103 protein-coding genes, 4 tRNA genes and 3 pseudogenes (1 of these 110 only partly in view) are annotated in these 113037 nt (G+C 71.5%); 60 read left to right on the top strand and 50 right to left on the bottom strand.

The window, feature by feature from the left end; translation table 11 throughout:
• Window positions 1–3: 3 nt before the first annotated feature.
• Window positions 4–1032 (bottom strand): LacI family DNA-binding transcriptional regulator, encoded by a 1029-nt coding sequence (locus tag AC3EU2_RS17425; protein WP_488177535.1) that lies wholly within the window; start codon window positions 1030–1032, stop codon window positions 4–6.
• A 163-nt stretch (window positions 1033–1195) separates the two neighbouring features.
• On the opposite strand from AC3EU2_RS17425, the gene AC3EU2_RS17420 reads away from it, so the two are divergent.
• Window positions 1196–3244 (top strand): amylo-alpha-1,6-glucosidase, encoded by a 2049-nt coding sequence (locus AC3EU2_RS17420; protein ID WP_488177534.1) that lies wholly within the window; start codon window positions 1196–1198, stop codon window positions 3242–3244.
• A gap of 111 nt (window positions 3245–3355) precedes the next feature.
• Here the strand turns inward: AC3EU2_RS17420 and AC3EU2_RS17415 are convergent, their stop codons facing one another.
• A complete protein-coding gene (locus tag AC3EU2_RS17415; RefSeq protein WP_488177533.1) occupies window positions 3356–4441 on the bottom strand; it encodes a hypothetical protein in 1086 nt (361 codons plus the stop codon).
• 168 nt (window positions 4442–4609) lie between these two features.
• On the opposite strand from AC3EU2_RS17415, the gene AC3EU2_RS17410 reads away from it, so the two are divergent.
• From AC3EU2_RS17410 to AC3EU2_RS17400, 3 genes are all read left to right on the top strand, one after another.
• Window positions 4610–6541: a beta strand repeat-containing protein gene (locus tag AC3EU2_RS17410; RefSeq protein ID WP_488177532.1), complete on the top strand. Its 1932-nt coding sequence runs from the start codon at window positions 4610–4612 to the stop codon at window positions 6539–6541.
• A gap of 150 nt (window positions 6542–6691) precedes the next feature.
• Window positions 6692–7378, top strand: a complete 687-nt coding sequence (locus tag AC3EU2_RS17405; protein ID WP_488177531.1) for a metallophosphoesterase family protein — start codon at window positions 6692–6694, stop codon at window positions 7376–7378.
• Window positions 7368–8216, top strand: coding sequence for a ParB N-terminal domain-containing protein (locus AC3EU2_RS17400; RefSeq protein ID WP_488177530.1), 849 nt, complete (start codon window positions 7368–7370; stop codon window positions 8214–8216). The genes AC3EU2_RS17405 and AC3EU2_RS17400 overlap by 11 nt, the downstream gene beginning before the upstream one ends.
• 7 nt (window positions 8217–8223) lie before the next feature.
• Here the strand turns inward: AC3EU2_RS17400 and AC3EU2_RS17395 are convergent, their stop codons facing one another.
• The 9 genes from AC3EU2_RS17395 to AC3EU2_RS17355 all read right to left on the bottom strand — a co-directional run bounded on the left by AC3EU2_RS17395 (window position 8224) and on the right by AC3EU2_RS17355 (window position 18494).
• Complete coding sequence (locus AC3EU2_RS17395; RefSeq protein WP_488177529.1) at window positions 8224–9441, bottom strand: ABC transporter ATP-binding protein; 1218 nt, start codon at window positions 9439–9441, stop codon at window positions 8224–8226.
• 32 nt (window positions 9442–9473) lie between these two features.
• Entirely contained in the window at window positions 9474–10307 is an 834-nt protein-coding gene (locus AC3EU2_RS17390) for a carbohydrate ABC transporter permease (RefSeq protein WP_488177528.1), read from the bottom strand.
• A gap of 1 nt (window position 10308) precedes the next feature.
• Complete coding sequence (locus AC3EU2_RS17385) at window positions 10309–11292, bottom strand: carbohydrate ABC transporter permease (RefSeq protein WP_488177527.1); 984 nt, start codon at window positions 11290–11292, stop codon at window positions 10309–10311.
• The gene (locus AC3EU2_RS17380) at window positions 11289–12581 is read right to left on the bottom strand and encodes an ABC transporter substrate-binding protein (protein ID WP_488177526.1); all 1293 of its coding nucleotides are present in this window, start codon (window positions 12579–12581) and stop codon (window positions 11289–11291) included. Before AC3EU2_RS17380 ends, AC3EU2_RS17385 begins: the two co-directional genes overlap by 4 nt.
• A gap of 61 nt (window positions 12582–12642) precedes the next feature.
• Window positions 12643–13875 carry a uroporphyrinogen-III C-methyltransferase gene (gene cobA / locus AC3EU2_RS17375; protein ID WP_488177525.1) on the bottom strand — a complete coding sequence of 411 codons (1233 nt, stop codon included), beginning with the start codon at window positions 13873–13875 and terminating at the stop codon, window positions 12643–12645.
• Window positions 13872–15131 (bottom strand): sulfate adenylyltransferase subunit 1, encoded by a 1260-nt coding sequence (locus AC3EU2_RS17370; protein WP_488177524.1) that lies wholly within the window; start codon window positions 15129–15131, stop codon window positions 13872–13874. Before AC3EU2_RS17370 ends, cobA begins: the two co-directional genes overlap by 4 nt.
• Window positions 15131–16051 carry a sulfate adenylyltransferase subunit CysD gene (gene cysD, locus AC3EU2_RS17365; protein ID WP_488179509.1) on the bottom strand — a complete coding sequence of 307 codons (921 nt, stop codon included), beginning with the start codon at window positions 16049–16051 and terminating at the stop codon, window positions 15131–15133. Before cysD ends, AC3EU2_RS17370 begins: the two co-directional genes overlap by 1 nt.
• Before the next feature lie 26 nt (window positions 16052–16077).
• Window positions 16078–16794, bottom strand: a complete 717-nt coding sequence (locus AC3EU2_RS17360) for a phosphoadenylyl-sulfate reductase (RefSeq protein WP_488177523.1) — start codon at window positions 16792–16794, stop codon at window positions 16078–16080.
• Window positions 16791–18494 (bottom strand): nitrite/sulfite reductase, encoded by a 1704-nt coding sequence (locus AC3EU2_RS17355; protein ID WP_488177522.1) that lies wholly within the window; start codon window positions 18492–18494, stop codon window positions 16791–16793. Before AC3EU2_RS17355 ends, AC3EU2_RS17360 begins: the two co-directional genes overlap by 4 nt.
• A gap of 137 nt (window positions 18495–18631) precedes the next feature.
• Here AC3EU2_RS17355 and AC3EU2_RS17350 point away from each other — a divergent pair, with 137 nt between their 5' ends.
• The 6 genes from AC3EU2_RS17350 (at window position 18632) to AC3EU2_RS17325 (ending at window position 24101) form a co-directional block, all read left to right on the top strand.
• The gene (locus AC3EU2_RS17350) at window positions 18632–19057 is read left to right on the top strand and encodes a hypothetical protein (RefSeq protein WP_488177521.1); all 426 of its coding nucleotides are present in this window, start codon (window positions 18632–18634) and stop codon (window positions 19055–19057) included.
• Window positions 19058–19171: 114 nt separating this feature from the next.
• Window positions 19172–21043 (top strand): 1-deoxy-D-xylulose-5-phosphate synthase, encoded by a 1872-nt coding sequence (gene dxs / locus AC3EU2_RS17345; RefSeq protein ID WP_488177520.1) that lies wholly within the window; start codon window positions 19172–19174, stop codon window positions 21041–21043.
• Window positions 21044–21261: 218 nt separating this feature from the next.
• Window positions 21262–21726, top strand: coding sequence for a methyltransferase family protein (locus AC3EU2_RS17340; protein WP_488177519.1), 465 nt, complete (start codon window positions 21262–21264; stop codon window positions 21724–21726).
• Between the two features lie 98 nt (window positions 21727–21824).
• Window positions 21825–23183, top strand: coding sequence for a PP2C family protein-serine/threonine phosphatase (locus AC3EU2_RS17335; RefSeq protein ID WP_488177518.1), 1359 nt, complete (start codon window positions 21825–21827; stop codon window positions 23181–23183).
• Window positions 23180–23668, top strand: coding sequence for a GNAT family N-acetyltransferase (locus AC3EU2_RS17330; protein WP_488177517.1), 489 nt, complete (start codon window positions 23180–23182; stop codon window positions 23666–23668). The genes AC3EU2_RS17335 and AC3EU2_RS17330 overlap by 4 nt, the downstream gene beginning before the upstream one ends.
• 88 nt (window positions 23669–23756) lie before the next feature.
• Window positions 23757–24101 carry a hypothetical protein gene (locus AC3EU2_RS17325; protein ID WP_488177516.1) on the top strand — a complete coding sequence of 115 codons (345 nt, stop codon included), beginning with the start codon at window positions 23757–23759 and terminating at the stop codon, window positions 24099–24101.
• Here the strand turns inward: AC3EU2_RS17325 and AC3EU2_RS17320 are convergent.
• Complete coding sequence (locus AC3EU2_RS17320) at window positions 24085–25236, bottom strand: hypothetical protein (protein ID WP_488177515.1); 1152 nt, start codon at window positions 25234–25236, stop codon at window positions 24085–24087. The two genes, AC3EU2_RS17325 and AC3EU2_RS17320, sit on opposite strands and share 17 nt — an antisense overlap.
• Complete coding sequence (locus AC3EU2_RS17315; protein WP_488177514.1) at window positions 25229–25711, bottom strand: SigE family RNA polymerase sigma factor; 483 nt, start codon at window positions 25709–25711, stop codon at window positions 25229–25231. The genes AC3EU2_RS17320 and AC3EU2_RS17315 overlap by 8 nt, the downstream gene beginning before the upstream one ends.
• Before the next feature lie 309 nt (window positions 25712–26020).
• Here AC3EU2_RS17315 and AC3EU2_RS17310 point away from each other — a divergent pair, with 309 nt between their 5' ends.
• A complete protein-coding gene (locus AC3EU2_RS17310; RefSeq protein WP_488177513.1) occupies window positions 26021–26947 on the top strand; it encodes an alpha/beta fold hydrolase in 927 nt (308 codons plus the stop codon).
• Here the strand turns inward: AC3EU2_RS17310 and AC3EU2_RS17305 are convergent.
• Complete coding sequence (locus AC3EU2_RS17305) at window positions 26929–28797, bottom strand: helix-turn-helix domain-containing protein (RefSeq protein WP_488177512.1); 1869 nt, start codon at window positions 28795–28797, stop codon at window positions 26929–26931. The genes AC3EU2_RS17310 and AC3EU2_RS17305 overlap by 19 nt on opposite strands.
• Window positions 28798–28962: 165 nt before the next feature.
• Between AC3EU2_RS17305 and AC3EU2_RS17300 the strand changes: the two genes are divergently transcribed.
• The 6 genes from AC3EU2_RS17300 (at window position 28963) to AC3EU2_RS17275 (ending at window position 34518) form a co-directional block, all read left to right on the top strand.
• Window positions 28963–29787: an ABC transporter ATP-binding protein gene (locus tag AC3EU2_RS17300; RefSeq protein ID WP_488177511.1), complete on the top strand. Its 825-nt coding sequence runs from the start codon at window positions 28963–28965 to the stop codon at window positions 29785–29787.
• Entirely contained in the window at window positions 29780–30487 is a 708-nt protein-coding gene (locus tag AC3EU2_RS17295) for an ABC transporter ATP-binding protein (RefSeq protein ID WP_488177510.1), read from the top strand. The genes AC3EU2_RS17300 and AC3EU2_RS17295 overlap by 8 nt, the downstream gene beginning before the upstream one ends.
• A 94-nt stretch (window positions 30488–30581) precedes the next feature.
• Window positions 30582–31835 (top strand): ABC transporter substrate-binding protein, encoded by a 1254-nt coding sequence (locus tag AC3EU2_RS17290; RefSeq protein ID WP_488177509.1) that lies wholly within the window; start codon window positions 30582–30584, stop codon window positions 31833–31835.
• A 43-nt stretch (window positions 31836–31878) separates the two neighbouring features.
• Window positions 31879–32748 (top strand): branched-chain amino acid ABC transporter permease, encoded by an 870-nt coding sequence (locus AC3EU2_RS17285; protein ID WP_035933644.1) that lies wholly within the window; start codon window positions 31879–31881, stop codon window positions 32746–32748.
• Complete coding sequence (locus tag AC3EU2_RS17280; RefSeq protein WP_488177508.1) at window positions 32745–33776, top strand: branched-chain amino acid ABC transporter permease; 1032 nt, start codon at window positions 32745–32747, stop codon at window positions 33774–33776. Before AC3EU2_RS17285 ends, AC3EU2_RS17280 begins: the two co-directional genes overlap by 4 nt.
• Window positions 33769–34518: a 3-hydroxybutyrate dehydrogenase gene (locus tag AC3EU2_RS17275; protein ID WP_488177507.1), complete on the top strand. Its 750-nt coding sequence runs from the start codon at window positions 33769–33771 to the stop codon at window positions 34516–34518. The genes AC3EU2_RS17280 and AC3EU2_RS17275 overlap by 8 nt, the downstream gene beginning before the upstream one ends.
• Window positions 34519–34700: 182 nt before the next feature.
• Here the strand turns inward: AC3EU2_RS17275 and AC3EU2_RS17270 are convergent, their stop codons facing one another.
• The 6 genes from AC3EU2_RS17270 to AC3EU2_RS17245 form a co-directional block, all read right to left on the bottom strand.
• The gene (locus tag AC3EU2_RS17270) at window positions 34701–35840 is read right to left on the bottom strand and encodes a class I SAM-dependent methyltransferase (protein ID WP_488177506.1); all 1140 of its coding nucleotides are present in this window, start codon (window positions 35838–35840) and stop codon (window positions 34701–34703) included.
• A gap of 2 nt (window positions 35841–35842) precedes the next feature.
• Entirely contained in the window at window positions 35843–37378 is a 1536-nt protein-coding gene (locus tag AC3EU2_RS17265; RefSeq protein ID WP_488177505.1) for a helix-turn-helix domain-containing protein, read from the bottom strand.
• A gap of 110 nt (window positions 37379–37488) precedes the next feature.
• Window positions 37489–39642, bottom strand: coding sequence for a 3-hydroxyacyl-CoA dehydrogenase NAD-binding domain-containing protein (locus AC3EU2_RS17260; protein ID WP_488177504.1), 2154 nt, complete (start codon window positions 39640–39642; stop codon window positions 37489–37491).
• A 1-nt stretch (window position 39643) separates the two neighbouring features.
• Window positions 39644–40855 (bottom strand): thiolase family protein, encoded by a 1212-nt coding sequence (locus tag AC3EU2_RS17255; RefSeq protein WP_488177503.1) that lies wholly within the window; start codon window positions 40853–40855, stop codon window positions 39644–39646.
• Window positions 40856–41169: 314 nt separating this feature from the next.
• On the bottom strand, window positions 41170–42462 hold the full coding sequence (locus tag AC3EU2_RS17250) for an HRDC domain-containing protein (protein ID WP_488177502.1): 1293 nt from the start codon (window positions 42460–42462) through the stop codon (window positions 41170–41172).
• Window position 42463: 1 nt separating this feature from the next.
• Window positions 42464–43048, bottom strand: a complete 585-nt coding sequence (locus tag AC3EU2_RS17245; RefSeq protein WP_488177501.1) for a DUF3000 domain-containing protein — start codon at window positions 43046–43048, stop codon at window positions 42464–42466.
• Between the two features lie 71 nt (window positions 43049–43119).
• Here AC3EU2_RS17245 and AC3EU2_RS17240 point away from each other — a divergent pair, with 71 nt between their 5' ends.
• Together AC3EU2_RS17240 and hemE are read left to right on the top strand one after the other, a co-directional pair.
• A complete protein-coding gene (locus tag AC3EU2_RS17240; protein WP_488177500.1) occupies window positions 43120–43953 on the top strand; it encodes an EamA family transporter in 834 nt (277 codons plus the stop codon).
• An 83-nt stretch (window positions 43954–44036) separates the two neighbouring features.
• On the top strand, window positions 44037–45065 hold the full coding sequence (hemE, locus tag AC3EU2_RS17235; protein WP_488177499.1) for a uroporphyrinogen decarboxylase: 1029 nt from the start codon (window positions 44037–44039) through the stop codon (window positions 45063–45065).
• Here the strand turns inward: hemE and AC3EU2_RS17230 are convergent.
• On the bottom strand, window positions 45054–46022 hold the full coding sequence (locus AC3EU2_RS17230) for a DUF4349 domain-containing protein (RefSeq protein WP_488177498.1): 969 nt from the start codon (window positions 46020–46022) through the stop codon (window positions 45054–45056). The genes hemE and AC3EU2_RS17230 overlap by 12 nt on opposite strands.
• Window positions 46023–46149: 127 nt before the next feature.
• Here AC3EU2_RS17230 and hemG point away from each other — a divergent pair, with 127 nt between their 5' ends.
• The 3 genes from hemG to AC3EU2_RS17215 all read left to right on the top strand — a co-directional run bounded on the left by hemG (window position 46150) and on the right by AC3EU2_RS17215 (window position 49462).
• A complete protein-coding gene (hemG, locus tag AC3EU2_RS17225; RefSeq protein WP_488177497.1) occupies window positions 46150–47601 on the top strand; it encodes a protoporphyrinogen oxidase in 1452 nt (483 codons plus the stop codon).
• A gap of 4 nt (window positions 47602–47605) precedes the next feature.
• On the top strand, window positions 47606–48334 hold the full coding sequence (gene hemQ, locus AC3EU2_RS17220) for a hydrogen peroxide-dependent heme synthase (RefSeq protein WP_488177496.1): 729 nt from the start codon (window positions 47606–47608) through the stop codon (window positions 48332–48334).
• A 216-nt stretch (window positions 48335–48550) separates the two neighbouring features.
• A complete protein-coding gene (locus AC3EU2_RS17215; RefSeq protein ID WP_488177495.1) occupies window positions 48551–49462 on the top strand; it encodes a type IV toxin-antitoxin system AbiEi family antitoxin domain-containing protein in 912 nt (303 codons plus the stop codon).
• A gap of 132 nt (window positions 49463–49594) precedes the next feature.
• Here the strand turns inward: AC3EU2_RS17215 and msrB are convergent, their stop codons facing one another.
• The gene (gene msrB / locus AC3EU2_RS17210) at window positions 49595–50026 is read right to left on the bottom strand and encodes a peptide-methionine (R)-S-oxide reductase MsrB (RefSeq protein ID WP_488177494.1); all 432 of its coding nucleotides are present in this window, start codon (window positions 50024–50026) and stop codon (window positions 49595–49597) included.
• A 69-nt stretch (window positions 50027–50095) separates the two neighbouring features.
• Window positions 50096–52507 carry an ExeM/NucH family extracellular endonuclease gene (locus AC3EU2_RS17205; protein WP_488177493.1) on the bottom strand — a complete coding sequence of 804 codons (2412 nt, stop codon included), beginning with the start codon at window positions 52505–52507 and terminating at the stop codon, window positions 50096–50098.
• Window positions 52508–52702: 195 nt separating this feature from the next.
• Between AC3EU2_RS17205 and AC3EU2_RS17200 the strand changes: the two genes are divergently transcribed.
• From AC3EU2_RS17200 to AC3EU2_RS17185, 4 genes are all read left to right on the top strand, one after another.
• The gene (locus AC3EU2_RS17200; RefSeq protein ID WP_488177492.1) at window positions 52703–54844 is read left to right on the top strand and encodes an ATP-dependent DNA ligase; all 2142 of its coding nucleotides are present in this window, start codon (window positions 52703–52705) and stop codon (window positions 54842–54844) included.
• Complete coding sequence (locus AC3EU2_RS17195; RefSeq protein WP_488177491.1) at window positions 54837–56069, top strand: alpha/beta hydrolase family protein; 1233 nt, start codon at window positions 54837–54839, stop codon at window positions 56067–56069. Before AC3EU2_RS17200 ends, AC3EU2_RS17195 begins: the two co-directional genes overlap by 8 nt.
• Window positions 56070–56229: 160 nt before the next feature.
• Window positions 56230–57675 carry a dicarboxylate/amino acid:cation symporter gene (locus AC3EU2_RS17190; RefSeq protein WP_488177490.1) on the top strand — a complete coding sequence of 482 codons (1446 nt, stop codon included), beginning with the start codon at window positions 56230–56232 and terminating at the stop codon, window positions 57673–57675.
• Window positions 57672–58667, top strand: a complete 996-nt coding sequence (locus tag AC3EU2_RS17185) for an LLM class flavin-dependent oxidoreductase (RefSeq protein WP_488177489.1) — start codon at window positions 57672–57674, stop codon at window positions 58665–58667. Before AC3EU2_RS17190 ends, AC3EU2_RS17185 begins: the two co-directional genes overlap by 4 nt.
• A 222-nt stretch (window positions 58668–58889) precedes the next feature.
• Here AC3EU2_RS17185 and AC3EU2_RS17180 read toward each other — a convergent pair.
• Window positions 58890–59465 (bottom strand): annotated as a pseudogene (locus AC3EU2_RS17180) (dihydrofolate reductase family protein); the annotation flags it as partial.
• Between the two features lie 51 nt (window positions 59466–59516).
• On the opposite strand from AC3EU2_RS17180, the gene AC3EU2_RS17175 reads away from it, so the two are divergent.
• Window positions 59517–60386 carry a polyphosphate kinase 2 family protein gene (locus AC3EU2_RS17175; protein ID WP_488177488.1) on the top strand — a complete coding sequence of 290 codons (870 nt, stop codon included), beginning with the start codon at window positions 59517–59519 and terminating at the stop codon, window positions 60384–60386.
• A gap of 3 nt (window positions 60387–60389) precedes the next feature.
• Here AC3EU2_RS17175 and AC3EU2_RS17170 read toward each other — a convergent pair whose 3' ends face one another.
• Window positions 60390–62033, bottom strand: a complete 1644-nt coding sequence (locus AC3EU2_RS17170) for an acyl-CoA dehydrogenase family protein (RefSeq protein ID WP_488177487.1) — start codon at window positions 62031–62033, stop codon at window positions 60390–60392.
• Window positions 62034–62147: 114 nt separating this feature from the next.
• On the opposite strand from AC3EU2_RS17170, the gene AC3EU2_RS17165 reads away from it, so the two are divergent.
• From AC3EU2_RS17165 to AC3EU2_RS17150, 4 genes are all read left to right on the top strand, one after another.
• Window positions 62148–63266 carry a YihY/virulence factor BrkB family protein gene (locus AC3EU2_RS17165; RefSeq protein WP_488177486.1) on the top strand — a complete coding sequence of 373 codons (1119 nt, stop codon included), beginning with the start codon at window positions 62148–62150 and terminating at the stop codon, window positions 63264–63266.
• Window positions 63267–63346: 80 nt separating this feature from the next.
• Window positions 63347–63419, top strand: a tRNA-Gly gene (locus AC3EU2_RS17160).
• 26 nt (window positions 63420–63445) lie between these two features.
• Window positions 63446–63516: transfer RNA gene (locus AC3EU2_RS17155), tRNA-Cys, on the top strand.
• Window positions 63517–63534: 18 nt separating this feature from the next.
• Window positions 63535–63609: transfer RNA gene (locus AC3EU2_RS17150), tRNA-Val, on the top strand.
• A gap of 458 nt (window positions 63610–64067) precedes the next feature.
• Here AC3EU2_RS17150 and AC3EU2_RS17145 read toward each other — a convergent pair.
• The gene (locus AC3EU2_RS17145) at window positions 64068–65243 is read right to left on the bottom strand and encodes an IS30 family transposase (protein ID WP_488176163.1); all 1176 of its coding nucleotides are present in this window, start codon (window positions 65241–65243) and stop codon (window positions 64068–64070) included.
• Between the two features lie 176 nt (window positions 65244–65419).
• On the opposite strand from AC3EU2_RS17145, the gene AC3EU2_RS17140 reads away from it, so the two are divergent.
• Both AC3EU2_RS17140 and AC3EU2_RS17135 read left to right on the top strand, forming a co-directional pair.
• Complete coding sequence (locus AC3EU2_RS17140; RefSeq protein WP_488177485.1) at window positions 65420–67879, top strand: heavy metal translocating P-type ATPase; 2460 nt, start codon at window positions 65420–65422, stop codon at window positions 67877–67879.
• 517 nt (window positions 67880–68396) lie between these two features.
• The gene (locus AC3EU2_RS17135; RefSeq protein WP_488177484.1) at window positions 68397–68867 is read left to right on the top strand and encodes a methyltransferase family protein; all 471 of its coding nucleotides are present in this window, start codon (window positions 68397–68399) and stop codon (window positions 68865–68867) included.
• A 13-nt stretch (window positions 68868–68880) separates the two neighbouring features.
• On the opposite strand, the gene AC3EU2_RS17130 is transcribed toward AC3EU2_RS17135, so the two are convergent.
• Window positions 68881–69324, bottom strand: a complete 444-nt coding sequence (locus tag AC3EU2_RS17130) for a hypothetical protein (RefSeq protein ID WP_488177483.1) — start codon at window positions 69322–69324, stop codon at window positions 68881–68883.
• Between the two features lie 303 nt (window positions 69325–69627).
• Between AC3EU2_RS17130 and AC3EU2_RS17125 the strand changes: the two genes are divergently transcribed.
• A complete protein-coding gene (locus tag AC3EU2_RS17125; protein ID WP_488177482.1) occupies window positions 69628–70089 on the top strand; it encodes a peptidoglycan-binding domain-containing protein in 462 nt (153 codons plus the stop codon).
• Between the two features lie 40 nt (window positions 70090–70129).
• Here the strand turns inward: AC3EU2_RS17125 and AC3EU2_RS17120 are convergent, their stop codons facing one another.
• Window positions 70130–70519: a nitroreductase family deazaflavin-dependent oxidoreductase gene (locus AC3EU2_RS17120; protein ID WP_488177481.1), complete on the bottom strand. Its 390-nt coding sequence runs from the start codon at window positions 70517–70519 to the stop codon at window positions 70130–70132.
• A gap of 10 nt (window positions 70520–70529) precedes the next feature.
• Window positions 70530–70664: a hypothetical protein gene (locus tag AC3EU2_RS17115; RefSeq protein WP_488177480.1), complete on the bottom strand. Its 135-nt coding sequence runs from the start codon at window positions 70662–70664 to the stop codon at window positions 70530–70532.
• Window positions 70665–70998: 334 nt separating this feature from the next.
• On the opposite strand from AC3EU2_RS17115, the gene AC3EU2_RS17110 reads away from it, so the two are divergent.
• Window positions 70999–71433 carry an ANTAR domain-containing protein gene (locus AC3EU2_RS17110; protein WP_488177479.1) on the top strand — a complete coding sequence of 145 codons (435 nt, stop codon included), beginning with the start codon at window positions 70999–71001 and terminating at the stop codon, window positions 71431–71433.
• A gap of 172 nt (window positions 71434–71605) precedes the next feature.
• On the opposite strand, the gene AC3EU2_RS17105 is transcribed toward AC3EU2_RS17110, so the two are convergent.
• A complete protein-coding gene (locus AC3EU2_RS17105; RefSeq protein WP_488177478.1) occupies window positions 71606–71749 on the bottom strand; it encodes a hypothetical protein in 144 nt (47 codons plus the stop codon).
• A gap of 137 nt (window positions 71750–71886) precedes the next feature.
• The gene (locus AC3EU2_RS17100) at window positions 71887–73524 is read right to left on the bottom strand and encodes a M28 family metallopeptidase (protein WP_488177477.1); all 1638 of its coding nucleotides are present in this window, start codon (window positions 73522–73524) and stop codon (window positions 71887–71889) included.
• Between the two features lie 128 nt (window positions 73525–73652).
• On the opposite strand from AC3EU2_RS17100, the gene AC3EU2_RS17095 reads away from it, so the two are divergent.
• Together AC3EU2_RS17095 and ppk2 are read left to right on the top strand one after the other, a co-directional pair.
• On the top strand, window positions 73653–74114 hold the full coding sequence (locus AC3EU2_RS17095) for an SRPBCC family protein (RefSeq protein WP_488177476.1): 462 nt from the start codon (window positions 73653–73655) through the stop codon (window positions 74112–74114).
• 20 nt (window positions 74115–74134) lie between these two features.
• Window positions 74135–74947, top strand: coding sequence for a polyphosphate kinase 2 (gene ppk2, locus AC3EU2_RS17090; RefSeq protein WP_488177475.1), 813 nt, complete (start codon window positions 74135–74137; stop codon window positions 74945–74947).
• 21 nt (window positions 74948–74968) lie between these two features.
• Here the strand turns inward: ppk2 and AC3EU2_RS17085 are convergent, their stop codons facing one another.
• The 5 genes from AC3EU2_RS17085 to AC3EU2_RS17065 all read right to left on the bottom strand — a co-directional run bounded on the left by AC3EU2_RS17085 (window position 74969) and on the right by AC3EU2_RS17065 (window position 78679).
• Entirely contained in the window at window positions 74969–75484 is a 516-nt protein-coding gene (locus AC3EU2_RS17085) for a DsrE/DsrF/DrsH-like family protein (RefSeq protein ID WP_488177474.1), read from the bottom strand.
• A gap of 43 nt (window positions 75485–75527) precedes the next feature.
• Window positions 75528–75842, bottom strand: coding sequence for a TusE/DsrC/DsvC family sulfur relay protein (locus tag AC3EU2_RS17080; protein ID WP_488177473.1), 315 nt, complete (start codon window positions 75840–75842; stop codon window positions 75528–75530).
• 5 nt (window positions 75843–75847) lie between these two features.
• Complete coding sequence (gene sqr, locus AC3EU2_RS17075) at window positions 75848–77125, bottom strand: type III sulfide quinone reductase, selenoprotein subtype (protein WP_488177472.1); 1278 nt, start codon at window positions 77123–77125, stop codon at window positions 75848–75850.
• A gap of 140 nt (window positions 77126–77265) precedes the next feature.
• On the bottom strand, window positions 77266–78165 hold the full coding sequence (locus AC3EU2_RS17070) for an SDR family oxidoreductase (RefSeq protein ID WP_488177471.1): 900 nt from the start codon (window positions 78163–78165) through the stop codon (window positions 77266–77268).
• Window positions 78166–78193: 28 nt separating this feature from the next.
• The gene (locus AC3EU2_RS17065; protein WP_488177470.1) at window positions 78194–78679 is read right to left on the bottom strand and encodes a hypothetical protein; all 486 of its coding nucleotides are present in this window, start codon (window positions 78677–78679) and stop codon (window positions 78194–78196) included.
• Between the two features lie 134 nt (window positions 78680–78813).
• Between AC3EU2_RS17065 and AC3EU2_RS17060 the strand changes: the two genes are divergently transcribed.
• From AC3EU2_RS17060 to AC3EU2_RS17050, 3 genes are read left to right on the top strand one after another with little or no spacing between them, the layout of a single operon-like run.
• Window positions 78814–80520: a formate--tetrahydrofolate ligase gene (locus tag AC3EU2_RS17060; protein ID WP_488177469.1), complete on the top strand. Its 1707-nt coding sequence runs from the start codon at window positions 78814–78816 to the stop codon at window positions 80518–80520.
• Window positions 80521–80549: 29 nt separating this feature from the next.
• Window positions 80550–82280 (top strand): SulP family inorganic anion transporter, encoded by a 1731-nt coding sequence (locus tag AC3EU2_RS17055; RefSeq protein ID WP_488177468.1) that lies wholly within the window; start codon window positions 80550–80552, stop codon window positions 82278–82280.
• Window positions 82277–82912 (top strand): hypothetical protein, encoded by a 636-nt coding sequence (locus tag AC3EU2_RS17050; RefSeq protein WP_488177467.1) that lies wholly within the window; start codon window positions 82277–82279, stop codon window positions 82910–82912. The genes AC3EU2_RS17055 and AC3EU2_RS17050 overlap by 4 nt, the downstream gene beginning before the upstream one ends.
• Before the next feature lie 20 nt (window positions 82913–82932).
• Here AC3EU2_RS17050 and AC3EU2_RS17045 read toward each other — a convergent pair whose 3' ends face one another.
• From AC3EU2_RS17045 to AC3EU2_RS17035, 3 genes are read right to left on the bottom strand one after another with little or no spacing between them, the layout of a single operon-like run.
• Entirely contained in the window at window positions 82933–83331 is a 399-nt protein-coding gene (locus tag AC3EU2_RS17045; RefSeq protein ID WP_488177466.1) for a hypothetical protein, read from the bottom strand.
• A 5-nt stretch (window positions 83332–83336) separates the two neighbouring features.
• The gene (locus AC3EU2_RS17040; RefSeq protein WP_488177465.1) at window positions 83337–83657 is read right to left on the bottom strand and encodes a hypothetical protein; all 321 of its coding nucleotides are present in this window, start codon (window positions 83655–83657) and stop codon (window positions 83337–83339) included.
• Complete coding sequence (locus tag AC3EU2_RS17035; RefSeq protein ID WP_488177464.1) at window positions 83654–84694, bottom strand: zinc-dependent alcohol dehydrogenase family protein; 1041 nt, start codon at window positions 84692–84694, stop codon at window positions 83654–83656. Before AC3EU2_RS17035 ends, AC3EU2_RS17040 begins: the two co-directional genes overlap by 4 nt.
• 161 nt (window positions 84695–84855) lie before the next feature.
• Between AC3EU2_RS17035 and AC3EU2_RS17030 the strand changes: the two are divergent.
• From AC3EU2_RS17030 to AC3EU2_RS17005, 6 genes and pseudogenes are all read left to right on the top strand, one after another.
• Window positions 84856–85041, top strand: a pseudogene (locus AC3EU2_RS17030) (hypothetical protein); the annotation flags it as partial.
• A 40-nt stretch (window positions 85042–85081) separates the two neighbouring features.
• The gene (locus AC3EU2_RS17025; RefSeq protein ID WP_488177463.1) at window positions 85082–86791 is read left to right on the top strand and encodes a GAF domain-containing sensor histidine kinase; all 1710 of its coding nucleotides are present in this window, start codon (window positions 85082–85084) and stop codon (window positions 86789–86791) included.
• A 32-nt stretch (window positions 86792–86823) separates the two neighbouring features.
• Window positions 86824–87774 (top strand): universal stress protein, encoded by a 951-nt coding sequence (locus AC3EU2_RS17020; protein ID WP_488177462.1) that lies wholly within the window; start codon window positions 86824–86826, stop codon window positions 87772–87774.
• A gap of 46 nt (window positions 87775–87820) precedes the next feature.
• Window positions 87821–88465, top strand: a complete 645-nt coding sequence (locus AC3EU2_RS17015; RefSeq protein ID WP_488177461.1) for a response regulator — start codon at window positions 87821–87823, stop codon at window positions 88463–88465.
• Between the two features lie 78 nt (window positions 88466–88543).
• Complete coding sequence (locus tag AC3EU2_RS17010) at window positions 88544–89437, top strand: universal stress protein (protein ID WP_488177460.1); 894 nt, start codon at window positions 88544–88546, stop codon at window positions 89435–89437.
• On the top strand, window positions 89434–89865 hold the full coding sequence (locus AC3EU2_RS17005) for a pyridoxamine 5'-phosphate oxidase family protein (protein ID WP_488177459.1): 432 nt from the start codon (window positions 89434–89436) through the stop codon (window positions 89863–89865). The genes AC3EU2_RS17010 and AC3EU2_RS17005 overlap by 4 nt, the downstream gene beginning before the upstream one ends.
• Window positions 89866–89898: 33 nt before the next feature.
• Here AC3EU2_RS17005 and AC3EU2_RS17000 read toward each other — a convergent pair whose 3' ends face one another.
• From AC3EU2_RS17000 to AC3EU2_RS16970, 7 genes are all read right to left on the bottom strand, one after another.
• A complete protein-coding gene (locus AC3EU2_RS17000; protein WP_488177458.1) occupies window positions 89899–90486 on the bottom strand; it encodes a CBS domain-containing protein in 588 nt (195 codons plus the stop codon).
• A complete protein-coding gene (locus AC3EU2_RS16995; RefSeq protein ID WP_488177457.1) occupies window positions 90468–91775 on the bottom strand; it encodes an acetyl-CoA hydrolase/transferase family protein in 1308 nt (435 codons plus the stop codon). Before AC3EU2_RS16995 ends, AC3EU2_RS17000 begins: the two co-directional genes overlap by 19 nt.
• Window positions 91772–92221 carry a pyridoxamine 5'-phosphate oxidase family protein gene (locus AC3EU2_RS16990; RefSeq protein WP_488177456.1) on the bottom strand — a complete coding sequence of 150 codons (450 nt, stop codon included), beginning with the start codon at window positions 92219–92221 and terminating at the stop codon, window positions 91772–91774. The genes AC3EU2_RS16995 and AC3EU2_RS16990 overlap by 4 nt, the downstream gene beginning before the upstream one ends.
• A gap of 112 nt (window positions 92222–92333) precedes the next feature.
• Window positions 92334–93932 carry a M28 family peptidase gene (locus AC3EU2_RS16985; protein ID WP_488177455.1) on the bottom strand — a complete coding sequence of 533 codons (1599 nt, stop codon included), beginning with the start codon at window positions 93930–93932 and terminating at the stop codon, window positions 92334–92336.
• A gap of 117 nt (window positions 93933–94049) precedes the next feature.
• Complete coding sequence (locus AC3EU2_RS16980; protein WP_488177454.1) at window positions 94050–94541, bottom strand: DUF6328 family protein; 492 nt, start codon at window positions 94539–94541, stop codon at window positions 94050–94052.
• Between the two features lie 39 nt (window positions 94542–94580).
• Window positions 94581–95720, bottom strand: coding sequence for a thiolase family protein (locus tag AC3EU2_RS16975; protein ID WP_488177453.1), 1140 nt, complete (start codon window positions 95718–95720; stop codon window positions 94581–94583).
• Window positions 95717–96751: a class I adenylate-forming enzyme family protein gene (locus AC3EU2_RS16970; RefSeq protein ID WP_488177452.1), complete on the bottom strand. Its 1035-nt coding sequence runs from the start codon at window positions 96749–96751 to the stop codon at window positions 95717–95719. The genes AC3EU2_RS16975 and AC3EU2_RS16970 overlap by 4 nt, the downstream gene beginning before the upstream one ends.
• 47 nt (window positions 96752–96798) lie before the next feature.
• Here AC3EU2_RS16970 and AC3EU2_RS16965 point away from each other — a divergent pair, with 47 nt between their 5' ends.
• From AC3EU2_RS16965 to AC3EU2_RS16910, 12 genes are all read left to right on the top strand, one after another.
• Window positions 96799–97830 carry a chorismate-binding protein gene (locus tag AC3EU2_RS16965; RefSeq protein WP_488177451.1) on the top strand — a complete coding sequence of 344 codons (1032 nt, stop codon included), beginning with the start codon at window positions 96799–96801 and terminating at the stop codon, window positions 97828–97830.
• Window positions 97831–97882: 52 nt separating this feature from the next.
• Entirely contained in the window at window positions 97883–98728 is an 846-nt protein-coding gene (locus AC3EU2_RS16960) for an aminotransferase class IV (RefSeq protein WP_488177450.1), read from the top strand.
• Window positions 98725–99165 (top strand): TIGR02611 family protein, encoded by a 441-nt coding sequence (locus AC3EU2_RS16955; protein WP_488177449.1) that lies wholly within the window; start codon window positions 98725–98727, stop codon window positions 99163–99165. Before AC3EU2_RS16960 ends, AC3EU2_RS16955 begins: the two co-directional genes overlap by 4 nt.
• 91 nt (window positions 99166–99256) lie before the next feature.
• Window positions 99257–99333 (top strand) — tRNA-Val (locus tag AC3EU2_RS16950).
• A gap of 253 nt (window positions 99334–99586) precedes the next feature.
• Window positions 99587–100270 (top strand): hypothetical protein, encoded by a 684-nt coding sequence (locus AC3EU2_RS16945; RefSeq protein ID WP_488177448.1) that lies wholly within the window; start codon window positions 99587–99589, stop codon window positions 100268–100270.
• 43 nt (window positions 100271–100313) lie between these two features.
• Window positions 100314–102371: a sensor histidine kinase gene (locus AC3EU2_RS16940; RefSeq protein WP_488177447.1), complete on the top strand. Its 2058-nt coding sequence runs from the start codon at window positions 100314–100316 to the stop codon at window positions 102369–102371.
• Window positions 102368–103015: a response regulator gene (locus AC3EU2_RS16935; protein ID WP_488177446.1), complete on the top strand. Its 648-nt coding sequence runs from the start codon at window positions 102368–102370 to the stop codon at window positions 103013–103015. The genes AC3EU2_RS16940 and AC3EU2_RS16935 overlap by 4 nt, the downstream gene beginning before the upstream one ends.
• 140 nt (window positions 103016–103155) lie before the next feature.
• Window positions 103156–103914 (top strand): S1C family serine protease, encoded by a 759-nt coding sequence (locus AC3EU2_RS16930; RefSeq protein ID WP_488177445.1) that lies wholly within the window; start codon window positions 103156–103158, stop codon window positions 103912–103914.
• Between the two features lie 26 nt (window positions 103915–103940).
• Entirely contained in the window at window positions 103941–104939 is a 999-nt protein-coding gene (locus AC3EU2_RS16925; RefSeq protein ID WP_488177444.1) for an AAA family ATPase, read from the top strand.
• Between the two features lie 5 nt (window positions 104940–104944).
• The gene (locus tag AC3EU2_RS16920) at window positions 104945–105823 is read left to right on the top strand and encodes a DUF58 domain-containing protein (protein ID WP_488177443.1); all 879 of its coding nucleotides are present in this window, start codon (window positions 104945–104947) and stop codon (window positions 105821–105823) included.
• Window positions 105823–106788: a VWA domain-containing protein gene (locus AC3EU2_RS16915; RefSeq protein ID WP_488177442.1), complete on the top strand. Its 966-nt coding sequence runs from the start codon at window positions 105823–105825 to the stop codon at window positions 106786–106788. The genes AC3EU2_RS16920 and AC3EU2_RS16915 overlap by 1 nt, the downstream gene beginning before the upstream one ends.
• Window positions 106788–107822, top strand: coding sequence for a VWA domain-containing protein (locus AC3EU2_RS16910; RefSeq protein WP_488177441.1), 1035 nt, complete (start codon window positions 106788–106790; stop codon window positions 107820–107822). The genes AC3EU2_RS16915 and AC3EU2_RS16910 overlap by 1 nt, the downstream gene beginning before the upstream one ends.
• A gap of 110 nt (window positions 107823–107932) precedes the next feature.
• On the opposite strand, the gene AC3EU2_RS16905 is transcribed toward AC3EU2_RS16910, so the two are convergent.
• Window positions 107933–108115, bottom strand: a complete 183-nt coding sequence (locus tag AC3EU2_RS16905; protein WP_488177439.1) for a hypothetical protein — start codon at window positions 108113–108115, stop codon at window positions 107933–107935.
• Window positions 108116–108372: 257 nt separating this feature from the next.
• Window positions 108373–108630, bottom strand: a complete 258-nt coding sequence (locus AC3EU2_RS16900; protein ID WP_488177438.1) for a hypothetical protein — start codon at window positions 108628–108630, stop codon at window positions 108373–108375.
• A 270-nt stretch (window positions 108631–108900) separates the two neighbouring features.
• On the opposite strand from AC3EU2_RS16900, the gene AC3EU2_RS16895 reads away from it, so the two are divergent.
• On the top strand, window positions 108901–110535 hold the full coding sequence (locus AC3EU2_RS16895) for a cell wall-binding repeat-containing protein (RefSeq protein WP_488177437.1): 1635 nt from the start codon (window positions 108901–108903) through the stop codon (window positions 110533–110535).
• A gap of 60 nt (window positions 110536–110595) precedes the next feature.
• On the opposite strand, the gene AC3EU2_RS16890 is transcribed toward AC3EU2_RS16895, so the two are convergent.
• Together AC3EU2_RS16890 and AC3EU2_RS16885 are read right to left on the bottom strand one after the other, a co-directional pair.
• The gene (locus tag AC3EU2_RS16890; protein WP_488179524.1) at window positions 110596–110727 is read right to left on the bottom strand and encodes a hypothetical protein; all 132 of its coding nucleotides are present in this window, start codon (window positions 110725–110727) and stop codon (window positions 110596–110598) included.
• 77 nt (window positions 110728–110804) lie between these two features.
• Window positions 110805–111125: pseudogene (locus AC3EU2_RS16885) on the bottom strand (hypothetical protein); the annotation flags it as partial.
• A 505-nt stretch (window positions 111126–111630) separates the two neighbouring features.
• On the opposite strand from AC3EU2_RS16885, the gene AC3EU2_RS16880 reads away from it, so the two are divergent.
• Window positions 111631–113037, top strand: the 5' portion of a protein-coding gene (locus AC3EU2_RS16880) for a M28 family peptidase (RefSeq protein WP_488177436.1). 975 nt of this gene lie beyond the right edge of the window; 1407 of the gene's 2382 nt are visible here — the first part of the coding sequence; it begins with the start codon at window positions 111631–111633; the stop codon falls past the right edge of the window.

Raw genomic sequence — 113037 nt, 5'->3', positions numbered from 1 at the left:
AGATCAGGGTTGTGAGCTGGAGCCCCGGACGAGGGTCGGGGTGAGCATGGAGCCGGTGGCGTGCCCACGACCGGTCGTCAGCTGGTCGTGGACCTGGGTGAGCAGCTCGTCGGCGATGGCCCGGTAGGGCTGGGCGATGCTGGTGACGCCGTGGGCGCGGGCGGACTGGGAGCCGTCGAAGCCGACGATCCCCACGTCTCGGCCCGGTGTCATCCCGCGGGTGAGGAGGACCTCGTGGACGGCCAGGGCGAGCATGTCCGAGGCGCAGACGACCGCGCCGCCGCGCCCGACCCGCTCGACCAGGGGGCCGGCCGCGGCGATCGCGTCGGGGAACCGCTGCTCGGTCGTGGCCTGCAGGGAGGGGTCCGCGCGGTCGTGGCGGGACGTGGCGTCGACCCATCCCTGGTGGCGCTCGTCGCCGACGAGGGAGCCCGCGGGCCAGCCGAGGAACCCGATGGGGCCGTAGCCGCGTGACACGAGGTGCTCCACCGCGGCGTCGGTCCCCGCGCGGCCGTCGACGTCGGCCCAGGCGGTGAACGAGGGGTCGTCCCAGACCCGGCCGAACGACGCGAACGGGATCCCGTGGTCGGCCAGCCACGCTGGGCGGGGGTCGTCGTGGTGGGTGTCCATGATGACGAAGGCGTCGACGAGGCGGCTTCGCCACATCTCGCGGTACTGCTCGAGGACCGGGCCGCCCCGGTCCGACCCGAACGTCACGATGTGGCACTCGTGGCTCGGGGCGCAGATGGTGAGCGAGACGAGGAACGGAGCCAAGGCGTCGCTGAGCGTCTCCGCCCCCTGCCCGGTGAGCTCCATGCCCACCGCGCCGGCCCGTTGCTGCCGCAGTGAGCTCGCGGCGGTGGAGGGGGAGTAGCCCAGCCGGTCGATCTCGGCGTGGACCCGCTGCAGCGTCTGGGGGCGGACCCGCTCGGGGTGCATGAGGGCGTTCGAGACGGTCTGCCGCGACACGCCGGCGGCCGAGGCGACGTCGTTGACGGTCGCGCGCGCGCGGGCGGACGGCGGCGTCGCCATGGCGGACCTCCTCGACGGTGAGAAGCGGTGCGATCATCGGCCTGCCGAGCATCCGCTCGAATTTGAACCTTCAAATCGCTAAGGTGCTCACTGTGACCCCGACCACGTTTGGCTGTCAAGTGATGCAGCGCGCCGATCTCGGCGCCGAGGATCGAGGGTCCGTATGACCCGCTATGTGCAGCCCTGGCTCCACGAGTTCGAGATCGCGGTGCGGGGGAACGTCACCAGCATGACGGACCGGCACGGCGACGCGGGCAGTCCCGGCACCGGCCTGTTCGTCGACGACCGCCGGGTTCTCTCGGTGTGGGAGGTCCGCGTCGAGGGGGAGCGACCGGCGTGGCTCGCCGCGGCGAGCTCCGGCCCGACGACGAGGGTCTCGACCCTCCTCCGCTCACTCGGGGACGCGGGCGCGGACCCGACGGTGGAGCTCCTCCGCGAACGCGTGCTGGTGGACCAGGGGATGCACGAGACGTTGACGATCGCCTCGCACGCCGCGGCACCCGTCGAGGTGCGGCTCTCGATCCGGCTCGGTGGTGACGGCGCCGACGTGGCCACGGTCAAGGGAGGCGCCTCCGGCGAGGTCCTCCCGACCCTGGCCATGGGGGACTGTGTGACGTGGGAGGACGAGCGGCACACGACGACGTTCACGGCGGACGAGGGGGCCGCCGGCCGCGACGACGACGGTGGCACGACCTGGGTCTGGTCGACCACGGTCGGGCCGGGCAGCACCGCGGCCTTGCGGACCAGCGTGACGAGCCGGCGGCGCGGCAACCCGGTCTTCGCGACCGACGCCGGCTGGCACGCGATCGACTGGGATGGTGTGGCGATCGAGTCCGCGGACCCCCGACCCGGACGGCTCATGGCCCAGTCGCTCGTCGACCTGCGCGGGCTCCTGCTCACCGACCCAGAGTCGCCCGGGGACGTCTTCGCCGCAGCAGGGACGCCCTGGTACCTCACGCTGTTCGGCCGCGACTCCCTGTGGACGGCCCGCTTCATGCTCCCGTTCGGCACCGACCTCGCCCGAGGGACCCTGCGGGCACTGGCGCGTCGCCAGGGGACGGTGAATGACAGCGCCACCGCGTCCGCGCCGGGCAAGATCCTGCACGAGGTGCGGCGCAGCACCTACGTCGACCCGGTGACGGGCATGACGTTGCCGCCGGTCTACTACGGCTCGGTCGACGCCACGCCGCTCTGGGTCCGGCTGCTGCACGACGCCTGGCGGTGGGGCCTGGACGAGCAGGTCGTCCGCGAGCTTGAGCCGAACCTCCGTGCCGCCCTGTCGTGGATGCGCGCAGAGGCCGAGCGCGGGGACGGGCTGCTGCGCTACGTCGACGAGACCGGTTCCGGTCTGGAGAACCAGGGGTGGAAGGACTCTGGGGACTCGATGCGCCGCAGCGACGGCACGATCGCCGACGCTCCCATCGCCCTCGTGGAGACCCAGGCGTATGCCGTCGCGGCGGCTCGCGGTGCGGCACACCTCTTCGAGTCCGTCCTCGGTGAGTCCGGCGACCCGTGGCGCACGTGGGCCGACGAGCTGACGGACACGCTGCGCGAACGGTTCTGGGTCGACTCTCCGTCGGTCCGCCACCTCTCGATGGCGATCGGCGGCGACGGCCGGCCCGTCGACGGGGTCGGGAGCAACATGGGACACGTCCTCGGGACGGGCGTGCTCAGCGCTCCCGAGGCCCGACGCACGGCGCACGTCCTCACCGCTCCGGACATGCTCGGCGCGGCGGGGGTGCGCACCCTGTCCCGGGACAACCCGGCATACAACCCCGTCGGCTACCACACCGGATCGGTCTGGACGCACGACAACGCCATCGCGGCTCTCGGGCTGGCCCAGGAGGGCTTCACGGACGAGGCCGCACGGGTGCTCGGCGCCCTCGTGGAGGTCGGCTCGTGGACGGGCAACCGGTGGCCCGAGCTGTTCGGGGGAGAGCTGCTCATGGGGCGCCCGGTGCCCTACCCCGCGTCGTGTCGGCCGCAGGCGTGGGCCGCGGCCTCTGCGGGCGCACTCGTCGAGGTGGGGCTCGGCCTCAGCGCCGACGCCCCGAACCGCACCCTCGCGATCGCCCCGATCAGCCCGGCGCCGTTCGGCGCGACGACGGTGCGGGGGATCCGGGTCGGCGACGTCGAGGTGTCGGTCTCGGTGAACGCAGACGGAGAGGTCGTGGACGTGCAGGCACCTGGGCTCGAGGTCGTCGTCGGCTGACATCCGGCCACCGGTGAAGGACTATCTTTCGGGCGGTTTTCGCGGTGCCGGTCCGACACGCCGACCTCTGAGCGACCCTGTCGTACAAGGCAATTCAGACAAAACCGCAGTTCAGGGGGGTGGTACTGACGAGTAGTCACTCGCTCGCACGTCCTTTCTCGCCCGTTGCGCTCCCGTCAGATGTGCGCTCGACTTGCGATGATCGAACTCCAACGGGTTCAGGAATGGGGGGTGTGTCGTGGGCGCTGTGTCGTCTCGCATCGGCCTGGTCAGGCTGGTGATGGGCGCTGCGTTCATGATCCTCGGGTTCTTCCTCGCCTCGACGACGGAGGCACGGGCCGACGACGTCGGCCTTCTCGGCGCCACCGGCGCGAGTGGTGCGGTCCACCAGGTCGTCGCCACGACAACCGCGGTCGTCGACCCTCCGCCGGCTTCGCAACCGACCTCGACGTCCGTCACGAAGGTCCTCGGCAGCACCACCGCAGTGGTTGACAGCGTCGTCGCTGAGTCCAACGCGGTCGTCGAGAAGCCTGTCAGGACAGTCGAATCCGTGGTGACCAACCCTGTCAAGGCGGTGACCGCCGTGGTGGCGGAGCCCGTCGCGGTCGTCGCGACGAGCACCAGCGCCGTGATCTCCACGGCCACGTCCGTCGTGAAGCCAGCGACGGACGCCGTGGTTCGCGCCGTCGAGCCCATCGTTGCTCCGGTGACCGCCGCCGTCGTCACTCCGATCCTCCCCGTGCTCGACCCCGTGACTTCGGTGCTCGATCCCGTTGCACCGGTGCTCGATCCCGCAGTGGGCGTCGTCGAGCCCGTGGCCGCCGTCGTTCCGTCGACTCCCGTGACCGACGTTCCGGGAGCGGCCGGAGCAGACATCGGCGCCGAGCTTCTTCCGACGGACACCACCTCGGGGACCTCCGTCGTCGTGGCCGTGCCGGCTGCCCCCGTGGGCGTCGACCGCATCGGCGCGGCGGCAGCCTCGGCGACGGCTTCACCCGCAGCCCTGCACTCCACGCGTGTCGAGCGGGCCGCGTCCGTCGTCCAGCCGACCGGTGCACACCGTCCGTCTGACACACCGACGCCCGCCCCGTCGCAGCCCGGTCCCGCCGTCGTCCCCGGATCGGGTTCCACGGGGTCCGCGGGCTCCGCAGCAGCCCCGGATGCAGCAACCGCCCCCAGCACGCTCACCTTGCCCACCAGCTCCTCTGCCGCACTGACGTCGCACACGTCGCTGCCCTGTCCGGGGCCCGCCCTGGACCCGGGCTCCCGCCCTGATTGATGCCGCTCCGGCGCCTGCTCCCAGGCGCTGTCCGAGCAGTTCCCGCGTTCGCGGGCTCACCCACATCAATCACGGAAGGAACCACCATGCGCGCATCAATGAGGCGAGGGCTCAAGATCGCCCTCGTCGTCGGCGGAGGCCTCGTCTTCTCCGCCCAGGCACAGGCTGACGACACCACCGGTGTCGGCAGCATCCTCGGCGGGAACCAGTCCGTCGTCTCGGTAACGGTCCCGGTGACGGTCAGCGGCAACGCCGTCTCGGTCATCGGCGACTCCAGCAGCACGAAGGCGACGACGTCCTCCGCGGCTCCCAGCTCGGGCGCTTCGGGTGGCACGTCGTCGACCTCGGGTGAGGATTCGGTGGCTGGTGGCAACCAGATCTCGGCCCCGGTCACGGTTCCGGTGACGGTCGGCGGGAACGCGGTCTCGGTCATCGGCGACTCCAGCAGCACGAAGGCGACGACGTCCTCCGCGGCTCCCAGCTCGGGCGCTTCGGGTGGCACGTCGTCGACCTCGGGTGAGGATTCGGTGGCTGGTGGCAACCAGGTCTCGGCCCCGGTCACGGTTCCGGTGACGGTCGGCGGGAACGCGGTCTCGGTCATCGGCGACTCCAGCAGCACGAAGGCGACGACGTCCTCCGCGGCTCCCAGCTCGGGCGCTTCGGGTGGCACGTCGTCGACCTCGGGTGAGGATTCGGTGGCTGGTGGCAACCAGGTCTCGGCCCCGGTCACGGTTCCGGTGACGGTCGGCGGGAACGCGGTCTCGGTCATCGGCGACTCCAGCACCGAGGGTTCCGACACCACGTCGGGCACCGTCGGCGACAGCGTCGGTGGTGACGTCATCACCTCCGGTGAGGACTCGGTCCTCGGCGGCAACCAGGTCATCGCCCCGGTCAATGCTCCGGTCACCGTCGGCGGCAACGCCGTCTCGGTCATCGGCGACTCCAGCACCGAGGGTTCCGACACCACGTCGGGCACCGTCGGCGACAGCGTCGGTGGTGACGTCATCACCTCCGGTGAGGACTCGGTCCTCGGCGGCAACCAGGTCATCGCCCCGGTCAATGCTCCGGTCACGATCGGCGGCAACGCCGTCTCGGTCATCGGCGACTCCAGCACCGAGGGTTCCGACACCACGTCGGGCACCGTCGGCGACAGCGTCGGTGGTGACGTCATCACCTCCGGTGAGGACTCGGTCCTCGGCGGCAACCAGGTCATCGCCCCGGTCAATGCTCCGGTCACGATCGGCGGCAACGCCGTCTCGGTCATCGGCGACTCCAGCACCGAGGGTTCCGACACCACGTCGGGCACCGTCGGCGACAGCGTCGGTGGTGACGTCATCACCTCCGGTGAGGACTCGGTCCTCGGCGGCAACCAGGTCATCGCCCCGGTCAATGCTCCGGTCACGATCGGCGGCAACGCCGTCACGGTCATCGGCGACTCCAGCACCGAGGGTTCCGACACCACGTCGGGCACCGTCGGCGACAGCGTCGGTGGTGACGTCATCACCTCCGGTGAGGACTCGGTCCTCGGCGGCAACCAGGTCATCGCCCCGGTCAATGCTCCGGTCACGATCGGCGGCAACGCCGTCACGGTCATCGGCGACTCCAGCACCGGAGGCAGCACGACCGACGGCTCGACCCCGCCGGTGCTGCCCGCCAACCCCACCGACCCGGTGAACCCGACCAACCCGGTGAACCCGACCGACCCGGCGAACCCGACCGATCCCACGAACCCCGTCGACCCGACGGACCCCGTGGACCCGGCCGACCCGGCCAACCCCTCGGAGCCGACGACTCCCACCGACATCGGTGGCGTCCGCAACGACGGGACTCCGCAGACCAGTCGCAGCGCCGGCATCGTCCGATCCGCTCCGACCGGCGTGGTGGCCATGGGGGCCCCCACGGGCAACCTGGCGCAGACCGGGGTCGACGCGAGCCTGCTGCTGGGCCTCGCCCTCGCGCTCTTCGCGTTCGGCGGCCTGCTGCTCAGGGGTGCACGTCGCCGAGGTCTCGCCAGCTGAGCTGAATCTCGGACAAAGGATCGCTGCGAGCACGACTCAGCCGGGTCCGGCGCACTCCTGCGCCGGACCCGGCAGAGCCACGCCAGGACGCGGTCTCGAGGTCGTCGCCGGCTGGGTGACGCCTCCGGGTCACACCGGCATACTGGGGCGATGGTGCGTGTCCTCGCCATCGCTGACGAGGTGGACCACTCCCTCGTGGGGGAGCGGCTCACCCGGATGCGACCCGAGCTCGTCGTCAGCGCCGGTGACCTGCCCTGGGACTACATCGAGTCGGTCGCCTCGGCCGTCGACGCCCCGGTGGTCTTCGTCCCGGGCAACCACGACCCCCTCGTCGGCACGACGACGCTCTCGCGCGGAGGGTTGCACCTCGACTCGGGGATGCCCTGTGACACCCCGCGGCCGGTCGGGGCGGTCAACGTCGACGGGCTCGTCGTCGAGGTCGCCGGACTGCGGATCGCCGGCCTCGGTGGCTGCGTTCGCTACCGGCCGGGGCCCAACATGTACTCGCAGCGCGAGTACCACCTCAGGGCGCGCCGGCTCGCGTGGCGGGCGCACGGCGGGTGGGGCCTGCGAGGCCGGGGGCGCCGTGACGTCGACATCCTCCTCACCCATGCCCCACCTCTGGGGCTGGGCGACGAGGAGGACGGTCCGCACGTCGGGATCGAGGCGCTGCACGGGCTCCTCGCCCGGTTGCATCCCACGTGGCTGCTGCACGGCCACATCCACCCGCACGGACACCCCCGACCCGACCGACGGGTGGGCGGCACCACGGTCCGCAACGTCGTGCCGGTGCGGCTGTTCGAGATCGAGCGAGGTGGCACCGACGATGGTTTCTGACACCGGCTTCCCCCGGGCCGACGCCGAGGCCGACTTCCTCAAGGTCCGACGGCAGCAGCGCATGTCCGGGCTCGCCCGCAAGGTGCGTGGCGACGAGGCGCGCGTGCTGTCCCTGGACGAGGTCCTCAAGGCCCTCGGCAACAGGGGGGAGCAGTCGCTCGGGGTGCAGAGCATCCCCGTCGCCCAGATCGTCGGGTCGGTGGACAAGGTGCGCGAGTTCGACCCGAGCTTCCGGCCCACGTCCGGGCGCAACCGGGCGCGGTGGGAGCGGCTGGCCGAGGCGGTCCGCCGCGGGGAGCCGATCCCGCCGATCGACGTCTACCAAGTCGGCGACATGTACTTCGTGCGCGATGGTCACCACCGGGTCTCGGTCGTTCGCGCCCTCGGTGACAGCCTCATCGAGGCCGACGTCACGCGGATCCGGACGACGTTGGCGCCCGACGGCATCCGCGACCGCGGGGACCTGCGCGGCAAGAACCTACGGCGGATCTTCCTCGAGCGGGTCCCGTTGGACCGGCTCGCCCGCGCCGAGGTGCGGTGCCAGGACCCCCTCAGCTACCCGCTGCTCGCCGAGATGGTCGAGGCGTGGGCGGCGCGGCTGATGTTCCGCGAGGGCACCCTGCTCACGGCGTCGCACGCCGCAGCCCGGTGGTACTGCGAGGAGTTCACCATGGTCATGGAGCTCGCCCGCGACGGCGGCTTCGTGGAGGCACACGAGGCGGAGGGGGATGCCTACGTGCGGCTCGCGGGCACCCGCTACCAGCTCTTCGGAGAGCATGTGTGGTCCGAGGAGGTCTTCGAGCAGATCGCCCACGCCAAGGGCAGGGCGAAGGGTTGACGGCCGGTCAGGTCGGGGCGTTCTCCGAGCCCGTCCTGGTGCGGGTGACGCCCTCGAGCAGGTTGTCCCCGGTCTTGGCGTCGAAGATCTGCAGCTGCGAGGTGTCGTACCAGAGTTCGGCGTCCTGTCCCTGCCGGGTGCGGGCCGCCGGGTCGAGCCGCGCGGTGACCGAGGTCCCGTCGCCGCCGTGCATGTCGTTGCCGGCATCGGCCGCGAGGTCGTCGAGGTCGGCGGAGTGGGCCCCCTCGCCGCGCACGGTGAAGTAGGCGTAGATGTCCGAGCCCATCGCCTCGACGATGTCGATGGGCACGCTGAACCGCGCGCCTCCCTTGGCCTCGGGCACGAGCCGGGCGTCCTCGAAGTGCTCGGGCCGGATGCCGACGATGACGTCCTGCGAGCTCGACGCGGCCTTGTCGAGCGCCTGGCGGAGCTCGTCGGGCAACGTGGCGTCGCCCAGAGACGTGGTGATCCTGCCGCCGCCCTCGAGCCGTCCCGGCAGGAAGTTCATCGACGGGCTGCCGATGAACCCGGCCACGAAGAGGTTGGTCGGGTGCTCGTACAGCTCGGTGGGGGAGCCGACCTGCTGCACGACCCCGCCGCGCATGACGACCACCCGGTCCCCGAGCGTCATCGCCTCGGTCTGGTCGTGGGTGACGTAGATCGTCGTCGTGCCGAGGTTCTTCTGGATCCTCGAGACCTGGGTGCGCATCTGCACGCGCAGCTTGGCGTCGAGGTTGGACAGCGGTTCGTCCATGAGGAACGCCTTGGGGGAGCGGACGATCGCGCGTCCCATCGCCACGCGCTGTCGCTGTCCACCGGAGAGGTTCGACGGGCGCCGGTCGAGGTGCTGCGTGAGCTCGAGCATCTCCGCCGCCTCACCGACCTTCTTGGCGATCGTCCCCTTGTCGACGCCGGCGAGCTTGAGCGGGAAGCCCATGTTCTCGCCGACCGTCATGTGCGGGTAGAGGGCGTAGGACTGGAACACCATGGCGATGTCGCGGTCCTTGGGCGCCTTGTCGTTGACGACGTCGCCGTCGATGAGGAGGCGGCCCTGGGTGATGTCCTCCAGCCCCGCCACCATGTTGAGGGTCGTGGACTTCCCGCACCCCGAGGGTCCGACGAGGATGATGAACTCCCCGTCGGCGATCTCGAGGTTGAAGTTGTCGACGGCGAGCGCGCCGTCCGGGTACCTCTTGACGACGTTGTCGAGGACGATCTCAGCCATGGCTGCTCCTTCGGGTGCGTGCGGGTCCCTGCTCAGCCCTTGACGGCGCCGGACGTCAGTCCGGCCACGATCCGTCGCTGGAAGAGCAGGACGAAGATGACGATGGGGATGGTGATGATGACGGCGGCGGCGGCGATCGGCCCGGTCGGCTTCTCGAACGTCGTGGCGCCGGTGAAGTACGCCATGGCGGCGGGGACCGTGCGCGAGGCCGAGGTCGACGTCAGCGAGATCGCGAAGAGGAAGTCGTTCCAGCAGCTGATGAAGACGAGGATGGCGGTCGTGAAGACGCCCGGCATCGCCAGTGGGGTGATGACCTGACGGAAGGCCTGGTAGGGCGTGGCTCCGTCCATCTTGGCCGCCTTCTCGAGCTCCCACGGGATCTCCCGGAAGAACGCGGAGAGGGTGTAGATCGCCAGCGGCAGGGCGAACGTGATGTAGGGGATGATGAGGCCGAGCCAGGTGTCGAACAGCCCCAAGGCGGTCTCGATCTTGAAGAGCGGGGTGACCAGGGCGATCTGCGGGAACATGGCGATGAGCAATGACAGCGCGACGATCGTCCTCTTGCCGGGGAAGTCGAGACGGGCGATGGCGTAGGCCGCCATCGTGCCGAAGACGATCGCCACGAAGGTCGCGATGAGGCAGATGCCGATCGAGTTGATGAGCGCTCGCGTGAAGTCCGGGTTGTCGAAGATCTGCTGGTAACTCGCCCACGACGGCGACACCGGGAGGAACTTCCCGTCGTTGAGGCTCGCGGAGTCCTTGAGCGAGAGCGAGATGATCCAGATGACGGGCACGAACGCGTAGATGAGCACGACGATGTTGACCGCCGTCCAGGTCAGCTTCCGCTGGGTCGTCTCCTGCTGCATGTCAGCGCCTCCCGCCGTCATCGGACCCCGGGGCGGCGGCCCCGAAGACCTTGATGAAGATGAACGCGATGATGGCGATGGACAGGAAGATCAGCACCGCCATCGTCGACCCGATGCCGAGGTTGAGCCCCCTGATGAGGTTGTTGTAGCCCACCATCGACACCGACGCCGTCTCGTTCGCGCCGCCGGTGAGAACGAAGATGTTGTCGAAGACCCGGAACGCGTCGAGGGTGCGGAAGAGGAGCGCGACGAGGATCGACGGCTTGATGAGGGGCACCGTGATGGCCCAGAACCGCTGCCAGGCCGAGCCGCCGTCCATCGCCGCCGCCTTGTGCAGGTCCTCGGGCACGAGCGCCAGTCCCGCCATGAGGAGCAGGGCCATGAACGGCACGGTCTTCCACACCTCGGCGAGGATGATGATCGCGATCGAGGACCACTTGCCGGTGAGTGGGGCGTTGTCGCCGGCCAGCCAACCGAGGTCCTGGGTCCACGCGAAGCGCCACGAGAAGGCCGCCACGACGGTGACGATCGCGTAGGGCACGAGCGCCGATGTGCGCACGAGACCGCGGCCGACGATGGTGCGGTGCATGACGATCGCGAGGAGCATCCCGAAGATGAGCTCGAAGAAGGCGCTGACGACCGTGATGAACATCGTGATCCCGAACGCCTGCCACCAGATGCCGCTCGACAGGACGGTGACGTAGTTCTCGAGTCCGACGAACTCGTTGGCGTCGGGGGTGCGCAGGTCGGCGCGGTTGAGCGACAGCCACAGGGCGTAGAAGATCGGGTATGCCGTCACGGCCAGCATGATGATCACCGCGGGGGCGACGAGCTTGATCCCGAGGTTGCGCTCGGCCCGCTTTCCCTCGCTGAAGCGCTTCTTCGCGATCTCGGTGCCGTCGTCGCCGCCGGTGTTCGAGCCGTCGAGACCGCCCTCGATGACCCTGGCTCCAGCGGCCTCGGCTGCATTCGTGCTGCTGCTCACGGCAGGATCCCCTTTCCTTCGAGGCTCTGCGCGATCAGCTCACGCAGCTCGGACGTGGAGGCCTCCGGGTCGATCGACCCCGGGGGTGACAGGTTCGTCGAGACCAGGGTGGAGATGTTCTGGTACAGCGGCGTCCTCGGACGTGGCACCGCGTTCTTCAGCTCCTCGAGCATCACGTCACCCATGGGGTACTGCTCCCGGAAGTCGGCGTTGCTCGTGTAGATGCTCTCGAGCACCGGTGCGTCGCCGGCGTCGATCGCGGCCTTGACCTGGTGCTCCTCGTTGCGCAGGCACATCGCCGCCTCGTAGGTCTCCTCCGGATGCTTGCTGTACGCGCTGACCGCGTAGTTCATGCCACCGAGGGTCACCTTGGGGGGCTGGCCGGCCTCGACGCTCGGGAACGTCGTGTAGCCCAGGTCGGCGGCGATCTCGGGGTTGGCGGTGCGCATCGCCGACAGGACGTAGGGCCAGTTGAGCGAGAAGGCCGATCGGCCCGCCTGCAGGTCGGCGAAGACCTCGGGCTCCTGCGCGTTGGACAGGGACCCGCTGACGAGACCGGACGTCGCGAGCTTCTTCATCAGCCCGAGTCCCTGGACCGCCTTGTCGTCGAGGGTCACCTTGGTGCTGTCCTCGTTGACGAAGGTGGCGCCGTAGGCGTTGAGCACGTTGTTGATGTTGACGACGTAGCCCTCGTACTGGGCCGCGGTGAACCCGATCTGGTGGGTCTTGCCGGCGTCCTTGAGGGCCTGCGCCTGCTCGAGGAGCTGGTCCCACGTCTCGGGCGGCTCGGGCACGAGGCTCTTGCGGTACCAGAGGATCTGGACGTTGGTCGTCCGGGGGATGGCGTAGAGCTTGTCCTTCCACGTGGCCGTGTCGACCGGTGGCTGGAGCACCCCCTCCACGGCGGCGTCCTTCTTCTCGCCGGTCAGCTCGCGGATCCACCCGGCCTCGGCGAACTCGGCGGTCCAGGTGACGTCCATGCCGAGGAGGTCCATGCCGTCGTCCTTGGCGGCGAGGCGCCGGACGAACTGCTCCCGCTGCCCGTCCGCGTCGCTCGGGAGCAGGTTCCCGACGATGGTGTACTTGCCGCCGGCCTCGGCGTTGCAGGCCTTGATGAGCTCGTCGAACTTCACCGCGGAGGCGCCACCGTAGAGGTTGACGACCGTCCCCTCCGGACTGCTGGAGCAGGCCGCGGTGAGACCGGCCGTGAGGGCGATCGCGCCGGCGCTGGCGACCAGCCGTCTCGTTCGCCGCGTCCGGCGCGAGACCGGGATCTGGTGACTGGACATCCTTGGCTCCTCCCGACCACGTCACTGTGACCTGGGTCTCACCCAATACCCAACTGACGGACTAGCGCAACCACTCGTCCGGATGAGGGTCATCGACCGCGGTGGCCAGGGACACGACGTCACCGACGACGATGACCGCCGGGGACTCGACGCCCCGGGCCCTCGCGCGGTCGGCGATGTCGCCGAGGTCGCCGATCGTCACCCGCTGGGTCGGGAGGAAGCCACGCTCGACGATGGCGACCGGGCAGCCGGTCGGTCGCCCCTGTGCGATGAGCTCCCGGGCGATGTCAGGGAGCATCGAGACGCCCATGAGCAGCACGAGCGTGTGGTCCGATCCCGTGGGGAGGGAGGGGATCTGCTCGTGTCCGGTGACCATCGTGAAGGACTTGGCGAGACCACGGTGCGTGACCGGTATGCCGGCCGCAGCCGGGACGGCGATCGCGCTCGTGACCCCCGGGACCACCTCGACCGCGATGCCGTGCGCCTCGCAGGCCAGGCGCTCCTCGCCGCCGCGGCCGAGGACGTAGGGGTCGCCACCCTTGAGGCGCACGACGCCGTGGCCGCGCTCGGCCTCCTCGACGAGGATCGCGTTGATCCGGTCCTGGGGCACGGGGTGGTGGTGCGGGGTCTTGCCGACGTCGATGACCCGCACCGACTCCGGGAGGCGGGACACGACGCCGCGCGGGGCGAGGCGGTCGACGACGACGACGTCGGCCGAGGCGAGCAGCTCGTGGCCGCGCGCGGTGAGGAGCCCGTCGCTGCCGGGGCCGCCCCCGACGAGGGCGACCCACCCGCTCTCACGGGGGCGACGTCGGCGCAGGTCGATCCCACCGCTCCGCAGGGCGAGGTCGATGCCGTCGCGCACGGTGGTCGCGAGGCGCGGGTCCCCGCCGGCGTGCACGGCGACCGTGACGACGCCGTCGGGGGTGGTGACGTCCGTGCGCGCGAGGACGCTGGCCCTCGTCGCGGAGGCGTCGGTCGCGTCGACGCACCACACGCGCAGCGCGGCGGCGTCCCTGCGCACGGCCTCGTCCACGTGAGGGTCTCCCGCGGCCGTGTGCACCAGCCAGGCGTCGTCGAGGTCGACGGGGCCGGAGTAGTCGCGCCGCACCCACTGCACCCGGTCCGCACGGCCCGACAGGGCGTCCGCGACCTCCTCGCACACCCACGGGGCGACGACGCGGACGAGGGCCCCCTCGTCGAGGAAGGCGTGGAGACGACGTCCGCTCACCGGCCCCCCGCCCACCAGGACGACGAGGCGGTCGGTGAGGTCGAGCGCCAGGGGCAGGCTCATGGGGTGCGGGCCATCCCGGCGGCGACGGTGTTTCCGTCGGCGGGGTCGATGACGAGGAACGCGCCACCGGCACGGCTTCGGGCGTAGTCCTCGATCGGCAACGGCGAGGCCGTGCGCAGGACGACCTTCCCGATGTCGTTGAGCGACAGCCGGTCCGAAGGCTCGGTCCGGAGCGTGTCGAGGTCCAGTCGACCCTCGATGGTCCGGACGATCGCGGGCACGGTGCGGGACCGGTGCTTGACGAGGACCCGGGCGCCGGGACGCAGGTCCGTGTCGCCGAGCCAGCAGAGGACCCCCGAGAGGTCCTGGGTGAGGGTCGGTACGTCGTCGGCGGCGACGAGGGTGTCACCACGGGAGAGGTCCACCTCGTCGGCGAGCCGCAGCGTCACCGACCGCCCCGCGGCCGCCTCGACCAGCTCGGCCTCGCCGAGGTCGATGCCGACCACCGTCGTGCGTTGTCCGGAGGGGAGGGCGACGACCGGGGTCCCGGTCGCGACGACCCCGGAGGTGACCTGGCCGGCATACCCGCGGTAGTCGACGTGACGAGGGTCGCGAGCGGCGCCCTGCGGCCGGATGGCGAGCTGGACCGTGAAGCGGAACGGCTCCTCGTCCGCCTCGGCGCTGGGGGAGAGTGTCTCGAGGAGACCGAGGAGGCTGGGGCCGCCGTACCAGGGCGTGTTCGCGGACGGCTCGACGATGTTGTCGCCGAGCAGTGCCGAGACGGGGACGGCGTGGGCGTCGGCGATGCCGAGCTGCTCGGCCACTGCGCGCACGTCACGGCTCACCTGGGCGAAAACGGCCTCCGCGTCGTCCACGAGGTCGATCTTGTTCACCGCGACGACGACGTGCGGGACCCGCAGCAGTGCGGTCACGGCGAGGTGTCGGCGGGTCTGCTCGGCCACGCCCTTGCGGGCGTCGACGAGGAGGACGACGACGTCGGCGGTGCTCGACCCGGTGACGGTGTTGCGGGTGTACTGCACGTGGCCGGGGCAGTCGGCGAGGATGAACGACCGCTGCGCCGTGGCGAAGTAGCGGTAGGCGACGTCGATGGTGATGCCCTGCTCGCGCTCGGCGCGCAGCCCGTCGGTGAGGAGGGCGAGGTCGGCGGCGGTGAGTCCGCGATCGCGTGAGACGCGCTCGACGGCGGCGAGCTGGTCGGCGAGCACGCTCTTGGTGTCGTGGAGGAGGCGGCCGACGAGGGTGGACTTCCCGTCGTCGACGGAGCCGGCGGTGGCCAGGCGGAGCAGGGTCGGCATCAGAAGTAGCCCTCCTTCTTGCGGTCCTCCATGGCAGCCTCGGACATCCGGTCGTCGGCCCGGGTGGCCCCGCGTTCGGTGAGCGTCGAGGCGGCCACCTCGACGACGACGTCGGCGACGGTGCGGGCCTGGCTGAGGACGGCGCCGGTGCACGACATGTCACCGACCGTGCGGTAGCGCACCGTGCGGGTCCGGACGTCCTCGCCGTCGCGCGGCTGCGAGTGCGGGCCGACGGCGAGCCACATGCCGTCGCGCTCGAAGACGTCGCGCTCGTGGGAGTAGTAGAGGCCGGGCAGGTCGATGGCCTCGCGCTCGATGTAGCGCCAGACGTCGAGCTCGGTCCAGTTCGAGATCGGGAAGACCCGGACGTGCTGGCCGGGGGCGTGCCGGGGGTTGTAGAGGTTCCACAGCTCGGGCCGCTGGGTGCGCGGGTCCCACTGGCCGAACTCGTCGCGCAGGCTGACGACGCGCTCCTTGGCGCGGGCCTTCTCCTCGTCGCGCCGGCCGCCGCCGAAGACCGCGTCGAAGCGGTGGCTCGTGATCGCGTCGAGCAGGGGGAGGGTCTGGAGCGGGTTGCGGGTGCCGTCGGGACGGTCCCTGAGTCGTCCGTCGTCGATCCAGTCCTGGACGCTGGCCACCTCGAGGCGCAGGCCGAGCCGCGCGACGGTCGCGTCGCGGTAGTCGAGGACCTCGGGGAAGTTGTGGCCCGTGTCGACGTGCAGGACGGGGAACGGGATCGGTGCCGGCCAGAACGCCTTGGCGGCGAGGTGCAGCATGACGACGGAGTCCTTGCCGCCGCTGAAGAGCAGCACCGGTCGCTCGAGCTCGCCGACGACCTCGCGGATGATGAGGATCGCCTCGCTCTCGAGGGCGTCCAGCTGGCCCAGGACGTGCTCGTCGTGCGTCACGGTGTCGTCCACCGCCGGCTGGGCGGTGACGGAGGCGCTCACGTGTGGATCCCGCACTCGGTCTTGGACAGCCCGGCCCAGCGGCCGGACCGGGGGTCCTCGCCGGGGGCGACCCGCTTCGTGCAGGGCTCGCACCCGATCGACGGGTAACCGTCGGAGAGAAGGAGGTTCACCGGGACCGCGTGGTTGATCGCGTATGCCGTGACGTCGTCGAGCGACCACGTCACCAGGGGGTTGACCTTGACGAGGCCGTGCTTCTCGTCGAAGGTCACGAGCGGGGTGTGGGTCCGGGTCGGCGCCTCGTCGCGGCGCACCCCGGTGACCCAGGCCTCGTAGCCGGCGAGGGTCCTTGCCAGCGGTTCCATCTTGCGCATCGCGCAGCAGGCCACCGGGTCGCGGTCGTGGAGGCGGGGGCCGAACCTCGCGTCCTGCTCCGCCACGGTCAGCTCGGGCAGGACGTCGACGACGGTGACGTCGAGCTCGTCGGCCACCCGGGCGCGGGTGCCGATGGTGTCGGAGAAGTGGTAGCCGGTCTCGAGGAAGAGGACGTCGACGCCGGGTGCGTGCTGCGAGACGAGGTGGGGGAGGACGCCCTCGGCCATGCTGCAGGCGACGGCCAGGGTGCCGGGGAAGGTCCCTGCGGCCCAGCGCGCGACGCCGACCGCATCGGTGTCGTCGAGGAGGGAGCCCTCGACGGCCAGGGCCCGCAGCTCCTCCTCGCTGCGCCGGGTGCTCCGGGTGGTGACGGTGCTCATGCCAGCTCCTCATCGGTCGCGCGGTGGGCCCACGTGGCGAACGACTCACCGGGAGTGCGCTGCTCGACGAACCTCCGGACGACCCGCTCGACGTAGTCGGCGAGGTCGGCCGACTGCACCTTGAGGCCGCGGACCGTCCGGCCGAGACCGGCCTCGTCGCGCTCGGGGGAGGCGAGTCCTCCGCCCAGGTGGACCTGGAACCCGGGCACGTGCTCGCCGTCGTCCGTGGTCGTGATGAGCCCCTTGAGGCCGATGTCGGCGGTCTGGATCCGGGCGCAGGAGTTGGGGCACCCGTTGACGTGCAACGAGATCGGCGTGTCGAGCTCGATGCCGGCCAGGCGCTTCTCGAGCTCGGTGATGACGACCGTCGCGGTGTCCTTGGTGTCGACGAGCGCGAGCTTGCAGTACTCGATGCCGGTGCACGCCATCGTCGAGCGGCGGAACGGACTCGGCGTGGCCGTGAGCCCGAGACCTTCGAGGCCGGTGACGACCTCCTCGACACCGGCCTCGGGGACGCCGAGGACGACGAGCTTCTGGTGGGCGGTGAGCCGCACCCCGTCGCCGCCGACGTGCTCGACGAGGTCCGCGAGGCTCGTGAGGATCGTTCCGCTGACCCGTCCCACCGTCGGTGCCGCGCCGACGTAGAAGCGACCGTCCTTCTGGGCGTGGACGCCCACGTGGTCGCCGGGACCCTTCGCCGGTGCGGGCGCCGGGCCGTCGGGGAGCGCGCGACCGAGGTACTCGGTCTCGAGGATCTCGCGGAACTTCTCCGGGCCCCACTCGGCGAGCAGGAACTTCAGGCGGGCCTTGGTGCGCATCCGGCGGTAGCCGTAGTCACGGAAGATCGAGACGACGCCGTGCCAGACGTCGGGGGCGTCGGCCTCGGACACGAAGACGCCGAGGCGCTCGGCGAGCCGTGGCGCGGTCGAGAGGGCACCGCCGACCCAGAGGTCGAAGCCGGGGCCGAGCTCGGGGTGGACGACGCCGACGAGCGAGATGTCGTTGATCTCGTGCACGACGTCGAGGCTCGGGTGCCCCGTGATGGCGGTCTTGAACTTGCGCGGGAGGTTGGAGAGCTCCTCGTCGCCGAGCCATCGCGACGTGATCTCGCGGATGACCGGCGTGGGGTCGATGATCTCGTCCGCGGCGACTCCCGCGACGGGGGAGCCGAGGAAGCCGCGGGGCGTGTCGCCGCAGGCCTCGGTCGTCTGGAGACCGACGGCCTCGAGCCGGCGCCAGATCTCGGGGACGTCCTCGATGGCGATCCAGTGGTACTGGATGTTCTGGCGGTCGCTGATGTCGGCGCTCTCGCGGGCGAAGTCGGTGGAGATGGCCCCCAGGACGCGCAGCTGGTCGGGGGAGAGGAGCTGTCCGTCGGTGCGGACGCGGAGCATGAAGTAGCGATCCTCGAGCTCGTGCGGCTCGAGCGAGGCGGTGCGCCCGCCGTCGATCCCGGGCTTGCGCTGCGTGTAGAGGCCCCACCAGCGGAACCGGCCGTGGAGGTCGTCGCCGGAGATGGCGTCGAAGCCGTCGCGGGCATAGATCGTCTCGATCCGCTCGCGGACGTTGAGACCGTTGTCCTGCGCCTTGAACGCCTCGTTGGGGTTGAGCGGCTCGCGACCGTCGACGGCCCACTGGCCGTTGGACCGCCCGGTGCGAGGCGGCCGCAGGGCGCGGCTGCCGGAGGCGACGCTCGTCATGGGTCCTCGATCCTCAATGGGGTGGAAACGTTGATGGGAAGCATAAGACCGAGTTATGGCTGCGTCTCAGGTGGTCCACGATGTGGCCCGGCCCCGGGACCCGCCGGTCGGGGGCGAAGAGGGCTAGAATCGAACGCATGTTCGACAATCCGGCACCCCCGTTGCGGCGGGCCGCCAGCCCCGGCGCACCGGGCGGGGCCCGCAGCGGACCGCCGGGGTGGCCCGCCCGGGTGCCACCGCCGGACGCGCCCGGCTGGCAGATGCCGGCCGTGGGCTGGCTGCTCGACCACTGCCCGTCGGAGTACCGCATGTATGCCGTGTGGCGCCGCCACCCGCTCGCCCTCGCCTGGGTGGCCACGCACCACCTCGACGGCCAACTGGGAGCGATGCGGACGGCATACCGGGGTCTGCGGGTCGACCTCGCGGACCACGTCGAGCCGGAGGGGATCGCCGCGGCGCTGGCCGCCCTCGAGGCCGAGGGCGCCCGGCTGCTCGCGGCCCGTCGGGCGGCCGGGCTGCTGCTGGAGGCCCTGCAGGGGCACGCGTTCGTGCCGAGGTTGTGAGAGTTTCCTGACGCACCGGTGAGGGTTCGCGCCGAGAGCCCTGCCCGAGCGGGCGCGACCCCGGCCAGCACCTAGACTTGGGCGGATGGACCACGGCAGCGAGAGGGAGAGCGTGTGAGCGTGTTGGAGCGCATCCAGGGCCCTGGTGACCTCACGGACCTCACCCGACCCGAGCTGGCGACCCTGGCCCAGGAGATCCGGACGTTCCTCGTCGACGAGGTCTCCCGCACCGGCGGCCACCTCGGACCCAACCTCGGTGTGGTCGAGCTGACCATCGCGATCCACCGGGTGTTCGACAGTCCGACCGACGCCGTCGTCTTCGACACCGGTCACCAGTCCTACGTGCACAAGCTGCTCACCGGGCGCCATGACTTCTCCGGGCTGCGCAAGCAGGGCGGGCTCTCGGGCTACCCGAGCCGGGCCGAGTCCGAGCACGACGTCGTCGAGAGCTCGCACGCCTCGAGCTCGCTCTCGTGGGCGCACGGCATCGCCGCCGGCCGTGTCGTCGCGGGTCGGCGCGACCGGCACACGGTCGCGGTCATCGGGGACGGCGCGCTCACCGGCGGAATGGCCTGGGAGGCGCTCAACAACATAGCCGCCGAGTCGGACCTGCCGCTCGTCATCGTCGTCAACGACAACGAGCGCTCCTACGCGCCGACCCGCGGCGGGCTCGCCGACCACCTCGCGACGCTGCGCACGACCCGCGGCTACGAGCGGTTCCTCGACTGGGGCAAGTCGACGCTGCACCGCACGCCCGTCGTCGGGGGAGCGATGTACGAGACCCTCCACGGGATGAAGAAGGGGATCAAGGACATCGTCGCCCCGCAGGGGCTCTTCGAGGACCTCGGACTCAAGTACGTCGGCCCGGTCGACGGCCACGACATCGCGGCGCTGGAGCAGGCGCTGCGCCGGGCGCGCGCCTTCGGGGGGCCGGTGCTCGTGCACGCGATCACCCAGAAGGGCAAGGGCTACGACCACGCCATCAACGACGAGAGCGACCAGTTCCACGCCGTCGGGGTCATCAACCCCGAGACCGGGCTGCCCCTGGAGATCTCCGGGCGCAGCTGGACCGAGGAGTTCAGCGACGCCCTCGTCGAGCTGGGGGAGGAGCGCGAGGACATCGTCGCCATCACCGCGGCGATGATGATCCCGGTGGGGCTCGACGCGTTCTCGAAGCGCTTCCCGAAGCGGACGTTCGACGTCGGCATCGCCGAGCAGCACGCGACGACGATGGCCGCCGGCCTGGCGTATGCCGGCCTGCACCCGGTCGTCGCGATCTACGCCACCTTCCTCAACCGCGCCTTCGACCAGCTCCTCATGGACTGCGCCCTGCACCGCGCCGGGGTGACGTTCGTCCTCGACCGCTCCGGCATCACGGGGCCCGACGGCGCCTCGCACCACGGCATGTGGGACATGTCGCTCGTCGGGATCGTGCCCGGGCTCCACCTCGCGGCCCCCCGCGACGGGCAGCAGATCCCCGCCGCGCTCCGTGCGGCTGTCGACATCGCCGACGCCCCCTCGGTCATCCGCTTCCCCAAGGGGTCGGTGGCCGACCCGATCGAGGCGGTGCGCAGTGTCGGGGGGGTCGACGTCCTCATGGAGCCGGACGAGGGTGCGGTCGACCTCCTCATCGTCGGGGTCGGCTCGATGGCCGCGACCGCGCTCACCGTTGCCGACAAGCTCGGTGCCGAGGGCCTGCGGGTGCGGGTCGTCGACCCGGTCTGGGCGCTGCCGGTCAACCCGGTGCTCGACGAGCTCGCCGGCGACGCCGGCCGGGTCGCGGTGGTCGAGGACAACTCCCTCGCCGGCGGTGTCGGCTCCCACGTGTCGGCAGCCCTGCGCGACAGGGGGATCGACGTCCCGATCGACCTCTTCGGGCTTCCGCGTGAGTTCCTCGACCACGGCTCCCGGGGTCAGGTTCTCGACCGCGTGGGTCTCACCCCGGAGGCCATCGCCGCCCGGCTGCTCGCCTCCTGCCGCGGCTGACCGGGGTCGAACGGACGCGACACCGTCCGCCCCGAGCGGTGGCGCCGGCCACCGCTCAGCACGACGTCTGCCTCGTTGACCCGCCGAGCGCATCGAGAGGACACTGGAGGACCTACCTTCGGAGCGAGGTGTCGCAGTGGGGTTGCCCGGCAAGGGGTTCCCACTCGGGTGACGGCTGGCGCCGACACGAACCAGCCTCGACCGAAAGGGTGGACACCGTGCCACGCATCCCTCCGCCGGCAGTGGCCGTCGGTGCGGCCCTCGTCCAACGTGCGCTCTCGGACGGAGCGCGTCCGCCCAGCACGAGTCGCCGTGCGGTAGCGGCCACCCTCTCCCTGGTCTCCTTCTCGATGGCCGGTGCGGCATCGAACCGCTTCCGGCGCGCTGGAACCACCGTCGAGCCGTTCCGACCCGAGCAGGCGACCGTGCTCGTCACCGGCGGTGCCAACGCCGCCAGTCGCAATCCCATGTACGTGGGCATGGCCGGACTGCTGCTGGCGCACGCGGTCGGACGGGGCTCGTGGGCAGCACTCCTCCCCGCGGTCGGCTTCGTCGTCTTCATCGACCGCGTCCAGATCCGCGCGGAGGAGACGGCGCTCCTCGAGAAGTTCGGGACGGCATACGAGGCCTACCGGGCCACGACGCCTCGCTGGGTCGACCGGAGGTCCCTCCGCCTGGGCTGACACGCCTGACCCACCGGTCCCGCCGGGCGAGCGGTCTCCCGTGGCGGCGTGCCCCGTGTTCCGGGCGGTCGCACGTTGCCGCCCCTATGCTCCGGCCCATGGCGCATGACGAGTCGACCGGGAGACTGTGGCGGGTGCTTGACGCCGCGGAGGCCGCCTCGCCGGTCGACGCCGTGGAGGCGGTGACCCGGGAGCTGGGCCTGGCGATGGGTGCGACCGAGGTGTCGTTCCTCATCGTCGACCTGTCCGGGCGCGCCCTGGTGCGCCTCTCACACGTCCCACTCCTGCACCCCGACGGCGCCGCGGACGTCGAGCAACCGCCGCCCGGCGAACGCCGCGACGCCGGCGAGCGGGCCGTCATGGTGTCGCTGGACGGGGGGCCTGCCGAGCGGGCGGTGCGCACCCAGACCGTGCAGGTCCTGCCGCCCGAGACCGGGCCCGGGTCGGGGCCGCCCCAATGGACGGTCCTCGCCCCCATGACCGAACGTGGGGAGGTCATCGGCCTGCTCGAGCTCTGCGTGCCGCAGGCGCCGGACCCTGACGCCCTGGCAGAGATCGCCAGACTTGCCCACCTGGTGGCGTTCGTGGCGATCGCCAACCGCAGACACACCGACGTGTACGAGTGGGGCCAGCGCAGCCGTCCCTCGAGCCTGTCCGCCGAGATCCAGCAGCGGCTGCTCCCCGGCCCGAGAACGTGCGAGGCCGGTGCCTTCACCCTCGCGGCCTGGTTGGAGCCCGCCGCGGAGATCGCCGGGGACACCTTCGACTACAGCCTGGCTCGCGACGTGCTGCACCTGTCGATGACGGACGCGATGGGGCACGGCGTCGGCGCTGCCCTGACGGCCACCCTGTGCGTGAGCGGTCTTCGCGGCGCACGACGGCGGGGCGCGTCACTGCTCGAGCAGGCGTCGGCCACCAACGCCGCGCTGGCGGCTCACTCGGCCGACAACTCGCTCGACGACTTCGTCACCGGTCTCATTGGGCGTCTGGACCTGCGCAGCGGCGCGCTGGAGCTCGTCAATGCCGGACACGTGGCTCCGTTCCTGCTGCGCGCGGGAGTGGTCACCACCCTCGCCCTCCCTTCGGACCCCCCGTTCGGACTCTTCGGCGACACGCGCTTCCGCAGCACCACGACGGCACTGGAGCCCGGGGACCGCATCGTCCTCGTCACCGACGGGATGCTCGAACGGAACGCCGCGGGGATCGACCTGTCGGTGGCCATCGCCGAGACCCGGGACCTGCACCCCCGCGAGGCGGTTCGTCGACTCGCGGACAGCGTCCTGGAGGCGACCGGGCACGCCCTCGAGGACGACGCCACCGTCATGCTGGTGAGCTGGCACGGTGGGCATCACCGGAAGCGAAGCTCCTTCGCCGGCGCCGACTCTCAGCGCGCCAGCGCACCGCGCGCCTCAGGCCCCGGCGGACGGACGCATCCGGCGCTATCGTTTCGGCTGTGACGCTCACGCTGCGCCAGATCACCCCGACCAACCTCGAGTCGGTGCTGGCGCTGCGCACCACGCCCGAGCAGGAACGCTTCGTGAGCTCCGTGGCGGACTCGATGGAGGAGGCCGCGGACTGCCCGGAGGGCAACCCGTGGTACCGAGCCGTCTACGCCGACGAACGGCCCGTGGGGTTCGTCATGATGAGCTGGGACGTGGCACCCCAGCCTCCCGACATCAACGGGCCGTGGTTCCTGTGGAAGCTCCTCATCGACCACCGGCACCAACACCATGGCCATGGCCGGGAGGTCGTGCGCCAGGTGGTGGACCTGGTGCGTGCCAACGGGGGCACCGAGCTCCTCACCAGCCACGGGCAGGGTGAGGGCGGGCCCGCCGGCTTCTACGCCCGGCTCGGCTTCACCCCGAGGGGGGACGTGGACCCCGACGGCGAGATCATCCTGCGCCTGGACCTGGGGCTGGACGTCCAGCGCGCCCTCGCCTAGCTGACGCTCGAGGAGAAGGTGTCACTCCTCGACGGGAGGACTTCGGGCACACCGCCGCGATCGAGCGGCCGGGGTTCCGTCCCTGCTCGTGTCCAACGGTCCGCACCAGCTGCGGAGCCAGCAGGCGGGCGGCGACCACGACTCCGCGCTGGACGCCGTCATCGCCTCGCTCCGGGGTCGACGTGAGGTGCTCTTCGCCGCCGGGTACGGCGTCGGCTCACACGTGTCGGCCGCGTTGCGGGACAGTGGCATCGACGTCCCGATCGACCTCTTCGGGCTGCCGCGCGAGTTCCTCGGTCACGGCTCCCGCGGTCAGGTGCTCGACCGCGTCGTGCTGACACCCGAGGCCATCACGGCGACGCTGCTCGCCCACGTCCGCGGCTGCGCCACCCCGGTGCCCTCCGACGGGGCGCGTCTCAGTTGCTTGGCATGAGGAACGGGCGCTCAGCAGGGACGCGCTCGCAGAGCTGTCGGGCGGCCTCGCAGGCGACGAGGCCGTCATCCACGTCGAGCATGGCGACGTCGTCGTACGACCAGGCGATCCACGGGTACTGGTCGTTGGGCACTCGCCACAGCTCACCAGTCCTCGTGTCGAGGACCGTTGCGCCGTGGCGTGCGGGCGAGTCCTCGAGCCCGAGGACGAAGCGCCCGCTCGGGCTGAGCCGGGCATACGCCTCGAGTTCCGTCAGGAGAACGTCGTCCCGCCCGGGCGCCGTGAGCGTGAGGGTCGGCTCACCGCTGAGGCGCACCCCGTCGTGCACGTCCCGGACCCGGTCCTGAAGCTGGGTCGTTCTCTGGGTGCGCACGTCGAAGTCGTAGACGACCGGGCCGAAGTCCCTCGACGGGGCCACCCACACCACGCGGTCCGCGGCCACCTGGAGGAAGCCGTTCCCGGGAGGGCTGTGATCACCACAGATGCCGGAGCAGTCGATCGCTCCCGACTCCTGCTCGGTTCGCGACAGCTCCCGGCCGGAGGCCGTGTCATAGACGACCAGCTTCCCTGGCGAGGCGGTGGAAGGGTGGGCCCCCTCGAACCAGGCGGCTGTATCGCCGTCGGGGTCGCCACCGGGACCGGACGCCGAGTCCCGTCCCACGATGCGTGGAGCTCCACCCCAGGGGTGGAACCAGACGTCCTTCGTGGCCGGGTCACCATAGAGCGCTCCGCTGCGCACGAGGGCCAGCGAACCCTTCTGGGGAAACACCCCGCCAGGTTCCTGGGGGACCGGCCGCTCGGGGACGATGATGTCGACGGGGGTGCGCTCGACGACGTCACCCCGGTGGAGGCCGTGGCGGTCGAACCAGACGGCATCCTCTGGAACCCCTTCGGCCAGGGTCGGCGGGGCCGGCCGCGCAGGACCTGCCGGAAGCGTCCGTGGGTCGTCGGGACCGGTCGCGGACAGTGCCGAGCCTGCGATCACCGCCGCGACGACGGCAGCGACGACAGAACCCACCGCGATGCGGCGACGGCCGCGCCGGACGGCTCGACGCTCGAGTCCCTCCAGGTCTGGCATCGGGCTTCGGGCGGCGAGGCTTTCGACAGCCTCGCGCAACGTCGTGAACTCAGACATGGGGTTCCTCCGTGACGAGCAGCGCGGAGAGGGCGACCCGACCACGCGACAGTCGAGCCTTGACCGTGCCGGTCGGCAGTCCCAACGTGTCGGCCACTTGCTCCACCGTCAGGTCGGCGAGGTGATGCAGCGCGATGACCTCGCGCTGCCCTGCCGGGAGGCGCCGCAGCGCCTGGATGAGTACGACGTGCCCATCGGTGTCCGCCACGGGCGGATCATGGAGGATGCGTGGGGCGAGGCCGATGAGACGTTGGGCTCGGCGCCAGCGACTGCGAGCGAGGTTGACGGCAACCGTGCGGAGCCATGCTTCGGGATTGTCAGCCGCGAGCAGACGGCGTGGATGGTCGAGTCCACGGACGAACGCCTCCTGGACCACGTCCTCAGCCTCCGCGACGTTCCCGGTGACGCCGATGAGCTGCCCCAGCAGGCGGCGGTACGACCCTGCGTACAGCTCCTGGATCTCGAGGTCGCTCATGCGACGGCTCCCTTCCCTTTCACCATGACGACTCACGGGAGGGTGCGTTTGGTTGCATCCTGCCGAAACTGGGTCAGACGCGGGCGTGAACGGGCACACTCGCCGGGGGGCTCGCCCGCGGGCCGGTCCCCGTCCGACGGTCGACCCGGACTCGCCCGACGTGGGCGAGCGATGGCTCTCCCGCACCTCCGGCCACTCGCACACAGAACGGGTTGGGATGTGGTGCCGCAGCCCATGCGCCGGGGCGAGCGCACGGCATACGGTCGTCGCGGGGCGGCACCGGGCGGCCCTGGGTGGAGGTGGCGGCCAGTGAGGGTCGAGCCCGCGTTCACGGTGCAGGTCGAGACGGGGACCCTCGCGGTCCACGACCTCATCCCCGGCGCGGGCCGGTCCGAGGTGCCCGTCGTCCTCGCCCTGCACGGCATCACCGCCAACGGGCTCGCCTGGCAGGCCCTGGCCGACGAGCTCGTGCGGCGCCACGGCGTGGGCACCGTGCGGCTGCTCGCACCGGACCTGCGCGGGCGTGGGGCGAGCCGCGACGTCCCCGGGCCCTACGGGTTGGCGGTCCACGCGCAGGACACCCTCGCCATCGCGTCCGCGTTCGGGGGGCGTCCGATCCTCGTCGGCCACTCGATGGGCGCGTTCGTCGCCGCCCTCGCCGCGGCGGAGGACCCCGACCGCTACCGGTCCCTCGTCCTCGTCGACGGGGGACTGGCCTTCGCGACCGCCGCAGGCCGCGACGCCGACCATGCGCTCTCCGCCGTCCTCGGTCCGGCGATGGCGCGGCTGTCCATGGTCTTCGACTCTCCCGAGGACCACCTCGCGTTCTGGCGTCGCCACCCGGCCGTGGGGCCGCTGCTGGCCGGCCCCACCGGGGGGTGGCTGCAGCGCTACCTCGAGCATGACCTCGTCCAGCACGGTGACGGCTGGCGCTCGAGCTGCGTCCTCGACGCCGTCCGGGCCGACGGGCGCGACGTCCTCTCGGACCCCGGTGCGCACACCGCAGCGCGGCGCGCGGTCGAGGCCGGCGTGGGCACCCAGCTCCTCTTCGCCGAGCGAGGGCTCCTCGACGAACCGCAGGGTCTCTACGACGAGGCCCGGCTGCGAGCGCTCGACCTCCCCGCGGGACTGCGCACCAGCGAGGTCGCGGGCGCGAACCACTACTCGGTCATCCTCCAGCCGACGGCGATCACGGCACTGGCCGACGCCGTCGACGGTCAGCTCGCGACGAGGTGACGCAGGCGGAGCGCGAGCTGCAGCTCGAGGGCGCGCTCGGGTGACTGCCAGGCGTCACCGACGAGGCGGCTGATCCGCTCCAGCCGCTGCGCGACCGTGTTGGTGTGCACGTGCAGCCGCGTCGCCGCGTGCCGCGGGCTCGCCCCCGCGAGGAAGTAGGCCTCGAGCGTGCCGACGAGGTCCGTGCCCCGCGCCGCGTCGTAGTCCACCAGCGCGCCGAGGACGGAGTGGACGTATGCCGCGACCTCGGGCCGGGTGCCCACGATGAGTCCCGCGAAGCCCAGCTCGGCGGCCGAGGCCCCGTCGCCGCGACGCCCGAGGGCGACCAGCGCCTCCGCGGTGCGCAGGGCCTCGGTGTGCGCTCCCGCCAAGTCGTCGAGGATGCGGCCGGCGCTCGCGCCCGCCCCCTCGCTCACCGGACCGGCGGCGCCGACGGTCACCACGCTGGTGCGGGAGAGCCGCTGCGCCAGCTCGGCCGCGGTGGGTCCCGGGTCCGAGCCGGGCACCAGGGCGACGGCGTGTCCGTCCACCTCGCCGACGAGACCCAGTCCACCCAGGGCGGCGTTGACGGCGAGGACGAGCGAGCGTGCCGGGCCGCCGTCGTCGCGGCGCACGACGAGCAGGCAGCTCGGTTCGCGCAGGTCGACGCCGAGCGAACGGGCCGCGGCGGAGAGGACCGCGAGGTCGCCGTGCCCGCTGACGAGACCGGCGACGACGTCGGTGCGCTGCTGCTGGCGGGCCTCGGCGCGGTTGCGCTCACCGAGGAGGACGAGGGCGGTGACGACGGCGGCGCGCTCGACGGTGCGCTCGTCGGACTCGTCCATCGTCGAGACGTCGCCGATGACGAGGTAGCCGATCCGGGTCTCGGTCGCGCTGATCGCCACCGCCCAGACGTCACCGACGCGGGTGAGCCGGGCGCCCTCGGCCCGGCGCACGACGTGCTCGGCGAGGTCGTGCAGGGTGTCGGCGGTCGGTGGGGCGTCACCGGCCACGCTGCGCAGGACACCGTCCTCGTCGAGGAGCAGGGCCCACCCGCCGAGGAGCTGGGTGAGCGACTCCGTGAGGTCGTCGACCCCGCCGCCCTCGAGCACGATCTCCGCGAACCGGTCGTGGGCGGTGGCGGCGCGCTCGATGCCGGCGGCGTACTGGTGGACCCGCTCGGTGGCCTCGGACAGCGCGGCCAGGGTCCGGGCCGAGTCCTCGGCCGCGCGCACCTGGACGATCGTCACCGCTGCCAGCGCGGCCAGCGAGCCGAGCAGGGCGACCTCGTCGTGGGTGAACGGGCGCGGCGTGCGGTTCGAGGCGAAGAGCACGCCGACGAACTCGTCCTTGACGATGAGCGGCGTTCCGCAGATGGCGACGAGGCCCTCGTCGCCCACGGCGCCGTCGATGGAGCTCGTGTGCATGAAGCGGGCGTCGGCGAAGTAGTCGGCGGTCCAGTACGGCTTGCGTGACTGGGCGACGAGCCCACCGAGGCCGGAGCCGAAGTCGAGGCGCACGACCTGGAACTGCGCGGAGACCGACCCCGCGGTCGCCCGCATGTAGGTGTCCTCGTTGCCCGGGTCGTAGAGCGTGAGGTAGGCGACGTCGGTGCCCATGAGCGCGCGGGCGCGGCGGACGATCGCGTCGAGCACGACGGACGGGTCGGTCATCGACGCGAGCTCGCGGGCGGTGTCGACGAGCGCGGCGAGCTGCTGCTCGCGTCGGCGCTGGACGTCGAAGGCACCGGCGATGCGCATCGCGAGGTCCCGGGCGTGCGGGTCGACGTCGATGGCGGCGAGGTCGGCGGGCGACGCGCCGGAGGCGAGCGACTCGAGCAGTCGCGTGCCGGCGTCGACGGTGTCGGGCATGAGGGCGATCCTAGGGCCCCGTGGCACGAGCCGCATGGGCTGCGCATCCATGAGACACGCCGGACGATGGTGCCCGAGGACATGGGTGGGGTCCGACGGTCGCCCTAGGGTGAGGCCACATCGCCTGCAGAGCCCTCTGCACGGTGACGCACGAGGAGGTGCTTGGTGACGACTGGCGCATCGACGTCCGCGACCGCGACGTCCACGACGTCCCCGGGGTCCGTGTCGACACCGTCGACGATCCTGCGGACCGTCGACCTGACGAAGGACTTCCGGGGCTTCACCGCCGTCAACGCGGTGAACCTCGACGTCGCCGAGGGGACCATCCACGCGCTGGTCGGCCCCAACGGCGCCGGGAAGACGACGCTCTTCAACCTGCTCACCGGCTTCCTCACCCCGACGTCGGGCCAGATCCTCCTGCGCGGGGACGACATCTCCGGCCGGCAGCCCGAGCAGATCGCCCACCTCGGGGTGGCCCGGTCCTTCCAGATCACGAGCCTCTTCGAGCAGATGACGCTGCTCGAGCACCTCGAGCTGGCGCTCGCCTCGCCCACCGGCCTCGGCTACAAGTTCTGGACGTCGCGCAAGAGCCTGGGCCGGTTCCGGAAGCGCGGGATGGAGCTGCTCGCCGAGGTCGGCCTCGCCGACCGCAGTGGCGTCACCGCCGGCTCGCTGGCCTACGGCCAGAAGCGCGCCCTCGAGATCTCCCTCGCCCTGGCCAACGACCCCGCGCTGCTGCTGCTCGACGAGCCGACGGCCGGGATGGGCCTCGAGGACGTCGACCGCACGATCGCCCTCGTCAAGAAGGCGTCCGTGGGTCGCACGGTCGTCTTCGTCGACCACAACATGCACGTCGTCGGGTCCCTCGCGGACCAGGTGACGGTGCTCCAGTCCGGCGAGGTGCTCGCCGAGGGGACCTACGACCACGTGAGGAACGACGAACGTGTCATCACGGCATACCTCGGAGAGTCGGGAGGCGAGCATGGCTGAGCGGCTGCTCACGGTCGACACGCTGTCGGCCTTCCACGGCGAGGCGCAGGTGCTGCGCGACGTCTCCATCGACGTCTCCGCCGGCGAGGTCGTCACCCTCGTCGGCCGCAACGGCGCCGGCAAGACCACCCTGCTGCGCTCGATCATGGGTCTGCACAAGAACACCCGTGGGTCGATCACCCTCGACGGCACGACCCTCGACGGCAAGTCCGCCGACAAGCGGGCCCGGTTGGGGATCGGGTGGGTCCCGGACGACCGGGGGATCTACGCGACCCTCACCGTCGAGGAGAACCTCAGCCTCCCCCCGGTGGTCGACAAGGACGCGTCGTGGAGCCTGGACCGGATCTACGAGCAGTTCCCGGTGCTGCGCGAGCGTCGCGACTTCCCGGGCACGAAGCTCTCCGGTGGTGAGCAGCAGATGCTCGCCATGGCGCGCCCCCTGCGGGCCGGGTCACGGCTCCTGCTCCTCGACGAGCCCAGCGAGGGACTCGCACCGGTGATCGTCAGCCAGATCGGCCAGATCATCCGCGACATCCGCACCCAGGGTGTCGCCGTCCTGCTCGTCGAGCAGAACGTGAAGTTCGCCTCCACGGTGGCGGACCGCCACAACCTGCTCGCGCAGGGCGAGGTCGTCGAGAGCCTGGACAACGACGCGTTCCAGTCCCGCACGACCGAGCTCCTCCAGCACCTCGGCATGTAGCCGAGCGCACCACCCGCTCACGCACCACCGACACCACATTCACACACCACACCTCGACCGCCGGTTCCGGCAGACCACACCCCAGGAGGGGAAAATGCGACACACCCGAATGATCAGCCTCGCGGCCATGGTGGCCGGCTCAGGCCTCGTCCTCACCGCATGCGGCAGCGGCGCAGGCGGCGGACCCGCCGCCGCCACCGGCAAGATCAGCGACGACAAGATCGTCCTCGCCGTCCTCAACGACCAGTCCGGTGTCTACAAGGACCTCTCCGGCCCCAACTCGGTCGAGGCCGTGAAGATGGCCGTCGAGGACTGGAAGGCCAAGCACAAGGACGACGCGGTGAGCAAGAACATCGAGGTCGTCACCGCGGACCACCAGAACAAGCCCGACATCGCCAACACCAAGGCGCAGGAGCTCTACGACCGTCAGAAGGCCGACATCATCCTCGACGTCCCGACCTCGTCGGCGGCCCTGGCCGTCGCGACGCAGGCCAAGACGAAGAAGAAGGTCTACATCAACATCGGTGCCGGCACGACGGCGCTGACCGGCGCGCAGTGCAACAAGTACACCTTCCACTGGGCCTACGACACCTACATGCTCGCCAAGGGCACCGGTGGCACGCTCACCAAGGACGGCGGCAAGAAGTGGAACGTCGTCTACCCCGACTACGCCTTCGGTCAGGACATGACGAAGTCGTTCGAGGGCCAGATCACCGCCGCCGGTGGCGCCATCGGCCAGAAGGTCCCGACGCCGTTCCCGAACGACAACTTCGCGACGTACATCACCAAGGCCGCCGCCGACAAGCCCAACGTCATCGGCACCATGCACGCCGGTGGTGACCTCATCAACTTCGTCAAGCAGTACAACCAGGCCGGGATCTCCGACCAGATCAAGCTCGCCGTCGGCCTGATGTTCATCACCGACATCCACAGCCTCGGCGCCGAGCAGTTCAAGGGCGTCACGTTCACCGAGGCCTGGTACTGGAACTTCGACGAGCAGAACCGCGCCTGGGCCGACAAGTTCCAGGCCAAGACGAAGACCCGCCCGTCGTTCGCACACGCCGCGAACTACTCCGCGGCCTACAACTACCTCGAGGCCGTCCAGGAGGCCGGCTCCGACACCGGTGACGACGTCGTCGCCAAGCTCGAGGGCAAGAAGATCAACGACTTCTTCCTGCGCAACGGTGAGGTCCGCGCCGCCGACCACCGCGTCATCCACGACGCGTACCTGGCCGAGGTCAAGCCCGCCGCCGAGGTCAAGGAGGAGTGGGACTACGAGAAGATCGTCGCCACCATCCCCGCGGCCGAGGCCTTCAAGCCGGTGGCCGAGTCCGGCTGCTCGATGTGACGTCCCCACTCCACCGGTTCACCAGAGGTCACTGAGGTAGACGATGAGTGCATTCATCCAGTACACGCTGCAGGGTCTGGCGACGGGCGGGTTCTACGCCCTCGCCGCCCTGGGGCTGGCGGTCATCTTCGGCGTCATGGGGGTGGTCAACTTCAGCCACGGCGCCATGTACATGCTCGGAGCCGTCGGCTCGGCAGTGCTCCTCGACGTCGCTGACGTGCCGTTCTGGGGTGCACTCGTCGTCGTCCCGGTCCTGCTGTTCCTCTTCGGGATCCTCGTCGAGCGGCTGCTCGTGCGGTGGCTCCTGGCGCTCGACCCGCTGTACAACTTCCTGCTCACCTTCGGCCTGACGCTGCTCATCGTCGACCTCGTGAAGCGCCGCTACGGCGTCTCCGGGTTGCCGTACGAGCTCCCCGCCGGGCTGGAGGGGCGGGTCACCATCGGTGGCCTCAGCCTGTCGAGCTACCAGCTGTTCGCGGCCTTCTTCTCGGTGGCGCTCTGCATCGCGGTGTGGCTGCTCCTCACCAAGACCCGCATCGGCATGATCGTGCGGGCCTCGACCGAGGACGCCGAGCGCACCCGTGCGCTCGGGATCAACGTCGGTCGCTGGGTCACCCCCGTCTTCGGCTTCGGCATCGCCCTGGCCGGCGTCGCGGGTGTCCTGGCGGCCCCGTTCCGCGCGATCACCGCGGACATGGGCAGCAACTTCATCATCATCCTGTTCGCAGTCGTCGTCATCGGCGGGCTCGGCTCGATCCTCGGCGCCGTCATGGCCGGGTTCCTCGTCGGGCTCGTCGAGGCGTACGGCCAGGCCTACGCGCCGTCCTACGCGCAGGTCCTCATCTTCGTCCTCATGGCCGCGGTCGTCCTCGTCCGCCCGGCAGGACTCTTCGGCCGCGAGGAGGCCTCATGAGCGCCCAGCTCACCGAGACGACGCACGTGGAGACGGCGGCGTCGTCCGCCCCGGACCGCAGGCTCAACCCGTTCGTGCGGGCCGGCCTGCTGCTCCTTGCCCTGCTCGTCGTGCTCGCCCTGCCCTGGTACATCTACCCGCCGGTGGCGATGGACATCGTGGCCTGGGGCCTGTTCGCGATCTCGATCGACCTGCTCCTCGGCTTCACCGGACTGCTCAGCTTCGGGCACGCCGCGTTCTGGGGCACGTCGGCCTACGTCACCGGCCTCATCGCCATCAGGTCCGGGCTGCCGTTCCCGGTCGCGATCCTCGGCGGCGCCGTCGTCGCGATGCTCGTCGCGGTGCCCACCGGCTACCTCGCTGTGCGCCGGACCGGGATCTACTTCGCGATGGTCACCCTGGCCTTCGCCCAGATGATCTTCTTCATCGCCAACCAGGCGCGGGACCTCACCGGGGGTGAGAACGGCCTCCAGGGCATCCCCAAGTCCTTCTTCGGGATCGAGCTGGTCGAGACCGACCCGTTCTACTTCTACTACGCCGCCCTCCCGCTCATCCTGCTCGGGGCGTTCATCGCCTGGCGGACCGTGTCCTCGCCGTTCGGCCGGGTGCTCCTCGCCATTCGCGACAACCCGGCCCGCGCCCGCGCGCTCGGCTACGACGTCGAGCGCTACAAGATCATGGTGTTCGTCATCTCGGCGGGCATCGCCGGCCTCGCCGGAGGAGTGTTCTCGGTCAGCCACGGGTTCGCCTCGCTGCAGGAGCTCGTCTGGCAGACCTCGGGCAAGGTCGTGCTCATCACCGTCCTCGGCGGCATCGGCACCCTGTGGGGTGGCCCCCTCGGCGCCGCCGTCGTGGTCCTCCTCGAGGACTACCTCGCCTCGTCCGGCTTCAACGGCATCGGCATCATCACCGGCTCGATCTTCGTCCTCATCGTCCTGCTCTTCCGCAAGGGCATCTGGGGCACCGTCGCGGACCTCGTCGCCAAGATCCGCAGCCGGGGCAGGACGCCGGGTCGACGCGATGCTTGAGGGCCGCACCGCCCTCGTCACCGGTGCGGCCAGCGGCATCGGTGCGGCGATCGTCGAGCGCCTCGCCGCAGCCGGTGCCCACGTGCACGCGGTCGACGTCGCCGCGGACGCTCTCGACGGCCTGGTCAAGCAGGTCGGCGTCGAGCACGTCACCCCCTGGGTGATGGACCTCTCCGACCTCGACGCGCATGACGGCCTGCCGAGGGACATCGACGTCCTCGTCAACAACGCCGGCATCCAGCACGTGGCCCCGGTCCACGAGTTCCCCGTCGAGGACTTCGAACGGATCCACCGGATCATGCTGCTCTCCCCGTTCCGGCTCGTGCGGGCCTGCCTGCCCCACATGTATGCCGCGGGCTGGGGTCGCGTCGTCATGGTCTCGTCCGTGCACGGCCTGCGGGCGAGCCCGTTCAAGTCGGCCTACGTCTCGGCGAAGCACGGCCTCGAGGGGCTGAGCAAGGTCGTCGCCCTGGAAGCCGGTGACAAGGGCGTCACGAGCAACTGCGTCAACCCGGCATACGTGCGAACTCCGTTGGTGGAGAAGCAGATCAGCGCGCAGGCGCAGACTCACGGCATCCCGGAGTCGCAGGTTCTCGCGGAGGTCATGCTGACGCCGGTCGCGGTCAAGCGGCTCATCGAGCCGTCCGAGGTCGCCGACCTCGTCGCGTTCCTCTGCGGGCCGTCGTCGGCCTCGATCTCGGGCAGCTCGTTCACGATGGATGGCGGCTGGACCGCTCACTGACCGGATGCCCTACGGCTGTCGCACTCACACGTCGGTTCCATGCAGGTCGTCGCCCGCACATCCCGGTTCGCCGCAGTCCCATCCGCCGTCGCGCGCTGCGCGCACTCCGGCTCCCGCCAGGCCCAGCCAGCGGCGAACCGGGATGTGCGGGCTCCTCCGCCGGGGTGGCTTGGGTCCGTCGGTCAGGTGCGGCGGCGGGAGGAGGTGACGGTGAACTTGGTGGTGCGCTGGACCTGTTTGGTCGAGCCGATGATCTTGTCGAGGATCGGGCGGTAGTTCTGGGGCGTGTTCCAGACGCACCAGAGCTCGCCGCCGGGGGCGAGGACCCGGGCGACGTCGGCGAAGAGCCGCTCGGCGAGCCCGGAGTGCACGGCGGCGCCGACGTGGAACGGCGGGTTGAGGACGACGAGCTGCGCCGAGGCGTCGGGCTCGGTCTCGAGCGCGTCGGCCCGGACCACCTCGATGCGGTCGGCCACGCCGTTTGCCTCGGCGGTTGCGACGGTCGACCTCACGGCCGCGGCCGACTGGTCGGTGGCCATCACCTGCAGCGTCGGCCGCGCGAGGGCGAGCGCGGCGGCGACGAGGCCGCTGCCGGAGGCGAGGTCGATGGCCCGCTCGGCCGCACGCATGTCGGGGATGTGCTCGAGCAGGAGCCGGGTGCCGATGTCGATGCCCGTCCCGGCGAAGACCCCACCGTGGCCGACGACCGTGAGGCCCAGGTCCTCGTGGCGCTGACGGTGCGGCCAGTCGCCGGCGACGTCGCGGCGTGGCGTGGTGGCGTGCAGGACGCGCGACTTCTGCCGGGCCAGGCTGGCGTTCACGTCGGCGAACGACGCCGCCAGGACCTCGTTCATAGTCCGCGTCATGTGCTTGACCCGGCCGCCGGCGACGAGCCGGACCTCGGGGTGCGCGTGGGCCGCGACGAGCTGGGCGATCTCGTCCAGCTCGTCGAGCGAGCGGGGGAGCTGCAGCAGGACCAGTCGGGCGCCCTCGACGAGCGTCGCGTCGAGCGGGTGGTGCTCGAACGGCAGGGCCTCGCCGTCCCGGCCGAGGCCGCGTCGAGCGGCGTTGGCCGTCAGGGCGCGTTCCCCGAGGACACCGTCCTGGTGCACCCGCACCCGGGACGCCCCGAGGGCGACGGCACCCAGGGTCAGTGCTCCGTGGCGGTCACCGATGACGACGACGTCGTCGCGACCGTCGGGCAGTGGCCCGGCCTCGTCGAGGACGAGCCGGTCACTCGCGTCCCAGGCCTGGAGGTTCGGTGCCTCGACGTCCGGCCAGCGGCGCAGGTCGTCCCAGTCGTCCAGCGAGGTGGTGGTCACGGTCAGATGTCGCGGAAGATCTCGATGGTCGCGCCGAGGGCATTGAGGCGCTCGGCGAGGTCCTCGTACCCACGGTTGATGACGTAGACGTTGCGCAGCACCGAGGTGCCGTTGGCCGCGAGCATGGCGAGCAGCACGACGACACCGGGACGCAGCGCCGGCGGGCACATGACCTCGGCCGGGCGCCACTTGGCGGTGCGGCCGGTGATCATCACGCGGTGCGGGTCGAGCAGCTGCACCTGGGCGCCGACCTTGGTGAGCTCGGTGAGGTAGATCGCCCGGTTCTCGTACACCCAGTCGTGGATCATCGTCGTTCCCTCGGCGCAGGCCGCGATGAGCGCGAAGAAGGGGAGGTTGTCGATGTTGAGGCCGGGGAACGGCATCGGCGCGATCTTGTCGATCGGAGCCGTGAGCTGGCTCGGCAGGATCGTGATGTCGGCGAGGCGGGTGCGGCCGTTCTTGGCGAGGTACTCGTCGGAGATCTCGTACTGCAGGCCCATGCCGTCGAGGGTCGCGAGCTCGATCTCGAGGAACTCGATCGGGGCGCGCTCGATGGTGATCGAGGACTCGGTGACGACGGCCGCGGCGATGAGGCTCATGGCCTCGATCGGGTCCTCGCTGGGGGAGTAGTCGACGTCGACGTCGATGGAGTCGCAGCCGGTGACCGTGAGGGTCGTCGTGCCGATGCCCTCGATCGTCACTCCGAGCTTCTGGAGGAAGAAGCACACGTCCTGGACCATGTAGTTCGACGACGCGTTGCGGATGACCGTGGTGCCCGGGTGCAGGGCCGCGGCGAAGAGCACGTTCTCGGTGACGGTGTCGCCACGCTCGGTGAGGACGATGGGCTTCTCGGGGCGCTTGCTCTTGTCGACCTTGGCCTCGTAGAAGCCGTGCGTGGCCGCGACGTCGAGGCCGAACGACTGCAGGGTCGTGAGGTGCGGCTCGACGGTGCGGGTCCCGAGGTCGCAACCGCCGGCATACGGCAGGGAAAAGGAGTCGAACTGGTGGAGCAGCGGACCGAGGAACATGATGACGGTGCGCGTGCGACGGGCCGCGGCGATGTCGATGCCGTCGAGGTCGAGCACGGCCGGTGGGATGATCTCGAGGTCGCTCGTGCCCTCGAGCCAGCGGACCTTGACGCCCATCGAGGTGAGCACCTCGATGATGCGGTTGACCTCCTCGATGCGGGCGAGGTTGCGCAGGGTGGTGCGGCCCTTGTTGAGCATCGCCGCGCAGAGCAGGCCGACGGCGGCGTTCTTGCTCGTCTTGACGGGGATGGAGCCGGACAGCTTCGCGCCGCCGACGATCCGCAGGTGCTGGGGGCCGCTGTGGCCCAGGGAGACGAACTCGCTGCCGAGGGTCTCGCCGACGCGGGCGAGCATCTCGAGGCTGAGGTTCTGGCGGCCCTGTTCGATGCGGGCGACGGCGCTCTGGCTCGTGCCGAGCTTGTCGGCGAGCTCGTTCTGGGTGAGGCCCTGATGGCGGCGTGCGTCCCGGATCAGGGTGCCGATACGAGTGAGGTAGCTGGACTCAGTCATGCGATCCAGCGTATGTCACATATGAGATAACGCAAGCCGCGCTGGCTTGTCGAAAGGTGGGCGGACGGCATACCTGCAGATCAGATATGCCGTCCGCCCACCCGCCGCGGTCAGGCCGGGACGCTGGCCACGCCGGGCCGCAGGAAGCGGGACCCGGTGACCCTCTCGGAGACGCCCTCGCGGTCGAGGAGAGGGGTGACCCCGCCGTTCCAGAACTGGAATCCGGCGCCCGTGATGAGCGCGAGGTCGATGTCCATCGGGGCCTGGGCGACGCCCTCGTCGAGCATCATCCGGATCTCCTCGGCGAGGACGGAGAGGACCCGCTCACGCGCCTGGGTGACGTCCAGCTCGACCGGGTTCGCGGGCGCGATGTGGGCCGCCTCGAGCGCGGGGTCGACGACGAGACGTCCGTCGACCTGCTGGTAGTAGCCGGGCTTGCCGAGCTCGACCATCTTCCTGAGGTTCGGCGAGACGTGGAACCGGTCGCCGAAGGCGCGGTGGAGCGTCTCACTGTTGTGCAGCGCGATCGTCGGGCCGACGAGGCCGATGAGGACGAACGGCGGCATCGGCGCGAGCCCGGCCAGGGCCTTCTCCGCCACGGGGACGGGCGTGCCCTCGTCGACGATCCGGCTGAACTCGCCCATGTAGCGGGCGAGGAGGCGGTTGACGATGAACGACGGGCTGTCCTTGACGAGGATGGTCGTCTTCTTCAGCGCCTTGCCGGTGGCGAAGGCCGTGGCCAGGGAGGCGTCGTCGGTCTTCTCGCCGCGGACGATCTCGAGCAGGGGCATGACGGCGACCGGGTTGAAGAAGTGCAGGCCGACGACCCGCTCCGGGTGCTGCAGGTCGGCGGCCATCTCGGTGATCGACAGCGAGCTCGTGTTGGACGCGAGGACGCACTCGGGCGAGACCACGGCCTCCACCTCGGCCCACACCTGCTTCTTGACCGACATCTCCTCGAAGACTGCCTCGACGACGAGGTCGGCGTCGGCGAAGCCGTCCTTGGACGTCGAGCCGGTGACCAGGCCGGTGAGGTGGTTGGCGCGGTCGCGGCCGATCTTGCCGCCCTCGAAGGACTTCGCGATCTCAGCGTGGACCCAGGCCACGCCCTTGGCGACCCGGTCCTCGTCGAGGTCGGTCATGACGACCGGCACCTTGAGGTTGCGGGCGAAGAGCAGGGCGAGCTGGCTGGCCATGAGACCGGCACCGACGATGCCGACCTTGGTGACCTTGCGGGCCAGGGCCTTGTCGGGGGCGCCGGCGGGGCGCTTCGCGCGCTTCTGCACGAGGTCGAACGCGTAGAGACCGGCACGCAGCTCGTCACCCATGACGAGATCGGCGAGTGCCTCGTCCTCGGCGGCGAAGGCCGCGTCTCGGTCGGCGGTGCGGGCTGCCTCGACGAGGGCCAGCGCCCGCAGCGGACCGGGGGAGCGGCCGGCCGTCTTGGCGAGCACGAGGCCCTTGGCGGTCTTGACCGCGGCGGCCCACTCGGCCTCGTCGCGGCTCACCACGGGGCGGTCGACGGTGAGCTCGCCGCTGACGACCTTGCCGGCCCAGGCGATGGACTCCTCGAGGAAGTCGGCGGGCTCGAGCAGCACGTCGGCGATGCCGAGCTTCGCGGCGGCCGGACCGGAGAGCATCCGGTTGGTGTTCATCGGGTTCTCGATGATGACCTTGAGCGCGTTCGCCGGACCGACGAGGTTCGGGAGCAGGTAGCAGCCGCCCCAGCCCGGCACGAGGCCGAGGAAGGTCTCGGGGAGCGCGAGCGCGGGGACGCCGGCGCTGATGGTCCGGTAGTCGCACGACAGGGCCAGCTCGACGCCGCCGCCCATCGCGGCGCCGTTGACGAAGGCGAACGTCGGGACGGGCAGGTCCATGATTGCGGCAAAGACGCGGTGGCCGGCGCGGGCGAGCTCGAGTGCCTGCTCCCGCGAACCGATGCGGGGCATGCCGGACAGGTCGGCGCCGACCGCGAAGATGAACGGCTTTCCGGTGATGCCGACCGCGACGATCTCGCCGGCGTCAGCCCGCGCCCGCAGCGTCTCGACGACGCCCGCGAGGGCGGCGATGCCCTCGGGTCCGAAGGTGTTGGGCCGGGTGTGGTCGAGGCCGTTGTCCAGCGTGACGAGCGCGAGCGTGCCGCCGTCGCCAGGGAGGGCGACGTCCTGCACGAGGGCTCGGGTGACGACCTCGCCTCGGGGACCCCTGTCGGCGGGCGCCTCGGTGGGGGTGGCTGCCTCGGTGGGGGTGGTGGTCGCGGTCATGTCAGGCCTCCGTGCCGTAGTCGACGTGGTGCGGGTTCTCCCAGATGACGCTGCCGCCCATGCCGATGCCGATGCACATCGCGGTGAGGCCGTAGCGGACCTCGGGGTGCTCCGCGAACTGGGCGGCGAGCTGGGTCATGAGCCGCACGCCCGAGGACGCGAGCGGGTGCCCGGTGGCGATGGCGCCGCCGTACTCGTTGACCCGGGGGTCGTCGTCGGCGATGCCGAAGTGGTCGAGGAAGGCAAGCACCTGGACGGCGAACGCCTCGTTGAGCTCGAACAGCCCGATGTCCTCGATCGACAGGCCCGCCTTGGCGAGCGCCTTCTCGGTGGCCGGGACCGGCCCGATGCCCATGACCTCGGGCTCGACGCCGACGAAGCCGAACGACACGAGCCGCATCTTCACCGGCAGGCCGAGCTCCTCGGCGGCCTGCTCGGACGCGAGGATGCAGGCGGTGGCGCCGTCGTTGAGGCCGGCCGCGTTGCCGGCGGACACGCCACCGTGCCGGCGGAAGGGGGTCTTGAGCCCGGCGAGCTCCTCGAGCGTCGTGCCGGGGCGCGGCGGCTCGTCCTTCGTGGCGAGGCCGAAGCCGCGCTCGGAGTGGCGGGTCGCCATGGCGACGAGGTCCGGCTGGATCTTGCCCGCGTCGTAGGCCGCGGCGAGCTTGGCCTGGCTGCTCACGGCATACGCGTCGGAACGCTCCTTGGTGAGCTGCGGGAAGCGGTCGTGCAGGTTCTCGGCGGTGTTGCCCATCGACAGCGCGGACTGGTCGACGATCTTCTCGGCGAGCAGCCGCGGGTTGGGGTCGATGCCCTCGCCCATCGGGTGGCGGCCCATGTGCTCGACGCCGCCGGCGATGGCGACGTCGTAGGCGCCGAAGCCGATCGAGGACGCGACGTTGGTCACCGCGGTCATCGCGCCGGCGCACATGCGGTCGACGGAGTAGCCGGGGACGGTGTTGGGCAGGCCCGAGAGGAGGGCGGCGAGGCGGCCGAGCGTCAGACCCTGGTCGCCGATCTGGGTCGTGGCCGCGATCGCGACCTCCTCGACGCGGTCCTTGGGGAGCTGGGGGTTGCGCTTGAGCAGCTCGCGGATGCAGCGGACGACGAGGTCGTCGGCGCGGGTCTGGGCGTACATGCCCTTCTCCCCGGCTTTGCCGAACGGTGTGCGCACGCCGTCGACGAAGACGACCTCATTCAGGGTGCGGGGCACGGTGGGCCTCTCTGGTCGGAGCAGGGTGGTTGCTCGTCAGGCTACTAAGCGAGCGCTCACCTGCGTGACCCCTCCCGCCGTGAGAGCCGTCACCCCACCCCCACGGCGCAGCGGGACGGCATACGGCAGCGTCCGCAAGGGTGGTCGAGAAGCCGACCAAGGTTGCGGACGCCAGCAGGCCGGCATACGGCGGCGTCCGCAAAGGTGGTCGAGAAGCCGACCAGGGTTGCGGACGCCAGCAGGCCGGCATACGGCGGCGTCCGCAAAGGTGGTCGAGAAGCCGACCATGGTTGCGGACGCAACGCAGCAGGGGGTCAGGCGGGGTCGGGGTGGTTCTCGAAGGCCTTGGCCAGAAGGGGCGCGACGACGTCGGCCTGCCACTGGCGGACGCCGTGGCTGCGCAGGGCGTCGGCGAAGCCCTCGACGTCCAGGTCCGCCGGGGGGCGCCAGACCACCCGGCGCAGGGGGTCGGGGGAGCAGACGTTCTCGACGGGGATGCGGTGCTGCTCGGCGAAGGTCGTGAGCTCGGCACGCACCTCGGTGAGGCGGGCGGCGGCGACGGGGTCCTTGTCGGCCCACGACCGGGCCGGCGGCGGACCGTCGGAGCGCAGGGTGCGCGGCGGCAGGTCCGCCTCGTCGATGGCCGACGCGCGCTTCACGGCGGCCACCCACTGGCGGCCGTAGCGCACGATGGCGCGGTGACCGCGCGGGAGGTCGTCGGTCGACGTGGGGGCCTGCATCCCGATCGCGATGAGGCCGGCATCGGGGAGGATGCGGCCCGGGGAGGTGTCGCGGTCCTGGGCGATGTCGTCGCGGGCGTACCAGAGCTCGCGCACGATGGCCACGCCGCGACGGCTGCGGATGGTGTTGAGGCCGTTCGTGCGCCGCCACGGGTCGACCCGCTCGGTCGGCTCCCAGCGCAGCAGCGCCTCGAACTCCTGGCGGGCCCACTCGGACTTGTCCTGCAGGGCGAGGTCGACGCCCATGAGGTTGCGCAGCTCGGTGAGGACCTCGACGTCGAGCGCGGCGTAGCGCAGCCAGGGCTCGGGCAGCGGCCGGGTCGACCAGTCGACCGCCGAGTGCTCCTTGGCGAGCGCGAGCCCGAGGTAGTGCTCGACGACGGCGGCGAGGCCGACGCGGGGGAGCCCGAGCAGCCGTGCGGCGAGCTCGGTGTCGAAGAGCTGGCGCGGACGCAGGCCGACCTCGGCGAGGCAGGCGAGGTCCTGGGTCGCGGCGTGCAGGATCCACTCGGCCCGGCCGATGGCCTCGTCGAGCGGTGCCAGGTCGGGGCAGGCGATCGGGTCGATGAGCCACGTCCCCGAGCCCTCACGCCGCACCTGCACGAGGTAGGCGCGCTGGCCGTAGCGGTAGCCGGACGCGCGTTCGGCGTCGACGGCGACGGGCCCCTCACCGGCGGCGATCGCGGCGGCCGCCTCGGTGAGGCCGCGCTCGGTCTCGACGACGTGCGGGACGCCGTCGGCCGGCTCGTTCAGCGGGACGGACGCCGGGGCCTGCGGCTCGACGGGCGCCTCGGGCGAGTCGACCGAGCCCGGCTCGTCGGAGTCGGGCTCGTCGGAGTCGGCGGAGGCGGTGGTGGTCTCGCTCATGTCAGCGTCGCGGTCCGGGCAGGGCCACCACGCCCTCCGGCAGCGGCGGCAGGCCGGCGATGGTGCAGAGCAGGTCCGACCACGCGAGCAGGTGCGCTCCCGCGTCGGGGCCGATGGGCGTCCACGACGCGCGCACCTCCATCTCGACGCTGGCCGGGCGGTCGGCCAGAGCGGCGAAGCTCTGGCTCACGACGCGGGTCACGGTGCCGGCCTCGGCGGTGGCCTCCACGCCGCGCAGCGCGAGGGAGTCCATGAGCCACGACCAGCCGACCTCGCCGAGCAGCGGGTCCGCGGCCAGCTCGGGCTCGAGCTCGGCCCGCGCGAACGTCACCGCGCGCCACTGCCCGCCCCACGGCTCGGGCGCCGAGGGGTCGTGCAGGAGGACGAACCGGCCGGACGCGAGCTCCTCGTCGTCGTCGGCGGCGCCGAGCACGTCGGCGGTGAGGGCGACGGCATACGGGGCGATGCGCTGGGGAGCGGGCACCTCGGTGATGCGGATCTCGGGACGCAACCTGGCGTGCCGGAGGGCCTCGAGGGCCTCGGTGAACTCCGGGGACTCGCGGCCGGGAAGGGAGCGGGTTGCCACCCAGAGAGCGTATGCCGGTCGGCTGGGTCCGTGGGTGAGGCCACGCCGGACGTCACCCCTAGGCTGCGCCCATGCTCGCCGTCCTCGCCCTCGCCTCCTCGGCGGTGTGGGGGACCTCGGACTTCTTCGGCGGGCTTGTCGCCAAGCGCCTGCCCGCCGTCGCCGTCGTGGGGACGACCCAGGGGCTCGCCCTCCTCGTGCTCAGCGTCGTCGTCCTCGTACGGCTGGCCCTGGGCCACCCGCCCGAGTGGGGCGAGTGGGTGGGGTGGGCGATGCTCGCCGGGGTCTCGGGGTCGTCCGGCCTCGTCGCGTTCTACACGGCACTGGCCAGCGGCACGATGGGGGTCGTCGCCCCGATCGCGTCGATGGGCGTGCTCGTCCCGGTGGGCCTCGGCGTCGCCTCGGGGGAGGCGCCGTCGCCGTGGGTGTGGGTCGGGATCGTCGTCGCCGTCGTCGGGATCGTCCTCGCGTCCGGGCCGGAGCTGTCCGGCGAGGTGTCCGCGAGGCCGGTGGTCCTCGCCGGGGTCGCGGCCGCGTGCTTCGGCATGGCGCTGTTCGCGCTCGACCGCGGGGCGCGCGACTCCCTGCTCATGACGCTGTGGGGGATGCGCTGCACGTCGGTGGCCCTGTTCGTCGTCGCCGCGCTCGTGCTGCGCTCGGTCGGCGGCGTCCGGGTGCGCGACCTCGTCCCGCTGACCCTCATCGGGTGCGCCGACCTGCTCGCCAACGCCCTGTTCGCGACGGCGTCGTCCCGGGGGCAGGTGAGCATCGCCGCGGTGCTCGGGTCGCTCTACCCGGTCGCGACGATCCTGCTCGCCCGTCTCGTCCTCAAGGAGCGGCTCCGGCCGATCCAGGTCGCCGGTGTCGCCTGCGCCCTGCTCGGGGCCGCCGTCATCTCCCTCTGACGCACCACCCCCTTGCGTCTGCGCCTTCGGTGGCTGGAGCCACCACATCCGCAGACGCAAGGGGGTGGTGAGAGGATCACGCGGTGATCGCCGACAGCCCGCTCGTCCTTGCCGCCACCCGCCAGCCCGTGCCGCACACCCCCGTGTGGTTCATGCGGCAGGCCGGCCGGTCCCTGCCCGAGTACCGCGAGCTGCGTGAGGGCACGGCCATGCTCGAGGCCTGCCGGACGCCGGACCTCGTCACCGAGATCACCCTCCAGCCCGTCCGCCGGCACAAGGTCGACGCCGCGATCTTCTTCTCCGACATCGTCGTCCCGCTCGCTGCGGTCGGCGTCGACGTCGACATCGTCCCGGGCACCGGACCCGTCGTCCCGGCGCCGTTCCGCACCCGCGCCGACCTCGACCGCCTGCCGGCCCTCGCCCCCGACGCGATCCCCGACATCACCGAGTCGGTGAGCCGCCTCGTCGCCGAGCTCGGTGCGACCCCGCTCATCGGCTTCGCCGGGGCGCCCTTCACCCTGGCGTCCTACCTCGTCGAGGGCGGTCCCTCCAAGACCCACGAGCACACCAAGGCGCTCATGCACGGCGACCCCCAGCTCTGGAACGACCTGTGCGAGCGCCTGGCCCAGATCTCCGGCGCCTTCCTGCGCGTCCAGGTCGAGGCCGGTGCGAGCGCCGTCCAGCTCTTCGACTCCTGGGTCGGCGCCCTGCCCCGGGCCGACTACGTCACGCACGTCCAGCGCCACTCCGCTGCCGCGCTCGCCGCCGTCGACGGGCTCGGGGTGCCACGCATCCACTTCGGCGTCGGGACCGGGGAGCTGCTCGACCTCATGGGCGAGGCCGGTGCCGACGTCGTGGGTGTCGACTTCCGTCTCTCGCTCACCGACGCCGTCGCCCGGCTCGGTGACGCGTATGCCGTCCAGGGCAACCTCGACCCCGCCCTCCTCGGCGCCCCGTGGGAGGTCGTCGAGGCCAAGGTCCGCGCGATCCTCGACGAGGGACGCGGCGCCCCGGGGCACATCTTCAACCTCGGCCACGGCGTCCCCCCGCACACCGACCCCGACGTCCTCACCCGGATCGTCGAGGTCGTGCACGAGCACTCAGCCCGCTGAGGCCGAGGGCGGCGTCCCGCCGGGGTGGGCGAGGACCGGCACGGTGCCGACCCGTCGGCGCCGCCACCACATCACGGCGGGGACGCCGACCAGGGCACCGGCGAGCGCGAACGGCAGCACTGCGCCGAGGGCCGTGGCCAGGACCGACAGCGACGAGAGGAACGCCGCCCACCCGGACCGCAGGCCCGACAGGAACCCACCCGCCGTCACCGGCTCGAAGTCGTCGGTCGAGAGGGTGATGGAGATCGGCGACATCGCCACGGCGTCCTTGAGGTTGGTGAGCTGGGCCGTGAGTCCGTCGAGCTCGGCCTGGCGCCGGGACAGCTCGTTCTCGAGGGCGACGAGGTCGCTGATGTTCTTCGCGGTCGCGAGCAGGTCGCGGATGCGGCCGACGCTCTCGGTGAGCGACTTCACCCGGGCCTCGGTGTCGACGTAGGTCGCCGTGACGTCCTCGCTCGAGCTGGAGCGGAACTGCACGTCGCCGACCTTCTCGATGAGCCCGATCGTCGACTCGAGCGAGCTGGCGGGCACGTTGATGGTGATCGACCCCGCGGTGTCGGCGCCCGTCCCCCGCGACGAGTACAGCTCCTCCGACACGACCGCGCCGCCCTGGGTGGTGGCGATCGAGCGGATCCGCTCGGCCGAGCCGCGCAGCGAGCCGACCTTGAGCTGGAGGCTGGCGCGACGGACGAGCTTGTCGCCGGTGCCGACCCGCACGGCGTCGGGGGCGATCTCGCCCTTGGCGTCGCCCGCGAAGCCGGCGGAACGGTCGCCGTCGGCCGGCTGCGGGGCGACCTCGGACTGGTCGACCACCGCGGACCCGCTGGTGTCGCTGCCTGCGTCGTCGGAGCTCCCCGCACAGGCCGAGAGGCCGCCCAGAGCGAGCAGGGCGGCGAGGGAGAGGGCGGTGATGCGTCGACGCCGGGAGGCGGGCCGGCGAAGAACCGAGGTGCGCATGGTGCTCTCCACTTCTCGGGGCGGACCCCGGCAGCTGCGGTTGTCGAGGCTTCGACGACGCGTGGCCGTCCCCCGGTTCCCTCGGTGCGGGTCACGACTTGGTGACGCCCGGTGAGAGAGTGACGAGGTGACCGACGCGAGCCGCCCCGAGCCCACCGTCGTCGTCGTCGGCGGGGGTCTGGCCGGGCTGACCGTCGCCCGCGACGTGCTGCTGGCCGCACCGGGCATCCGGGTCGTCGTCCTCGACGCCGCGGACCGCGTGGGCGGCAAGCTGCGTCGCGTCGAGGTGGGCGGCCACCTCGTCGACGTCGGGGCCGAGGCCGTGCTCGCCCTGCGGCCCGAGGCCACGGCGCTCCTCGCCGACCTCGCCGACCCCGACGACGTCGTCACCCCGACGACGACCTCGGCGCGCGTGTGGTCGCGAGGGGTCCTGCACCCGTTGCCGCGCACCCGGGTCGGGGTGCCGTTCGCCGACTCCGTGGTCGCCGGGCTGCTCGACGAGGCCGAGGAGCGCCGGATGCGCGCCGAGGCCCCCGCGCCCGAGGTCGGTGACGACGTGTCCGTGGGGGAGTACGTCGCCGCCCGCCTCGGTGAGGCCGTCGTGGAGCGGCTCGTCGAACCGATGCTCGGCGGGGTGTATGCCGGTCACGCCCGTCGGCTCTCCCTGCGCGCGACGATGCCGGGAGTCTGGGAGATCGCGAGCCGACGCGGGTCGCTGCTCGAGCCACGCCCCGCCGTCGCGGGTGGCTCGTCGTCCGCGCCGTCCGTGTCGGCCGCGGAGACCGCGCCCCGGCCGCCGTTCGCGGGGCTCGTCGGGGGCGTGGGCCGGCTCGCGGACCTGCTCGCCGAGGACGTCGAGCGGCGCGGCGGCCGGGTCGAGGTCGGCGTGACCGTCCGCGGCCTGGAGCGCACCCCCCACGGCTGGTCGGTCCTCACCGGCCCGACGACCGCCCCGCGCCGCCTCGCAGCCGACGCCGTCGTCGTCGCCGTCCCACCTCCCGCCGCCGCTCGGCTGCTCGCGCCGGTCGCCCCGGACGCCGGTGCGGCGCTCGGCGAGGTGGAGATGGCCTCCGTCGCCGTCATCACCCTCGCCGTCCCGCGGTCGGAGGTCGCCGGCTGGGACGGCTCGGGCTTCCTCGTCCCCCCGGTCGACGGCCGGGGCATCAAGGCCAGCACCTTCAGCTCGGCGAAGTGGGGGTGGCTGGCCGACGAAGGTGACGACACGGCATACGTGCGGGCGTCGGTCGGGCGAGCGGGCGAGACCGCGTCGCTGCAGCGCGACGACACCGAGCTCGTCGGGCTGGCGACCCGCGAGATCGCCGAGGCCGTCGGTGCCGCGCCACTCACGGTGCTGGAGGGTCACGTCCAGCGCTGGGGTGGCGGGCTGCCGCAGTACACGGTCGGTCACCACGAGCGCGTGGCGCGGGTGACCCGGGCCCTCGCGACGGTGCCGGGCCTCGAGGTGGCCGGCGCGGCATACCAGGGCATCGGGATCCCGGCCGTCATCGCGTCGGCACATGCTGCGGCGGAGGCGACCACGACCCACCTGACGGCGGTCGCGGCGCGGGCGGGAGAATGACCGCATGAGCACCCCCACCGGTCGTCCCGCCCCGAGCAAGCCCACGCCCGCCCAGATGCGCGAGATCAACGAGACGATCCGCTACACGATGTGGTCGGTGTTCGAGGTGACCGAGCCGCTCGGCAAGGACGACCGCGCCGCGATGACGGCCGAGGTGGAGGAGCTCGTCGCCGAGCTCGAGTCCCGCGACGTCGTCGTGCGCGGCTTCTACGACGTGGCCGGGCTGCGCGGCGACGCCGACCTCATGGTCTGGTGGCACGCCGAGCGGATCGAGGACCTGCAGGACGCGTACCACCGGCTGCTGCGCACCGAGTTCGGCGGGCACCTGTCCTCGGTGTGGTCCAACGCCGCCCTGCACCGGCCGGCGGAGTTCAACAAGAGCCACGTCCCGGCGTTCCTGGCCGGCGAGGAACCCCGCGACTACGTCTGCGTCTACCCGTTCGTGCGGTCCTACGAGTGGTACCTCCTCGAGGACGCCGAGCGCCGCGACATGCTGCGCGAGCACGGGCAGATGGCGCGGGAGTTCCCCGACGTGCGCGCCAACACCATCTCGTCGTTCGCCCTCGGCGACTACGAGTGGATCCTCGCGTTCGAGGCCGACGAGCTGCACCGGATCGTCGACCTCATGCGTGAGCTGCGGCCCTCCCGGGCGCGGCTGCACGTGCGCGAGGAGGTCCCGTTCTTCACCGGCCCGCGCGTCGCGGTCGCGGACCTCGTCGCCCGCCAGCGCTGACCGACCCTCCCCACCCGCCACCCCTTTCCCGCCGTCCCCGGAAAACGGTTCCCGGGCAACGGGACTGTTCCGTTGCCCGGGAACTGTTGCCCTTGCTCAGTGGCCAGCGGCTGAGGTGCCCCGGGCTGTCCACAGCCCCGTCGTCCCGGCCCGGGCGTCCACAGGTGGCGGCGGGTGGGCTTCCGGCGACCGCGGTCCAGCGCCGAGATTGCTGGCATGTACCTCGACGACCTCGTTCGCATCGCTGGTGGCCAGCACGGCATGTTCACGACGAAGCAGGCCGCCGACCTCGGGGTCGGACGCAAGGGTCTGCGTGAGGCGGTCCGCTCCGGTTCCGTGCGCCATCCGGCGCGAGGGCTGTATGCCGTGTCCGCCCTTGTCGACACCGAGGCGGTTCCGTGGCAACGCCACCTGGCCGCCGGGGCCCACCTGCTCTACCCGGACGCGGTGCTCACCGGGGTCACCGCGGTCCTGGCCCACGGTCTCCCGGTCTGGGGCTGCCGACTCGACCGACCGGACCTGCTTCGGCCGATCGAGCGACAGGCGGGAACCAGGCCCTACCGGGTTCGGCCCCTCCGAGGCACGCCCGTCGACGGACCGTGGGGGCCGACCGTGCCGCTGGCCGAAGCGCTGGTGCAGCTGTGCATGGACCACGGGATCGTCCAGGGCGTCGTGTCCGCGGACGCGGCGCTCCACCGTGGGATGGTGTCGATGGATGAGCTCCAGGCGGCTGTCGACGCCGTCGCGACGTGGGCACGCTCGCACCGTCCGCGGGCGACGATGACGCACGTCGACGCCAAGGCCGAGTCCGTGGCAGAGAGCCGAGCCCGCGTCGAGTTCCATTCACACGGCATACGCGTCGTCTCGCAGGTCCTCGTCCGGGACTGGGACGGGTCGGTCATCGGGCGAGCCGACTTCGGCGTCGAGGGGACCAACGTGCTCATCGAGGTCGACGGGAAGATGAAGTACGCCGACGGGGACCCTCAGGTCCTGTGGCGGGAGAAGCGACGCGAGGACGACATGCGGGCCGCGGGCAAGATCGTCGTGCGGGTCACGTGGTCGGACCTCGAGACGCCGGGCAAGGCCTCCGCCAAGGTGCGGCGGGCGATGCCCGCGGTCAGCGCCTGACACCTGACACCTGGGCTGCCGGCTGCGGGCTGCCGGCTGCGGGCTGCGGGCAAGGCAAACGGTTCCGGAGCAAGGGAACGGAACCCTTGCTCCGGAACCGTTTAACGGGGACGGCGGGAAACGGTCCCAGGGTCAGGCGTCGGGGGAGGCGGGACGGAGGTTCATCGCGATGCTGTTCATGCAGAACCGCTGGTCCGTCGGCGTCTCGTAGCCCTCACCCTCGAAGACGTGGCCGAGGTGGCTGCCGCAGGTCGCACAGCGCACCTCGGTGCGGGGACGGCCCGGGAGCGACGAGTCCTCGAGGAGCTCGACGGACTCGCCGGCCAGCGGGCTGTAGAAGGACGGCCAGCCGCAGTGGCTGTCGAACTTCGTCGTCGACGTGAACAGCTCGGCCCCGCAGGCGCGGCACGAGTACACGCCCTCGGTCTTGGTGTCGGTGTACTCACCGGCGTAGGGGCGCTCGGTGCCGGCCTCGCGAAGGACGGAGTACTCCTCCGGGCTCAGCTCGGCGCGCCACTCCTCGTCGGACTTGGTGACGGCATACGTGCGGTTCGTGGGCTCCATGACAAGAGGTAACCACGAGGCCCCCGGGATCGTTCCCGGGGGCCTCGAGGGTCGTGCGTCAGGCCGGCGTCAGCGCGGACCGCGACCGTTGACCTGCAGCCCGATGAGCAGCGGGTCGTGGTCGGACGACGAGAACGGCGTCGCGGCGAAGAAGTCGGTCACGTTGTAGTTGCGACGCGAGTACTGCATCGCGACGGACTCGTCACCGTTGATGTCCCAGACTCCGGCGCCGGTGACCATCTTCAGGGCCTTGGCGTTGGCGAACCCGTGGTCGAGGGAGCCGAGGCGCCCGTCGAACTGGTAGCTCGCCGAGCCCTCGTCGAACGCCTTCGCCAGGTTGGTGAAGCCGGCCGCCTCGATGATGCGGATCGGGTCCTCCCTGGAGTACGCGTTGAAGTCACCCACGAGGAAGACCGCCTCGTCGGCGAACTGGGTGTTCGCCCACGTCGTCAGGGCCTTGGCCTGCTCCACCCGCGAGGGGTTGGCGTTGCCTTGGCCGGTGCCGTCGTCCGCGCCCGAGCCCTTGGACTTGAAGTGGTTGGCGATGACGACGAACGGGCTGCCCGCGTTGAGCGCCTTGAACTTCTGCGCGAGCGGGTAGCGCGCGTTGGCGAACGCCCCGTCGAGCAGGATCTGCGAGGCCTCGAGCGGCTTGACCCGGTCCTTGCGGTAGATGAACGCCGTGCGGATGACGTCCTCGTTGCTCGGCGTCACGGTCGGCGAGGCGACGTGGGCCCACTGGCCGCCACCGGCGTTGAGCGCGGTGACGAGTGTGGCGAGGGCCTTGTCCCGGGGCTGGCCCGGCAGGTAGCTGATCCGCGCGGAGTTCTCGATCTCCTCGAGCGAGATGACGTCGGCCCCGAGACCCTTGATCGCCGTGACGATCTTGGTCTCCTGGTCCTTGAACGCCTCCGGGGTCCACGCGCCGCGAACCTCGCAGAAGTTCGTCGTCACCGGGTTGCCGTCGCGGTCGGCGAAGTACGGGCAGTTCTTGTAGGTGTCCTCGGTGGCCCCCAGGTCGGGGAAGTAGTTGAGGACGTTGAAGGTCGCGAGCTTGAGGTTGCCGCCGACGGCGGGGGCCGTGAACTCACGGTCGTTCTCCGTGGTCACCGGGTCGTCGGAGTCGGTCGCGCCGACGACCTGCCCGGTGGGCTGGTAGTTCCACTGGAAGCGGTAGTCGAGGATGACCGGCTTGGCGAAGGAGACCTGCGAGCCGGTGCGCATCGGCTCGTCCTGCGAGAGGTAGGGCAGCGGGGAGTCCTGGGCGATCTCGTTGCGGATGTAGTCCCAGCTCGAGCCGTCGTCGAGGGTGACGTACTTCTTCTTGTTCTCGGCCTCGTATGCCGTCGCAGCGGCTCCGGGGAGGACGACGTCGGTCGCCGTGTAGAGCGGCTCGTCGCCGACCGCGAGACCGACCTGGCCGTACTGGTTGAGTCCGTAGTTGTTCGTGATCGTGTAGGTGCCCTGCGGCAGGACGAGCATGCCTTCGTACTGCTCCTTGTCGGCGTCGGTCACCGGGAGGGTGGGCAGTGCGATGGGCGCGACCGGGGCGCAGTCGGTGGCCGGGGCCACGGTCGGCTTGGTCAGCTCGGTGAGGGTGCCGAACTCCACGACGGACGCGGTGACCGTGTAGCACTGGCCGGCCGCGACGTCGGTGGTGCCGAAGACGAAGATGCCGTCGGACGCGCCCGGGGTGGCGTCGGTCGTGCCGCCGGTGCCCGGGGTCTGCAGGTAGAAGCCGTTGAAGCCGCCGGTCGGGTAGACCGCGGAGACGACACCGGTGGTCTCGACCTGCTTGCCGACCATGGGGGAGACCGGGCCGGTGCCCTGGATCTCGGCGATCGACGCCTTGGTGACGACGGGAGTGGGGTCGGGGTCGGTCCCGCCGCCGCCCGACGCCGCGGGCGTCGGTGCGCCGACGGTGAAGTCCGCCGCATTGTTGTCGGAGTCCACGAAGGTGGCGTTGCGAGCTGCCGAGGTCGTGTTCGACAGTGCGCGAGTCGCGGTGCCCTCGAAGAGGTTGGCCGTGCCGTAGCCGACGCGGTCGACGAGCGTGCCGGATGCGTCGAAGAGGTCGACGCGACCGTTGGTCCCGCTCATGGCGGCGTTGCCGCTCGCGTCAGGCTCCGGCAGCGCCGCGCCTGCGCCCGCGCCGGCGGCCTGCTTGATGAGGTAGGTCTTGCCCGCCGGGATGCTGCCGGACAGGGTCGTCGACCCTCCGGAGCCACCACCGGACGAGAAGTACTCGACCTTCCAGCCGGCGAGGCTGATCGGGGCCGAAGCGCGGTTGCCCAGCTCGATGAAGTCGTTCTGGAAGGGTGCGCCGGAGTTGCCGCCACCTCCGTAGACCTCGGAGATGACGACGGTGGTGGACACGGCGCTGGCGGGAGCGGCCGTGAGCAGGGCGGTGGCCCCGGCGAGCGGCAGGGCGACGAGCGGCGCGGCGATGGCGGCGCACGTCCGACGGGAGAATGCGGACATAGGGAGTCCTTCGAGGGCAGGGAGTGAACTCCCAGACCGTATGCCGTTCGCACACTTTTGTCTGTAGTCCGGCGGGTAAGCGTTCGGCAAACTCTGGGAACCCGGGGCGCCGTCGGGATCGGGTCGTTTCGGCTGGTGACGGCGCCGGAACGCGCGATCGGCTCGCGTGTCGTGGTGCCTCACTAGGGTGAGGCCATGACGGGTGCGACGACGATGGAGATCGACGGGCCGGACGGCTCACGCGAGGTCCGGCTGTCCAGCCCGGATCGGCTCATGTGGCCCGGGGACGGCATCACCAAGGGTGACCTCGCGGCATACGTCGTCTCGGTCGGCGACGCCCTGGTGCGGGCGATCGGGGACCGGCCGGTCACCCTCCAGCGCTTCCCGGAGGGGATCGACGGCGAGGAGTTCTACCAGAAGAACCCGCCCAAGGGCATGCCCGAATGGATCCGCACCGTGCCGTGCCGCTACCCGTCCGGCCGCCGCCACGACCAGCTCGTCGTCGACGAGGTCGCCGCCGCCGTGTGGGCCGTCCAGATGAACACCATCACCTTCCACCCGTGGCCGGTGCGGACGGCCGACAACGACAACCCCGATGAGCTGCGGATCGACCTCGACCCCCAGCCGGGTCGTACCTTCACCGACGCGGTCGAGGCCGCGGTCGCCCTGCGCGAGCTCATGGCGGAGCTCGGCCTCACCGCGTGGGCCAAGACGTCCGGGAACCGCGGCGTCCACGTCTTCGCCCGGGTCGCGCCCGACCACGAGTTCCTCGACGTGCGCCACGGCGTCATCGGCATCGCCCGCGAGCTGGAGCGCCGCCTCCCCGACCTCGTCACGACGTCGTGGTGGAAGGAGGAACGCGGGGAGCGCGTGTTCGTCGACTTCAACCAGGCCTGTCGTGACCGGACCATCGCCTCGGCGTACAGCCCACGGCCCCTTCGCGGCGCCCCCGTGTCGATGCCGGTGTCGTGGGAGGAGCTCGTGACGGTCGCCCCGGGCGACTTCACCGTCCTCACCGTGCCCGAGATCGTCGCCGACCGGGGTGACGCCTGGGAGGGCATGGGCGACACCGTCGGCGACGTGCTGCCGGCGCTGGCCCTCTGGGACGCCGACGTCGAGCGCGGCCTCGGCGAGCTCAACTTCCCCCCGGACTACCCGAAGATGCCCGGCGAGCCCCCGCGCGTGCAGCCGAGCAAACGGCGCACGGACCGCGCGGACGAGGACTACATGCGGCCCAAGGCCGAACGTGACGCGGAGCTGCGTGAGCAGTGGGGTATGCCGGTCGTGCCGCCGATCTCGCCCATGCTCGCCAAGCCGAGCAAGAAGCTCATCGAGGGCGAGGTCAGCTACGAGCCGAAGTGGGACGGGTTTCGCTCGATCATCTACCGCTCCGGCGACCAGGTGGAGATCGGCAGCCGCAACGAGAAGCCCATGACCCGCTACTTCCCCGACGTCGTCGAGGCCGTCCTCGCGAACTTCCCCGACAAGTGCGTCGTCGACGGCGAGATCATCCTCGTCCGGCCCGGGGAGGACCGGCTCGACTTCGACCTGCTGCAGCAGCGGATCCACCCGGCCGCCAGCCGGGTCAAGAAGCTCGCGGCGGAGACGCCCGCGAGCTTCGTGGCGTTCGACCTCCTCGCCCTGGGGGAGCGCGACCTCATGGGTGAGCCGTTCGCGGTCCGCCGGACCGAGCTCGAGAAGGCCTTCGCCGACGTCGCCGCCCCCATCCACCTCACCCCTGCCACGCGCGAGGTGGCGCAGGCGCAGGAGTGGTTCGAGCAGTTCGAGGGCGCCGGGCTCGACGGCCTCATGGTCAAGTCGCTCGACGGCACCTACGAGCCGGACAAGCGCACGATGCACAAGCTCAAGCACGAGCGGACCGCCGACTGCGTGGTGGCGGGCTACCGCACCCACAAGAGCGGCGACGACGTCATCGGCTCGCTGCTGCTGGGGCTCTACGACGACGAGGGCACCCTGACCAGCGTCGGAGTCATCGGCGCGTTCCCGATGGCCCGGCGCCAGGAGCTCTTCGAGGAGCTCCAGCCGCTCGTCACCGACTTCGACGACCACCCCTGGGCCTGGGCGAAGCAGGAGGAGGGCACGCGGACCCCGCAGAACGCCGCCGGGTCCAGGTGGGCGGTGGGCAAGGACCTCTCGTTCACACCGCTGCGCCCCGAACGCGTCGTCGAGGTGCGCTACGACCACATGGAGGGCGCGCGCTTCCGCCACACCGCCCAGTTCGTGCGCTGGCGCCCCGACCGCGAGCCGGAGTCCTGCACGTACTCCCAGCTGGAGGAGCCGGTCTCCTACGACCTCGCCGACGTGCTCGATGCCTGAGATGTCCGGCCTGCGCCGGGCGTCGCTGGCCGCCGCCGCCGTGGGGGCAACCACGACGGTCGCGAGCGCCGCGGGCTCGCTCGCCGCCGCGGCATACTTCGCGCGCCGGGTGCTCACTCCCGAGCGCAACCGGCCGGACGACGTCGAGATCCTCGACGTCCGCCCCGGGCGCGTCGTGCTGTCGGCGACCGCGGAGACCGTGGTGCCGGGCCGCTACGGCCTGTGGCTCGACGGCGGCCGCGGCCACGCGCGACTCGGCGCCCTGGTCGACACCGACGTCGCCGAGGACACGGTCGCGCGCGAGGTGCTCGGTGTCGACGCCGGAGAGCTGCGCCCCGGCGGCGCCCGCTTGGACGGGTACTACTACGCCGGCACTCCCGACACGGCGCTCGGGCTGCGCAGCGAGCACGTCCACGTCGACGGAGAGCTCGGCCCGATGCCGGCCTGGCTCGTCCCGGCGGAGGGTGGCACCGGGTCCCGCTGGGCCGTGCTCGTGCACGGCCGCGGCGCCCAGCGGCAGGAGACCCTGCGTGCGCTGCCGGTGCTGCACGCCGCGGGGTGGACCACGCTCGTGCCGACCTACCGCAACGACGAGGACGTCCCGGCCGGGCCGGACGGGCGCTACAACCTCGGGCTCTCGGAGTGGCGCGACATCGAGGCGGCCGTGGAGCACGCCGTTCGCTCGGGGGCCGAGGAGGTCCTGCTGGTCGGCTGGTCCATGGGCGGCGCGATCGTGCTCCAGTTCCTCGACCGGTCGCCGTGGGCCGTCGTCGTGTCACGGGTCGTGCTCGACGGCCCGGTCATCGACTGGGGCGACGTGCTCGCCCATCACGCCCGGCTGCACCGCGTTCCCCGTGGCGTCGGGTCGCTCTCGCGCACGATGATGGGCCGGCGCTGGGGGAGGCGCCTCGTCGGTGTCCACGAGTCCGTCGACGTCGCCCGCACCGACTGGGTGCGCCGCGCCGACGAGCTCACGCATCCCATCCTGCTCATCCACTCCGCCGACGACGAGTTCGTCCCGGTGGGGCCGTCGCGGCAGCTCGCGCAGCACCGACCCGACCTCGTGACCTACGAGGAGTGGCGCGTGGCGCGGCACTGCAAGGAGTGGAACACCGAGCCCGAGCGGTGGGAGCGGCTCGTGCGTGACTTCGTGGCCGCGGACGTAGCTGCGGACGTGGCCGCGGACGTGGCCGGGGGCGTGTCCGGGGACCTGGCCCGGGAATAGCCCCCGCGCGGGGACGGTTGGCGCCCTCGTGAGCATCCTCAAGCCGACCCCCGCCCTCTGGCGGCGGCTGCACGTGGACCTGAGGCTCGACGCCAGCGACCGTTGACGGTCCTCACCGCGTCCGCCCCGTCCGCCCCACCCCTGACCCAGGAGCTCCTCCATGTCCGCCAGCACCCCTGACGCCGTCACGCCCGCGTCGCCCGCCATCCGACGATCAGGCCGATCGGGCCGATCGGGCCGACCCAGCGTGCCGTTCTGGGCGCAGGTCTTCGTCGGCCTCGTCCTCGGTGTCGTCCTCGGCTTCGTCGCCCGCCAGTTCGACCAGGCGTGGCTCGCCGAGACCCTCAAGACCGTCGGCGGGATCTTCGTCCAGCTGCTCAAGGTCATCGTCGTCCCGCTCGTGCTCACCGCGATCATCGTCTCGATCGCGAACCTCCGGCAGGTCACCAACGCCGCCCGGCTCGCCGTCGAGACCCTCGTGTGGTTCGCCGTCACCGCCGCCGCCTCGGTCGTCGTCGGCATCACCCTTGGCCTCGTCACCAACCCCGGTGCCAACGCGACGCTCGACACCGCGGCCGGCGAGGCCCCGAGCAGCACCGGCAGCTGGCTCGACTTCCTCACCTCGATCGTGCCGGGCAACTTCCTCGGGCTCGAGGTCTCGACGTCCGCCGAGGACGGGGGAGCCCTGAGCTCCAGCCCGTCGTTCAACATCCTCCAGCTCGTCGTGCTCGGCATCGCGATCGGCGCGGCGTGCCTCTCCGTGGGCGCCAAGGCCGAGCCCTTCGTCAACCTCACCCGCAGCGCCCTCGAGGTCTTCAGCAAGCTCGTGTGGTGGGTCATCAAGCTGTCGCCGCTCGGCACCGCGGCCCTCATCGGCTCGGCCGTGGCGAACTACGGCTGGGACCTCCTCGGTCCGCTCGCGATCTTCACCGCCGACGTCTACCTCGGCTGCGCCATCGTGCTGCTCGTCATCTACCCGATCGTCGCCCGAGCCAACGGCCTCAACCCGGTGAAGTTCTTCGCCGGTGCCTGGCCCGCGATCCAGTTCGCCTTCGTATCGCGCAGCTCGATCGGCACGCTCCCGCTCACCCAGCGCGTCGTCACCCACAACCTCGGCGTCTCGCGTGACTACGCCTCGTTCGCCGTGCCGATCGGCGCGACGACGAAGATGGACGGCTGCGCCGCGATCTACCCGGCCCTGGCCGCGATCACCGTCGCGCAGCTGTTCGGCGTCGACCTCGGCGTCACCGACTACCTGCTCATCGCGTTCGTCTCCATCGTCGGGTCCGCGGCCACCGCGGGACTCACCGGTGCCGTCGTCATGCTCACGCTGACGCTGTCCACCCTCGGCCTTCCCCTCGAGGGTGTCGGGCTGCTGCTCGCCATCGACCCGATCATCGACATGATCCGCACGGCGACCAACGTCGCCGGCCAGGCCCTCATCCCGACGATCGTCGCCAAGCGCAACGGGCTGCTCGACCAGGACGTCTACGACGCCAACACCTTCGGCGGCGCCGACGCCCGTCTCGAGCTCGACGAGGACGAGGCGACCGCTCCGTCCACCGACGGCGACCGCGCCCGCGACCGCGTGGCGGTGCCCGCGTGAGCGCCGCAGGACCGCGGCTCTCGCTGCTCGACCTCGCCACCGTCGGACGCGACCAGCCGATCGGGGAGGCCCTCGAGGTCAGCACGACGCTGGCGCAGAAGGCCGACTCCCTCGGCACCTTCGAACGCCTATGGTTCGCCGAGCACCACAACATGCCCTCGATCGCGTCGGCGGCCACCGCCGTCCTGCTCGCGCACGTCGCCGCCCGCACCGAGCGCCTCCGCGTCGGCTCCGGTGGTGTCATGCTGCCGAACCATTCGCCGCTCGTCATCGCCGAGCAGTTCGGCACCCTGGCCGAGCTGCACCCGGGACGCATCGACCTCGGTCTGGGCCGGGCGCCCGGCAGCGACCAGGTGACCACCCGGGCCCTGCGGGTCGACCCGCGCGCCTCGGAGCGCTTCCCCGACGACGTCCTCGAGCTCCAGGGCTACCTCTCCGACGAGAGCCTCGTGCCGACGATCCAGGCGATCCCCGGGCGTGGGACGAAGGTGCCGCTCTACATCCTCGGCAGCTCGCTCTTCGGCGCGCAGCTCGCGGCGGCGCTCGGCCTGCCGTACGCGTTCGCGAGCCACTTCGCACCCGATGCGCTCCAGCAGGCCGTCGAGGTCTACCGGCGCGACTTCCGCCCGTCGGCCCAGCGGTCCGAGCCCTACGTCATCGCGGCGGTCAACGTCGTCGTCGCCGACGAGCAGGAGCACGCCGAGGCGATGGCCGCGTCCGTGCTCCGCTCCCGGGTGCGTGCGCTGGCCTCGCGTGTCCCGGCGTATGCCGGCCGGCTCGACGACGCTGCCGTCGACGGGCTCATGGACTCACCGGTCGCCGCGCAGGCCCGACACATGATGACCTACTCCGCGGTGGGCGACCTCTCGACCGTGCGGGACTACCTCGACCGGTTCGCGGAGCACGCGCGCGCCGACGAGGTCATGGTCACCAACGCGGCCACCGGGCTCGACGACCGGCTCCGAGCCCTGGAGCTCCTCGCCTCCACCTGACCCCACCCGCACCCCCGCCCCGTCCTCCCGCCACCCGTCCCCAACTCGCCAATTCCTCCCCGTAGGGCCAGACACGCCGTGTGTGTCGCGGCCCGGAGGGGAGGAATTGGCGAGTCGGGCGCGGGGGAGGTGCCAGAGGCCGAGGACGGAGCCGTCCTCCTCGACGAGGTGGACGAGCTCGGCGTCGAGCCCTGACGTCCCGCCCAGCGGGTCGCCGGCCACCACCCTCGTGTGGTCCCCGCCAACGATCCGCGGGGCGAGGGTCAGGGCCAGCTCGTCGACCACGCCGGCGTCGAGGAGGTCGTGGAAGAGCCGCGGACCGCCCTCGGTGAGGACGCGCGGCATCCCGGCCTCGCGCAGCCGGGCCACGACGGCAGGGAGGTCGACCGCGTCGTCGCCCTCGACCCACACCTCGGGCCCCCCGACGCGGCCCGACGACGCGCACGTGACGAGCACGACGTCCCCGGGGCCGGTCGCCAGCGACTCGGGGAGGCGGCCGCTGCGGCTGACGACGACGATCGGCGTCGGGCCACGTCGGTAGCCCTCTGCGCGGGCGGTCCCGGCCCCCACGAGGACGCAGTCGGCGAGGCCGCGCTGGAGGTGGAAGACCCGCCCGTCGGCCTCGGTGTTGATCGACCCGCTGCGGCCGTCCCCTCCGACTCCGGACCCGTCGAGGGTCGACACGAAGTTGGCGCGGACGCCGCCGCCGTCGGGCCAGGCATAGAGCCCGGCGAGGTCGTCGTCGGTGAGGACCCCGGTGGGAAGCTGCCGCGAACGCGTGTCGAGGAGGAGTCGCATCGGGCGAGTCTGGCACCCCATGGACCGCGCCGCGCCTGACAGGATGCCGAGATGGCGAAGACGAAGAGCGCGAGAGACACGGCCCCGACGGACTACACCGCGGCACTGCGCGCGGGTGAGGGCTTCGACCTGCTCGCGCTCGACGCGCGGTCGACCCCGGGCTTCGACGGTGACAAGGCAGCGGGGGAGGCGGAGCTGGCGGGTCTGGGGGACCGGCTCGCCGACCTCCAGGAGCGCCTCTACGCCGAGTCGAGGGCGGGCGGCACCCGCTCGGTCCTGCTCATCATCCAGGGCATGGACACGTCCGGGAAGGGCGGGATCATGCGCCACGTCGTCGGTGCGTTCGACCCGCAGGGCGTCGAGATCACGTCGTTCAAGGCGCCCACCGCCGAGGAGAAGCGGCATCCCTTCCTGTGGCGGATCCGCAACGCCCTGCCGCGTGCGGGGGACATCGGTGTCTTCGACCGGTCGCACTACGAGGACGTGCTCATCGTCCGCGTCCACGACCTCGTGCCGCGCGGGCAGTGGTCGCGTCGCTACGCCCAGATCAACGCGTTCGAGCAGAAGGTCGTCGAGTCCGGGACGACCGTCATCAAGGTCATGCTGCACATCTCGAGCGACGAGCAGAAGGCGCGGCTGTCCGAGCGGCTGGAACGACCGGAGAAGCACTGGAAGTTCAACCCCGGTGACCTCGACGAGCGGGCCCACTGGGGCGACTACCAGGAGGCCTACCAGGCCGCGGTCGACCAGTGCTCGACCGAGGTGGCTCCGTGGTTCGTCGTCCCCGCCGACCGCAAGTGGTACGCCCGGCTCGCCGTCACCAACCTCGTCCTCGAGCACCTGCAGCGATTGGACCCGCAGTGGCCGAAGGCCGACTTCGACGTGGAGGCCGAGAAGCGCCGGCTCGCCGAGATGCCCTGAGCCTCAGGCGAACGTGCGGTCGAGGATCTCGGTGACCTGGGCGGTGCCGACGTCGGCCAGGGTGCCGAACGTCGCGCCGTGCCCGGAGCGGTCGAGACGGCCGGCGATGAAGGTGTCGCTGACGGCGGCGGGGGAGTGCCGCACCAGCAAGGCCGCCTGGAGGGTCACGGCCAGGTGCTCGACGATCCGTCGCGCACGCCACGGGCCGTCCTGGGTCGCCGCCTCGGCGACGAGCGCGGGGATCTCGTCGATGGCCCGGTCGAGCCGTGCGTCGTGGCCCCGCGCCGCCGACAGCTCCGTGTCGAGGGCGGCGACACTGGCCGGCTCCCGGGTCATCGCCCGGAGCACGTCGAGGGCCCCGACGTTGCCCGCGCCCTCCCAGATCGAGTTGAGCGGGGCCTCTCGGTAGAGGCGGGCCAGGCCGTTCTCCTCGACGTAGCCTGCGCCCCCGAGGCACTCGAGCGCCTCAGCGACCATCGGTGCGGTCCGCTTGCACACCCAGAACTTGCCGAGCGCGACGCCGAGACGTGCCAGCTCGTTCTCGCCGGCGTCGACGGCGTGCGCCATCCGCAGCCCCAGCAGCTCGGCGGCCTCCGCCTCGATGGCGAGGTCGGCGAGCACGTTGCGCATGAGCGGCTGGTCCACGAGCTGGGCGCCGAACGCGGAGCGGTGGCGGGCGTGGTGCACGGCGCGGACGACCGCCTCCCGCATCGTCGCCGAGGACCCGAGGATGCAGTCGAGCCGCGTCGACGACACCATGTCGATGATGGTGCGGATGCCCCGACCGTCCTTGCCGACCCGCACGGCCCACGCCTGCTCGAGCTCGACCTCGGACGAGGCGTTGGACCGGTTGCCGAGCTTGTCCTTGAGCCGTTGCAGCCGCAGGGCGTTGCGGCTGCCGTCGTCGAGGACTCGTGGCACGAGGAAGCAGGTCACCCCGGCCGGGGTGGTCGCGAGGACGAGGAAGAGGTCGCTCATCGGTGCCGAGAAGAACCACTTGTGGCCCGTGAGGCGGTAGGTCTCCCCGCCCTCGACCGGGCCACCGGGCGTCGCCGCGGCACGCGTGAGGGTGGCACGGACGTCCGAGCCGCCCTGCTTCTCGGTCATGCCCATGCCGGCGATGGCCGACTGCTTCCGCGCGACGGGCGCCAGCGTCGGGTCGTACTCGCGGGAGGCGAGACGGGGGCCCCAGCGGGCCGCGAGCGCGGGGGAGGAGCGCAGGGCCGGTGCGGCGGCATACGTCATCGACACGGGGCAGAGGTGCCCCGCCTCGGCGCGAGACCACGTGACGAAGCCGACGGCTCGCCGCAGGTGGGCACCGGTGCCGGCGGGGCGGGTCCACGGCTCCGCGGTCAGGCCGTGGCCGACGGCGGTGCGGAGGAGGTCGTGGTAGCCCCGGTCGTAGTCGACCTCGTCGACCCGGCGTCCGGTGCGGTCGTGGGTGCGCAGGCGGGGCGGGTTGCGGTGCGCATCGTCGGCCCAGGCCCGCACCTCGGCGCTTCCGGCGCGCCGGCCGAGGTCGGCGGGGTCGGTGACGTCCTCGGGGCGGCCCCAGCGAGCCATCGCCTCGACGGCGACGGCGTCGGTGGAGAAGAGGTCGTGGCCGACGAGGTCGGGCACCTGGTTGACGACGTCATCGGTGTGCACGCGCCGAACGGTAGTCCGAGAGGGGGCCTGAAGAAGCCAGTTGTGATCGGTCCGTGTCGGAGGGTCGCCGTGTCACCGCCCAGCGAGCCGGAGGACGGCAGATAGCGTGGCCGGGTGACCGATGCGAAGCGACGCCTCCGTGGCTGGCTGGCGCGGTTCCCCGCGCTGCTGGCCTTGGCGCGCCTCACGGTCGAGACGATCCGGATCTGTCTGCGCTACCGGGTGACCGGGCTGGCCTCCGAGGCGGGCTTCTTCGCGCTGCTCTCGCTGCCGCCGCTCGTCCTCGGGCTCTTCGGTGGGGTCGGCTACGTCGGTCGCTGGCTGGGGCACGACACCGTCGAGCAGGTGCGGGTCGCCGTCAGTGAGTATGCCGCCCGCTTCCTCACCGAGGACGTCATCTCGACGACGCTGTCGCCGACCGTCGACGACGTCTTCACCGACGGCCGCTTCGACCTCATCTCGGTCGGCTTCCTGCTGTCGCTGTGGTCCGGGTCGCGGGCGCTCAACGTCCTCGTCGACACCGTCTCGATCATGTACGGGCAGTCGGGTCTGCGCGGGATCGTGCCGACGCGGGCGCTGAGCTTCTCGCTCTACGTCGTCGCCCTGCTCGTCGGCGTCGTGATGATCCCGCTGGTGCTCATCGGCCCGACCCTGCTCGGGCAGTTCCTCCCGGAGGGGTGGGACTTCCTCACGGCGCTCTACTGGCCGGTCGTCTCCCTCCTCGTCATCGCCGCCTTCACCAGTCTCTACCACGTGTCCACGCCGCGCCGGAGCCCGTGGACCCGGGACCTCCCCGGGGCCTGCGTCACCCTCGGCATCTGGGTCGTGGCGTCGTTCGCGGTGCGCGGGACCATCGCCGCCTCGCTGGGGGGGACCTCGATCTACGGCCCGCTCAGCGCGCCCATCGTCCTGCTCATCTGGCTCTACATGCTCGCCATCGCGGTCCTCATCGGGGCCGCGCTCAACGCCGGCATCCGCAACCTCTGGCCGTCCTCGGAGCAGCGTGGGCTGCGAGAGCGGTTCGCCTTCTGGCTCCGGCCCTCCACGTCGGGACCGTCGGGCGCCACGGCGGACGGGACGGACGACGGGGTCGACGGTGACGACACCGGAACTGCCGCCGACGACGACCTGGACCTGGACGGCATACGCGACGCGGCACGCCGTCCGCTCACCCCGATCAGCGACGACGAGACCCTCGTCATCCCGCGGATCCGGGTCGGCTCCGGGCGCTGAGGACAGCGGGTTTGGAGTTCACGCGCCCCATCAGTTAATGTCTCTCCGCACGCCACAAGGGGAACCGAGTGGAGCGAAGTGCGGATGTAGCTCAGTTGGTAGAGCGCAACCTTGCCAAGGTTGAGGTCGCCGGTTCGAACCCGGTCATCCGCTCGGAGGGCAAAGCCGCCCCTCGATGTGGTGGAGTGGCCGAGAGGCGAGGCAGCGGCCTGCAAAGCCGTTTACACGGGTTCAAATCCCGTCTCCACCTCGAGTACGACCCCCACGGGGGCGATTGGCGCAGCGGTAGCGCGCTTCCCTGACACGGAAGAGGTCACTGGTTCGATCCCAGTATCGCCCACCACGAAGACGAGCCCCTGACCGGCGAAGATGCCGGTCAGGGGCTGTTTCGTTGCGCGGCTGTGTCGGATGCGTGTCGGATCGCTGACCCGTTTGACCCCGGAATGGGCCGCCTCATAGGTCTTTGACCGAAGACGGCGGCGCGTGCAGGCTCAGGGGACCTCCGGCGAGAAACCCGTCATGCTCTGCTCGAGGGGCGGAGCGTACGGCGACGTCAGGCACGCGGCGCCCTCGCGCACCTGACGTCGCCCTGTGTGGTTGGCGCGGCAGGGGACACACACAGATGGGCTGGCCTCCCTCAGCCCGGCTGCCTCAGGCTTGGTGGCCCCGGCCCATCCGGCAATCCTTCACAGCACCCAGTTCCTGGTGCAAGGCTCCCAGTGGGCAGGCGTCGGATGGCTCCGCAGGGCCAGCCCAGATGTCCGTCTCGGGTGATGAGCGGGGGGGGCGGAATCAAGGGAGTCACGCAACACCGTTGGCGATGTTCGCAGACAGTAGTTCGTTGAGCATCTCGGCTGGGGTTTTGAAGGCGTGGCGTTTGCGGGGTCTGGAGTTCAGTTCGGCGGCGATGTTGTCGAGCATCCCGGGCCCGTAGAAGCTGAGGTCGCTACCTTTGGGCAGGTACTGGCGCAGCAGCCCGTTGGTGTTCTCGTTCGTGCCGCGCTGCCAGGGCGAGTGGGGGTCACAGAAGTAGATCTCCAGACCGGTGGCTTCGGCGATCTGGGCGTGACGTGCCATCTCGCTGCCCTGGTCCCAGGTCAGCGACCGTCTGAGCTGTTCAGGCAGCGTCAGCATCTTGGCCACCAGCGCGTCCTGCACGGCCAGGGCGCCGTGGTTGTCGGGCAGGTGCAGCAGCATCGTGAAGCCGGTGGTGCGCTCCACCAACGTGCCGACCGCGGACGCCGAGGCGGTGGAGCCGAGGATGAGGTCGCCTTCCCAGTGTCCGGGCACCGCGCGGTCCTCGACCTCGGGCGGGCGCGAGCTGATCATCACCATGTCCGGGATCCGCGCGCGGCGCTCACCCTCGCGGCGGCGTGGTCGGCGCATCGACCGGCCGGTGCGCAAGCACGCGGTCAGCTCCCGCTTGAGACCACCACGGGCCTGGATGTACAGCGACTGGTAGATCGTCTCGTGCGACACCCGCATCTCCGGTTCGTCGGGGAAGTCGACCTTCAGTCTTCCAGCGACCTGTTCCGGGCTTTCGTGCCGCTCCAGCCTGGCCTGGACCTCCCCACGCAGCCGGAGATTGGTGGCCAGCTTCGCCGCGCGAGGAGCCGTGCGGCCACGATCGACTGCGGCTTGGGCCACCGAGGGACGGTAGCCGCGCCTGGTCGCGCCCCGAGCCAGCTCGCGGCTGATGCTGCCCGGATCACGCCCCAGCCGGCGGGCGATCTCCCGTACCCCGCGGTCGGCATGGACCAACGCCGCGATCTCCTCCCGCTCCGAGAACGACAGGTACCGGCCAACCGGGGCGGCAACAGACGTGGGTTTCACCCCGCCAGCCTCCCGGAAGATGCGACTGGCCCACCTGTACGACAGCCCCGTCAACCCGCCCGCATCCTCCACGCTCAACCCGTCCCGGATCCCAGCCCAAAACCGGCGATCCAGCTCCCGCGGCGCCCTCGGCCGACCCCTCATGACAAACAACTCCTCGTGATCGAGGTGTTGCGTGACTCCCTTGAACCCGCCGGGGGACAGTGTCGCCAGTTTGGTTCCCAGCCCGGGTCTCGACAGTGATCCGGAAATACCCCATGGGGGTATGCTGTTCTTCTGCATGACGGTGAGTTCGAGCCGACCTACGGAGATGCGTCACCATGAGCCAGAGGACCGTCCTGCACCTGGGGGGCCTGCACTGGGCCACCTCCGCTCGCGCCATCGAGTCCACGCTGACTCGTCGTCACGGCGTTGAGGCCGTCGAGGCCAACGCCGCGAACCAGACTGCCACCGTGACCTACGACCCCGGGGTCACGTCAGTGTCGGAGCTCGCGGGGTGGGTTCGCGACTGCGGCTATCACTGCTCGGGTCGGTCGGTGCCGGACCACCTCTGCGAGCCGATGGGGGAGCCTTCAACGCGCCACGCGGCCCACGTGGACGGTCGTGGCTCCACGGCGCTCCACGAAGACACCGCCGTGGTTGACAGCCACGAGGCTCACGCCCGGCATGCCCTGCCCGCTGATGGTGAGCCCAGCACCCACTCGCCGCACGAGATGATGGGCAAAGGTGGACACACCGGGATGTCGATGGCTGACATGGCCCGCGACATGCGCAACCGGTTCCTTGTCGCCCTGGTGCTCACCGCCGGGATCACGTTGTGGTCGCCCATGGGTCGGGACATGCTCGGCTTCGAGGCGTCAACTCCGTTCGGGCTGCGCGACGACGTGTTCGCCCTGCTCCTCAGCCTCCCGGTCGTCTTCTACTCCGCATGGATCTTCTTCGACGGTGCCTGGCGGGCGCTGCGCAACCGCACCCTCGACATGATGGTGCTGGTCGCCGTCGCGGTCGGCGCCGGCTGGCTCTACAGCGTCGGCGTCACGGTCACCGGCGGGGGCGAGGTCTTCTACGAAGCCGCCGCGATGCTCACCACGTTCGTGCTGCTCGGGCACTGGTTCGAGATGCGTGCTCGCGGAGGCGCCAACGACGCGATCCGCGCACTCATGGACCTGGCACCGCCCAGGGCCACGGTCCTGCGCGGCGACGAGGAGGTCGAGATCCCCACCGCCGAGGTGGTCGTGGGCGACCTCGTGCTGATCCGCCCCGGTGGCAAGGTGCCGGTGGACGGCACGGTGCAGGACGGCATCTCCGAGGTCGACGAGTCGATGGTGACCGGCGAGAGCATGCCCGTGGGCAAGACACCGGGCTCCGAGGTGATCGGTGCCTCGATCAACACCACGGGCACACTGCGGGTCCGGGCCACCAAGGTCGGCTCGGACACGGCGCTGGCACAGATCGTGGCCCTGGTGCAGGAAGCCCAGAACTCCAAGGCCCCCGGACAGCGGCTCGCCGACCGTGCCGCGTTCTGGCTCGTCCTCGTCGCCCTCATCGGCGGCCTCGGGACCTTCCTCGTGTGGCTGGCCGTCGGCGCGAGCGTTCAGGTCGCCCTGCTCTTCGCCATCACGGTCGTGGTCATCACCTGTCCCGACGCCCTCGGTCTGGCCACCCCGACCGCGATCATGGTCGGGACCGGGCTCGGTGCCCAGCGCGGCGTGCTGTTCAAGAACGCCACCGCTCTGGAGTCCGCGGCCCACATCGACACCGTCGTCCTCGACAAGACCGGCACCCTGACCAAGGGCGAGCCCGAGGTCACCGACGTCGTGGTCGCGGACGGCACCGGTGAGGACGAGCTGCTGCGTCTGGTCTGCGCCGTGGAACGCGAGTCCGAGCACCCCCTCGCGGGAGCCATCGTCGCGTATGCCGTGAAGCGGGGTGTCACTCCTCCCGTCACCTCGGGCTTCCGGAACGTTCCCGGTCACGGGGCGGTCGCCACCGTCGACGGCCACAGCGTCGTCGTCGGCAACCGCAAGCTCATGACCCAGGAAGGCATCGACGTCGGTCCTCTGTTGGCTCGACGCGAGGAGCTCGCCGCCAGCGGCCGCACCGCGGTGCTCATCGGCGTCGACGGGCGGGGCGTGGGTGTCATCGCCCTGGCCGACGCGGTCCGCGAGACCTCCGCGCAGGCGATCCGCGAGCTGCACGAGCTCGGCACCGAGGTCGTCATGCTCAGCGGCGACAACCAGGCCACCGCCGAACGCATCGCGAGCCAGCTCGGCATCGACACGGTCATCGCCGAGGTGCTCCCCGGCGACAAGGCCGCGAAGGTCGCCGAGCTCCAGGCCAAGGGCAAGAAGGTCGCCATGGTGGGTGACGGCGTCAACGACGCACCCGCGCTGGCCCAGGCGGATCTCGGCATCGCGATCGGCGCCGGCACCGACGTCGCCATCGAGACCGCGGACCTCGTGCTGATGCGATCGGACCCGCTCGACGTGCCCATCGCCCTGCGAGTCGGCCGAGGGACGTTGCGCAAGATGCGCCAGAACCTCGGCTGGGCCGTCGGCTACAATGTCATCGCGCTGCCCATCGCAGCGGGCGTGTTCGAGCCGTCCCTGGGTCTCGTGCTGCGGCCGGAAGTCGCGGCACTGTCGATGTCCGGATCCAGCGTCATCGTGGCCGTCAACGCCCTGATGCTCAAGCGCCTGCGCCTCCCCGCACCGCCGCCGCCGGTCGACGGCCCGGAGCCCGCGCATCACGTCCCCGAGCCCGCCGCTCACCACGGCTGACGGGCCTGACGGCTGTCGAGGACGGGCCTGCTCGTCGCACCTCGACCATCGTCATCGGACCTTCAGCGGTGCAGCCGGTGCGGCGCCATGACGGGGGTGAGGATCACCGACATCGCGATCACGCCGAGGAAGAAGGGCCACAAGCCCCCGGCCGGGGGCCTGGTGTCCGACATCAAGAACGCCGGCGTGTGTCACACCGCGGAGACGACGCCGAGGATGAGCGCCGAGTGGAGTGCGGCGAAACGGCGTTGCAGCAGGGCAGAGCGACACCGCGCCAGCCCAGCTCCTCGATCGGCCCGATGAGGAAGGCCGGAAGCAGCGCCGGCAGCACCTGGTACCACGGGTCGAACGGGACGGTTCCCAGTGTCGTCGGCGACGCTGCAGGGGATACCGACGATCCCGGCCGGCACTTCGTCGCAGGGATGACGTTCTTCGCCTCGAGCCGGACCGATGGTCGTTGACGTGCCCCATGCCTCGGCGCGGGGCCCCGGCCCTTGCCTCCCGCGAGAATGAGGTCGTGCTGCAGCGCTCGAAGGACACCGTCGCGTTCCGGCTCTGGCCGCCTGTCGCCATCGGCGCACCCCTGCTCGTCGGTTGGCTCGCCACCGTGCTCTGGGGTCAGCCGTTCGACCTGGGTGCCTGGCGGGGTCCGCTCGGCTGGGCCCTCGTCGTGTTCTTCGTGGGATGGAACGGCTGGTCGTTGTGGCTGTTCGGTCGGCACCCGACCGGACTCCTGCCGGGGCAGGCGACCCGCGCCCTGATCGAGAAGGGCCCCTACCGCCTGTCCCGCAACCCGCTGTACGTCGGCCTGCTCGCGCTCTACCTCGGGCTGGCGCTGCTCGCACCGACGTCCTGGGGGCTCGTGCTTTTCCCGGCCGCGGTGCTCCTCGTCCTCTGGGGAGCCATCCGTCCCGAGGAACGCTTCCTGAGAGAGCGGTTCGGTGCGGAGCACGAAGACTATGCGCGGCGGGTGCGACGTTGGCTGTGACGACGCGGAGCTGTCAGGCGGTGCGCAGCACGAGGAGGAACTGCCCACCGGCGGACTCGACCTGGGTCGTGACAGCCAGCTCGGGAGCGAAACGAGACAACCGGTCGACCAGCCAGGCAGCGCCCGCGTCGGCGTCCGCGCGGCTCGGGCAGCGTGCCACCACTTCGCGCCCTCCCTTGCGTCGGAGGCGCTCGACGGAGGCCACGATCGGTGCGGGGTCGACGACGAAGAGCTGAGGTGACCAGGGCACCACCGGTGTCACGGCACCCTTGCGTGTGTTGCAGGCGCGGTGGGCAAGCCGCTCCGTCCCTGTCACGCCCTTCGTCTTCGACTTGGCGACGCCGAGGTCGACGCTGGGGCCGCGATCCGAGTTGACCGAGGCGTGCGGATCCACCGGCTCGTCGCACAGCCAGCACCGCCACGAGTCCCGGTCGCCCACAGCACTCAGATTGCTCATCCGCGAACCGTAGTCCCCGAGGGCCAGGCTGCGATCGACCGCCACCGTCGGCGGGGCTCATCCGAGACGTCCCGCCACGACGACGCGATGCCACGGACCACGTGGCCCTCCTCGCGGAGTGCCCACAGCACGCCCGCACCGTACGAGGCCATCCCACGGTGAGCCGGGGCTCGCTGCCGACGGGTCGCGTCGCCCGACAGGACCGGATCCGTCTGGGCGAAGCGGTTGACGTCGCAGTCCCATGGCGGGACCGTGGGTGGACGGGTTTGTCCGGTTGATCCTGCGAAGGGGAGGGAGCTCGGCATGTCAGACGCCATCAGTGCGTGGCCGCTCGTGCGGCGAGGCGATCGTGAGCATCCAGTGCGAACACTTCAGCACCTGCTGCGGGCGCGGGGCCATCTCGTGTCGGTGGACGGGAGCTTCGGTCCGTTGACCGACGGTGCGGTGCGAGCCTTCCAGCAGGAGAAGGGACTCGTCGTCGACGGAGTCGTCGGCCGGCGGACATGGAGTGCCCTCATCGTCACGGTCCGCCGTGGGAGCACTGGTGATGCGGTGCGTGGCGTGCAGGACGAGTTCCAGTTCCGCAACCTTTCCGGTGACCCCAGCCTGGGCCTCGCGGTGGACGGGCAGTTCGGACCGCTCACCGAGGCTGCGGTGCGCGGGTTCCAACAGGCTCTGCACACCGACATCCCGGCTGTGACGGTCGACGGTGTCGTCGGGCCGGTCACGTGGCAGGCCCTCGTCAGCGGCATGTTGTCCTTCTGACCAGCTCCCGGACGCCGCGACCCTCCGGGGCCACCACACGTCAGCCGATCGGTGACGGGGGGTTCGCGTCGACCGTGAGCACGACGAGCGGACTGTGCCGGATCATCTCCTCGACATCCGTACGACCCCAGCGCTTGGCGGCCGCCTCGATGAAGGGACGGCGTTCGTCCGGGTCGGTGACGTCGCGCGCAACCGCGGGGACGTCCGCGACGACGGACCGCTTCAGGTGGAGGACGACGTGGGGGTCGGCGTGGATGTTGTGGATCCAGTCCCGCGTCCGGTCGGCCCGCGGCATCCCCGTGATGAACAGCCGGCCGTCGTCGTCGTGCAGGAAGATCTCGATGCGCCGCAGCCGGCCCGTCCTTCGACCCGTGGTCGTCAGGTCGATGACCTGGCTGTGGTGCAGCGCGGCTCGGGTCGTGCGGCTCAACGAACCATCATCATCCACCGGCCGTTCCTCTCAGCCTCGCGATCGACCGCCGCCCGGCTCCCAGCGCACCGTCACCGTCACCGTCACCGTCACCGTCACCGTCACCGTCACCGTCACCGTCACCGTCACCGTCACCGTCACCCATGCGAACAGGAACGCGGTCCGCGTTACTCCCTGGCGTTCGCACCAGGCGGTCGAGCGCGGGGGGTTTGTCGGAGGCACCGCACCGTCCCGGTTGCGCGCGGGGCTTGCAGAGGGAATCCTCTTGCGGGGGCCGGGGTCACCATGCGTGAAACCAACGGGCAGAGGCAGGCCAGCCCCAGGCATGACGGAGCGCCTCCCAGCCGGACCACCCTCAGGGGAGGTCAGTGGGGTGGGGGGCGCTTCGGCCGACCACCGCACGTGGCGACCTGGGTCGGGTGACGTGGCGTTCCTGGTCACGACGCCGCCTGCCGCCGCCGCGACGGCATACTGAAGCCATGGCCGGCAAACACACCCACGAGCAGGGCGAGGCCCCTGAGTCCGACCAGGACCTGCGGGCACGCGCGCACGACGCCGACGCACGAGCCGAGGCCAGCGAGGAGCGCGCCGTCGCCAGCGACGAGCGGGCGGGTTCGGAGAGTGCGCGGGTGGACCGGCTCGAGGAACGGGTCGACATCCACGAGGCGCTCATCGCCGAGCTCCAGTCCGAGGGATCGCTGAGCCGGAAGCACGCGGAGAACCTGGAGCAGGCCCTGCGGTCGGCACGCCTCATCGGGTCCGCCGTGGGCATCGTCATGGCCAACCGCAGGGTGAGTGAGGACGTCGCCTTCCGGACGTTGGGCAAGGCCAGCCAGAACACCAACGTCAAGCTGAGGCTCGTGGCCGAGGAGGTCGTGCGCACCGGTGACGTGGACCCCCTCCCGGAGCTGTGACCGGGGTGTCTCGTCGCCAGGTGTCATTGCGGCGTGGGGCGTGCGCTCGGCCGCGCGCGGGCGGGGTGCTCACGGTGACGCCTCGGCGCGAAGGGTGAATGACCGGTCGACGAGCGTCCCGCCGCTCCAGCTGTGGCCGGACAGTCCGACCGTGATCGTCTCGCCGCCGCTGTCAGTCACACAAGGAGCACAGGACGATGACGCCCGCGAACAGGACGACGAGGTCGGGCTCGGCGACAACGGCTGCGTCCACGAGGCCGACCGCCGCGACCCCGGAGATCGTCAGAGGCAGCACACGTGCCACGCGGGTGGACATGTGACGACGCTGTCATCTGCGAGCGGCCGCAGGTCCGGGCCGAAGGTCCTGTCGCACGGGCGCGGTGGCTCGCGCCGGTGGCGCCGACGGATGGGGACGACCCGTGAGGACCGTCCCCATCCGTCGTGCGGCCGCGCCTAGCCGGTCGCGCCGTGGGCCAGACCGCCGTCGGCTCCGGCGAACGTGCCCTCAGGTCCTGCCGGCTCCGGCAGGGTGAACGCCGGCCCGGGGACCTTCTTGCCGTTCACGCCGTTCACCGAGTCGGTGGAGTACGCGAACGTCAGCATCGCGAACGCGATGAGGTCGCTGTTGACCTCGAGGGCGTGGAGGTCGACGTTCCCGAGGGTGTCGCAGGCCTCGTGGTAGCAGGGGTCGAACTGCTCCCCGGCCTCACCGCCCCAGATCGCCTCCTGCTCCGGGGTCTTGATCTCCTCGGCGCCGGTGAAGAGCCCGCTGGACGGGATGCCGGCGAGGATGAAGGCCTCGTAGTCACTGCGACCCGAGAACTCGGTGTCCTCGTACGGTTCACCGATCTTCGTGTAGTACGCCTCGTACACGTCCTCGATCGCCTCGGAGCCGGCCGGCACGGGCACGGGGGCGTCGAACGTCGACTCGTCGGCGTCGTACACCATGAAGATGTAGTTGGGGGAGCCGACCATGTCGTAGTTCATGTAGAGGGCGATGCGGTCCCGCTCCGCCTCGGACAGTCCGGCGACGTAGTCCGCCGAGCCGAGGAGGCCCTGCTCCTCGCCTGCCCACCAGGCGAAGCGCAAGGTGTTTTCCGGGTTGAGGTTCGCCATCTTGAGCGCCGTCTCGAGCAGCGCCGCGGACCCCGAGCCGTTGTCGTTGATGCCGGGACCTTCGATGACACTGTCGAGGTGGGCGCCGGCCATCACGACGTTGTCGGTGTTCTTGCCCGGCAGCTCCGCGATGACGTTGTAGTCGGTGCGCGTCTCCGCCGGCAGGACCTGGACGTATGCCGTGGAGCCGGCCCTGGCGAGCAGGGCACCGTCCGCGAAGCTCGCCCCCACGACGGGGATCCCGTGCGTGACCGGACCCGGGGCGCCCGGGATGGGCTCGTCCACGCTGGTGCCGTCAGCCACGATCAGGCCCGACCGCTCAGGGGTGTTGCCCTCGTTCATGATGATGACGGCCTCGGCGCCCGCCTGCTCGGCGTAGTAGGCCTTGGTCCCGAAGAAGCACGTGCCGCGCTGGACGAGCGCGATGTCGTTGTCGCCGCTGAAGTCGAGGCCGGCGAAGTCGGCTGCCTCGCACCCGCTCGTCGAGCCACCCTCGGGGGTGAGGTCGACGTCCACCGGGATGACGTTGCCCTCCACCTCACCCGAGCCGCTGCCGGTGAAGACGCCGGTCGCGTACTCCGCCTCTGGCGCCGGGGTGAGCTGACGCAGGACCGCCGGGAAGTTGAACGTGATCTCGACCGGGTCGAGAGTGACCTCGTAGCCCGCGTCGCGCAGCAGACCGGCGACGTACTCGACGCTGTCGGCATAGCCGTCCGTTCCGGCTGCCCGCGTGCCCGGATAGACCGGGTCGGTGCTGTTGTCGGCGATCTTCTGGAAGGCCTCCTGGTGGGCGCGCACGCCGTCGAGGGTCACGCACTCGAGGAGCTTCTGGTAGGTGTTGTTGCTTCGGCTGTCGCACGACGCGGAGGGTGCCGCCGTGCCGGACTGGGGTGTCAGTGCCGTCGTGAGCGCTGCGACTGCGGCGATCGCCGTGAGCCGGAGCGTGTTCTTTCGTGCTGGACGAGGTTCGGTCATGACCATCCACTTCGTTGTGGTTGAGCCGTGGCTGGACTCTGCTGCCCGACGCTAGGGTTCCCACGAGCCAGCACGCCATAGTCCGATGTGACGTCACCCGTCCCGAGCCCCGCGCCTACCCTGTGGACATGACCAACCGTGACCGGGTGAGCGTCGAGCGCCTCATCCCCGCCCCTGCCGACAAGATCTTCGACCTGCTGGTGGACCCCGCGCGTCACCTCGACATCGACGGCTCCGGGACGGTCCAGGGCGCACGCTCGGGCGGGCGTCGGCTCCGGCTCGGCGACGCGTTCGGGATGGACATGAAGCTCGGGGCGAGCTACTCGACGCGCAACGAGGTCGTGGAGCTGGACGAGGACCGACGGATCGCGTGGCGCACCCTGGCGCCCTTCCCGCTCACCCTGCTGTTCACCGGGCGGACGTGGCGCTACGAGCTGGAGCCGGTCGAGGGCGGCACGCTCGTCACGGAGACCTGGGACATCAGCACCGAGGCCTGGCCGGGGCGTCCCGCCGTCCGCCGGATGGCCGGGTCCACGAAGCGCAACATGGAACGGACGCTGGCGCGGATCGAGGAGCTCGTCACCGACTGACGAGCGCCTACGATCGCTCCATGGGACAGGACGAACGTCCGCAGGGGTCGATACCCAAACGCGTCTACGAGGCCGAGCTCATCCGGCTCCAGGCCGAGCTGGTCAGGGCCCAGGAGTGGGTCAAGGCCGAGAACCAGCGCGTCGTGGTGGTCTTCGAGGGGCGTGACGCTGCCGGGAAGGGCGGCACGGTCAAGCGGATCACCGAGTACCTCAGCCCGCGCAACACCCGCATCGTGGCCCTGCCGACGCCGACCGAGCGGGAGAAGAGCCAGTGGTACTTCCAGCGCTACGTCGAGCACCTTCCGGCCGCGGGGGAGATCACCCTCTTCGACCGCTCCTGGTACAACCGCGCCGGGGTGGAGTGGGTCATGGGCTTCTGCACGCCGCACGAGCACCGGCGGTTCCTGCACCAGTGCCCGATCTTCGAGCGCCTGCTCGTCGAGGACGGGATCCTGCTGCGCAAGTACTGGTTCTCCGTGAGCGACTCCGAGCAGCAGCGCCGCTTCGCGTCACGGCTCAACGACCCGATGCGGCAGTGGAAGCTCTCCCCGATGGACCTCGAGTCGATCACGCGGTGGGAGGACTACTCCCGCGCCAAGGACGAGATGATGGTGCACACGGACATCCCGGAGGCGCCCTGGTACGTCGTGGAGTCGGACTCCAAGAAGCGGGCTCGGCTCAACATGATCGCGCACCTGCTGTCCACGATCCCGTACGTCGACGTGCCGCTTCCGGCGCTCGCGCTCCCGGATCGTCCACCGCCACAGGGCTACCAGCGCCCGCCGCGCGAGCACACGACCTACGTCCCGGACCACAGCGCCAGCCTGGGCTGAGGTCGGCTCAGCCCGGTCGGCTCAGATGAAGAGCAGCTGGGCGCCTTCGGTCTTCTCGATGAAGTCGCTGGCGCTGATGATGGCCTCGACCTCGTCGTAGAGGTCCTCCTCGGTCAGGTGGTTCATGTCCGCCGACATCCGGCAGGCCCAGAGGTGACCTCCGGACGCGACGATCTGCTCGAGGAACTCGGGGACCTCGGGAACGTCGAGGTCGGCGATCGACTTCTTGAGCCGGGACGTGGCCACGTGGGTGACCCCGGGGATCCCGCCCAGGCCCTGCGGCATGTGGGTCGCGGTGTTCCCGAGAGGGGTGAACTTGAGGTCACCCATCGTCTTCTTGTTGATCATGTCGAAGCCCCAGAAGGTGAAGAACATGTGCGTCTCCACGCCCTCACCCAGGGCCGCGTTGGCGAGGATGAGGCCCGGGTAGGCCATGTCGAGGCTGCCCTTGGAGCAGATGATCGCCAGCTTGCGGCCCTCGCTCGACGGCGTGTCGAAGCTCGGGACGATGGCCGGTGCAGCGTCCGTGGTGGTCATGGTGGTCCTTCTCTCGGGGTCGGTGGGGGTGGGGGGCGAGCGCTCAGACGCAGCCGTGCGGCTTCGGCAGGCCGGCGACGTAGGCCATCTTCTTGGCGGGCTTCTGCGGGAAGAGCTGGAACAGCTGCTTCGTCGGTATGCCGCCCGCCACCGTCACGCGGCGCAGGGTCGGCGTCTCGCCACGGGCCGCGAAGTCCTCACGGAGGAAGCGGATCGCCCTCCAGTGCTCGTCGCCCAGGTCGATGCCGATCTGGGTCGCCAGCGCCTTCCCCATCGCCTCGTCCCACTCGGCCGGGTCGGTGAGGAAACCCTCCTCGTTGACGTGCACCGGGCGGTTGTCGATGGTCGTGACGGGCATCGTGCTCACTCCTCTTCCGGGTCAGGCGTTCGGGTGTCGGCGGTGTCCTCGGCGGGGACGACCTTGCCGGGCATGGACATCAGGGCCGGAAGGGGGAGGGGGCGACCCGGCAGGAGGACGTTCCAGTAGATCCAGCGGAACGCCAGCTTGCCGAGGTGGTTGGTCCGGGTCTCCTTGAGCAGGCCCATCGGCCCGATGACGGGCAGCGGGTACCGACCGGTGAGGGGCTGGGTGTCGTAGTTGAAGTCGATGAGCAGACCCTTGCCGCCGCCGGACTCGACGAAGCAGTTGGCGTGCCCGTCGAAGGCCCCGGTCATCGGCTTGCCGTCGATGAGCTCCAAGAAGTTGTCCACGAAGATCTCGACGGAGAAGTGCGCCACCGAGCCGGCCTTGGAGGCGGGGATGTCGGACGCGTCGCCGACGGCGAACACGTTGGCGTGCGCCGTCGACTGGAGCGTGTGCCTGTCGACGGGAACGTAGTTCAGCTCGTCACCGAGACCCGATCGCGCGACGAAGTCGGCGCCCATGTTGAGCGGGATCGTCACGAGCAGGTCGAAGGGCACCTCACGCTCGTCGTAGGAGACGAGCGCCTTGCGTTCGTCGTCGACCCTCTCGACCATGAAGTCGGACTCGACGAGGATCTTGCGCTCCTCGAGCATGGTGCCCAGGTGCTCGGAGGCGATCGGCTGGGTGAACGCGCCCGAGAGGGGGGTCACGTAGACGAGCTCGACCCGGTCGCGGATGCCGCGGTCCCGCAGCCACGAGTCCGCGAGAAAGGCGAACTCTAGGGGGGCGACGGGGCACTTGATGGGCATCTCGGTGATGTGCACGACGAGGCGTCCGTGGTCGAAGGACGGCAGCGCGGCAGCGAGCGCCGTGGCTCCCTCCAAGGAGTAGAAGTCGAACACGCTCCGGCGCCACTGCTCTCCGAGCATCCCCGGGGTCTGGTCCGGTCGCGGCGTCGTCCCGGTGGCGATGACGAGGTAGTCGTAGGGGAGCGTTCGCCCGTCCTCGAGGTGGACCGAGGTCGAGTCGGCGTCCACACGGTCGATCTCGCCGAAGACGAGCTCGACCCCGTCGGGGATGAACACGTGCCGCTTCCTCACGACCTGGTCGGGCGAGTAGGTGCCGAACGGCAGGAACAGGTAGCCGGGCTGGTAGCGGTGGTCGTCGTCGCGGTCGACCACCGTGATCTCCCACTCCGAGGCCGGAAGCCGCCGCCGCAGCTTGTTCACGATCATCGTCCCGGCCGTACCACCACCGAGTACCAGCAGTCGTCTCACGTTTCTCGCTCCTCGCGTGCTCCTCCACGGACGACGTTAGGAGCCGGGGCGGGGACGGTGCAGGGCACTTGGTCCCGATGCGGGTGCGGCAGGGGTGGAGGTGGGTGCAGGGCGCGCGCCGGACGTATGAGGCCACCGGATCACGTCCGGGACGAGCCCGCCGCCTGCTCCCTGATCCAGTCGCTGGCCGGGCGTGGCGTGATCCCGCGCTCCCGCAGCGGCCGGTCGTCCCACGTGACCTCGGTGCGCTCCATCATCATCCCGTTGCCGAGGATGCTGGCCATCGCGTCGTTGCGGCGGGCGAGCACCTTCATGAGCAGTCGCGCGACCGCGATGGGGGCGTGTCGGACCTTGATCGACCTACCGGACGCCTGCTCGGCGAGGGCGACCGCCTCGTTGCGGCTCAGCGCCTCGGGCCCACCGAACTCGATGAGCTGCGGGGGGTGGGGCTCCGTCACCACCGCGACGACGAGGGCCGCGACGTCGTCCGTGGCGACAAACCGCACCTTCGAGTCGCCCCTGCCGAAGGTGGCGACCTTGCCCGCGGCCACGTCGAACCGGCCCACCGGTCCGAGCTGCACCTCCTGGTACGCATCGGGCCGCACGACCACCCGTTGCATCCACGAGGTGTGAAGCCTCGCCTCGGTGGCCCGCTTGGCTCGTGCCATCGGCGTGTCGGGGGAGTCGTCGAGGCCGGCATACGAGACGTAGACGAAACGACGGACGTTCGCGTCCTCGGCCGCGTCGACGAGGTGGCGCATGCCCACCTCGTCCACCTCGCGGATGGTGGGTCCCTTGGCGCCTGCCAGCCGGCGCCCGATGGCCGTGGCGCTGGCAACGACCGTGTCGACGCCGTGGCAGGCCGCCTGCAGCGAGGCGCGGTCGGTGAGGTCCCCGGTGACGATCTCGGCGCCCGACGCCCGGAGGGAGGAGGCCTCGGAGCCGGCTCGCACCAGGCAGCGGACGGGCTGCCCGTCGGCGCGGAGGCGGTCGGCGATGCGATGACCCAGGTCACCGGTGGCGCCCACGAGGAGGATCATCAGCGATCCCGGGTCCTCGCGAGAGCGTTCACACGCTGAACCCGCCCTCGGCCCTGCCCTTGACGATCTCGTAGTGGCGCGCCGAGTCGAAGCCGGAACGGTAGGCGTCGCCCTCGGTCGGCCCGACGACGGGATCGGAGCCGTCCCAGTCGGCGTACCCCTCGCTGAGACCGGCGGCCCGCCCGGCCGGCACGACGGCCGACGCCAGCCGGTCCAGGACGTCGCCGGGGAGGTGTCGGATCACGGCCCCGGCCTCACGACGCTCGCCCATCACGGCGAGCCGCGCGACCTCGGCGACGTCGTCGGGCGTGAGCCGCGCACCGGACACGAGCTGGTCCCGGATGGTGCGGAGCACGGTCCCGCGGTCGTCGGCGGAGAGGGCGCCCAGGCCCGCGGCGGTGACGTCCCTCAGTGCCTCGAGGGGACCGGTCCGCAACAGGTAGCGGTACTCGCGGACCATCGGCGTCTCGTCCGTGCCGACCTGACGCTCGTCGTGGTGCCGTCGGGGCCACATGCAGACCACGGTAGACCCGCGGGCGCCTCGCCGGGAAGGCATCTCGCAGAGCCGGGGCCCCCGGATCGCCCCGTCGGGAGACCCGGGCCCTTTGGCCCGAGACAGTCCCGACCGACGAGGAGGACGGTGGTTGCATGACCACGACCGCACCCCCCTCGGACCTCGCCATCGCCCGTGCCGCCCACCTCGACCCCATCACCACCGTGGCCGAGTCCGCCGGCATCCCGCTGGACCGGCTCCAGCCCTACGGCCGCCACGTCGCCAAGATCGACCTGGCCGCCGAGCAGGACCTCGCCGGGCAGCCGCGGGCGCGCTACGTCGTCATCACGGCGATCACGCCGACGCCCCTCGGTGAGGGCAAGACGACGACGGCGGTCGGCCTCGCCCAGGGGCTGAGCCAGCTCGGCCACCGGGCCACCCTCGCCCTGCGCCAGCCGTCGATGGGTCCGACGTTCGGGATCAAGGGTGGTGCGGCCGGAGCGGGCTTCAGCCAGGTCCTGCCGATGGAGACGCTCAACCTCCACCTCACCGGCGACTTCCACGCGGTGACGGCCGCCCACAACCTCCTGGCGGCCATGCTCGACAACCACCTGCACCACGGCAACGAGCTCGACGTCGACACGAGGAGCATCTCGTGGCGCCGCGTGCTCGACGTCAACGACCGGGCGCTGCGCGGCATCGTCGTGGGGCTCGGCGCGCGGATCGACGGGGTGCCCCGGCAGTCCGGTTTCGACATCACCGCGGCCAGTGAGGTGATGGCCATCCTCGCGCTGTCCACCTCCATCACCGACCTGCGTGGCCGGCTCGGGCGCATCGTCGTCGGCTTCACGACGACCGGGCACCCCGTCACCGCGGAGGACCTCCACGCCGCCGGTGCGATGGCCGTCATCCTCCAGGACGCGCTCATGCCGAACCTCCTGCAGACCACCGAGAACACCCCGGTCCTCATCCACACCGGGCCGTTCGGCAACATCGCCACCGGGAACTCGTCGGTCATCGCGGACCGCATCGGCATCCACACGGGGGACTACCTCCTCACCGAGGCCGGGTTCGGGTCGGACATGGGCGCGGAGCGGTTCTTCAACCTCAAGTGCCGGGTCTCCGGGCTCCTGCCGGACGCCGCCGTGCTCGTCGCGACGGTGCGCTCGCTCAAGGCGCACTCCGGACAGTTCCGGGTCGTCGCCGGCCGCCCTCTGCCCCCCGAGATGCTGCTCGAGGACCCCGACGCGGTCCGGGCCGGTGTGGCCAACCTGCGTCGGCACATCGAGATCGTCCGGTCCTTCGGGGTGTCCCCGGTCGTGGCGGTCAACGCCTTCCCCACCGACCACGACTCCGAGCTGGCCGTCATCACGGACGTGGCCGAGTCCGAGGGTGCCCGCGTCGCGGTGTCGACGCACGTCCTCGACGGCGGCAAGGGCGCGACCGACCTCGCGGCGGTCGTCGCGCAGGCCTGCGACGACCCCCACCGGCTGCGCCACACCTACGAGCTCGACGAGCCGTTGCGGGACAAGATCGAGGCCGTCGCGACCCGGGTCTACGGCGCCGACGGCGTCGACTTCTCCGACGCGGCCGCCAAGGACCTCGGGCGCTTCGAGGTGCTCGGGTACGGAGCCTTCCCCGTCGTCATCGCCAAGACCCACCTGTCGATCTCGTCCGACCCCACCCTGCGGGGGGACCCGCGCGGATGGCGGATGCCCGTGCGTGAGGTCCGGGTCGCGGCCGGTGCCGGCTACGTCTACGCCATCAGCGGCGAGATGCGCACGATGCCGGGCCTCCCGAAGCACCCGGCTGCGGCGTCGATCGACCTCGACGCCGACGGCCAGGTCGTCGGACTCTTCTGAGCCGCGACCGGCGACGGGAGGGAGCCGTGGTGGGTCGTGGTGGACGGGGGGTCGGGTGGACCGCGCCCGGCCTGGCGGCGCTGAGGACCTACGACCGGACCTGGCTGCGCGGGGACGTGCTCGCGGGCGTGACCGTCGCGGCATACCTCGTCCCCCAGGTGATGGCGTATGCCGGCGTGGCTGGTCTGCCCGCCGTCGTGGGTCTCTGGGCGGCATGCGTGTCGATGGTCTTCTACGCCCTCCTCGGCTCCTCCAGCCTGCTGTCCGTCGGACCCGAGTCGACCACGGCGCTCATGACGGCGGTCGCGCTCGGGAGCATCGCCGCGGGCAGCCCCGACCGCCACGCCGCGCTGGCGGCAGCCCTCGCCGGAATGGTCGGGGTGATCTGCCTGCTCGCCTGGGCGTTGCGCCTCGCCTTCCTCGCGGAGCTGCTCTCGAGGCCGGTGCTGGTCGGCTACATGGCGGGCGTGGCCGCGCTCATGGTCGTGAGCCAGCTCGACACGGTGACGGGCATCGAGGTGACGGGCGACACCGCGGCGGGGGAGATCGGATCGGTGCTGCGTCAGCTGGGCGACGTCCACCCGCCGACGGTGGTCCTCGCCGTCATCGTGCTCGCGCTGCTCCTCCTCACGAACCGCCTGTGGCCACGGGCGCCGGGTCCGCTGCTCGCCGTCGTGCTCTCCGCCGGCGCCGTCGGCGTGTTCGACCTCGGCTCCCGGGGGATCGACGTGGTCGGACCCGTTCCTCGGGGGTTCCCGTCGCTGAGCCTGCCGGAGCTCTCCCTCGCCGACCTGCGCACCCTGCTGCCCGCTGCGCTGGGCATCGCCGTCGTCGCCTTCACCGACAACGTGCTCACCGGGCGAGCGTTCGGTGATCGCCACGACTCGACCCTCGACGTCAAGCAGGAGCTCCTGGCCCTCGGCACCGTCAACCTCGCGGTGGCGGTGACGCAGGGCTTCCCGGTGAGCAGCAGCGGGAGCCGCACGGCGATCGTGGACTCGGCCGGTGGCCGAACCCAGCTCAATGCCGTCGCCGCGCTGGTGAGCGTCGTCCTCGCCGTGCTCGTCCTCAACCCGGTGCTGGCGGCCTTCCCGACCGCCGCTCTGGGCGCGCTCGTGGTCTACGCGGGGATCCGGCTCGTCGACGTCCCCCTCTTCCGCCGCATCTTCGCGTTCCGGCGCACCGAGGGCGCGCTCGCCGTGGGCACGACGGCTGCCGTCCTCGTCGTCGGCATCCTGCCCGGGGTCCTCGTGGCCATCGTCCTGTCCCTGCTCGACCTCCTCCACCGGGTGACCAGGCCCCACGACGGGATCCTCGGCCACGTCCCCGGGGTCGCGGGCATGCACGACATCGACGACTACCCGACGGCCACGACGGTGCCGGGTCTCGTCGTCTACCGCTACGACTCGCCGCTCTTCTTCGCCAACGCCGACGACTTCGTGACCCGGGCGCTCGGCGCGGTCGACCGGGCCCCGACGCCGGCGCGGTGGCTGCTGCTCAACATGGAGGCGAACGTCACCGTGGACATCACCGCCGCCGACGCGCTCGAGATGCTCCGTGTCGAGCTGGAGCGGCGAGGAGTGGTCCTCGCCCTGGCCCGGGTCAAGCAGGACCTGCGCGAGGAGCTCGAGCGGACCGGCCTCGTCGCGAGGGTGGGGAGGGAGCGGGTCTTCATGACCCTGCCCTTCGCCGTCGACGGGTATGCCGCGTGGCAGGCCGCGCATCCCGACCCACCCGCCGGGGCGGGGGACCCGCGATGAGCCCGCTCGTGCGCCGTTGGGTCGCCTGGACCGTCGGCGGGGAGATGGCCGGCTTCGTCGCGCCGGCCGTCGTCGGGGTGCTGACCGCGGGCTCGCCGGCGCGGGTCGCCCTGCCCGCCCTCGTCGCGGCGGGAGCGGTGGAGGGCCTGCTGCTCGGTGCCGCGCAGGCGCACGTCCTCTCGTCGGCCCTGCCCGGGCTGGACACCCGGAGGTTCGCGGTGCTCACCGCCGGCGCGGCGTCGCTCGCCTACCTCGTGGGCATGCTGCCGTCCTCGACGGGATGGGCCGGGACGGACGCACCGAGCGCCCTGCTCGTGGTCGCTGCCGTCGTCGGGGGCATCATCCTGCTCGGCTCGCTGGGGACCGCGCAGTGGCTCGAGCTGCGACGGCACGTGACCCGCGGCTGGACGTGGATCCTCACGACGGCCGGTGCCTGGCTGGTGGGCCTCGCCGTCTTCATGCTCGTCGCGACACCGTTGTGGCGACCCGGGCAGGACGTGGTGCTGGCCGTGCTCGTCGGCCTCGTCGCCGCGCTGGGCATGGCCACCACGGTGGCCGTCCTCACCGGGCGCGCGGCCCAGCGCCTCGTCGACCGGGCCCCCGCGCCGCACATCGCCGCGCGGCTGGACTGAGCGCGGCGACCGGCGAGCCGTCAGAGGCGGTGCCAGTCGCTGCGGGCCAGCCAGCCCAGGACGGCGGCCGCCGGGACGGCATACGCCCAGACTCCCCAGCCGAACAGGAGCAGCAGGACGTGGAAGGCGAGCACCGCCACCCAGCCGAGCCGTGCCGGTCGGCCGCCGAGGAGCAGCAGCACGCCCATCACGGCCTCACCCGCGGCCAGGAGGAGGATCCAGAACCGCGGGTCGGCCATGACGATCTCCGACCAGCCGGTGCGCACGAACGCGAACAGCCCTCTCTCGGCGAACGTCTCGTAGGTGCCGGGGTCCGCCAGAGCCAGCCCGGTGTTGATGCCGGACATCATGAGGTAGAAGCCGCCGACCCCCGTCGTCGCACCGGGCGGCCACCGCCGCGCAGGTGCCGACGAGCCCACCGCCGTCACCGCCCCCGGCCGCGGGACGTGCCTCGGCGACGGGCGGCGCCGCCGGAGCGCGCGGACCCGCCGAAGGCGATGGAGGCACCGAAGAGGAACCCGAAGTCGTACCAGCTTCCGGAGTTGGCGACCTCGTAGATCCCGACGTCGTCACGGAACAGGGAGATGAGGAAGGTGATCGGACTGATGACGCCGTGCCACAGCCCCAGCCAGAAGCCCGGCTGACCGCTCGCCGTTCCGGCGCCCTCGTTGCCGCCGGCGGCGCACGCCGCCAGCAGCAGGAGGACCGCGAGCACGAGACCCGCCCACCGTGCGGTGCGCCTCATCGGGTGAGGACCACCTTGAGGGCCCGGGTGTCGGAGGCCGCGGAGAAGACGTCGTAGGCCTCGAGGAAGCTCGACATCGGGAACCGGTGGGTGACGAAGCGGCCCAGGTCGATCTGGTGGCGCGCCACGAGCTTGAGCAGGGTGGGCGTGGAGTACGTGTCCACCAGGCCCGTCGTGATCGTCACGTTCTTGATCCAGAGGTCCTCGAGGTGGAGCGTGGCCGGCGCGCCGTGGACTCCGACGTTGGCGACCGTGCCTCCGGGGCGGACGAGGGCGGTGCACTGCTCGAACGACTCGGGGATGCCGACGCACTCGACGGCGACGTCGGCGCCGAGCCCGTCGGTGAGTGCGCGCACGACCTCGCCCGCGTCGTCGCGCGAGGGGTTGACCGTCACGTCGGCACCGAACTGCTTGGCCGCCTCGAGCCGGGAGTCGGCGAGGTCGACGGCCACGATGTGAGCCGGGCTGAAGAGCTGGGCGCCCATGATCACCGAGAGTCCGATCGGACCGGCGCCCACGACGACGACGGTGTCGCCGGGGGACACCCGACCGTTGAGCACCCCGACCTCGTAGCCCGTGGGTCCGATGTCGGCCAGCATGAGCACCTCTTCGTCTCTCACCCCGTCGGGGATCATGAAGGTCGAGGTGTCGGCGAACGGGACCCGGACGTACTCGGCCTGGGTGCCGTCGACCAGGTGGCCGAGGATCCAGCCGCCTCCGCCGAGGCACTGGCCGTACATGGCGTCGCGGCAGAACCGGCACGAGCCGCACGAGGTGATGCAGGAGACGAGGACGCGGTCGCCGACGGCGACGTTCTTGACGCCTGCGCCGACCTCGGTGACCGTGCCGACCGCCTCATGGCCGAGAGTCCGGCCGTCCGTGACCGCCGGGACGTCGCCCTTGAGGATGTGCAGGTCCGTGCCGCAGATGGTGACGGCGTCCACGCGCACGATCGCGTCCGTGTCGGCCTGCACCGTCGGCTCCGGCACCTCCTCCCACGACTTCTGTCCGGGGCCGTGGTAGACGAGTGCCTTCATGAGCGTTCCCTTCGTCGCGGGCTGACCGTGTTGTCACCCATGTCCATTCCACGGCGGGTGTCGCCGAGCGAGACAGGGTCCGAAGTCCCGGGACGACAGCGCCGTCGGCACGACGACGGGCGCGGACGGGCGCTCCGGACGGGGGCTCCGGGCGGGCGCTCCGAGCGGGCGACGCCGCGGGAGGCGACCGTCTCGGCCGCGAGTCGGCAGCGCTGCTCGTCGTGCACGGGACCTCCCCGCGCGACGTGCCGCCGGAGGAGCGGGGGCCGGCACGCTCACGCCCGAGGGGCGGGCCGACGGCGGCTCCACCCGTGGTGAGGGCCGCGGCGGATCGCCGATCCTGCTGACCTGCGACACGGGGGTCCGCAGGACGCCTACGATCGCCACATGGCAGCCGAACCGCCGCGGGGTCCTGCTGCCCAGGCGGCAGACGCACCGACCGAGGCTCCCCGCTGGCCCTTGTCGTCCCTCGACCTCGACGACCTCGTCGAGGAGCTGAGAGGGCGGGCCAGCTCCGCCCGCGAGTCCCAGGAACGGCTCAGCTCGCTGCTCGACGCCGTCCTCGCCGTCAGCTCCAACCTCGACCTGGCCGAGGTGCTCCACCGCATCGTCGTCGTCGCGTGCGAGCTCGTCGACGCGACCTACGGTGCGCTCGGGGTGCTCGGCCCCGGTGGCGAGGATCTGGTCGAGTTCGTCACCCACGGACTGACCGACGACGAGCGGGACGCGATCGGCCCGCTGCCGCGTGGCCACGGGCTCCTGGGCCTCATCATCGCGAGCCCGAAGCCCCAGCGCGTGCCCAACATCGGCGAGCACCCGGACTCCTACGGCTTCCCACCGCACCACCCGCCGATGACGAGCTTCCTCGGGGCACCGGTGCGCATTCGCGACCAGGTGTTCGGCAACCTCTACCTCACCGACAAGCGGACGGCCCCCGAGTTCAGTGAGGACGACGAGGCGATTCTCGGAGCGCTGGCGGCCGCTGCCGGGGTCGCGATCGACAACGCCCGCCTCTACGACAGCGTGCGCATCCAGCAGCTGTGGGGCGAGGTCATCGGCAACGCCACCCAGTCCCTTCTGGCCGGCCGCCCGCAGGGTGAGGTCCTGGCCGAGGTGGTCGTCGGGATCCAGGACCTCACCGGGGCGTCCTCGTGCCTCATCGCCCTGAGCGACGAGTCCGAGCTCGTCGTGGCCGCGACGACGAACGGGCCCGTCCCGCACGGCGACCTCCCGGCAGCGAGGGAGCCGGTCCAGGACGGGCAGATGCGCGCAGCCCTCCTCGAGCCGCCGCGACTGGTGTCACGCGGGACCCGGGCCACCCGGGCCCTCGTCCCGCTCGCTCTGGGCAAGACGCCGCTCGGGATCCTCGTGGTCGACTGGGCCGAGGGTGAGCAGTCGGGTCACCTGACCCACCTGTCCGACTTCGGCCGGGGGCTCGCGGTCTCGCTGGGGGCAGCCAGCGCACGGTCGGAGCGGGCGCGCTCGGAGCTGTTCGAGGACCGCGAACGCATCGCCCGGGACATGCACGACAACGTCATCCAGCGGCTGTTCGCGACCGGCATGTCCCTCCAGTCGGCCGCACCGATGAGCGAGCCGCACGTCCGGCGCAAGCTCGACTCGGCGGTGGACGAGCTCGACGCCGCCATCAAGGACATCCGGCACGCGATCTTCGCGCTGCACCGGGTTCCGGGGGCGCGGCCGCTCAGCGCCGAGATCGCGACCGTCTGCGGGGACGCCGCCGTCACCCTGGGCTTCGCGCCCGAGCTCCGCCTCTCCGGTCGTATGGCCGAGATCCCGGATGCCGTCTCCGCCGACCTGCTGGCCGTCGTGCGCGAGGCCCTGAGCAACGTCGCGCGCCACGCCTCCGCGAGCTCGGCCCACGTGTCCGTCGAGGTGGGCGACGACGTGCGGGTGGCCGTGGTCGACGACGGACGCGGGCTGCCGTCCGACGCGGTCCGTTCGGGCCTGGCAAACCTCGCGCGGCGCGCGCAGAAGCGCGGCGGAACGTTCACCCTGGACGCCCAGGTCCCCTCCGGGACCTCGCTCGTGTGGTGCGTCCCGTTGGAGCGTGGAGGGGCTCGGGACCTAGTTCCCTAGTCGTGCACCGGTGCCCGGGTGAGGCTCGACGCATGACCATTCCCCGCCCCGAGGAGGGCGCGACCCTGCAGGGTGCCCGGCGACGTCCGATGTACGGACCCGTGGTCGTGGGCTACGACGAGTCGGCGGAGGCCGGCTCGGCGCTGCGATGGGCTGCCGACTGGGCGAGCGCGCGAGGCGCCGCCCTCGTCGTCGTGTATGCCGTGAGCCCGCCGCCCGCGCTCACGTGGTCGTCCGTGTCCCTCACCCCCACACCCGACGTGCTCGGACGTGCCGCCCAGCGCATCGCCCAGCGTGGCGCGGACGAGGCCCGTCGACGACACCCGGACCTCGAGACGCGGGCGCTGGGCGCGGTGGGCAGCCCCGCGGCCGAGCTCGTCGCGATGTCGCAGTCCGCCGACCTCGTCGTGGTGGGTCGACGCGTGTCGAGGGCCGACACCAGCCTCGGTTCGGTGTCCTTCGCCCTGGGCATGCACGCCCGGTGCCCGGTGACCGTGGTGCAGGGTTCCTCGACGGAGGAGATCGGTCCCGCTCGGCCCGTGGTCGTGGGGGTCGACACGTCCCAGCCGTCGACGCGTGCGCTGAAGTTCGCGGCGTCCGCGGCGTCCGCGACCGGTGCGGAGCTGGTGGTCGTCTCCGCCTGGTCCGGCCCCCGTCAGGAGCCCTGGATGGCCGACCTCTGGCCGGACTCGCGCAGTGCGGCGGCCAGGCTGTCCGATGGCGCGTCCGGCCGGGCTGCGGACAGCCTGCAGGAAGCCGTCCTCCTCGTGGACGGCTGGTTTCCCGATGTCCGAGTCGTGACGCGCGCACCGCAGGGCCTCGCCCAGGAGGTGCTGCTCGAGGAGTCGAAGGGCGCGGGACTGCTCGTGGTGGGGTCCCGGGGCCAGGGCGGCTTCGCCGGTCTCGAGCTCGGCTCCGTGAGCAGGGCCATCCTGCGCGAGGCCGACCTGCCGGTCGCCGTCGTGCGTGACAGTGGAATCTGACCCCTCACGTCTAGGGTGGTCAAAGCCGACGACGAAGGGTGTGGTGATGATCAAGGTCTTCCTGCTGGACGACCACGAGGTGGTCCGTCGTGGACTGCGCGAGCTGCTCGAGGTCGAGGACGACCTCGAGGTGGTGGGGGAGTCGGGCAGCGCCCAGGAGGCCACCCGGCGCATCCCCGCGCTCCGCCCGCACGTCATGATCCTCGACGCCCGGCTCCCGGACGGCTCCGGCATCGACGTGTGCCGTGACGTCCGGTCGGTCGACCCGTCGGTGGCCGGCATCGTGCTGACGTCCTTCGACGACGACGAGGCCCTGCGCTCGGCGGTCCTCGCCGGGGCGGCCGGCTACCTCCTCAAGGACATCCGCGGCAGTCGCCTGGTGGACTCCATCCGGCGCGTGGCCTCGGGCGAGAGCCTGCTCGACGACGCGGTGGTGTCTCGGCTCCGTGCCCAGTGGGGCCACGACGTCGACGACCCTCGCCTCACGGCGCTGTCCCCGCAGGAGCGCCGCATCCTGCAGCACATCGCCGAAGGGCTCACGAACCGCCAGATCGGCGAGGCGCTGGGGCTGGCCGAGAAGACGGTGAAGAACTACGTCACGTCCGTCCTCGCGAAGCTCGGCATGGAGCGGCGCACCCAGGCGGCGGTCTACATGGCCAGCAAGGAACGGCGGGGCGAGCACCAGCACTGAGCCGGGACCAAGGGCCCTGTGCCGCCACGCTCGCTCACGGCACGCTCGAAGGACCAGACCTTCAGCACAGGAGGACCCATGAACACCCCCGCCAGCGCACGCCCCGTCGTCGTGGGATTCGACGGGTCGCCGCCCGGTGACGCCGCCTTTGCCTGGGCCGTCGCGGAGGCCACGCGTCGAGACCTGCCGCTGCACGTCCTCGTCGCCCGCGGGATGCTCTATCCCGTCGCGGCCGGCTACGGGCTGACGACCCCGTGGCCGGAGGACTTCGACAGCGAGCTCGTCGACGAGGCGCGCGAGCGCGTGGCGGGGCTGGCGCCGGAGCGTGCCGTCGTCGTGGAGTCGGTGGCGGGCACCCCCGCCTCGTTCCTCGTCGACGCCTCGCGGGAGGCCGAGCTCGTCGTCGTGGGACGGCGCCGGCAGTCCGCGCTGGGAGAGGCCTTCTCGGGCTCCACCTCGTCGCAGGTGGCCGCCCACGCGTCCTGCCCGGTGGTCGTCGTCGACAAGGACTTCGACCTCTCGCCGCAGGCGCCCATCGTCGTCGCGGTGGACGGCTCCTCGGCGAACGACCCGGCCGTCGGCTTCGCGTTCGAGCGGGCGGCCGCACTCGGCGCCTCGGTGACCGCCGTGCACTCGTGGTGGGTCGACGTGCCCCAGACCTTCGACGCCCCATGGCTGAGCGATGAGCGGGTCGCCGAGCTCGAGCACCTGCACCGCGGGCGGCTCGACGTCGCCCTCGCCGGGTGGTCGGCGAAGTTCCCCGAGGTGTCGGTGCGCACCGTCCTGCGCCGGTCGCTCCCGGTCGAGGCCGTGCTCGCGGAGTCCGAGGGTGCCCAGCTCATCGTCGTCGGCAGCCGTGGTCACGGCGGGTTCGTCGGGCTGCTCCTCGGCTCGGTCAGCCAGGGACTGCTGCACCGCGACCGCCCGTGCCCCATCACCGTCGTCCACGCCTCGTCGGCGGTGGCACCATGAGTGACGTCGACGCCCCCACCGACCACAGCGGCCTGCGGGTCATGAGCACCGAGGAGTGCCTGGACCGGCTCGCCTCGGCGGGGATCGGTCGGCTGGGGTTCGTCGTGGCCGGCGAGGTCGTCGTGCTGCCCGTGCACCACCTGGTGCACGGGGTGGACGTCTACTTCAGGACCAGCGGCGGGTCGAAGATCGAGGCGGCGTCGGACCACGATCCGGTGGGCTTCGAGGTGGACGAGTACGACCGCGCCACGGTCACCGGCTGGAGCGTGACCCTCACGGGGGTCGCCTCCCTGGTGGACGAGGACGACCTCGTGCGCGAGCTCGAGGTCCTCGACACCGCGCCGTGGCCCGTGGGTGACCGGACCGACTCGGTCTGGGTCCGCGTGCGCCCCGACCAGATCTCCGGACGCGAGCTCCTCCCTCACTGAGGGCGGCGCGGCTCCGGGCTGCGAGCCGGTCGCTCAGGGAGCGACCTGGACGCTGCGGATCCCCGGGACGGTGGCGGCCACCGCCATGGCGGCTGGGCCGAGGTCGGTCCGGTCCGGGTGCACGGTGACGTGCCCACCCCTGACGCTCGCGGTCACCTCCGGGAGCCCGGCCTCGGCCAGGGCCTGCTGGATCGCCGCGACGAGCTCGCCGTCGGGCACGGCCATCGCCCGCAGGATGTCGCTGCGGCTCACGACGCCGACGAGTCGCCCGGCGTCGTCCACCACGGGCATGCTCTTCCACCCCTGGGCCGCGAGCGTCTGGGCGACCTCGGAGCTGTCCGTCGCCGGCGTCACGCACCTCGGGCCGGCGGTCATGAGGTCGTCCACCGTGCGGTCGCGGGCCAGGGTCGGCAAGGACGCGCGCAGGTGGGCCCGCGGGTCGCGCGGCAGCTGGTCGCGCAGCACGTCGCCCTCGGAGACGATGCCGACGACGGTGCCCGCCTCGTCGACGACGGGCAGCGAGCTGATCCGCGAGCGACCCAGGATCGCTATGGCCTCCTCGAGCGGAGCCCCCTTGGCGAGGCTGAGGGCGGGAGAGGTCATCACGTCGGCGACGAGCATGTGGTGCCTGCCTTTCCTGTTCGTGAGGCGGCCGGCGCCTCGCCGAGCCCGAGAGCCCCGGCTTCCTCCCAGAGCTCGGCACGGACCGACGGATGAGCAGCGTGCTCGATGAGGTGTCGTGCCTGGGTCTGGGCGTCCCACCCCATGATGTCAGCGCACCCCTGCTCGGTGACGACGGCCGTGTGCTGGAACGACGTCACCGGTCCCTCGAGCAGCCCGACGATGGCCGAGACGTCGGCGCGCGGGTGCCACGAGCGCACGGCCAGGATCGCCTGACCGCCCGGGGAGTCCATCGCCCCGACGACGAAGTCGCACTGCCCGCCGAAGCCGGAGTGCAGACGGGACCCGATGTGGCTGCCGTTCGCCTGGTCGAAGAGGTCGACGCTCAGGGCGGTGTTGATGCTCGTCATGGCGGGGTTGCCCGCGATGCGCCCGGGGTTGTTGACGACCTCGGTCCTCAGCATCCGCACTCGGGGGTTCTCGTGAAGCCAGGCCATGAGGCGTGGTCCGCCGACCGCGAAGGACGCGACGACCTCGCGGTCGGGGTCGAGCGACCCGGCGTCGTCGAGGTGGAGGATCCCGTCCGAGACCATCTCGCTCCAGACGCCGAGGCGCCGCCGGTCGGTGAGGCGGGGGACGACGGCGTCCGGGATGGCGCCGATGCCGAGCTGCAGCGTCGCGCCGGAGCTCACCCGCACGGCGACGTGCTCACCGATGCGGTCGACCTCCGCGGACACCGGGGCCGACCCGTGACCGTTGCCCGCCGGCGAAGGCACGTCGAGGAGGACGGCGTCCAGGTCGTATGCGCCGAGCTCCGCGTCGCCGTACGTGAACGGCATGTCGGCCCGCGACTCGGCGAGCACGAGGCCGTCGGAGGCGCGGCACGCCTCGATCGCGGCAGGAAGGATGTTGACCTCGGCGCCGAGCGAGAAGGTGCCGGCGCCGTCCGGAGCCGACACGGTGACGAGGACGACGTCCGGGACGAAGCGTTGTGACATCAGCGTCGGGACGTGCGACAGCCGCGCCGGGAGATAGGACAGACCCGGCTGCCCCCGCATGCCGGGACCCACGAACGGCGTGACGAGCCGGACCCCCACCCGCGTGGGGATGCCGCGTGGGGCGTTGAGCATGAACAGCTCGAACTCGGTCACGCCCTCGTCGAGGAGGCGCAGCAGGGTCCAGGGGACGGAGGCGTTCCCCCCGGCCACGACGCGCAGGGGGCGGTCCAGGCGACGGGCCCTGTCCCGAAGGGCGGTGGTGACGCTCGATGGGGTGGTGGGATGGCTCACGGGTGCCGCACGCCTCCGCTGACCGGGAACCGACGGCCGGTGAGGGTGACGGGGACAACGCGGAGCAGGTGCGGCTTGGGGCCCTTCTGCCAGGGGTCCAGCAGGGTGAGGATCTCGATCGACTCGTCAACGTCGCGCACCTCGACGGCGTGGCCCCGCACGACGACGCTCCAGGCCTCCCCGCTCCCCGGGTCGTAGCCGTCCACCTCGAAGGCGACCGGGTGGTTGCGGGCGGCGTCGTGCTTGGTGCCGGCAGCCGTGCGCAGCACCACGCTCCCGTGGTCGACGGCGAAGTTGACCGGGAAGATGTCGGGAGCACCGTCGTGGATGACCGCGAGGCGACCGATGACGGCCTCCCGCAACAGCGCCCACGACTCACTGACGCTCGTCTCCCGAATGGGCGTCGGCTCGCCTCGCTCGGATGGGGGTCCCGTCTCGTTGTCCATGGACTCACGGTCGTCCACCGGCACCGGTGAGGACAGGGACCAAGGGCCCGGGGAGCGCCGTGAGGCGCACCCGGCGTCCACCGGGTGCGCCTCGCGGTCCAGGTTCTCCGCGTCAGCCGGCGAACCGGTCCTTGAAGGCGTTCGCGCTGTTGCCCGAGCCGTGAGACTTCCCGGGCACGCGCACTCCGTTGACGGCCGAGGTGTCGAAGGCGAAGGTGATCACCGCAGTGGCGATCGCGTCCGCGTTGACGTCGAGCGCCTCCGTGTTGATGTTGCCGACGAGGTCGTAGTCCGCCTCGAGCGCCGCGTACAGCGCGGCGTTCTGTCCCTCACCGGTGAGGTTGTCGCAGAACTGGTGGTAGCACGGGTCGTACGCCGCGCCTGGAACTCCACCGTAGAGGGCTGCCTCCGCAGCCGTCTTCACACCCTCGGCCCCGGTGAAGAGCCCACCGGCAGGAATCCCGACGGCGATGAACGGGCCGTAGTCCGATCGTCCGGAGAACTCCGAGTCCTGCGACGGCAGTCCCCGGCTGTCGTAGAACGCCTCGAAGACGTCCTCGATCTGGGCCGAGCCGGCGGGGATGAAGCCCGGAGCGGCGGTGCCGCCGGAGTTGTCGCCGTCGTAGATCCCGAACATGTAGTTGGGCGAGGCGACCATGTCGAAGTTGAGGTAGAGGGCGATGTTCTCCGCTTCCGCTTCGCTGAGCTCGGCGACGTAGTGCTCCGAGCCGAGCAGGCCGGACTCCTCGGCGCCCCACCACGCGAAACGCACGGTGTTGTTGGGCTTGACCTTGGCCATCTGAATCGCCGTCTCCAGCAGGGCAGCGCTGCCCGAGCCGTTGTCGTTGATCCCGGCGCCGCCCTGGACGCTGTCGAGGTGGGCGCCGGCCATGACGGTGTTCGCGTCGTTGCCGGCAGCGGTCTCCGCGAGGACGTTGTACGCCGTCCGCTCCTCCGCGGCGAAGTCCACCGTCACGGTGACGGACTGACCCGGAGTGGTGGCCAGCTCGGCGCCGACGGCGAAGGTCGTGAAGACGGCCGGGATGGTGAGGCCGGTGGCGTCACCGATCATGTTGAGGAGTCCGGTCCGGCCGGGCTGACCCTCGTTCATGACGACGACACCGGCGGCACCGGCAGCCTGCGCGTTGAGGACCTTGACGTTGAAGCCACAGGTTCCGCGCTGCACCAGGGCGATCGCTCCCGAGGGCATCCCCGTGAAGTCGGATGCCTCGCACCCGCTCGTGGACGTGCTGGGCGGGAGGGTGGGGGCGTCCAGTCGCAGGTCGGCCGGGAAGAGGACCCCGGTCGCGGTCCCCTCAGGTGTGCCGGAGTCGAACGTGTTGCGCAGGAAGTCGACCTCGTTGACGAAGGTCCTGTCCGGGTTCGTCCGGAACAGCTCCGAGTTCTCCTCGAAGTAGTCGAACTGGAACGCCTGCACCTCCGGTGTGTAGCCGGCGGCCGTCAGCTGCTCGACGACGTAGTCCACGGACGCGTCGTAGCCAGGTCGGCCAGCGGCGCGGTCGCCGAACTCGTCGGCGATCTCCTGCAGCGCCTCGAGGTGCGTGAGCACGCCGTCGAGGGTGACCGCCTTGGTGAGCTTGGCGGGTGAGTTGGGGTTCGGTGCCGCCGTGGCCTGCGTCCCGACGGACGCCACGAGGGTGGTGGCCAACGCTGCACTGGCAGCGACGGCGAGGACGGATCTCGATCTCACGATGTACTCCCGGGGTCTGTCCGGCGCCCGGATCTGGCCGGATTTCCGCAGACTAGACCCGGGGTCGCGCCCGGGGAAGGGTGCAGAGGGCATGGTCCGTACGCCCTGTCCGCCGGTTCAGGACCGCGACCGGGACAGCCCGGAGCGCACGACCAGCGGCGCGACGACCCAGCTCACGAGGAAGACCGCGAGGGTCACCGCGGCCGCAGTGACGCCCGCGCCCCCTCCGACGACGACGTCGAAGATGAGGAAGGTGGCCGAGACGATGCTCACCGCAAGGGCCACGAGACCTACGCGGGCGGCCGTGTCCGCGAAGGTGACGAGCTCTCTCTTTGCCCTCCGCCGGAACATCATCCGGTGGGCGCTGACCGGGGCGACGAGCAGTGCGGTCGCGACGACGGCCGCCGCCAGCGAGACGAGGTAGGCCGCCCGCTGACCGTCGTCCAGCGTCGAGAAGCGCTGCTGGAAGGGCAGGGTGAGCAGAAAGCCGGCGAGGATCTGGACCCCCGTCTGGGTGACGCGCAGCTCTTGGAGGAGCTCGTCCCAGTTGCGGTCGAGCCGCTCGGTCCCGGTCTCGTGGCGGTCCTCGTCGTGCTGCGCTGGCTCCATGCGCCGACGTTACCCAGTGCCGCCCACCCACGGTCCCTGTCAGCCGACGCGTTGCAGGAGCAGCGCGACGCCCTGCCCGCCGCCCACGGCGATGGCGGCGACCCCGAGCTCGGGGCCGTCCACCCGCACCATCTGGCTGAACAGCCGCACGGCGAGGACTGCGCCGGACGCGCCCCACGGGTGTCCGAGCGCCAGCGCGCCACCCTCGACGCAGACCCGGTGCTCGTCGATCCCCAGGCCGTCGCAGCAGGCGAGCACCTGTGCCGCGAACGCCTCGTTGATCTCGACGACGCCGACGTCGTCGCTCTGGATCGCGTTGCGGCGCAGCAGGTTTCGTATCGCCGGGACCGGGCCTAGGCCGGGCAGGTTGGGGTCGCAGCCGACCGTCTCCCAGTCGAGGCAGGCCAGACCCGGTATGCCGTCCGCGCGCCTGCGTGCCTCGCTCACGATCGCCACGGCCGCGGCGCCGTCATTGATGCCGCAGGCGTTGCCCGCGGTGACGGTGCCTCCGGGGGAGAACGCCGCCGGGAGGCGGGCGAGCGACGAGGCGCGCAACGTGTCGCGCACGCGTTCGTCGTGGTCGAGCTGGGCCAGCGCGACGATCTCGTCGTCGAACCGGCCGGCCGCGCGTGCGGCGGCGGCGCGCGCGTGGGAGCGGACGGCATACGCGTCCTGCCGTTCGCGGCTGATGCCCGAGCTCCGGGCGAGGTCATCGGCCGCGGCGCCCATCTCCGGGTCGCCGATCTCCGCGGGGGAGAAGGGCGCGCGGGTGTATCGCCGCGGTGCGGCACCGTCGACGGGCGGCCACATCCGCCACGGTGCCGTGCTCGCGCTCTCGACTCCTCCGGCGACGACGCTGTCCACCGACCCCGATCCCACCAGCGCACAGGCGGTGGTGATGGCGGCCAGCCCACTGCCACACTGGAGGTCGACGGTCATGGCGGGGACACCGACGTCGAAGCCGGCGGCGAGCGAGGCCACCCGGGCGAGGTTGCCACCGGGACCCATGCAGTTGCCGAGCACGACCTGTGCCGGTCCGCCGGCGAACGCGTCGTCGGCGACGGTCCGGAGCACCGGGAGAGCCAGTCCGACCGCGTCGACGTCCCGCAGCGCCAGGCCCGCGGTCCCGATCGGGGTGCGCCGGGCCGCGACGATGACGGGTGTCCCGGAGTCGATCACGACGGGATCACCCCGGCCTCGCGTCCGGCCACGAGACGTCGTCTGACCTCGGAGCGGTCGACCTTGCCGACGGGGGTGAGCGGCAGGTCGGTCCACAGGTGCCAGCGACGGGGGAGGTGGGTGGGGGCGAGCCGCCCGGTGGCCTGCGACCGCGCCGACCCGAGGTCGAACGCGGCCCGCGCGACGACGACGGCCTCGACGAGCTCGCCGAGCTCGGGGTGCGGGGTGCCGACGACGACGGCTTCGGTGATCCCGGCGCAGGACCGAAGAACGGCCTCGACGTCGGAGCAGTGCACGCTGACCCCGCCCGTCGTCACGGTGTCGTCACGGCCGGCGACGATCAGTCCGCCGTCGTCGTCGAGGCGGCCCCGGTCGCCGACGCTCGCCCACCCGGCCCGGTCGCGCCGCAGCGGACCGGTCTGACCCGGGGCGTAGCCCTCGCAGAGCCACGGGCTGCGGGCCCACACGACGCCGTCGCGGACCTCGACCTCGACCCGCGGGAAGGGAGCGAGCCGGGCACCGGTGCGGATGGCGACGAAGCTCAGCTCGGCCGAGCCGTAGTAGTCGACGACCCGCAGCCCGGCGTCGTGCGCTTGTTCACGGACCGGCTCGGGGAGCGCCGAGCCCGCGCAGACCACGGTGCGGAGGCGTCCGAGGTCCCTCTCCACGAGCGCGGCCAGCATCGCCGGTGTGAGGTGGGCGACGGTGCACGTGCGCAGCGCCGCCACGGCCCCCCGCGGGCTCCACTGCCGAAGCGTCACCGTCTCCGCGCCGAGGTGCGCGGTGTGCGCGAGCGCGAAGGCGAACATCGACCCGGTGGGCGGGCCCGGGACGAGGACGCGGTCCGCGGAGGTCGTGCCGGTGAGGCGGCTGAGGTGGTCGAAGCTGTCCTCCCACGAGGCGAGGGACCGCAAGACGGTGCGCGGCCGGTCCGTCGTGCCGGAAGTCTGCAGCTCCAGCCAACCGCGGCCGTCCGACTCCCGCAGCAGGCCCAGCGTCCTCATGACGTCGCGGGATGGGGTCTCACGCACGGCGACACCGTCTCACACCCGGATCGTCCGCCCCCTAGCATCGGGCCGTGGCGTGGGCGAGGTTCAGCTCCCTGGACGGGGGAGTCATCGAGGCGAGCGGCGTCGATGCCGTCACGCACGACATCGACGACGTCGACTCCGGCTTCTGGGCCGTCGTCCTGACCTTCGAGGGCGACCTCACCGCGGTGCGCATGTCGTCGGTGACCCGCGGGGCGACCCCGCCCGCCCCGGCCACGACGTGGGCCGGCGCCCCGGGTGAGTGGACCGCCAGCCTGGGCGACACGGCATACGTCGAGGGTGTCGAGGAGGTGCGCGAGCGCATCGCGCGCGGCACGGTCTACCAGGTCAACCTCTGCCGCGTCCTCAGCAGCGAGATCCCGGCGGGCCTGTCGGTGCGGGACCTCGGCGACGTCCTGGCACGGGGCAACCCGGCGCCGTACGCCGCGACGATCGAGATCCCCGAGGCGGGACTGGAGATCGCCTGCGCGTCACCCGAGGTCTATCTCGTGCGGCGGGGGCGGACGGTCACGTCGAGCCCGATCAAGGGCACGGCCGTGACGGCCGACCGGCTGCTGCCCAAGGACTACGCGGAGAACGTCATGATCGTCGACCTCGTCCGCAACGACCTCCAGCACGTGTGCCGTCCGGGCACCGTCCGCGTCGACCACCTGTGCCGGCTGGAGGCGCACCCAGGGCTCGTCCACCTCGTGTCGGACGTCACCGGCGTGCTGCGCGACGGGATGGGCTGGCGCGAGCTGCTCAACGCGTCCTTCCCGCCCGGTTCGGTGTCGGGCACGCCCAAGCACACGGCGCTGCAGGCGATCGCCGACCTCGAGCCCGAGGCGCGCGGGCCGTACTGCGGGGCGATCGGGTGGATCGACGCCGACCGGGACGAGGCGCTGCTGGCGGTGGGCATCAGGACCTTCTGGGCGGAGCGGGACGGCGCCGGGCGGCGGATGCTGAGGTTCGGCACGGGGGCAGCGATCACGTGGGCGTCCGACCCGCAGGGTGAGCTGGCCGAGACCGAGCTCAAGGCCAGTCGCCTCCTGCCGCTCGCCCGAGGGACGGCTCGGGGTTGACTCAGGGGATGGCCTCATGGGGCCGCGGGGGTCCATCTGGGATGGTGGACCCATGAACGCGATCCGGTTGTGGGTGGATGGTCAGCTCGTCGGGGCCGACGTGCCGTCGGTGAGGGCGCTGGACCACGGGCTGACCGTGGGGGACGGGGCCTTCGAGACCTGCAAGGTGGTGAACGGGGAGGCCTTCGCGATGACGCGGCACCTGCGCCGGCTCGGACGCACGCTGGCCGGGCTGGGCCTTCCGCCGGTCGACGACGCCTGGGTGAGCCAGGGGGTCAAGGAGGTTCTGGCCTCCGGGGAGCCGATCGAGTTCGGTCGGGTGCGGATCACCGTCACCGGTGGTGCGGGCCCGCTGGGTTCCGACCGGCACGACTCGCCCGCGACGGTCATCGTCGCCGCCACGCCATCGGCGGCCCACAAGCCGTCCGCGGCGGTCGTCACGGTGCCGTGGGTGCGCAACGAACGCGCGGCCACCGTCGGTCTCAAGACCACGTCCTACGCCGAGAACGTCATCGCCGTGACCCACGCGCGCTCCCAGGGGGCCGAGGAGGCCCTGCTCGCCAACACCCGCGGTGAGCTCTGTGAGGGCACGGCGTCCAACGTGTTCGTCGTCACCGACGGTGTGCTGCGCACGCCCCCCCTCGACAGCGGCTGCCTCGCCGGCATCACCCGCGAGCTGGCCATCGAGTGGTGTCGCGAGGCGGGGCTCGAGGTCGTCGAGGAGACAATGCCGTTCGAGGTGCTGAGCACCGCCGACGAGGTGATCATCACGAACTCGTCGCGCGACGTCCAGGGCGTTCACCTCGTCGACGACCGGCGGCTCGCCGTCGGCCCGGTCACGGCGCGCATGGTCGAGATCTGGCGCGCGGCCGAGGCGGACCTCGGGCTGGACCCGTGAGCCAGAACCTCGACCGGGACGCGGCCGTGGCCACCGACGACGACGACGACTGGGCGTGGCGTCGTCGGATCCGGGCGAACCCGGCGACCGCCAGGGTGTACCGCATCGGGGTCTTCGTCGTCGGTCTCGTCGTCGTGTGCGGTGGGTTGCTGCTCATCCCGTTCCCCGGACCGGGCTGGCTCATCGTCATCGCCGGCCTCGCCATCTGGTCCACCGAGTTCGAGCGTGCGCAGCGGGTGCTGGAGTTCGTCAAGCGGCACCTCCGCCTCTGGGAGGAGTGGGTCAAGCGACAGAACCCCGTGGTCAAGGTGCTCGTCGGTGTCGTCGGCATCGCCTTCATCGCCACCGTGCTGTGGCTGACGTTCCACTTCTCCGGCATCCCCGGCTTCTTCCCGGACGGGCTCGAGACCTGGATGCGCACCACCGCGCGAATCTGACCGCGGGGGGTGGCGCCGGGTTGGCGGACCCTGATTTCGCGCCGGGGAGACCCGCCGGGTATCCTCGGTCCGCCCGCTCACGAGCGGGCACGGACGTGTAGCTCAGCTGGTTAGAGCGCTCGCCTCACACGCGAGAGGTCAGGGGTTCGAGTCCCTTCACGTCCACCACGCCCCAATAGGGTCGCGACGTCTCGTCCTCTGGTGTGCTGGCGGTGAGGGGGGCCACCGTAGGTCGTCGGCCGGGCAGGACGCTTCCGGCGTTGGCCGCCGTGGCCCTGATCATGGGTGAGCAAGCCACGTCCCACTGCCCGGGACATCTTCCCTGGTGGCTCGGGAAGCGGCCCGATGACGGGTGCGCCGGGGCGGCCCACTCTGGTGATGCGGCGGAACCTGCCGCCGCGACCACTCACCTGGAGGCATCATGACGGCAACCACTCACGTCAAGGCCCAGGCATCGCAGTCCGCGCTGCCTCGCGCGTTGTGGCGAGTCGCAGGGGCGTTGGGACTCGCCCACGTCGCCCTGTTCGCCGTGGGCATCATCATCCGCGGCGCTCCCACCACCCTGCCGGGACAGGAGGGGATCGAACACTCGTGGTCGACCGGTTCGCTCGAGCGAGTCCTTGCCGGCATGTGGGTGGACCTCATGGCCTTCGTCGTCCTCATCCCGGTCATCGTTTTCCTCGCCCGTGCGGTGGGCCGGTCCGAGCCCGCGGCGTTGGCATCGCGGACCGCAGCTGCTGCCGGCCTGGCCTACGTCGTCACGGTCGGCGGCGCGGGGTTCGCGGCCGGTGCCGCCGCGAAGTGGGGCATCGCGCACGGACTCGACCTGGACACGGCTCTGGCCGTGAACAACATCCGCAACTTCGCCTACGTCACCGGGGCGACATTCCTGGGCGTCCATGCCCTCGGGACGGGGATCGCGGCTCTCTCCGACCGCGTGCTGGCCCGTTGGGTCGGGTGGTCCGGCGTGCTGGTCGGCGTCATCGCTTTGCTCACCGGCCCACTGGCGGCGATCGGGGCCGGGACGATCGGGTTCCCCCTGTGGATGCTTTGGTTCGTGGCCCTGGCGGTGACCATGCTCGGTGGGAAGTCCTCATCCCCGTGACGCCGGGGGACGGCATACGTCAGAGTGTGGGCGTGGTGTCGCAGTGACGGGCAGCAGACGGATCGCACTCACCGTGCTCACCGGCGTGGCAGCGTCCGCGGGCGCCGTGGTGTCCGTGGTGCTCGGTCTCGCGGAGCCGGGCCATCCCGGCCGGCTCGCGATCCTGCTCGTCATCGTCACGTATGCCGTGATCGCTGCGGTCATCCTCGTGGCGCGGCCCGGCAACACTATCGGTCACCTCATGCTGGTGGGGGTGTTGGCGTGGGGGCTGGGAGAGGGGCTCCTCGCGATCGGAGTCCAGGGGGCCGTGAGCGAGCCCGGTTCGGTGGCGTACGCCGCCGCGATCGGGGTTCTGGGCACGGCGGCGCGCGCCGTGGGCTGGCTGGTCCTCGCCCTGCTCGTGCCGCTGCTGTTCCCGGACGGGCGACCGGCGCGGCCGGGCCGACGGCTACCGGTACAGCTCGCCGTCGCCAGCATCGCGATGTTTGCTCTGGCGGCTCTAGGAAGTCCGACACCTCTGGAGACACGGCTGGGCTCGGTCCCGAATCCGCTCGGGCTGCCCGAGTCCCTGCATGCTGTCGTGGACCTCGCCGCTCTTGCCGCGCTCGGCCTGGCCGCGATCACCCTCGTGCTGGCGGTCGCGGGAATGGTCCACCGGTGGCGTGTGGGTGACGAGCTGCTGCAACAGCAGCTGCTCTGGTTCGCGGTGGCCTTCTGCCTGCCGATCCTCATCCTCCCCGTGGCCGCGACGTCGTGGGCCAGGCCGTGGATGTTCGCGGCGGCGATCCTTCCGGCGCCTGTCGCGGTCGGGGTGGCCCTGCTGCAGAACCGCCTGTACGACATCCAGCTGGTCGTGAGCCGGACACTCACCTACGTCCTGCTCTCGGCGGCGGTCGCCGTCGTGTACGCGCTCACGGTCGCCCTCGTGGGTGCCGTGCTCGAGGACAGTGACGCGGGCTGGCTCCCGTGGGTTGCCGCGGGAGTGCTGGCCGCTGCGTTCCTGCCCATCCGCGACGCCCTGCAGGGCGCCGTCAATCGGCTCACCTATGGCCAGTGGTCGCAGCCGGCCGAGGTACTCGCCGAGAGCGGCCGTCGCCTGGCGGACGCGGCGGACGTACCGACCCTGTTGGACACGCTCGTCGGCCAGATCGGGGACGGGTTGCGACTTGCGCGAGTCGAGATCGTCGACGTCCACGGCCGCATACTCGCCCGACGTGGACCCGGCCGGGGTGAGGAGTCCGGAGGGGAGCCGGACGTCGTCTGGCCCCTGGTGGCGTACGGCGTCCCGGTGGGCGAGTTGCGGCACGCCCCGCGGCGGCTGCGGGCGGCTGACACCGAACTCCTGACGGACGTGGCTCGACAGCTCGGTGGAGTCGTGGACTCGGCGCGCCTTCTCACCACGATCAGCGAAGGTCAGGAGCGGCTCGCCCTGGCCCGTGAGGAGGAACGGCGCCGGCTGCGACGAGACCTCCACGACGGCCTGGGGCCAACTCTGGCCGCGCTGACCATGCAGGTCGACACCCTGCGGAACCGACTCGCTCAGGACGCCACCGGGGGGACGGCGACACCCACTGGATCCGGTGTGGACGTCGAGGCGGAGCTTCTCAGGCTTCGTGCCGGCATTCAGTCGACCGTGGTCGACGTCCGTCGGATCGTCGAGGGTTTGCGTCCGCCGGCGATCGACGAGGACGGACTGGACGGGGCGCTGCACCGATTGGCGGCTGACGTCACTGCAGGATCCGGGCTGGTGGTCCACCTCGACGTGGACGACCCGGGGCCGATTCCTGCGGCGGTCGAGGTCGCCGCATACCGCATCGCTCAGGAGGCGCTCACCAACGTCATCCGCCATTCGGGGGCAGCCAGCGCCTCCCTGCGCCTGGCGGTCGACGACGACGCCGTCACCCTCGAGGTGTCCGACGACGGGAGCGGTCCGGGGGCCGGTCGCGTGGGCGGGCTCGGACTGGTGCACATGCGCGAACGGGCCGAGGAGATCGGCGGGACGCTGACCGTCCACGGTGAGCCGGAGCCCGACCGTGGCACGAGCGTGGTCATGCGCCTGCCCCTGCCCCACGACCTGGCGAGCGAAGGAGTCACTGAATGATCACTGTGCTCGTCGTCGACGACCACCCACTCTTCCGAGACGGACTGGCCGCGCTGCTCGACACCGTCCCGGACGTCACGGTCCTCGAGGCGGTGGGCGACGGTGAGGCCGCGGTGGCTCGTGCGGCTGAGCTGGGGCCGGACGTCGTGCTGATGGACCTCAACCTGCCGGGCATGCCCGGCCTGGAGGCGATCCGCCGCATCCTCGTCGCCCGACCGCAGACCGGAGTGCTCGTGCTCACCATGGTCGACGACGACGGCACCGTGGCCTCCGCCCTGCGGATGGGCGCGCGCGGGTACGTCCTCAAGGGCGCGGCCCAGGAGGAGGTCCTCGCCGCTCTGCGCACCGTGGCTTCAGGAGGCGCGCTCCTCGGCGCGGCTGCCGCCGCACGTGCGCTGACTGGCCCCCGATCGGGTGCCGCGAGCAGCCTGACGCCACGAGAGTCCCAGGTGCTCGCCCTCCTCGCCGACGGACGGAGCAACCCCGACATCGCCCGCGAGCTCGGCGTGAGCCTCAAGACCGTGCAGAACCACGTCTCCCAGGTCCTGGCCAAGATGCAGGTCCAGGACAGAACCCAGGCCGCCCTGCGCGCCCGCGGCCTGTCGACGCCGGGCGCGTGGCATGCGTCGGCAGACGATCGGTGACTCGTTCGTCTCTATGGACGTCGTGCACGCGCTGAGGGACGCTTGACCCATGCGCGTACGCGGTCGGGATGGGGGACTGTGTGCATCCGCGCGGTCGCGCAGGCAGGCCCCCGGACCCGCGGTCGGCTGAGGAGGATCCCGTGGCCGACGCAGCTCGACCGGACAGAAGCCGCCGCGGCCTCGTCGGAGTGGTCGCGCTCGGCATCGCCGCGCTGCTCACTCTCGGCATTCTCGTCGGGACCCGGTTGGCCGGTCCGTCGGCGCCCGCCGAGAGTCGCCCCAGCGCCGTGGCCGCGAGCACGTCACCGACGCCGACGGTCGCGGACATCTACGACCGGACCGTCGTGTCGATGGTCGTCATCACGGCGGACCGGAACCGGCTGGGCAGCGGCGTGGTCGCCAACAGGAACGGGGAGATCCTCACCGCTGCGCATGTGGTGAGTGGTGCTGACACGATCCACGTGGCGTTCGCCGACGGCACGGAGACCACGGCCACGGTGGCGTCGTCCGACGAGGCGTCGGACATCGCCATCCTCATCCCGGGCGACCTCCCCGAGACGCTCGTCCCCGCGGTGCTCGGCGGAGCCGTCGAGGTCGGGGGACCGGTCGTCGCCATCGGCAACCCGCTCGGCCTCTCCGCGAGCGCCTCCGCGGGAGTGGTGTCCGGACTCGACCGCCGGGCCGACACGGCCGACGGCACGTTCGCGGGGCTGATCCAGTTCGATGCCGCCGTCAACCCCGGCAGCTCGGGTGGTCCGCTGCTGAACGCGGGTGGACTCGTCGTCGGGATCGTCGTCTCGATCGCCGACCCGGGCAAGGACCGGGCGTTCGCCGGCATCGGCTTCGCGGTCCCGATCGGAACCGCTCTCGGCGGAGACCGGCCGGGCCCACAGATCTGACCTGACCACGACCACGAGGAGTCGACATGACCGTCCCCACCGGAGCCGCCCGCAGGCCGGGCACGAACCCGTTCGAAGAGGTGCTCTTCGAGGTCAAGCGCACCATCGTCGGTCAGGACAACCTCCTCGAACGGATGGCCGTCGCCCTCCTGACGGGTGGGCACCTCCTCGTGGAGGGGGTGCCAGGGCTGGCCAAGACGCTGGCGGTTCGGACGCTCGCTGCCGCGGTCGGCGGCCAGTTCCAGCGGATCCAGTTCACGCCGGACCTGGTGCCCGCCGACCTCACCGGCGGTCGTGTCTACCGTCAGAACACCGGCGAGTTCGAGACGACCAGGGGACCCGTCTTCACCAACCTGCTGCTGGCCGACGAGATCAACCGTGCCCCGGCCAAGGTGCAGAGCGCACTGCTGGAGGTCATGCAGGAGCGGCAGGTGACGATCGGACGCGAGACGCTCGCCGTCCCGACGCCGTTCCTCGTCCTGGCCACCCAGAACCCCATCGAGTCAGAGGGCACGTATCCCCTTCCGGAGGCCCAGGTCGACCGCTTCATGATGAAGGTGGTCGTCGGATACCCCAACGCCGCCGAGGAACACGCCATCGTGCAACGGTCGATCGAGCCCCCTCCCGAGCACGTGCCGATGCTCACCCTCGAGGACCTCGCAGCGATGCAGGCCAAGGTCGGCAGGACCTACGTCGACCCTGCGATCGTCGACTACGCGGTCCGACTGGTCACGGCGACCCGCTCACCCGCCGCCGTGGGGCTCGGCGACCTGGACCGCTACGTGACCTATGGCGCCAGTCCGCGCGCCTCGATCGCCCTCGTGGCGGGCGCCCGGGCACTCGCCTTCCTGCGCGGCCGCGACTACGTGCTGCCGCCGGACCTCGGCGACCTGGCGCTCGACGTGCTGCGGCACCGTCTCGTGCTCTCGTACGAGGCGCTGGCCGACGACGTCGACCCCGACACCGTCGTCACCCGTGTCCTGAGCTCGGTGCCTGCCCCACGAGTCGTGCTGCAGGGAGCCTGACCGTCGTGGTCACGGCGACCGAGCGCCTGCTGCTCCACCTGGAGTGGCAGGTCCTCCGCCGCCTCGAGGGCAGGCTGAACGGTGCCTACCGCACCCACCACCGTGGCACCGGCGTCGACCTGGCCGGGCTACGCGAATACGTCGACACCGACGACGCCCGCCGCATCGACTGGCCGGCCACCGCGAGGGTGGGCGAGACGCTCGTCCGCGAGTACAACGAGGACCGCGACCTCACGGTCTGGCTCGTCCTCGACCGCTCCGCGTCCATGGGCGTGGGCGTCGAGGGCCGCACGAAGGGCGACGTCCTCACCGAGCTGACCCTGCTCCTCGCCCGACTCTTCGCGGGCTCGGGCAACCGGGTCGGGGCAGTCCTCTACGACGGTGTCGCCGCCAGGGTGGTCCCGACGGGCACGGGCCGGGCACAGGCGCTGCGCATCGGCCACGAGCTCCAGCGGGACACGAGGCTGGTCACCACCACCACCGACCTGGCCGGCATGGTGGAGGCGGTGGGGGTGCCGGCGCAGCGGCGAGCCCTCGTGGTCGTGATCTCGGACTTCATCGGCAACGGCCCGTGGCGGCGACCGCTCGCGAAGCTCGCGTCCCGCCATGACGTCGTCGCACTCCGCATCGTCGACGCGGCTGACGGCGCCATCCCCGACGTGGGACTGCTGGTCGTCGAGGACGCCGAGACCGGGGAGCAGCTGCTCGTGGACGCGTCGGACCCGGTGTTCCGAGACGGCCTCCGCAGCGCGGTGGCCGCCCGCGATGCCGAGGTGAGCGACGTGCTGCGCCACGTCGCGGTGCCGCTGCACCAGGTCCGCACCGACCAGGACCTCGTCGACGTGCTCGTCCGTCTGGTCGCCGCGACACGGTGGAGACGGTGATGGACCTCGCCACCCCGTGGCTGCTGCCGGTGGGAATCCTTGCGGTCGGGGCGTTGGTCGTGAGCACCGTCGTCACCGGTCGACGGCGGGTGCGGGTGCTTGCCCTCGCGGGCGTCCCCGGCAGGTCGGCTCCGTCCCCGGTGCCCGCAGGCCGGTGGCTGTCCTTCAGCGGCCTCACGGTGCTCGCCGTCGCGATGGCGGGTCCGACGGTCGACGTGCCGACACCGCGTTCCGCCGGCACGGTCATCCTGGCCATCGACGTCTCGCAGAGCATGACGGCCACGGACGTCGATCCCAGCCGGCTGCACGCCGCCAAGAGGGTGGCCACCACCCTCATCGAGGCGCAGCCCGACAGCGTGGACATCGGTGTCGTGGCGTTCGGGGCCGGGCCGTTGAGCGCCGGCGAGCCGAGTGCCGACCATGCGCGGGCAGCATCGGCGGTCGCGCGCCTCACCCCCTCAGGGGGCACCTCGCTCTCAGCGGCGATCCTGGGCAGCCTCGCGGCCGTCACGGGGGAGGTGGTGGTCCTTCCGGAAGAGGGCGACCCGCCGCCGGACCTGGGGTACTGGAGCTCGGCGACCGTCGTCCTTGTCTCCGACGGTGAGGCGAGGGGTGAGGAGGAAGCGGCTGTGGCCGCGGCCACGGATCTCGCCCTGACCGCGGGCGTGCGCATCGAGGTCGTCGGCGTCGGGACGGCGGCGGGTACGACCGTCGATGCCGACGGCTACACGGTCCACACCGCGCTCGACGAGGAGGCGCTCACGGAGATCGCCGAGACCACCGGTGGCGAGTACCACCCGGCGTCCGAGGTGCCCGACGTTATGGACCTCGCCGACTCGATGGACCGTCGGCTCACGGTGACCCAGGAGCCCCTTCCTCTTGCCGGCCCCCTCGGTGGCCTCGCGGCCGTGCTGCTCGCCCTGGGCTCGGCCCGCGCCCTGATTCGCCAGGGAAGGCTGATCTGATGTCGCTGTCATGGCCGTGGGCGTTGCTGGTGATCGCGGTCGTCCCCGCGCTGCTGGCCTTCCAGTGGTGGCAGGCACGGCGCCGCAAGCGCGGCGCGGTGCTCGTCTCCTCGCTCGCTCTGGTGCGCTCGGTGCAGCCGGGCACCACGAGGTGGCGCAGGGTGGTTCCACCGGCCCTGTTCCTCCTGGCGCTGGTGGCGCTGGGGGTGGCTGCGGCTCGCCCTCATCGGGAGGCCAACATCTCCTCCACCGCGACCACCATCCTGCTCGCGATGGATGTCTCGAGGTCGATGTGCTCCACCGACGTCGAACCCAACCGTCTTGAGGCGGCCCAGCAGGCAGCCACCGACTTCATCGAGGCACAGCCCGAGGGCTCGCGGATCGGGCTGGTGACCTTCGCGGCCTTCGCCACCGTGGCGGTCCCGCCGACCGACGACACCGAGGCCCTCGGTCGCGCCGTCGAGTCGCTGGTGACCTCGCGCGGCACCGCGATCGGCCAGGGCATCCTGACGTCCATCGATGCCATAGCCGAGCTCGACCCGTCCGTCGCCCCCACCGGTGCGGACGTCCCCGACAGCGCGACTCCGGCCGACGCCGCGGCGGTGATCGTGCTCCTCACCGACGGCTCCAACAGGAACGGAGTCGACCCAGCGACGGCGGCGGAACAGGCCGCCGATCGCGGGATCCGCGTGTATCCGATCGGGTTCGGGACCGAGACGCCGGCGCCCAGCGTCTGCAACGCTGCCCAGGTCGCGGCCGGTGGCGGCTTCGGCGCCGGGCCGGGGGGGCCGGGCGGGCGTGGTGCGGACTGGTCGATCGACGAGCAGACCCTCCGAGGAGTGGCGGATGTCACCGGCGGTACGTACTACCGCGCCGAGAGCGCCGACCAGCTGACCGACGCGCTCGCCGACCTTCCCCAGCACATCGCCACCGCGAAGGAGTCCGTCGACGTCGCCGCCTGGTTCGCCGCCCTGGCCGGTGTGCTCGCGGCCGCGGCCTTCGCCCTGGCGATCTGGCTCAACCGCGCGCGGTGACCTGAGGACTCGGCGATCGAGGTCTCGTCGAAGGCCCACTCGGAACGCGGTCGATCCAGCAGCACGTGGTCTCACGCTCGTGGTCAGGCGCGACAACAAGGGCGGTCAGGTCAGCCGAAGGTTCCGCCGACACCCCCGAGCAGTTCCAGTGGGTTGATGCCGAGCTGATGCAGGAGGGCTGAGTGCCGGTCGGTGTCGACCACCTCCGGCAGCTCCCGCTCTGCGCGGTCGGCCAGGTCGTCCTCACCTCGACCGCGAAGCTGATCGACGATCTCCTGCCTGTCGATGTCCATGTCGACACCCCTTTCGTAGCCGCCCTTTTTCATCAAGACTGCCCGATCATCAGCCGCGCGTGAAGCGATCGCGGGATCCCGCGTCTATCCGATCGGGTTCGGGACCATGACGCCGGCACCCAGCGTCTGCAACGCTGCCCAAGGTCGCGCCCGGTGGCGGCTTCGGCGCAGGGCCGGGCGGCCCGGGCGGGCGTGGCGGACTGGTCGATCGACGAGCAGACCCTCCAAGGAGTGGCGGATTTTACCGGCGGTACCTACTACCCCGCCGAGAGCGCCGACCAGCTCACCGAGGCGCTCGCCGCCTTCCCCAGCACATCGCCACTGCGAAGGAGTCCGTCGACGTCGCCGCCTGGGCCCTCGGGCTCCGGCCGGTGCGTCACGACGACCACGTGGTCGATTCCGCCCGGAGGACTTCCGTCCCAGCCGTCCGTGATGTCGAAGACGTGGCGGCCGACGACGGTGGCCCCGATCTCGTCCCAGCACGGCCGGGTGTAGTCGTAGGACGTCCGTGACACTGTCAGCTCGCCGCTTTAGTCCAAACGGCACGTCACTGCTGGACAACCAGTCGAAGAGCGGTCCGGCCAGGTCGTTCTCGTCCGCGACGAAGCCGCCCACCGACACCGAGCCGTTCATGACCACCTTGCCCACGTGGGCTCTCCTGGCTCTGTGGTGTCCACCGTTTGGCGTTTCGTGAGCTGCCGTCGGCGAGGAGTAACAATCCTCCAAATCGCTCCGGGGCCAGCGCGCATCTGTTTTACTTCGCGTAACCTAGAGTCAGGAACGACGTGCGAATTTCACAGCTTGGCCTCGCAGGCGCAGCAGTAGTTGCCACGACGATGGTGGCGGCGGGTGGGGTGGCGATGGCGGATCCGACGCCGTTGTCCGGGTCGGGGGTGGTGCGGGTTTCGGGTGCCGACCGGTACGTGACGTCGGCCGAGGTGTCGAAGCGGTCGTTCGCTGCCCCGCAGGGGTCGGCGTTCGTGGCGTCGGGGTTCGACTTCCCGGATGCGCTGGCCGGTGGTGCGGTCGCGGCGCAGCGCGTGGCACCGTTGTTGCTGACCAAGCCGGAGGCGGTCTCGGTTGCGGTGACCGCGGAGCTGGCCCGGTTGGCCCCGGACACGATCTACGTTCTGGGTGGTCCGGCCGCGGTCACGGGAGGCGCGATGGCGCAGCTGACCGCGATCGCCCCGACCGTGCGGATCGGGGGCGCGAACCGGTACGAGACTGCGGCGAACGCGTCCAAGGTCGGCTTCCCGACGGCGAGCACGGTGTACATCGCCTCGGGTCTGGACTTCGCCGACGCGCTCTCCGGTGGTCCCGGTGCCGCGAAGCAGGACGCGCCGATGCTGTTGACGCTGCCCACGACCCTGCCCGAGGCGACCTCTGCCGAGCTGGTCCGGCTCGAGCCGGCCACGGTCAAGGTGATGGGTGGTCCCGCGGCGGTGCCGGACCTGATCGTGGAGCAGATTCGGGCCGCCGTGCCCGGGGTCACGATCACCCGCCACGGCGGCACCAACCGGTACGAGACCGCCGCGGCCCTGGCCCGGGCGGTGTGGCCGGTCGGTTCCCCAACGGTGTTCTTCGCCTCGGGCTTCGACTTCCCCGACGGCCTGTCCGGTACCCCGGCCGCGGCCGTCAACGACGCGCCCCTGCTGCTGAGCACCAGGACGTGCATGCCGCCCGCGACCGCCACCGCCGACAAGGCCCTCAAGCCTTCGCTGCGGGTCTTCATCGGCGGCCCGTCCGTCCTCAGCACCAGCACCACCGCCTGCGGCACCCCCACCCCTACCCCCACCCCCACGACGGGTTCGGCCCTCACGGCTCTCCACGCCCTGCCCGTCAAGGGCCGTGCCCCGAAGACCGGCTACGCCCGGGCCCAGTTCGGATCGGCATGGACCGATGACGTGTCGGTGCAGGGCGGCCACAACGGCTGCGACACACGCAACGACGTGTTGCGGCGAGACCTGACCAACGAGGTCCTCAAGTCCGACACCGGTGGATGCACCGTGCTGTCCGGCATCCTCAAGGACCCGTACTCCGGCAGGACGATCCACTTCGTCCGTGGCACGGCGACGAGCACTGCCGTCCAGATCGACCACATTGTCGCCCTGTCGAACGCCTGGCAGACGGGAGCCCAACAGCTCTCACCGGCGAGGCGCAAGGACTTCGCCAACGACCCGCTCAACCTCTGGGCCGTCGACGGGCCCTTGAACGCGCAGAAGGGTGATGGCGACGCGGCGACCTGGCTCCCGCCTGCCGTGTCCATCCGATGCCTGTACGTGTCTCGACAGGTCGCGGTCAAGAAGACCTATGACCTCTGGGTGACCGCCCCCGAGAAGGCCGCCATCGCCACCGTCCTGTCCGGCTGCCCCAGCCAACAGCTGCCCACGGCCGCCGCCTGGGCGACCCCAGCCCGCTAGCACGTCGCGTCCGCGACCGGGGTGGCGGGAGATGTTTTCAGGGAGGGCAGCCGTCACGAGTCACGAAAGCACCTGGGCCACGGCCGCCAGAGTGGTCGACCCGCCCGCTCCGAGGAAGGGCCGCTCGCACTGGGCCGACAGGTCCGAGGTGAGAACCGTGTCGACGTTGGCGCGGAACTTGGCGGTGACCACCTGCCGGGCTCAGGGGGTTGTCCGGGTTGCCTTTGGCCGAGCGCACATGCGCGCTGGTGGTGTCTCCGTCCTTCCACATCACGGTCACGCTGGTCGGTCGTTCGCGCGGAAAGGGATGCCGTGAAGCGCGCATCCTCACGAAGGTCGACTCTGCGAGCCAGCGCCGCCACCTCGGGTCGCGCCAGCCCGTCGGGGAGGAACCCGGCGGCGTGCAGCTCCCCGTCCAGGACCAGCGTGGCCACGCAGACGGGCACCCAAAACCTCGCCTCCAGGTCCGACTGGACGTCGGTGGCCGACAGGGAGGCGGCGTAGGCGAAGGTGGCGGGGTCGGCGGCGAGGACCCGGGTCGTCTCGATGAGTGGGTCGGCATACAACCGGGGGCTGTCGGCGAGACCCACACCGCTGAGTGAGGCGCCTCTGAGGGAGGCGGCCAGCTCGGCAACACGCTCGCGCGCGTCGCCGTCGATCCCCTCGGCCGTAGCGGGGGTGGGTTCACCCGACGGGCGTTCACCTGCGGGCCACCGGCCGGTGCCGGAGCGCGCCTTCCCAGTGCACTCGTGAAGGAGTCAAGGGCTCGTGAAGTCCAGGGCAACAGCAACATCAATCTCGCGTGAAGACACTGTTAACCCTCGACGGCGCAGGTCAGGAACAGGGAACCGGCGGGGATGTCCCCTGACGTGCGGCCATCCTCGCCCTGCGCACGGGCTTCGTGGCGCGCGGCTGAGACGGGCCCCCGCGGGGTTCAGGACGTCGGCGTGGGCGTGCCGCGCACGTGAATCCGGGGACACCGGTGGCGGCTCGGGCGTAGCCTCCGAAGGGTCGGCGGAGTCCCGGCCGTGACCCTCTGGTCCGTCCGTTCGACACGTGACCCGCGGCCCGCGGGCGGAGAAGGTGTTGCGGACGATGAACCCTCGCCGTCGCCGGCGTGACGTCACCCGGACCCCGACTCGACCGACCGTCGGCGTGCTGCTCATGGTGGCGATCCTCGGGGTGGTCGCCTTCGCGGGCGTCTCCCCGCTGCGGTCGCCGACCGAACCCGCCGAACCCGCCGGGGACACCGGTGGAGGGTTCTCCCTCGAGCGGGCGCGTGAGGACCTCGCGGTCGTGGCGGCGGCACCCCACCCGATGGGCACCCCCGAGCAGGCGTCGGTAGAGGCGTACCTCGTGCGGGAGCTCACCGCCCTGGGGCTGGAGCCGGAGGTGGACTCGCGCCGGGTGACCATGGCCCCGGACGCGCCGCGCTCGGTGTGGACCGGGACCGTCCGCAACGTCGTGGCGCGGCTCGAGGGCGTGGGGCCCGACGCGGACCAGACCGTCCTGCTGGCGGCGCACCACGACTCCGTCCCGACGTCCGCCGGCGCGGGCGACAACGGCGCGGGGGTCGTGAGCGTCCTCGCCGCGATGCGGTCCCTCTCGGCCGGACCGCCGCCCCGCCACGACGTCATCGTGGCCTTCGTCGACGGCGAGGAGCACGAGATGCTCGGCTCCCTCGCCCTGGTGGAGTCGGCCGGGTGGATGAGGGACGTGCGGGTCGTCGTCAACACCGAGGGCGTCGGGAACGCCGGTCGGGTCACCCCGGCACTGACGAGCCCGCGCAACGGCTGGGCGCTGCGTCAGTACCTCGACGCGGCGGTGTCACCCGTGGTCCACACCGCATTCGCCGCGCCCCTCAACGCCACCGGGCAGGGCGCCGACCTCGGCCGCTACCAGGACGTCGTGCCCGCGGGACTCGAGCTGGTGGTCGTGGGTGGGCTCCCGGCATACCACTCGGGCACCGACACGGCAGCCGCCATGCACCCGGGAACCCTCGCGGAGTACGGCACCACCGTGGTCCGGCTGGCGGAGCGGCTGGCGTCGACCGACCTCGACGCCGTGCGGGCACCGAACCTCGTCGCCTTCACCGTGGTGGGTGTGGTCACGGTGGCCTACCCCTCGACGTGGTCCCTGCCGCTCGCCGTGCTGGCGGGTCTGGCCGTGGTCCTGGCGGTCGGGGTGGCCGTGCGTCGGGGGAGCGTCGCCCTGCGTCGAGTGCTCCTGTCCTGGCTGGCCCTCGGCGCGGCCGGCCTCACCGGCGTCCTCGCCGCCACCGCGCTGTGGCTCGGAGCGCGGGTCGTCGACCCACGGCTGTCCGACGCCGTGAACGGCGGGGTGCACGACCGGACGGCCTACGTCCTGGCCGCCGTCGCGGCCGGTGCCGCCGGCGTCCTCGTCGTCGTGTGGCCGGTGCGACGCCGCTGCTCTCCACTGGAGATGGCGGCCGGCGGGCTGGTCGGGTGGGCCCTCATCGGGCTGCTGTTCGCGGTGGCGCTC

The organism is Knoellia sp. B-D-2 (assembly GCF_057714695.1).
This window is presented reverse-complemented; position numbering and strand designations above follow the sequence as displayed.

Coding starts and splice junctions, on each gene's coding strand:
- msrB (WP_488177494.1), bottom strand. CDS start 50,026: ATGGAGCCCACGAACCGCACGTATGCCGTCACCAAGTCCGACGAGGAG.
- AC3EU2_RS17070 (WP_488177471.1), bottom strand. CDS start 78,165: ATGATCCTCCTCGTGGGCGCCACCGGTGACCTGGGTCATCGCATCGCC.
- AC3EU2_RS17050 (WP_488177467.1), top strand. CDS start 82,277: ATGAGCCCGCTCGTGCGCCGTTGGGTCGCCTGGACCGTCGGCGGGGAG.
- AC3EU2_RS17000 (WP_488177458.1), bottom strand. CDS start 90,486: ATGCTCGTCGCCGACGTGATGACCTCTCCCGCCCTCAGCCTCGCCAAG.
- AC3EU2_RS17280 (WP_488177508.1), top strand. CDS start 32,745: ATGAGCGCCCAGCTCACCGAGACGACGCACGTGGAGACGGCGGCGTCG.
- AC3EU2_RS17130 (WP_488177483.1), bottom strand. CDS start 69,324: ATGAGCAATCTGAGTGCTGTGGGCGACCGGGACTCGTGGCGGTGCTGG.
- AC3EU2_RS17425 (WP_488177535.1), bottom strand. CDS start 1,032: ATGGCGACGCCGCCGTCCGCCCGCGCGCGCGCGACCGTCAACGACGTC.
- AC3EU2_RS17350 (WP_488177521.1), top strand. CDS start 18,632: ATGTTCGACAATCCGGCACCCCCGTTGCGGCGGGCCGCCAGCCCCGGC.
- AC3EU2_RS17080 (WP_488177473.1), bottom strand. CDS start 75,842: ATGCCCGTCACGACCATCGACAACCGCCCGGTGCACGTCAACGAGGAG.
- AC3EU2_RS17035 (WP_488177464.1), bottom strand. CDS start 84,694: ATGAAGGCACTCGTCTACCACGGCCCCGGACAGAAGTCGTGGGAGGAG.
- AC3EU2_RS17290 (WP_488177509.1), top strand. CDS start 30,582: ATGCGACACACCCGAATGATCAGCCTCGCGGCCATGGTGGCCGGCTCA.
- cobA (WP_488177525.1), bottom strand. CDS start 13,875: ATGAGCCTGCCCCTGGCGCTCGACCTCACCGACCGCCTCGTCGTCCTG.
- AC3EU2_RS17315 (WP_488177514.1), bottom strand. CDS start 25,711: ATGAGCGACCTCGAGATCCAGGAGCTGTACGCAGGGTCGTACCGCCGC.
- AC3EU2_RS17390 (WP_488177528.1), bottom strand. CDS start 10,307: ATGCAGCAGGAGACGACCCAGCGGAAGCTGACCTGGACGGCGGTCAAC.
- AC3EU2_RS17060 (WP_488177469.1), top strand. CDS start 78,814: ATGACCACGACCGCACCCCCCTCGGACCTCGCCATCGCCCGTGCCGCC.
- AC3EU2_RS17005 (WP_488177459.1), top strand. CDS start 89,434: ATGAGTGACGTCGACGCCCCCACCGACCACAGCGGCCTGCGGGTCATG.
- AC3EU2_RS17420 (WP_488177534.1), top strand. CDS start 1,196: ATGACCCGCTATGTGCAGCCCTGGCTCCACGAGTTCGAGATCGCGGTG.
- AC3EU2_RS17100 (WP_488177477.1), bottom strand. CDS start 73,524: ATGACCGAACCTCGTCCAGCACGAAAGAACACGCTCCGGCTCACGGCG.
- AC3EU2_RS16910 (WP_488177441.1), top strand. CDS start 106,788: ATGTCGCTGTCATGGCCGTGGGCGTTGCTGGTGATCGCGGTCGTCCCC.
- AC3EU2_RS17240 (WP_488177500.1), top strand. CDS start 43,120: ATGCTCGCCGTCCTCGCCCTCGCCTCCTCGGCGGTGTGGGGGACCTCG.
- AC3EU2_RS17175 (WP_488177488.1), top strand. CDS start 59,517: ATGGCGAAGACGAAGAGCGCGAGAGACACGGCCCCGACGGACTACACC.
- AC3EU2_RS17125 (WP_488177482.1), top strand. CDS start 69,628: ATGTCAGACGCCATCAGTGCGTGGCCGCTCGTGCGGCGAGGCGATCGT.
- AC3EU2_RS17110 (WP_488177479.1), top strand. CDS start 70,999: ATGGCCGGCAAACACACCCACGAGCAGGGCGAGGCCCCTGAGTCCGAC.
- AC3EU2_RS17395 (WP_488177529.1), bottom strand. CDS start 9,441: ATGGCTGAGATCGTCCTCGACAACGTCGTCAAGAGGTACCCGGACGGC.
- AC3EU2_RS16915 (WP_488177442.1), top strand. CDS start 105,823: ATGGACCTCGCCACCCCGTGGCTGCTGCCGGTGGGAATCCTTGCGGTC.
- AC3EU2_RS17115 (WP_488177480.1), bottom strand. CDS start 70,664: ATGGGTGACGGTGACGGTGACGGTGACGGTGACGGTGACGGTGACGGT.
- AC3EU2_RS17105 (WP_488177478.1), bottom strand. CDS start 71,749: ATGTCCACCCGCGTGGCACGTGTGCTGCCTCTGACGATCTCCGGGGTC.
- AC3EU2_RS17010 (WP_488177460.1), top strand. CDS start 88,544: ATGAACACCCCCGCCAGCGCACGCCCCGTCGTCGTGGGATTCGACGGG.
- AC3EU2_RS16935 (WP_488177446.1), top strand. CDS start 102,368: ATGATCACTGTGCTCGTCGTCGACGACCACCCACTCTTCCGAGACGGA.
- AC3EU2_RS17265 (WP_488177505.1), bottom strand. CDS start 37,378: ATGACTGAGTCCAGCTACCTCACTCGTATCGGCACCCTGATCCGGGAC.
- AC3EU2_RS17380 (WP_488177526.1), bottom strand. CDS start 12,581: ATGTCCAGTCACCAGATCCCGGTCTCGCGCCGGACGCGGCGAACGAGA.
- AC3EU2_RS17410 (WP_488177532.1), top strand. CDS start 4,610: ATGCGCGCATCAATGAGGCGAGGGCTCAAGATCGCCCTCGTCGTCGGC.
- AC3EU2_RS17260 (WP_488177504.1), bottom strand. CDS start 39,642: ATGACCGCGACCACCACCCCCACCGAGGCAGCCACCCCCACCGAGGCG.
- AC3EU2_RS17400 (WP_488177530.1), top strand. CDS start 7,368: ATGGTTTCTGACACCGGCTTCCCCCGGGCCGACGCCGAGGCCGACTTC.
- AC3EU2_RS16905 (WP_488177439.1), bottom strand. CDS start 108,115: ATGGACATCGACAGGCAGGAGATCGTCGATCAGCTTCGCGGTCGAGGT.
- AC3EU2_RS17360 (WP_488177523.1), bottom strand. CDS start 16,794: ATGAGCACCGTCACCACCCGGAGCACCCGGCGCAGCGAGGAGGAGCTG.
- AC3EU2_RS17085 (WP_488177474.1), bottom strand. CDS start 75,484: ATGACCACCACGGACGCTGCACCGGCCATCGTCCCGAGCTTCGACACG.
- AC3EU2_RS17275 (WP_488177507.1), top strand. CDS start 33,769: ATGCTTGAGGGCCGCACCGCCCTCGTCACCGGTGCGGCCAGCGGCATC.
- AC3EU2_RS17215 (WP_488177495.1), top strand. CDS start 48,551: ATGTACCTCGACGACCTCGTTCGCATCGCTGGTGGCCAGCACGGCATG.
- AC3EU2_RS17095 (WP_488177476.1), top strand. CDS start 73,653: ATGACCAACCGTGACCGGGTGAGCGTCGAGCGCCTCATCCCCGCCCCT.
- hemQ (WP_488177496.1), top strand. CDS start 47,606: ATGAGCACCCCCACCGGTCGTCCCGCCCCGAGCAAGCCCACGCCCGCC.
- ppk2 (WP_488177475.1), top strand. CDS start 74,135: ATGGGACAGGACGAACGTCCGCAGGGGTCGATACCCAAACGCGTCTAC.
- AC3EU2_RS17370 (WP_488177524.1), bottom strand. CDS start 15,131: ATGCCGACCCTGCTCCGCCTGGCCACCGCCGGCTCCGTCGACGACGGG.
- AC3EU2_RS16945 (WP_488177448.1), top strand. CDS start 99,587: ATGACGGCAACCACTCACGTCAAGGCCCAGGCATCGCAGTCCGCGCTG.
- AC3EU2_RS17200 (WP_488177492.1), top strand. CDS start 52,703: ATGACGGGTGCGACGACGATGGAGATCGACGGGCCGGACGGCTCACGC.
- AC3EU2_RS16925 (WP_488177444.1), top strand. CDS start 103,941: ATGACCGTCCCCACCGGAGCCGCCCGCAGGCCGGGCACGAACCCGTTC.
- AC3EU2_RS17140 (WP_488177485.1), top strand. CDS start 65,420: ATGAGCCAGAGGACCGTCCTGCACCTGGGGGGCCTGCACTGGGCCACC.
- AC3EU2_RS17145 (WP_488176163.1), bottom strand. CDS start 65,243: ATGAGGGGTCGGCCGAGGGCGCCGCGGGAGCTGGATCGCCGGTTTTGG.
- AC3EU2_RS17020 (WP_488177462.1), top strand. CDS start 86,824: ATGACCATTCCCCGCCCCGAGGAGGGCGCGACCCTGCAGGGTGCCCGG.
- AC3EU2_RS16980 (WP_488177454.1), bottom strand. CDS start 94,541: ATGGAGCCAGCGCAGCACGACGAGGACCGCCACGAGACCGGGACCGAG.
- AC3EU2_RS17065 (WP_488177470.1), bottom strand. CDS start 78,679: ATGTGGCCCCGACGGCACCACGACGAGCGTCAGGTCGGCACGGACGAG.
- AC3EU2_RS17205 (WP_488177493.1), bottom strand. CDS start 52,507: ATGTCCGCATTCTCCCGTCGGACGTGCGCCGCCATCGCCGCGCCGCTC.
- AC3EU2_RS17335 (WP_488177518.1), top strand. CDS start 21,825: ATGGCGCATGACGAGTCGACCGGGAGACTGTGGCGGGTGCTTGACGCC.
- AC3EU2_RS17195 (WP_488177491.1), top strand. CDS start 54,837: ATGCCTGAGATGTCCGGCCTGCGCCGGGCGTCGCTGGCCGCCGCCGCC.
- AC3EU2_RS17405 (WP_488177531.1), top strand. CDS start 6,692: ATGGTGCGTGTCCTCGCCATCGCTGACGAGGTGGACCACTCCCTCGTG.
- AC3EU2_RS17295 (WP_488177510.1), top strand. CDS start 29,780: ATGGCTGAGCGGCTGCTCACGGTCGACACGCTGTCGGCCTTCCACGGC.
- AC3EU2_RS16990 (WP_488177456.1), bottom strand. CDS start 92,221: ATGGACAACGAGACGGGACCCCCATCCGAGCGAGGCGAGCCGACGCCC.
- AC3EU2_RS16960 (WP_488177450.1), top strand. CDS start 97,883: ATGAACGCGATCCGGTTGTGGGTGGATGGTCAGCTCGTCGGGGCCGAC.
- AC3EU2_RS17230 (WP_488177498.1), bottom strand. CDS start 46,022: ATGCGCACCTCGGTTCTTCGCCGGCCCGCCTCCCGGCGTCGACGCATC.
- AC3EU2_RS17305 (WP_488177512.1), bottom strand. CDS start 28,797: ATGCCCGACACCGTCGACGCCGGCACGCGACTGCTCGAGTCGCTCGCC.
- AC3EU2_RS17015 (WP_488177461.1), top strand. CDS start 87,821: ATGATCAAGGTCTTCCTGCTGGACGACCACGAGGTGGTCCGTCGTGGA.
- AC3EU2_RS17250 (WP_488177502.1), bottom strand. CDS start 42,462: ATGAGCGAGACCACCACCGCCTCCGCCGACTCCGACGAGCCCGACTCC.
- AC3EU2_RS17355 (WP_488177522.1), bottom strand. CDS start 18,494: ATGACGAGCGTCGCCTCCGGCAGCCGCGCCCTGCGGCCGCCTCGCACC.
- AC3EU2_RS17285 (WP_035933644.1), top strand. CDS start 31,879: ATGAGTGCATTCATCCAGTACACGCTGCAGGGTCTGGCGACGGGCGGG.
- AC3EU2_RS17320 (WP_488177515.1), bottom strand. CDS start 25,236: ATGTCTGAGTTCACGACGTTGCGCGAGGCTGTCGAAAGCCTCGCCGCC.
- AC3EU2_RS17025 (WP_488177463.1), top strand. CDS start 85,082: ATGGCAGCCGAACCGCCGCGGGGTCCTGCTGCCCAGGCGGCAGACGCA.
- AC3EU2_RS17040 (WP_488177465.1), bottom strand. CDS start 83,657: ATGAGGCGCACCGCACGGTGGGCGGGTCTCGTGCTCGCGGTCCTCCTG.
- AC3EU2_RS17190 (WP_488177490.1), top strand. CDS start 56,230: ATGTCCGCCAGCACCCCTGACGCCGTCACGCCCGCGTCGCCCGCCATC.